The sequence below is a fragment of the Xanthomonas indica genome (assembly GCF_040529045.1).
Lineage (GTDB): Bacteria > Pseudomonadota > Gammaproteobacteria > Xanthomonadales > Xanthomonadaceae > Xanthomonas_A > Xanthomonas_A indica.
Genome location: NZ_CP131914.1, coordinates 2,709,438 through 2,823,513, shown reverse-complemented (window position 1 = coordinate 2,823,513; position 114,076 = coordinate 2,709,438). Strand labels below are relative to the sequence as shown.

The window sequence follows — 114,076 nt, the reverse complement described above, 5'->3', positions numbered from 1 at the left end:
ACCTCGATGCCCATCATCCGCAGCTTGTCGACGATGCGCGGGATCGCCGCGGCCGACTCCGGGTTGTTGACGGTCAGGCGCACCAGTTCCGAGCCAGCGCGCCACAGTTCGGCCACCTGCTTGACCGAGGAGGCGACGTCGGCGGTGTCGGTATTGGTCATCGACTGCACCACCACCGGCTTGCCGCCGCCCATGGTGACGCCGCCGATGCGGACCGGCTGGGTGAGACGGCGCGCCCAGGGCGCGGCGTCGGCGGGAGGCGTGGGGCGGCTGACGGCGTCGTACATGCGCCCATTTTAGCCTGCGCGGCGCATCCTGCCGCACGCGCCGGCACCGGCGATTCAGCGAGGCGGCGCCGCTGCGACGGTTTGTCGCAGGCAGGCCCTGGTCCCAGCGCATACGATGCGCAGCATGGATTCCACCGATGCCTCCTTCCTGCGCACCCTGTGCAGCCTGCGCTGGCTGGCCACCGCCGGCCAGGCCGCGACGATCCTGGTGGCGACCTGGCCGCTGCAGTTGCCGCTGCCGCAGGCGCCGCTGTGGGCCGGCGTGGCGGTGCTGGCGCTGTTCAACCTGTACGCGCAACTGCGCCTGCGCCATGCCGACTCGGCCGCGCCGGCCACCGCCTTCGGCCACATCCTGGTCGACGTGACCGTGCTGACCTGGATGGTCGGCTGGAGCGGCGGCATCGGCAACGCCTTCGGCTCGCTGTTCCTGGTGCTGATCGCGCTGGCGGTGCTGGCCCTGCCGCTGCGCTGGGCGCTGGCGGTAGCGCTGGCCTGCGTGGCCGGCTATGCGGTCAGCGCGCTGTTCGGCCTGCCGCTGCCGCACGGCCCCTACCAGGCGCTGGACCTGCAACGCTGGGGCATGGCGGCCAATTTCCTGCTGTCCACGGTGGTGGTGCTGGTGTTCTCCACCCGCCTGGCGATCGCCATGCGCGAACGCGAGCGCGAGCTGGCGCTGCTGCGCGAGCGCTTCACCCGCAACGAGGGCATCGTCGCCCTGGCCACCCATGCCGCGTCGGTGGCGCACGAGCTGAACACGCCGCTGGCGACGATGACCCTGCTCACCGACGACATCGCCGAACAGAGCGACCAGCCGGAACTGCGCGAGGACCTGGACACCCTGCGCGAACTGCTGGTGCAGTGCCGCGAGCGGGTGCTGGCGCTGGCCGCGCCGGCGCAGCGCGCCGGCGGGCAGACCGTGTCGTTGGCGCAGGTGCTGCACCAGTGGCAGTTGGTGCGGCCCACCGTGCGCCTGCGCCGCAACGACGACGCGCCGCTGCAGCTGCGCATGGAAAGCGCCATCGGCCACCTGCTGCAGGTGCTGCTGAACAACGCCGCCGACGCCGGCGAACGCGCCGGCCACCCGCAGGTGGACCTGAACGTGCGCGTCACCGGCAGCGAACTGGTCGGCGAAGTGCGCGACTACGGCGGCGGCTTCGACGCCAACCAGGTCGGCCTGCCGGCCACCCTGTTCCGCAGCGGCAAGCCCGAGAGCATGGGCGTGGGCCTGGCGCTGTCGCATGCGACCATCGAACGCCTGGGCGGCGAGCTGTGGACCGAGCCGGCGCCGGACCACGGCGCCCGGGTCGGCTTCCGCCTGCCGCTGCTCGCCCTGGAGACCTCCGCATGAACACCGACACCCCGCTGGGCCTGCTGGTCGACGACGATCCGCTGTACCTGCGCACCCTGCAGCGCACCCTCGCCCGCCGTGGCCTGGACACGCGTACCGCCGACAGCGCCGCCGCCGCGCTGGCGCTGGCCGCCGAAACGCCGCCGGACTATGCGCTGATCGACCTCAAGCTCGGCGACGAATCCGGCCTGGCGCTGATCCAGCCGCTGCGCGCGATCCGCGCCGACATGCGCATCCTGCTGGTCACCGGCTACGCCAGCATCGCCACCGCGGTGGAGGCGATCAAGCTCGGTGCCGACGACTACCTGCCCAAGCCGGCCACCGTACCGATGATCCTGCGCGCGATCGGCCTGGAGGCCGAGGAGGACGAAGACGAGGACGGCAGCGACGTGCCGGATGCGATGACCCCGCTCAGCCGCCTGCAGTGGGAACACATCCAGCAGGCCATGCACGAGACCGGCGGCAACGTCTCCGCGGCCGCACGCCTGCTCGGCATGCACCGCCGGTCGCTGCAACGCAAGCTGGCCAAGCGCCCCAGCCCGCAGCGCGACCCGCCGCGCTGAGCCGCGCGGCGCGGCCTGAACCGCGCCCGGGCCTGGCGCTCAAGTCCCCCGGCGCCGGGCCGCTAACTCGGTATGTTGAAATCTCCGCCCGCCTTGCTGGACGAGCCGCAACGGCTCAGCGCCCTGCACCAGCTCTGCCTGCTGGATACCCCGGCCGACCAGGTCTTCGACCTGGTCACGCAGCTGGCGTCCCGCTACCTGCGGGTGCCGATCGCGCTGGTCTCGCTGATCGACGAAAAGCGCCAGTGGTTCAAGTCCCGGGTCGGCCTGGAGGCGGCGCAGACGCCGCGCAGCCAGGCGTTCTGCGCCTACGCGATCCACAGCCCGGAGCTGATGGTGGTGCCCGACGCGCGCCAGGACCCGCGCTTCCGCGACAACCCGCTGGTCACCGGCCCGCCGTTCATCCGCTTCTACGCCGGCGCGCCGCTGCTGATGGCCGACGGCGCCAGCCTCGGCACGCTGTGCGTGATCGACAGCGAGCCGCGCCACGAGCTCGACGAGGTCGCGCGCCGCACCCTGCAGGACCTGCGCGACCTGTTGATGGTGCGCATCGACACGCTGCGCAACAGCGGCTTCGTCGACGCCCTGACCGGGCTGCCCAACCGCAGCCGCTTCAACGACGACCTGACCATGTGGCTGTCGCTGCAGAGCGCGGACCAGCACGACACCGCGGTGGCGATCGACGTGTGCGGCATCGAGTACTTCCGCGACATGGTCAAGGCGCTGGGCTGGGAGTACGCAGAAGGTTACCTGCTGGCCGCACGCGATCGCCTGCGGCAGGCGCTGGACCGCCTGCCGCTGTACCGCATCGACACCACCACCTTCGTGTTCATCATGGAAGGCAGCGACACGGCGCACCTGGAGTACTGGTGCGAACACGTCTGCGACGCCTTCGCCGCGGCGATCGACCACCAGGGCATCCCGCATGCGGCCAGCCCCTCGCTGGGCGCGGTGCGCCTGGACGGGGCGCTCAGCGCCAACCATACGGTGCGCTCGCTGACCACCGCGGTGGACATGGCGCGCCAGCGCGGCCAGCGCTGGAGCCTGTACGAACGCAATCACGACGCCAACCAGCGCAACGCCTTCCGCATCCTGGCCGCCTTGCCCGAGGCGCTGGAGGCGCAGGGCCAGCTGAGCCTGCACTACCAGCCGCGGGTGAGTCTGCGCAGCGGCGAATGCGTTGGCGTGGAAGCGCTGCTGCGTTGGCAGCATCCGCTGCTGGGCACGGTGGCGCCGAACGACTTCATCCCGCTGGCGGAAAAGACCGCACTGATGAGCCGCATCACCGCCTGGGTGCTGCGCACCGGCATCGCCCAGGCGGCGCTGTGGCAGCAGCGCGGCTATGGCTTCAGCGTCTCGCTGAACGTGTCGGCGGTGGACCTGGAGCAGGTCGACTTCATCGTCCGCCTGCAGGCGCTGCTGCAGCAGCATGCGCTGGCGCCCGGCGCGCTGGAGATCGAATTCACCGAGAGCGCGATGATCCGCGATCCGCAGCGGGTGGCCGAACAGCTGCAGCAGATCAGCGTGCTCGGAGTGAAGATCGCCATCGACGACTTCGGCACCGGCTACAGCAATCTCGGCTATCTGAAGAACATCCCGGCCAGCGCGCTGAAGATCGACCAGTCGTTCATCCGTGCCCTGCCCGGCAGCCGCAGCGACGGCATGCTGGTGCCGTCGATGATCCATCTCGGCCACGATTTCGGCCAGCAGGTGGTGGCCGAGGGCATCGAGAGCGAAACCGTGTACCGGATGCTGCGCGACTGGGGCTGCGACGAGGGCCAGGGCTACTGGATCGCGCGACCGATGACGGCCGAGGCGCTGGACGCCTGGCTGGCCGAGCCGTGGCAGGGCGGCGACGCCTGAGCGCGCCGCGCCACGGCCCGCCCGTGGCTCACCAGAACACCGCGTACAGCGCCACCAGGATCGCGATCACCGCGGCCGCGCCAAGCTTGAAACCGAGCGTGGTGCCGTAGCGCACGTCGTCGGTGCGGATCAGGTCGCGCGCTGGCGCCTGCGGGGTCAGCAGCGACACCACCACCGCCGCAACAAGCGACAGCACGAACACCAGGCCGATGCGGTCCATGAACGGCAGTTCCGGCCACAGCTTCTTCAGCGCGAACGACAGCAGCACCGAGCCGATCGCCGCGGTCAGCGCGCCGGCCTCGTTGGCGCGCTTCCAGAACAGGCCGAGCATGAAGATCACCACCACGCCCGGGGTGAAGAAGCCGGTGAACTCCTGGATGAACTGGAAGCCCTGGTCGAAATTACCCAGCAGCGGCCGCGCGGTGAGGATGCCGATCAGCACCGAGGTCACCGCGGCCACCCGGCCGACCCGCACAAGCTGCGGCTGGTCGGCCTGCGGGCGGAACTTGGCGTAGAAGTCCAGGGTGAAGATGGTCGCCACCGAATTGATCTTGGACGCCAGCGAGGCCACGATCGCCGCCACCAGCGCAGCGAACACCAGGCCGAGGATGCCGCTGGGCAGCAGTTGCATCATGGTCGGGTAGGCCTGGTCCGGCTTGGCCAGGTCCGGCGCCAGCACCACCGCGGCGATGCCTGGCACCACCACCACCACCGGCATCAGCAGCTTGAGGAAGGCGGCGAACACCATGCCCTTCTGCGCCTCGCCGATGTTCTTGGCCGCCAGCGCGCGCTGGATGATGTACTGGTTGAAGCCCCAGTAGCTGATGTTCATCACCCACAGGCCGCCGAGCAGCACGCTCAGGCCCGGCAGATCCTTGTAGAACGGGTTGTCCTTGGACAGGATCATGTGGAAGTGCTCGGGGTGCGCGTTCCACAGGTGGCGGAAGCCGGCGAGCACGCCGGCGCCGTCGCCGATCCGCGACAGGGTGAGCCCGGCAACCAGCAGGCCACCCAGCACCAGCAGGGTGACCTGGACGATGTCGGTCAGCGCCACCGCCTTCAGCCCGCCGTACAGCTGGTAGACCAGCGCGAACACGCCGATCAGCGCCAGCGCCAGGGTCTGGTCCATGCCGGTGACCTGGCTCACCGCGATCGAGCCCAGCCACAGGATCGAGGTCAGGTTGACGAACACGTACAGCAGCAGCCAGAACACCGCCATCAGCGTGCGGATCCACTTGCCGTAACGCTGCTCCAGGAACTGCGGCATGGTGTAGATGCCGTTGCGCAGGAAGATCGGCAGGAAGAACTTGCCGACGATCAGCAGGGTCAGCGCCGCCATCCACTCGTAGGAGGCGATCGCCAGGCCGATCGCATAGCCGGAACCGGCCATGCCGATGATCTGCTCGGCGGAGATGTTCGCCGCGATCAGCGAGGCGCCGATCGCCCACCACGGCAGGGTCTTGCTGGCCAGGAAGTAGTCCTCGGCGCTCTTGCGGTGCCCGGCCTTCTCCCGCGACACCCATTGCGCGAGCAGGAAGATGCCCGCCAGGTAGACCACCACGATCGCCACATCCAACGTCGCCAACCCCACTGCCTTCTCCTACGGGCCGCAGCCCTGTCGCACCGTTGTCCATGACGCCCCCCGCATGGGCGGCGCCGCTCGTTCAAGAAATCCGTCCGCGGCCGTCGCGCCGCCACTCAGTGCAGCGGGCAGTCGACCACGCTCTGCGCGTCGTTGCTGCTGCCCAGCGCGATCCGCGACAGCGCCATGTCCAGCGCGCCGTCGCTCTCGATCTCCGGCAGACGCTCCAGCCGGGTCAGGTCGGCGCCGGCCGCCGCGAAGCACTTCAACGGCACGCCCAGCGTGCGCCACTCGCCCTTGGGCAGCGCGGCCAGGGCCTTGCCCAGGTCCACGCGCGCGCCGCAGTCGTGGCCGCAGGCCACGCCGATGCGCGCGGCTGCGCCGGGCGCCGCGTCCACCTTCAACGTCAGGATCAGTTGCACGTCGCCATTGCTCTCGCGCGAGACGTCCAACGGCTTGGGCAACACCAGCGCCATGCCGGCCTTGCCGCCGCCGGACCAGACGAAGCGCCGCGCATCCTCCTGCGCCTTGTCGTCGATCGCGGTGACCTTCAGCGATCCGTCGGCCAACGCCGCCGGAAAGGTCGCCGCCGGCAGGTTGGTCTGGGCGCCGCCGAACAGGATCAGGTTGATGCCGGTCGCCGGCTTGCCGCGGTCCAGGTATACCCCGCCCACCGCCTGCGCGCCGGACACGCCCGACACCTCGGACAGGCGGCTCAGATCGCCCTTGTCTTCATAGGTGAGGCCATAGCCGAAGGCGAACTGCGGGTTGTAGTTCTTCTGCCCGACGTTGTTGGCGAACTGCACCGCGGTGCGCGGCCAGGAGAAGCTCAGCTTGCCGTGGAAGTCGTACTGCACGCTGCCGTCGGGCTTGCGCAGCAGCACGTCGGCGATGCCGCCGCCTTCCGAGCCGGGCAACCAGGCCGCGACGAAGGCGTCGGCGGCATTGATCTCGCGGTTCACCCACAGCGGCCGCCCGCTCAGGAACACCGCCACCACCGGGATGCCTTGCGCCTTGAGCGACTTGATCAGGTCCAGGTCGCTGTCGTCGCCGGGCTTGTACAGCAGCGTGGCGACGTCGCCCTGGAATTCGGCGTAGGGATGTTCGCCGAACACCACCACCGCCACGTCCGGCTTGGTCGCGAACTTGCCGTCCACCGCCAGTTCGGCGCTGCCGCCGGCGGCGCTGACCTGCTGCTGCAGGCCCTCCCAGATGGTGGTGCCGTTGGGGTAGTCGGCGCGCTTGGTGCCGGTGCCCTGCCAGTTGAGGGTCCAGCCGCCGGCCTGCTTGCCCATGTCGTTGGCGCCGTCGCCGGCCACCAGCAGCTTGAGTTGCGGCTTCAGCGGCAACACCTGCTGCTGGTTCTTCAGCAGCACCAGCGATTCGCGCACGGCCTGCCGCGCCACCGCGCGGTGCTCGGGCGCGCCCAGCAATGCGAACTTGCCGCCGAGCGGGCGCTGCGACGGCTTGCCGGCCTCGAACAGGCCCAGGCGCAGCTTCACCCGCAGGATGCGCCGCACCGCATCGTCCAGCCGCGCCATCGGAATCTGGCCCGACTTCACCGCCTTCAGCGCGTTCTCGTAGACGCCCTTCCAGCTGTCCGGCGCCATCAGCATGTCGACGCCGGCGTTGAACGCGGCCGGGCAGTCGTCCTTGCGGCAGCCGGGGACCTGGGCATGGCCGTTCCAGTCGCCGACCACGAAGCCGCCGAAGTGCATCTGCCCCTTCAGCACGTCGGTCAGCATGACCGTGTTGCCGTGCATCTTGACCCCGTTGACGCTGTTGAACGAGGCCATCACCGTCTGTGCCCCCGCGGCGATCGCCGGCGGATAGCCGGCGCCGTGGATGTCGCGCAGTTGCTGCTCGCTGATGCGGGTATCGCCCTGGTCCTTGCCGTCGGTGGTGCCGCCATCGCCGAGGAAGTGCTTGACCGAGGAGATCACGTGCGACCCGTCCAGGAAACCCGGCGTGCCGGGCACGCCCTGCAGCCCCTCGACCACCTTGCCGGCGAAGCTGGCCACCACCTCGGGCGACTCCGAATAGCCTTCGTAGGTGCGGCCCCAGCGGTCGTCCTGCGGCACCGCCACGGTCGGGGCGAAGGTCCACTCCATGCCCGTGGTACGGGTCTCGACGGCGGTGATCTCGCCGATCTTGCGCATCAGGTCCGGGTCGCGGGTCGCGCCCAGGCCGATGTTGTGCGGGAACAGCGTGGCACCGACGATGTTGCTCTGCCCGTGCACCGCATCGATGCCGAAGATGATCGGGATCGCCGGGCCGGCGCCGTCGGTCTGCATCGACGCCGTGTAATAGGCATCGGCCAGCGCCAGCCACTGCGCAGGGCTGGCGTCGTACTTGCCGCCGGGATCGGAATTGCCGCCGGCCAGCACCGAGCCGATGTGGTACTTGCGCACGTCCTCCGGGGTCATGCTGCCGATGTCGCCCTGCACGGTCTGCCCGACCTTCTGCTCCACCGACATCTGCGCCATCAGCTTGGTGATGCGCGCCTCCAGCGCCGGATCCTCCTTCAGCGGCCAGGCCGGCGACGGCCAACGGTCCGGGTGGATCGGCGGGGGCGGCGGCGCGGCCGCCGGTGCGGCCGGAACGGAGCGACCCGGAACGGCGGCGGCCAGCGCCAGCAGCCCCAAAGCGGCGGCCGCGGCCAGCGCCGTGCGAAGTGGCGCGCGCGCGCCAGCGGTCTGTGTGTGCAAGAGACTCCCTCCCAGGAACGGCGAACGCATGCCATGTCGCGGCCGGACCGCCCACGCCGAAGGGCGGCCGGCGCCTACGCTTCCCGAATCGCCCCAAGCCTGTCAACCGCGGCGCGAGGTATGCCCCAATGCCAGCGGTATATCGATTGACGCTATAGCGATGGAATACCGGCCGCGCTTACCTGGGGCCGCGTCCCGGTCGTCACCAGCGCTCCCGGCCGCCATCCGCGGCCCCGGGTTTGTTGCGCCGCAATATCGGCTGGGCGGCGCACTGCGCAAGGCGGTGGCTGGTCCGGCGCCTGTCGCCGGCCGCGGTGCGTTCGCAGGTTTCAAACAAATGTCACCAAGCACGCCTAGGTTGGGCCTGGCCGGCACAGGGGGGGAGTGGCCGGTATCCCGCCCGTTCTGGAGAGTCCCCCGATGTCCCATCTCCCCGATTCCGGTCGCCGCCGTGCCCTGCGCCTGCTGGCCGGTACCTCCCTGCTGCCGCTGGGCAGCCTGTCCGCCGCGGCGTTGGCCAGCGACCCCACGACTGCGCGTCTGCCGGCCCAGCCCCTACCGCGGCCAGGCCACCCGCCCCGGCCGCGCGTGCGCGCGGTCCGCTTCGACGGCATGGCGGCGCCGTCGCTGGCCGAGCCGGCGGCGATGGCCACCACCAGCGTGCGCTCGCATGTCGATGTGGTCCTGCACGACGGCAGCCGCCAGCGGTATGCCCTGGCCTACCGCCCGTTCTTCATGACCGGCGACCAGGTCCCCGACGGCGCCGGCGGCACCGTGCTGGCCGGCGGCTACTACGACATCCACAACCGCCCGATCCTGGACCGATCGGTCCCCGGCAGCGAACGTCCGTTCTTCTCGGATTGTCCCGACGGCTCGTCGCTGCTGACCCTGCCGCACGCGCACGTGCCCGGCGTGCGCGGCAACACGGTGTTCGCGGTGGTGCAGTTCGAGTACACCACGCGCGACCTCGCCGGCAACGGCACCTATCGCCAGTTGCCGGCGCCGATCGCGGTGCTGACCCTGGACCAGGACCCGCGCACCGGCCACCTGCGCCTGGTCAAGTACCACAACGTCGACACCTCGGCGGTCCACGGTCTGTGGACCACCTGCGGCGCCAGCCTCTCGCCCTGGAACACGCATCTGTCCAGCGAGGAGTACGAACCCGATGCCGCCAGCATCGCCGGCAACACCCAGTTCCAGCGCTTCAGCGAACACCTCTATGGCGATCCCAGGCGCGCCAATCCCTACCACTATGGGCACCTGCCGGAAGTGACCGTGCATGCCGACGGCAGCGGCAGCATCCGCAAGCACTACTGCCTGGGCCGCATCTCGCACGAACTGGTGCAGGTGATGCCGGACCGGCGCACCGTGCTGATGGGCGACGACGCCAGCAACGGCGGCCTGTTCCTGTTCGTCGCCGACCGCCCCTGCGACCTGTCCAGCGGCACCCTGTACGTGGCGAAGTGGCGGCAGCGCTCGGCCAGCGGCCCCGGCGCCGCCACCCTGGACTGGATCCGCCTCGGCAGCGCCAGCAGCGACGAGATCGAGGCGATGGCCGACGTGTTGCGCATCGACGACATCATGGACGTGGCCACGCGCGATCCGGGCGACACCAGCTACACCCGCATTCCCTACAGCGGCGGCTTCAACTGGGTGCGGCTGCGCCCGGGCATGGAACAGGCCGCCGCCTTCCTGGAAACCCACCGCTACGCCGCGCTGGTCGGCGGCAGCCTGGGCTTCACCAAGATGGAAGGCACCACGGTCGATCCCCGCGACCGCATCGCCTACTCGGCGATGTCCTACATCCAGGGCAGCATGCTCGACGGCTCCGGCGACATCCGTGTGGAAGGGCCGACCGCCGGCGCGATCTACGCGCTGCCGTTGCGCGGCGGCCAGCGCGACCAGCTCGGCCGGCCGATCTGCAGCGACTGGGTACCGGTGTCCATGAGTGCCCCGCCCGCACTGACCGGCCGCGACCTGCCCGCGGCCGACGCGCTGGGCAATCTGGCCGACCCCGAGCGCATCGCCAATCCGGACAACATCAAGTTCTCCGAACGCCTGCGCACGCTGTTCATCGGCGAGGACAGCGCCATGCACGTGAACAACTTCCTGTGGGCCTACAACGTCGACACCGGCACGCTGTCGCGCCTGCTGTCGGTGCCGGCCGGCGCCGAATCCACCGGCCTGCATGCGGTCGACGAGATCCATGGCTGGACCTACGTGATGAGCAACTTCCAGCATCCGGGCGACTGGGAAAGCCCGCTGCACGACAAGGTCAAGGCGCAACTGGATCCACTGATCCGCGCCAACTACAAGGACCGCTACGGCGCCGCGGTGGGCTACCTCACCGGCGACCCGGTCGGATTGCGCCTGGACGAGGTCTAGGCGCAGCGCCCGGCAGCGTTGAACGATCGCGCGAGCCGCTCAGGCTCGCGCGATCGGGATGTGGACCCGCTCAGCCCTGCAACCGCGCCAGCACCGCGCGCGTGACCGGGTCGGCGACCTCGGTGGACTGGCCCTGCAGCGCCGGCAGCAACTGGCTGGCCAGTTGCTTGCCCAGTTCGACGCCGAACTGGTCGAAGGCGTTGATGCCCCAGACCACCGACTGCACGTACACGCTGTGCTCGTACATCGCGATCAGCGCGCCCAGCGCCTGCGGGGTCAGCGCGTCGAGCAGGATCAGCGTGCTCGGGCGGCCGCCCGGATAGTCGCGGGCCGGATCGTCGCTGCCCTGCCCGTTCGCCAGCGCCTCGGTCTGCGCCAGCAGGTTGGCCAGCAGCGCCTGGTGGTTGACCGTGTACGGGTCGTCGTTGCGGATGCAGCCGATGAAGTCGGCCGGCACGATGCTGGTGCCCTGGTGCAGCGCCTGGAAGAAGCTGTGCTGCACGTCGGTGCCGGCGCCGCCCCACCACACCGGCACGGTGTCGGCCTCGACCGGGCTGCCGTCCAGGCGCACGCGCTTGCCCAGGCTTTCCATCACCAGCTGCTGCAGGTAGGCCGGCAGCAGCGCCAGGCGCTGGTCGTAGGTCATCACCGCCTGCGTCGCGTAGCCGAGCAGGTTGCGGTTCCACAGCGTGGTCAGGCCGTGCAGCACGGCCACGTTGCGCTCCAGCGGCGCAGTCAGGGCGTGTTCGTCGAACTGCGCGGCGCCTTCCAGCAACTGTTCGAAGGCGTCAGCGCCGATCGCCAGCGCGATCGGGAAGCCCACCGCCGACCACAGCGAGTAGCGGCCGCCGACCCAGTCCCACATCGGCAGCACGCGGCCGGCGGCGATGTCGAAGGCCTTGGCGGCCCGCTCGGGGTTGGCGCTGACCGCGTACAGGCGCTCGCTGCCGCCCAGCCAGTCGCGCAGGATCTGGCCGTTGAGCAGGGTTTCCTGGGTGCCGAACGTCTTGGAGATCAGCACGCCGGCGGTGCGCGCCGGATCCAGCGTGGCCAGGGTGCGCTGCATCGCCGCGCCGTCCACGTTGGAGACGAAATGCACGCGGAAGCGCGCGCCAGCGACCGGACGCAGCGCGTCGGCGACCAGGCGCGGGCCGAGATCGGAGCCGCCGATGCCGACGCTGACGATGTCGGTGACCTCGGTCTGCGCCAGTGCGTCGATCAGCGCGCGCATGCGCTGCTGCACCTCGCGGGCGCTGGCGTGGGCCTGGCTGGCCACCGGCGCGCCGGTGAGGTCGCCGCGCAGCGCGGTATGCAGCGCGGCGCGGCCTTCGGTGACGTTGACCGTCTCGCCACGGAACAGGCGCTGGAACGCGCCGGCCAGGTCGTGCTCGGCGGCCAGCGCCAGCAGCGCGTCGAGCGCGGCGCGGTCGTACTTCTGCCGCGCGAAATTGAAGTACAGCGGTCCGACCTGCAGCGCCAACGTCTCGGCACGGCCGGGTTCGGCCGCCAGCAGGTCGGGAAGGCGCGCCCCGCGCAAGCGCTGGGCGTGGGAATGCAGTGCGTCGAAACCGGTGGACTGTGTCATGCGGCCTGCTTTGGGATGCTGTGGTTGGTGTGGGTGATCTTGTTGTTGCCGTCCACGTAGACCAGGGTCGGCTGGAAGCGCGCGGCTTCCTCTTCGCTCATGCCGGCAAAGGCGGCGATGATGATCAGGTCGCCGACCTGCACGTGGCGCGCGGCGCCGCCGTTGAGCGAGATGATGCCGCTGCCCTCGTCGGCGCGGATCGCATAGGTGCTGAACCGCGCGCCGTTGGTGACGTCCCAGATGTGCACCTGCTCGAACTCGCGGATGCCGGTCGCCTCCAGCAGCAGCCCGTCGATGGCGATCGAGCCTTCGTAGTTCAGCTCGGAATGGGTGACGGTGGCGCGGTGGATCTTGGTCTTCAACAGGCTCAGTTGCATGGGGCGGACTGCGGTCAGGAAAGACGCGCAGTTTAGCAGCCGAGGGTTAGGTGGCGGTGGTGGCCGGGCCGCCTCGCATCCAGCACCGCAGGAGCGGCTTCAGCCACGACAGGCGTTCACGGGGAAGCCCGGTCGCGGCTGAAGCCGCTCCTACGACACCGGCCCAGGGCCTGCCGCGCTCAGAATTCCAGGTTGTCGATCAGCCGGGTGCGGCCCAGGCGCGCGGCGATCAGCGCCACGCGCGGGCCGGTACCGTCCTGCGGCTCGCTCAGGTCGGGCGCACGCAGCACGCTGTAGTCGACCTCGAAGCCGGCCGCCTGCAACTGCGCGGTCGCGTCCGCCTCCACCTGCGCGCGCGGGCGCCCGGCCAGGTGACCGTCGCGCATCGCCCGCAGGGTGCGGTGGATCTGCGCCGCGCGCGGCCGCTCCTCGGCCGACAGGTACTGGTTGCGCGAGCTCATCGCCAGGCCGTCGGCCTCGCGCACGATGCTGCCGCCCAGGATCTCGATCGGGAACGCCAGGTCGGCGACCATCTGCCGGATCACCGCCAGTTGCTGGTAGTCCTTCTTGCCGAACGCGGCCAGGTCCGGCTGCACCTGGTTGAACAGGCGTGCAACCACGGTGCAGACGCCGTCGAAATGGCCGGGCCGGCAGGCACCCTCCAGCACTTCGCTGACGCCGGGCGTGTGCATGCGCAGCGCCAGTTCCACGCCCAGCGGGTACATGCTCTCCACCGTCGGCAGCCACAGCACGTCGCAGCCGGCGCCTTCCAGGCCGCTGGTGTCGGCTTCCGGGGTGCGCGGGTAGCGGGTGAAATCCTCGTTCGGGCCGAACTGGGTCGGGTTGACGAACACGCTGGAGACCACGCGGTCGGCGTATTGCCGCGCCAGCATCACCAGCGAGAAATGCCCGGCATGCAGGTTGCCCATGGTCGGCACGAAGGCCACGCGCAGGCCCTGCCGCTTCCAGCCGGTGACGACGGCGCGCAGTCGCGCCAGGTCGGTGATGGTCTCGATCATTTGGCGTAGGCGTGTTCGGCGTCGGGGAAGGTGCCGGCACGCACCGCGTCGGCGTAGGCGCGCGCGGCGCCGGCGATGGAGCCGCCCTCGGCCAGGAAATCCTTGACGAAGCGCGGGCGACGGTGGCCGCTGTCCAGGCCGAGGAAATCGTGCATCACCAGCACCTGGCCGTCGCACTCGGGGCCGGCGCCGATGCCGATGGTGGGGATGTCGATCTCGGCGGTGATCCGCGCGGCCAGCGGCGACGGCACGCATTCCAGCACCAGCAGCGCGGCGCCGGCCGCGGCGACCGCCTTGGCGTCGGCGAGCAGCCTGGCCGCAGCGGCTTCTTCGCGGCCCTGGATCTTATAGCCGCCGAAGGTCAGCACCGACTGCGGGGTCAGGCCCAGGTGCGAGCACACCGGGATGTCGCGCTCGCTGAGGAAGCGGATCACCTCCAGCTTGTGGCCGGCCCCCTCCAGCTTGACCATCTCCGCCCCGGCCTGCAGCAGCCGGGCCGACGCGTCCAGCGCGCGCTCGGGGGTGGCATCGGACTGGAACGGCAGGTCGGCCACCAGCAGCGCCCGCTGCAGCACCCGCGCCACCGCGGCGGTGTGATAAGCGATGTCGTCCACGGTCACCGGCAGGGTCGAGTCGTGGCCCTGCACCACCATGCCCAGCGAGTCGCCGATCAGGATCAGGTCCACGCCGTTGGCGTCGAAGGTCCGCGCGAAGCCGGCGTCGTACGCGGTCAGCATCACCAGCTTCTGCTGGCGGCGCTTGGCCTCGGCCAGGGCGGGAACGGTCCAGGGCTTGCTGTCGGCGTGGCTGCTCATAAGCTCATGTGCTGCGGTAATGAGCCGAGCATTATCTACCGATTGGCACGATCCCGCCGGTTTCGATGCGGTCGCGTGCGTCACGCACCGTTCCATGCCCCGGAATGACCGCCTCCGCGGCGATCTCCGCCAGCGGCAGCAGGACGAAGGCACGCTGGTGCAGGAACGGATGCGGCACCTGCAGCCCGGGCAGGTCAATCACCGCCTGCGCGTACAGCAGCAGGTCCAGGTCCAGGGTACGCGGGCCCCAGCGCTCGCCGGGCAGGCGCTGGCGGCCGTGGCGGCTTTCCAACTCAAGCAGCGCCTGCAGCAGCGCCGGCGGCGGCAGCGTGGTGGTGACCAGCGCCGCGGCGTTGATGAAGTCCGGCTGGTCCTCGCGGCCCCAGGCCGGGCTGCGATACAGCTGCGAGGCGCGCAGCAGGCGGGTCTGCGGCAGGGTGTCGAGCGCGGCCAGGGCCGCGCGCAGGGTCGCCGCGGCGTCGCCAAGGTTGCCGCCCAGGCCGATGCAGGCCTGGACCGGCGTCTCCACCACGGTGCTCACTCGACGGGCGCGGTGGCGTCCGGGCGGCGGCGCCGGCGCCGGCGGCGCTTGGGGGTCTCTTCGCTGTCGGCCGGCGGCGCGAACGCCAGCTCGTCGCCGGCGTAGTCCACCTCCGGGTCGAAGCCGCGCGGCGGCGGCGCGTAGCCGGGCTGCTGCTGCAGCTCGCGCCAGTAGGCGATGTCGGCCGCATGCTCGTCGGAGGCGGACTGGCGCACGATCAGGAAATCGAACGCGGCACGGAAGCGCGGATGCGACAGCGTGCGCATCACCCGCTTGCGCTGGCGTGAGGTGAAGCGCGACTGCAGCAGCCAGATCTCCTGCATCGGCAGCGAGAAGCGCCGCGGCAGCGCCACGGTGCTCAGTTGGTGCAGGGTCACCCGGTCGGCGGCGCGGCGTTGCGCCTCCTCCATCTGCATGCCCTGCTTCTGCAGGGTCATCAACGCACGGCAATAGGCCGGCCACAGCAGCAGCGCGAACAGGAACGCCGGCGACACCGGCTCGTCGTTGGCGACACGGTTGTCGGTGTTGCGCAGGCCCTCGATCAGCATCCGCCGCAATGCGCCGCTGCGGTTGGAGCGCAGCGCCGCCGCGCTCTCCGGGAACAGCGCGGCGAGCAGGCCGTGCCGTTCCAGGCCCTCGAAGCTGGCCACGCCGTGGCCGGACAGGAACAGCTTGAGCACTTCCTCGAACAGCCGCGCCGGCGCGGCCTCGGCCAGCAGTCCGGCCAGGCGCGGGATCGGCTCGGCGGTGCCGGCCTCGATCTCGAAATCGAGCTTGGCCGCCAGGCGCACCGCGCGCAGCATGCGCACCGGGTCCTCGCGGTAGCGCTGCTCGGGGTCGCCGATCAGCTTCATCAGCCGCGCCTGCACGTCCTCGAAGCCGCCGGTGTAGTCGCGCACCGAGAAGTCCTCGATGGCGTAATACAAGGCGTTGCAGGTGAAGTCGCGGCGCACCGCATCGTCCTCGATGCTGCCGTAGACGTTGTCGCGGACCAGGCGACCGTTGTCCACCTCGCGGTCGCCGCTGCCGTCGTCGACGTTGGCGCGGAAGGTGGCGACCTCGATGATCTCGCGGCCGTAGACCACGTGCGCCAGGCGGAAGCGGCGGCCGATCAGGCGGCAGTTGCGGAACAGCTGCTTGACCTGCTCGGGGGTGGCGTCGGTGGCGACGTCGAAGTCCTTGGGCTGGACCTGGACCAGCAGGTCGCGGACCGCGCCGCCGACCAGGTACGCGCCGAAGCCGGCTTCGCGCAGCCGGTACAGCACGCGCAGGGCGTTGGGGCTGATGTCCTTGCGCGAGATGGGGTGCTGATCGCGCGGGATCGCGCGCAGGGTGAATGGCGATGGAACTGGCGGATTGATGATGGCGCTTCCGTATCGGGTTGCGGGATTGCCGAAGGGCGGCGAGACCCATATACTAGCGCGCTGCAATCGACGCGACCAAACGCTCCCTTCGTCTAGTGGTTAGGACGTGGCCCTCTCAAGGCTAAAACAGGGGTTCGAGTCCCCTAGGGAGCGCCATCCTCGCCTCGGCTGCAGCGCGACACAGCAAAAACCCCGCCTTGGCGGGGTTTTTTGCGTTTCGGGGAACTGCGGCATGGGCAGGACGGGGCCCAGGCGCCGGCCATCCTGGACCCGGCGCATCGCGGCTTGGCCCATCCCCGGCAAACGGCCGCGGTCGCCACGCCGCCCGGATGATCGCGGCCAGCCAGGCCGTCGCCACGGACCGCGCGGCCCGGTGGACGGCCAGCAGACGCCTGGCACCGGATCTCAGCGGACGGCCTCGGCCAACGCCCCCGCCGCCGACGCGGTCTCCGCCACCGCATCGTGCGCATGCAGGCTCTCCAGATGCCGCACCTGCACCTGCACCTCGGCGTAGTGCGCGCCCAGCGCCTGCTGCAGGCGCCGCGCAGCGTCCTCCACGTACATCAGATTCTCGCCGTTGCGGCGCGCGAACGCCTGTTCGTCGGCGCGGCGCACCGCCGCCTGCACCGGCGTGGCCAAAGCCTGCTCGGCCAGCGCGATCACGCCCTCGGCGTCGAAACACACCGCGCGCGCCGACAGGCCGACCCGGACCGAGGCCACGCTGCGCTGGCTATGCGGGGTGGCATGGCTGCCGTGCCGGAGCAGCCAGTCCGCCACCGCCTCGCGCGGGACCGACGCCTGATCCACGTGCTGCTGCACGAAAGCCTCGCTGAGCAGTTGCCGCGCAAGCGCCGCCGAGCATGGGCAGGTCGAGGAGTACAGCAACTCCACGCCCAACCCCAGACGGACCACGCCGCCGCGCAGTTCGGCGTCGATCCGCAGCGGATACGCCCGCCATCCGGCCAGCCCCGGCGTGTGCAGCGCCGGGCTGCGCCGCAGCAGGTCCAGGCGCAGCGACACCCGCGCTGCGGTCGAGGCGCAGTCGGCATGGCTGTGCACCATCGCCCGCAGCAACTGCGACAGCCGCGACGGCGACAGCGGCTGCTGCGCGCTCTCGTCGAGGAGGCGGTACAGCCGCGACATATGAATGCCCTTGACCTGCGCCGACGGCAGGTCGACGGCGAGCGCGGCCTGCGCCGGCACGGGTGCCGCAGGCGCGCCCTCGCCCACCTCCAGACAGATCGGCACCGCGATGCCGTCCATGCCCACCCAGTTCAGGGGTGCGGCGATCTGCGAAGGTTCGTCGGCAGCGACATCGGGCAAGGGCGAGGAGATCTGCAGGTTCATCGGATCGACTGGAGCGGCAAGGGAGCGAGGGACGGCAAGCAAGCCGGAGTGACAATTGTTATAAAGTAACACAACAAGCGCACGCCGACGGGACCATCGATCGCACACCTCAGCCGTTGGGAGTGCCCGGCACCATGGCCGGGAGGACATCAATGAACGTCTATGGGCTGCGCGGACCTGCTCGCAAGGATTCGCCCGGACCCTCATCCGCCCCTACGGGGCACCTTCTCCCGGTGGGAGAAGGGAGAGGCCAAAAGCCCCTCTCCCACCGGGAGAGGGGTTGGGGTGAGGGTACGGCACCCGCAGCGCCGCCACCGATCCGGCAATGCCTTCAGCCGCTCGCTGCAGACACCTCGATCCGGACACGGCATGCGCGTGCGTATCGGCCTCAGCCCTGCATCTGTTCGAGTTCCTTGCCCTTGGTCTCGTACACGTAGCGCAGCACGAAGAACACCGACAGGAACGCGGCCACGGTGTAGATGCCGTAGGCGCCGGCCAGGCCGATGCTGCCGAGCAGGACCGGGAAGGTCACGGTGATGGCGAAGTTGGACATCCACTGCGCCGCACCGGCCACGGCCAGGCCGGAACCGCGGATCTGGTTGGGGAACATCTCGCCCAGCATCACCCACATCACCGGGCCCCAGGACATGTTGAAGAAGACCACGTAGACGTTGGCCGCGATCAGCGCCAGCCGGCCCATGCCCGGCGACAGCGCCAGCTTGCCCGCCGCATCCAGCGAGGCGCTGGCGAAGGCGATGGTGACCAGCGCCAGCGACACCGCCATGCCGGCCGAGCCGATCCACAGCAGCGGCTTGCGCCCGATCCGGTCGATCAGCACCACGGTGACCAGGCAGGCGCCGATGCTCAGCGCGCCGGACAGCACGTTGATCAACAGCGCATCGCTCTCGGAGAAACCCACCGCCTGCCACAGCACCGCGCCGTAGTAGAACACCACGTTGATGCCGACCAGTTGCTGGAAGGTGGCCAGGCCGATGCCGATCCACACGATCGGGCGGACCTTGCCGGTGACCTTGCTGACCAGGTCGGACAGGCGCGGCTTGTGCTGGTCGGCCGACAGCGACCCGGAGATCTCGGTCAGCTTGGTCTGCGCGGCGCCGGCGCCGTACAGCCGGGTCAGCACCGCCAGCGCCTGCTCGCGACGGCCCTTCACCACCAGAAAGCGCGGGCTCTCCGGGATCGCCAGCAACAGCAGCAGGAACGCCGTGGACGGCACCGCCTGCATCCAGAACATCCAGCGCCAGGCCGGCTGGCCCAGCCACAGCGCCTCGGTGGACGCGCCGGCGGCCTTGGCCAGCAGGTAGTTGCTGAGGAAGGCGCAGAACAGGCCGCCGATGATGGCGATCTGCTGCACCGTGGCCAGGCGCCCGCGGTAGCGCGCCGAGGCGACCTCGGCGATGTAGGCCGGCGACATCACGCTGGCCGCGCCCACCGCGAAGCCGCCCATCATCCGCGCCAGCACGAACACCGCCGAGTTGTGCGCCGCGCCGGCGCCCAGCGCCGACAGCAGGAACAGCGCCGCCGACACGATCAGCACCGTGCGCCGGCCCCAGCGGTCGGCCAATGAGCCGGCCAGGAACGCGCCGACCGCACAGCCCAGCAGCATCGACGCGACCTCGAAGCCGGTGCCGGCGGAACTGGACTGGAAGGCCTCCTTGAGGCCATCGACGGTGCCGTTGATGACGCCGCTGTCGAAGCCGAACAGGAAGCCGCCGATGGTGGCGACGCAGCTGATCAGGATGATGAGGCGGGTGTTCTCGCCGGCGTCGGCGTGGCGATCGATCGGAACACTGGACATGGATTCACCTGGTGGCGTGCAAGAGGGAGTCGGCCGGCGCGCGGAAGCGGCGTGCGCAGCGACGGCACCGGGCCGCCGCTGCGCACCCGGTTCAGCGCAGCAGGTACTGGTTGATCAGGTTCTCGTAGGCTTCCTGGCGGCCGCTGCGCTGGGTCGGCTCGCCGGCCTGCGCGGCGTGCGCCACCAGGTCGGCCAGCGTGCTCTTGCCGGCGGCGAAGGCCGCACCGGCGCCGCCGTCGAAGCTGGCGTAGCGCTCGCGGCGCCACTGCTCCAGCGGCGAGGCGGTCAGCAGCGCATGGGCGACTTCCAGGCCGCGCGCGAACGCGTCCATGCCGCCGATGTGGGCGATGAACAGGTCCTGCGGATCGGACGACTCGCGGCGCACCTTGGCGTCGAAGTTGAGCCCACCCGGGGCCAGCCCGCCCTGCCGCAGCACCACCAGCATCGCGCCCACCGTGTCGTACAGGTCGACCGGGAACTGGTCGGTGTCCCAGCCGTTCTGCGGATTGCCGCGGTTGGCATCGATGCTGCCGAGCAGGCCGGCGTCGCTGGCCACCTGCAGGTCGTGCTCGAAGCTGTGCCCGGACAGCGTGGCGTGGTTGGCCTCGATGTTGAGCTTGAAGTCCTGGTCCAGGCCATACTGGCGCAGGAAGCCGACCACGGTGGCGCTGTCGAAGTCGTACTGGTGCTTCATCGGCTCCATCGGCTTGGGCTCGATCAGGAAGTTGCCCTTGAAGCCGATGCTGCGGCCGTAGTCGCGGGCCAGGGTCAGGAACCGCGCCAGGTGCTCCTGTTCGCGCCGCATCTGCGTGTTGTGCAGGCAGGCGTAGCCTTCGCGGCCGCCCCAGAACACGTAGTTCTCGCCGCCCAGTTCGACGGTCGCGTCCAGCGCGGCCTTGACCTGCACCGCCGCACGCGCGACCACGTCGAAGTCCGGGTTGGTCGCCGCGCCGTTCATGTAGCGCGGGTGCGAGAACAGGTTGGCGGTGCCCCACAGCAGCTTGACCCCGGTGTCGGCCTGGCGCTGCCTGGCGATGCCGACCATGTGCTTGAGGTTCTTCTCGTACTGGCCGATGTCCTCGGCGTCCGGCGCCAGGTCCACGTCGTGGAAGCAGTAGTACGGCACGCCGAGCTTGGTGAAGAACTCGAACGCCGCATCGGCCTTGGCCTCGGCGCGGCCCAGCGCATCGCTGCCGGCGTCCCAGGGATAGGCGCGGGTGCCCGGGCCGAACGGATCGGCGCCGTTGCCGCAGAAGCTGTGCCAGTAGGCGACGGCGAAGCGCAGATGCTCGGCCATGGTCTTGTCGCCGATGCGCTTGCCGGCGTCGTAGACCTTGAACGCCAGCGGATTGTCCGAGGCCTTGCCCTCGAACGGAATGCGGCCGATGCCCGGGAAGTACGCCTTGGCGCCGGTGTAGACAGAAGTGCTCATCACGAAGTCCTGGTGCGTTGCGGGGGAAAGGAAATCACGCGGCGTACAGCGGCCCGATGGCCTGCAGATGCCGCTGGAACGTCTGGTAGTGCGCCTGGTACTGCGCGCCGCGCTGCGCATCCGGCTGCGCGGACCGCGCCGCATCGTCCTGCTGGTGCCGCAGCACCACCTCGGCCAGGCTGGCGCGCTCGCCCTGCGCCCAGCCATCGGCCCACAGCGCCTGCAGCGCGGCGCCGAACGCCGCGCCTTCGGCCTGTGCCGGCACCTGCACCGGCAGCCCGAACAGGTCGGCGATGAGCTGGCGCCAGCCGGCGCTGTTGCTGCCGCCGCCGGTGAGGGAGATCGCATCGAAGCGCAGGCCGGCGTCGACGAAGGCGTCGAAGCCGTTGCGCAGGCTGTAGCTGGCGCCCTCCATCGCCGCGCGATAGAAATGCGCCGGCGTGCTGTTGTGCAGGTCCATGCCGGTCAGGCAACCGCGCGCGGCCGGCAGGTTCGGGGTGCGTTCGCCGTTGAAGAACGGCAGCAGCACCAGTCCGTCCGCCCCGGGCTCGGTGGCGGCGAGCAATGCCTCGCCCTGCCCGGTCTTGATGCCGAACAGGCGCGCGATGGTCTCGGTGGCCACCGTGCAGTTCATCGTGCAGATCAGCGGCAGCCAGCCGCCGCTGGAGGAGCAGAACGCGGCCCAGCGCGCCTCTGCATCCACCACCGGGCGCTCGGCGTAGGCGAACAGCGTGCCCGAGGTGCCCAGGCTCATGCTCAGCCGCCCCGGCACCACGTTGCCGGTGCCGATCGCCGCCATCATGTTGTCGCCGCCGCCGGTGGCCACGCGCACCTCGCGCGACAGGCCCAGCGTCTGCGCCGCGGCGGCGGACAGGGCGAAGCTGGTCTCGGTCGGCACCAGCGGCGGCAGCGCCGCGGCCAGGTCGCGCTGCGGATCGATCGCCTGCAGCAGCGGCGCCGACCACTGGCGGGTGCGCACGTCCAGCCAACCGCTGCCGGAGGCATCGCCGACCTCGGCGTAGCGCTCGCCGGTGAGCCAGAAATTGACGTAGTCGTGCGGCAGCAGCACCGCGGTCATCGCGGCATAGGCATCGGGGCGATGCTTGCGCGTCCACGGCAGCTTGGAGGCGGTGTAGCCGGCCAGGATCGGGTTGCCGGCCAGTTCCACGCAGCGCTGCGCGCCGCCGACCGCGTCCATGATCTCCTCGCACTCGCGCTGCGTGCTGGTGTCGCACCACAGCTTCACCGGCGCGGTGACGTGGCCCTGCGCGTCCAGCGGCACGAAGCCGTGCTGCTGCCCGGACACCGCGATTGCCCGCACCTGCGCCCGCTGCGCGGCGCTCAGTGCGGCGAAGCAGGCAACGATGCCGTCGATCCACCACTGCGCCTCTTGCTCGCGGGTGCCATCGTCACGGCTGATCAGTTCCAGCGCATGGCCGTGGGTGGCCACCACCTGCCGAGTGTCGGCATCGTAGGCGAGCAGCTTGACGCTCTGCGTGCCCACGTCCAGACCGATGTACAGACTCATTGCCCTACTCGCCACATCGTGCACACACCCAGTTCCATCGTCGCTCCAGGAGAAAGGCCGGCGTGCGGGGACCACCCGCCATGACGCCGAGTGTAGTGCGCACTGCATGCATCACGTAGCGGCGCATGATGACGGCGTGCGTCGCGCCAGGCCAGGGCGTGCCATCGTGCGCCGCATCTGTGAGGTGCGCGCGGTGGGTCATAGGTCATCCCGCACGCGTTGCAGTCGCAATACGGACTTCGGATGGGACTGTCCGCCATGCACACACAGGTTGTGGAGGTTGCAGCAGATGTGTCGATGCGCATCCACATGCCCCCATTTTGATGCGCCGCATCAAGCACACGCGCAAGCCGTGCGCAGTTGCGCCGGACCGCATTCGCTTCATCCCTTCTCCCACGGGACCATGGCCGCTTTTCGGGACAAGGTGGCCCGCCAGGACGGATGAGGGTGCGGCGTAGCACGTGCCATATGGCGACTTGCGATGGTTGTTGGCACGGGGCTGCGCTCCGTATCCTCGCCCCAACCTCATTCAGCCTGCGCCGCGGCGGCATGGCCGCTGCCCTTGCGTGGCACCTCCAGGGGCTGACCGTGGTACTCCACGCTGGCGTCCGCTGCGGGTTCCAGCGCGCCGGCATCCGCGCGCGGGCCGTCGACGAAGTGCACGTGGATGCTGCGCCGTGCCTGCATGCCCGGCCAGCGCCCCTCGCGCGCGCCGATGCGCAGCACGCCCCTGGCCTGGTCCCACTGCAGCGGGATGCGGCTGAACTCGCCCTTCTCGTAGCCGTAGCCGGTGCCGTCGTCCTCGTACAGCGAGAAGCGGCCGTCGGCGCCGGTGTAGACCACCACGGTCAGCGGCGCATCCGGGATCTGGTCGACGTACTGCTGCACGCGGGTCATCGGCACGATGGCGCCAGCGCGCACGAACAGCGGCATGCGCTGCAGCGGCGCGGCGGCGTCGATGGTCTGGCCGCCGGCGTGGCGCGCACCGTTGTTGAAGTCGATCCAGTCCGTGCCCGCCGGCAGGTACACCTTGCGCGAGGTCGCGCCGAAGCGGGTCACTGGTGCGACCAGGAACGCCGGCCCGAACAGATATTCGTCGTCGATGTCGGCGACCTTGGGGTCGTGCGGGAAGTCCATCGGCAGGCCGCGCATCATCACCCCGTCGCGGTGATAGGTGTCGCCGGCGAGCGTGTAGATGTAGGGCAGCAGTGCGTAGCGCAGACGGCTGTAGTAGGCCATGCTGGCGTAGTACGGCGTCCCTTCCGGCGCGATGTTCCAGATCTCGCGGTACGGGAACTGGCCGTGCGAGCGGAACAGCGGCACGAACGCGCCGAACTGGAACCAGCGCGTATTGAGTTCGCGCCACTCGGGCAGGTGCGCCGGGTCCTGGGTTTCGTAGCGCTTCTCCACGGCGAAGCCGCCGATGTCGAAGGTCCAGTTCGGCAGGCCCGACATCGACAGGTTGACGCCGGCGGAGATCTGCTCGCGCATGTCCTCCCAGCGCGAGGCGATGTCGCCGCTCCACACCGCTACCGCGTTGCGCTGGATGCCGGCGTAACCCTTGCGCGAGAGGATGAACACGCGCTTGCCATCGGCGCCACGATCGCCGGCATAGACGCCGTGGGTATGCGGCAACGGATAGGCGTTGAAGAATTCGGTGGACGGCCCCAGCGCGGTCGGCGTCGTGCGCGCCTTGCGCTCGGCGATGTCCAGGTTGGAATGCACGTCGGGCTCGTCGGCATCCAGCCACCAGGCATCGATGCCCTTGCGGTTGAGTTTTTCGTCGATCTGCCGCCAGTAGATCGCCTGCGCATCGGCCGCATACGGATCGTAGAACGCGTTGGTGTAGCCCTTGCCGATCCAGTCCAGTTCGCCCACCTCGACGTTGCGCCGGTAGATGTGTCCGGCCGCGTCCAGTTCCTTGTAGTGGGCGGTGCTCGGATAGAACTTCGGCCAGACCGAGATCATCAGTTGCGCATGGCTGGCGTGCACCGCCTTGACCATGCCGTCCGGATCGGGGAAACGGCTGCGATCGAAATCATGCGAGCCCCAGGCGTTCTCCGGCCAGTACGACCAGTCGAGCACGATGTTGTCGATCGGCAACTGGCGCCGGCGGTATTCGGCCAGCGCGCCGAGCAGTTCGTCCTGGGTCTTGTAGCGCTCGCGGCTCTGCCAGAACCCATAGGCCCACTTCGGCAGCAACACCGCCTTGCCGGTCAGTTGCCGGTAGCCGGCGATGACCTGGTCGGCGTTGTCGCCGGCGACGACGTAGTAGTCGATCATCTGCCCCGCTTCGGACCACAGCGACAGGTTGCCGGCCTCGGCCGCCGGCAGCGGATCGCGATGCAGGAGCGCGATGTAGCTGGGATCGATCAGGTCCCACTCGACCTTCAGGGTATGCCGCTGGCCAGGCTGCAGTTGCAGCGCGAACTCGTGGTGCCAGGGGTTCCAGTTCTGCCGCCAGCGGTCGACGCGCAACTTGCCGTCGACCCACAGCCTGGCGTATTCGCTGGCATACAGCGAGAAGGTATGCGTCCCGCCGCGCTCGGCCTCGATCTGGCCTTCCCAGCGCACCTGGATGCGGCGCTTGTCGCCGGGCTTGGCGGCGGCGGGAAACCTCGCCAGGTCCTTGATGTACTGATAGTCGATGTCGGGCTCGCGGCGCTCCAGCACCGGCTTGCCGTCGATGGCGTAGCGCGCGGTGAGCGCGCCCGGCTTGCCGTGCGCGTCGTACAGGCGCAGCGTCGCCGGCAGCGGCTGCAGCCCGCGCGGATCGCCGAAGCGGGTGATCGCATTGTTGTCCCAGAGGATGCCGTAGTTGCGGCTGGACACCAGGTACGGCACCGCCATGTCCAGATTGCTCTGCAGCAGCTCGATGTCGTGGCCCTTCTGGTTCATCCAGCCCTGCTGGTGCTGGCCGAACCCGTAGAAGGCCTCGTCCGGCGGCGAGACGAAACGCTGGCGCACGCTCAGGTAGTGGCGCCCTTCGACCTGCAGCGGCGCGAAGCTGCGCCCGCCCGCCACTTCCGCCAGCAGCGGCGTGCCCTGCGCATCGGTGAAGCCGACATGGCCGTCGATGGTGGAGACCTGCGCGGTCATCCGCGCGGTCTTGAGCTGCACCGTGTCGCCGCGTTGCTCCAGCGTGAAGCCGGTGTCGCCCTGCACCGGCACCCGCATCAGGCTGGGCGTGCGCTGGAACGTACCGGCCGGATCGGCGCTGACGCGGACGATGCCGCGGTCGATCACCTGCAGGCGCACCGGCGCCGCGCCCTTGGCGCTGGGATGCACGGTGACGCCATCGGCATCGCGGGTCACCTGCTGCGCGGGAGCGGACGCGGCGACAAGCGAGAGCGACAGCAGCAACAGGCCTCGCAACGAGGGCGGCAGGGGGCGATTGGCGTTGTGCATGTTCACTCCATTGGATCGTCACGCAGCGCGGCACCACAGGCGCCGCCGCGTCGTCAGTAGGTCGCCAGGGTGACGCGCAGCAACTGCGGCACGTCGGAGAAGTTGAGGCCGTAGTCGGTCTGGTCGCCGTTCCAGTTGCGCCGGAAATGCCAGTGCTCGCCGTCGTAGACGCCCTCCTCGACCCGGTCGTAGAGCAGGTTGGCGGTCGCTGCGCTGGCCGGGTGCAGGGTCACCCGCGCGTGCTGGGCGGTGATCAGGAAGGTGTCCGGGCCGAGTTCGGCGATCAATGCCGCGCCGATCGGTGCGGCATTGCCCGGCGGCGTGCCCTGGAACCAGAACTGCGGCACGCCATAGGTGATGGTGGCACTCCAGCGCGCGTTGAGCGGCAGCTCCTGTACCGCCTGGCCCGGCGCCTCGGCAGTGCCGTGCAGTTTGCCCGCGGCCGCGGCGCGGGCGAACACGCGCATGCCCATGCCCACCGCACGGTAGCCCAGCGCGAACGGCGCCAGCGCCTGCGCGTCCACGCGCTTGGCGCCGAGCGGATAGTTGGAGTAGCCGCTGTAGTCGATGCCGAAGGTCGACCAGCCGATGCCGTCATGGCCCAGCGCCGGATACAGGTAGCGCGCGTATTCGGGCCGGTTGCCGGTCTCGGCCACGAACAGCGCGTTGTCCGTCCGCGCGTAGCGCTGCAGCACCGTGGTGTACAGCGGGTACTCGGGCATGTAGATGTCCGGTGCCAGCAGGTCGATGTGCGGCGCCGCCGCCTTCCACACGTCCAGCACGTTGTCGGTGGGGCCGCCGCTGGCGTACTGCCCGGGCTGGCCGGGATTGAACGGACCGCGCAAGGCCGCGTTGACGTAGATCGGCAAGGGATAGGCGGCCTTGCCGGCCTCGGCGATGCGGTCGATGAAGCGCGCGATGTGCCAGGCATGGAAGATCTCGTCGGCATCGGCGCCGAACACCTGCGCCCAGCTGCCCGGCGACTTGCCGAGCCGCTGCAGCAGCGCCTGCGGCACCGGGCCGTCGAACTCGCGCTGCGCCATCGGCGAGAAGTCGCGCACGCTGCCGTAGGTGCCCGGCTCGTTCTCGGCCTGCACCATGATCACGGTGCGCTGCGGATCGGCCTGGCGCAAATACCGCATGAAGGCAACGAAGGCGGTGCGGTCGGCCTCCAGCGTGGCCGGCGCCAGCGGCGACAGCGAGCCCAGGCGCCGTCCGTCGCGGGCGACCACCCGCGGGAAGCGCGCATCGTCGGTCTTGACCCAGTGCGGTGCGTAGTTGGGCCCGTTGTTCTTCCAGGTGCCGAACCACAGCAGCACCAGCCGCACCCGCTGCGCGCGCGCCTGCGCCAGCAGCGTGTCGACGAAGGAGAAATCGAAACGGCCCTCTTCCGGTTCCACCTGTTCCCAGGCGATCGGCACCTGCACGGTGTTCGGCCCCAACGCGCGGATCGCCGGCCACACCTGTGCCAGCGCCGCCGGATAATTGCTGGAGTTGTTGACCTGCGCGCCAAGGATCAGGAACGGCGCCCCGTCGACCAACAGCGCGTGGCGGCCGTCGCTGCTGACCAGGCGTGGGATCGGCACCTGTGCCGGCGCCGATGGCGCGGCGGCGGCAACGCGCGCATGGGCCGGCGGCGCATCCGGCGCGGCCTGGCACGCGGCCAACAGCAACGGCAGCAGGCAGTGCAGCATCCACCCGCGGCGTGCGACGCGTGGCTGCGGCCCGGTTCCTCGCATGCGGCGCGTGCCCTGCCTCACCAGCTGTCGGTGCGGAACGGGCCCACCGGCAACTGCTCGCGGTTGACCAGGTTGGCGTCTTCGGGGTTCTCGCTCCAGGCGTAGCGCAGCGCCTGCGGCTGCGGCACCTCGGCGCTGCGGACCACCACCTGGTCGCCCTCGATGCGCGCCTGCGCCGGATGGAAGCGGCGATCGGCGCCGGCCAGGGCGAAACCGCGCACCGCGTTGCCGCCGCCGCGCACCGCCAGCGCGCTGCCCATCAGGTCGAACATCACCCGCGCCTGGCCGTCGGCAAACGTGGCACGCGCGAACACCGGTGCGCTGTAGACCAGGGTTTCACCGTAGGCCACGTGCCGCGCGATCAGCGCCAGGCGATGCCCCACATCCTGCTTGTTGGTGGGATGGATGTTGTCCGGCATGCCGATGTCGATGGTCACCGCCTGCCCGGTCGCCGGCAGCGCCAGCGTCTTGGTCTGCGATTCGCGCAGTTGCGCCCACGGGCTCAGGTCGCCCTGGTCGTTGCCGGCCTTCCAGTTGGCCAGTTGCACCCACAGGAACGGCAGTTGCGGCTGTCCACGCTCCTGCCGCCAGCGGCCGATCAGCGACGCGAACTGCTCGCGGTAGCGCAGCGCGCCATACGGGTAGGCGTTGCTCTCGCCCTGGTACCAGATCACGCCTTTGACCGGGAACGGCTGCAAGGGATGGATCATCGCGTTGTACAGCAGCGTCGGGATTTGGTTCTTGTCGTCGTTGGCAGCCAGCGTGACCTTGCCCGGGCGGAACTGCCAGTCGCCGGCGAGCGAGCGCGGCTGGCCGCCGTCAGGCTGCACGAAGAACGCCGCCGCATCGCCGGGAATGCCGCCGAAGCCGCCGGTATCCACGATCCGGATCGCGACGTGATTGACGCCCGCGCGCAGCGCCGTCGGTGGCACACGGTAACGGCGCGGCTCGGTGTAGCGCCCTTCGGTATGGCCGACCTCGACGCCGTTGACGTAGGTGGTGTCGGCATCGTCGGCCGGGCCGATGCCCACGACCGCGCCGGCCCTGGCTTCGGCCGCGCTCAAGGTGAAGCTGGTGCGGTACCAGGCGACGCCGTCCATGCCGACGTAGCCGTGCTGCTCCCACAGCCCCGGCAGCGGCTGGCGGTCCCAGTCGCGGTCGTCCAGGTCGGCGGCGGCCCAACCTGCATCCGCATCCGCGGTGGCCGGCGGCGGCCAGCGCGCCAGGCGCCGCCTGGTCTCGCCAAGCTCCTTCGCGTCCTTGACCTGCATCTGCGCGATGCGCGTGCGCACCTGCGCCGCGTCCACGCCGGGCGAGTCCACGTCCATCCAGGCCTCGATCGCGCTGCCACCCCAGGTGCTGTCGATGATGCCGATCGGCACCCCGGTGCGCTGGCGCAGGTCGCGCGCGAAGAAGTACGCCACCGCCGAGAACGCACCCGCGGTGCTCGGCGTCGCCGCGACCCAGCTACCCCCGGGCAGGCGCGGCTGCGGTTGCGCCGCCCAGGCCTTGGGCACCTTGAAGTTGCGCAGCTGCGGATCAGTCGCCGCCGCCACCTCGCGCGCGCCGTCGCGCGCCTGCGCCAGCGGCCATTCCATGTTGGACTGGCCACTGGCCAGCCATACGTCGCCGATCAGCACGTCGCCGATGCGGCGCTGGCCGCCGTCGCCCTGCACGTCCAGCACGTACGGACCGCCGGCCGCATGCGCCGGCAACTGCAACTGCCAGTGGCCATCGGCGCCCGCGACCGCACTGGCGCTGGCGCCATCCAGGCGCGCCTGGATGCGCGCGCCGGGCGTGGCCCAGCCCCACACCGGGATCGGCGCATCGCGCTGCAGCACCGCGCCGTCGTCGAACAGCAGCGGTAGTTGCAGCGCGGCCGCGGCCGGCCATGACGCGGTCGCCAGGGCCAGCAGGGCCAGGCGGCGGACGGTGGAAAACAATGGGACGGCCATGAGCGGATCCTGCATCGGGGGAGAGCCCGGCCGCGGCCCCCGCCTCGCCGCAGGCGGACCGCGTGCCGGATGCGGCGCGGCGCTTACCAGTTGGCGCGCAGCACCAGCGAGTAACGGCGATCGTTGACGAACCAGCTGCGCGTGTACAGGCGGCTGTCGACCTCGCCGTCGCTGTACGAGGTCGGCCCCATCAGCACCTTGGTCACCGAATTGGTGAGGTTGTTGGCCTGGATGCCCAACTGCAGGTGCGGGGTGAAGCGGTAGAACACCGAGCCGTCGAGCTGGCCGTAGTCGTCCGACCAGGTCGGCAGCTTGGTTGCCACGTCGCTGGCGGTGAGCAGGTAGCGCGAGCGCCAGTTGTAGGCCAGGCGCACCGACAACGGCCCCTTCTCGTAGATGCCGGCCAGGTTGTAGCTGCGCCGCGACAGGCCTTCCAGCGGCAGCGCCACGCCGGTCACGGTGGTCTTGGTGTACGGATCGGTGGCGGTGTTCACGCCGCCGCTGCTGTCGACAAAGGTGAAGTTGGCATTGACGCCGAAGCCGCTCATCCAGCCCGGCAGCGAATCGAAGAACTGCGTGTAGCCGTACTCGAAGCCGCGGATGCGGCCCTTGTCCATGTTGTACGGGCGCGTCACCAGGAAGTCCTGGCCGCCGTAGTTCTCGGTGACGGTCTGGTTGGAGAAGTAGTCCTTGACGCTCTTGTAGAACAGCGTCAGGTACATCATGTCGCTGCTGTCGAAATACCACTCCAGCGCCGCGTCGTACTGGTCGGCTTTCATCGGCTTGAGGTTGGGGTTGCCGGCGGTGCCGGTCCATTCCTTCGGCGTTCCGTCGTCGTTGAAGGTCGCGGTCAGCAGCAGGTAGGGCTGCAACTGGGTGTAGTCCGGTCGCGCCATCGCCTTTGAGGCGGCCAGGCGCAGCTGCAGCGCATCGGAGAACTTGAAACGCAGGTTCAGGCTCGGCAACACGTCGGTGTAGCGGCCGCGCGCGTTGTTGGGGAAGTACTGACCGTCGTACTGCGCCTTCAGCGCCTCCGAGGCCGCGGTGGCGGAGAGGTCCGGATACTGGCCGTAGCCGGCTGCCTCGGTCCTGGTCTGCACCACGCGCACGCCGATGTTGCCGTCCACCGGCACGCCCAACGCCTCGTCGTTGCCGAAGTACATCACCATGTACGCGGCCTGGGTGCGTTCGAACTGGCGGTTCGTGTCCTGCAACTGGTACTGGTCCGGCGCCCAGCCGGAGCCGCGCAGCGCCACGATCTGCTCGATCAGCGCCGAGGTGCCGGCGTAGTCCTTGACCGCGCTGTTGCGCGGAAAGACCAGTTGGGTCGGCACGTTCACCTTGCCGCGGAACAGGTTCGAGTAGGTGTATAGCGACGACGAGGCGGTCATGAAACTGGCTAGGTCGGCCAGGCCGGTGGCAATGCCGGGGACGGTGGCCCAGTTGTCGCTGATCACGCCCCAGTTGTAGCCGGAATTCTTGTTGGTCTGGGTGCGATCGGTGGCGCGGATGCCGGCACGGAAGGTGCGCAGCCACGGGTTGTCGTCGTAGCTGTATTCCAGGTCGAAGCGCGTGGCCAGTTCGCGGCCGCGGTTCTTCGCCAGATGGTCCATCGCCGCGCTCCAGAAGTAGTTGGAGGGGTTGGCGGTGTAACCCGGATCGGCCAGGGTCACCGCCGGGTAGCGGCCACCGAGGTCCACGTTCAGGCCCGGCAAGTAGATCGAACTGAACAAGGTGAAATCCAGCACGTCGCTCTGCGAGCGCACCAGTTGCATGTCGCCGCGCACGGTCAGCCGGTCGGTCAGGCGATGGGTGAAGCCGCCGGACAGGTCGGACGTGGTGGCGCTCTGCTGGGCGTAGCGGTTGTCGGTGTAGAAGCGCACGCCATCGTTGCCGGTGACGTTGCCGCGCCAGGAGGTGGACACCGGCGAGCCGCTGACGAAGCGGCCTTCGCTGTCGTAGGTGAAGGTAGTACCCGGCGCCGGCACGATGGCGTTGGTGTCGTCGTTGAAGAACGCGGCGCGGTCGCGCCAGTTCATGTCGTAGGACGAGCGCAGGTATTGCACGTACACGTCGGTGGCGTCGCTGGGGCGCCACTGGAACGCCGCCGCCATGCCCTTGCGCTTGCGCTCGAAATCCATCTGCCGCCAGTTCACCCCGCCCGGCACGTAGACCTTGTCGAAGGTGGTGCCGGCCAGCAGCGCCGGATCGGTGCGGCGCACGAACGGCTCGACCTGGATGCCGTCGCTGCGCGTGGCCAGTTCCGAGTGCGCCACGTCGAGCATGAGGCCCATCTCGCCGAGGCCGGTGTTCCAGCGATCGCTGAACAGGAACGAGCCGGACGGCTTGTAGGTCTTGCTCATGTCGCCGTAGTTGACGTCCGCGGTGGCGCCGACCACCCGCCCTGGCTGGTCGAACGGCATGCGCGTACGCAGGTTGACCGTGCCGCCGAGGCCGCCTTCGATGATCTCGGCCGACGGGTTCTTGTACACGTCCACGCCGGCCATCAGTTCGGCCGGCACGTCCTCGAAACTGAGCCCGCGCCCGCTGGCGGCGCTGAAGCTGTCGCGGCCGTTGAGTTCGCCGCGCACCTGGGTCATGCCGCGGATCATCACCCCGCTGCCTTCGGCCGAGAAGTGGTCCGGATCGTTGCGCGCCATGAAGTGATCGATGGTCACGCCGCTGACCCGCTGCAGGGTCTCGGTGACGCTGCGGTCCGGCAACGCGCCGATGTCCTCGGCGCTGACCGAATCGACGATCTGCTCGGCATCGTGCTTGATCGACTGCGACTTGATCAGGCTGCCGCGCACGCCCTTGACCTCGACCGCGTCGAGCTGGGTCACCGCGCCAGGCGTCTGCGCCTTGGCGGCGCGCTCCGCGTCCTGCGCCAGCGCCTGCGCGCTGAGCAGCAGGCCGATGCTGAGCGCCATGACGGAACGCGGCAAAACGCGGGTACGGCGTGACGCTGCGGTCGGCAGAGCCGGACCACGGGGATGCTGCGAGGCCATGCTGTTTCCCTCCCAGGAGACATGCACACAGACACGGGCGACGGTTACCAAGGGGCGCCGTCCTGCGAGTTGTGACGGCGTCGGTCTCGGCCGCTGCCGTATCGGATGGCGCCGCTGCACGGATCGGCAGGTCGCTCGCTATCGCGATCGGCCGAGACTAGGGAATGTCATTCGCGTGAAGCAAATGAAGATTTCACGCCCAGCTATGCGATTCCCGACTAGCGGGATGCGCACCACGGCATGTCTACGAAATCGTCCGCTTGTGTCAGGAAAGTGCCTGCAACGGCGCCGTTCAGAGGCCTGCCGCCCGCTCGGGGTACAGCCGCTTGGCGGCGTTGCGCAATGCCAGCAATACCCGTTCGGCACCGGGCGGCAACAGATAGTCGCGACGGCGCACGATGCCGAACGATTCCATGCGCACGCCCAGCGCGATCGGCAACACCGTCAGCAGCTTGGCCTGCACGTACGGCGCCACCGCCTCGGCCGGGAGCGCGGCCAGCAGGTCGCTGCCGCGCAGCAGGCTGGTCATCACCGGCAGCGACGAGGTCTCGATGACGTTCTGCGGCGCCGGCACCGCGTGCTCCAGGAACATCGCGTCCAGCCGCGCACGCAGCACGCTGTCGGCCGGCGGCAGCACCCAGCCGTAGCGCGCCAGGTCGGCATGGCGCAGGTCGGCGCGGGTGGACAGCGGGTGCCCGGCGCGGGCGATCACCGAATGCGGCTCGTCGGCCAGCGGCTCGAACTCCAGCGCCTCGGCGCCGTAGGGGCCGAGGATGCGTCCGATAACGATGTCGAGCTGGCCGTCGAGCAGTTTGGCCACCAGCGGCCGGCTGTAGTCCATCTCCACCCGCACCAGGATGCCGGGGAACTCGCGCTTGACCTCGGCGATCGCCTGCGGCACCAGGTTGGTGCCCGGATTGACCACGGTCCCGATCGAGACCTGGCCCATGCGCCCTTCGCACAGCGCCGCGATCTCTTCCTGGGCGCGGCCGATCTCCGACATCGCCGCGCGCGCGCGGCGGATCAGCACCTGCCCGTACCAGGTCGGCTCGACCCCGCGCGCATGGCGCTCGAACAGCTTCACCCCCAGCAGGTCCTCCATTTCCGCCAGCAGCTTGGACGCCGCCGGCTGGGTCATGCTGGCCGCCTCGGCCGCGCGCAACACCGAGCGGTGCTCGTGCAACTGCAGCAGCAGCAACAGGTGCCGGGTCTTCAGGCGCGCGGCGTTGAACCAGGGATTGGCGGAGGCATTCATCGTGGGCAGGCATCCTGAGGGCGGCGCCGCGTATTCGGCGGCGGAATAGAATATGCCTAAAATTTCATTTGCAGAGCATAGCTCACGCGCGCAGGCTACTGCCCATCGCGCCCCCTGCTGGCGTCGCCGCCGCCCCCGCTCGCGCAGGCAGGCCGATTCAGCCGGGTTCGCGCCAGCGCCGATGCAGCGGGCGCGGACCGCGGCCTTGCCGACCGGCCCCACCGCGGCACCGCGCTGACCGCGCGCCTTCTTCACCGCCGCTTCCGTCAGGTACCCCGATGTCCGCCGCTTCCCCGTTCCGACTCCCGCTGATCGCGATCCTGCGCGGCCTCACCCCGGAGGACGCGCTGGCGCACGTCGGGGCGCTGGCCGATGCCGGCTACGACGCGATCGAGATCCCGCTCAATTCGCCGCGCTGGGCCGACAGCATCGGCCCGGCCGCGCAGGCGTTCGGGCAGCGCTGCTGGATCGGCGGCGGCACCGTGCTGCAGATCGGCGACGTCGACGCGCTGGCCGATCTGGGCGCGCGCTTCATCGTCACCCCCAACACGCGCCCGCCGGTGATCCGCCACGCGGTGGCGCGCGGCCTGCAGGTGGTGGCCGGCTTCGCCACCGCCACCGAGGCGTTCGACGCGCTGGACGCCGGTGCGCAGATGCTCAAGCTGTTCCCCGCCGCCACCTACGGCCCGGGCCACGTGCGCGCCCTGCGCGCGGTGCTGCCGGCGCAGGTGCCGCTGTTCGTGGTCGGCGGCGTCAACACCGAGACCCTGCACGATTACCTGGGCGCCGGCGCGATCGGCGCCGGCATCGGCGGCGAGCTGTACCGCCCCGGCCAGCCGCTGACACAGACCCAGGCGCATGCCGCCGCCTTCCGTCTCGCCTATCTGGACCGCGCATGAAGATCGTCCGCCTCACCACCTACCACGCCGCGCCGCGCTGGCTGTTCCTGAAGGTCGAGACCGACGAAGGCATCACCGGCTGGGGCGAGCCGGTCATCGAAGGCCGCGCGCGCAGCGTCGAGGCCGCGGTGCGCGAACTCGGCGAGAGCCTGATCGGCAAGGATCCGGCGCGGATCAACGACATCTGGCAGATGCTCTACCGCGGCGGCTTCTACCGCGGCGGCCCGATCCTGATGAGCGCCATCGCCGGCATCGACCAGGCGCTGTGGGACATCAAGGGCAAGGCATTGGGCGTGCCGGTGTACGAACTGCTCGGCGGGCGCGTGCGCGATCGCATGAAGACCTACCGCTGGGTCGGCGGCGACCGCCCCGCGGCGACCATCGCGCAGATCCAGGGCTACCGCGACCTCGGCTTCGACACCTTCAAGTTCAACGGCACCGAGGAAATGAAGCTGATCGACGGCCCGCGCGCGGTGGATGCGGCGGTGGCCAAGGTGGCGCAGATCCGCGAGGCGTTCGGCACCGCCATCGACTTCGGCATCGACTTCCACGGCCGCGTCGCCGCGCCGATGGCGCGCGTGCTGCTGCGCGAGCTGGAGCCGTTCAAGCCGCTGTTCGTCGAGGAGCCGGTGCTGCCCGAGCAGGCCGAGTACTACCCGCGGCTGGCCGCGTCCACGCCGATCCCGCTGGCGGCCGGCGAGCGCATGTTCTCGCGCTTCGACTTCAAGCCGGTGCTGCAGGCCGGCGGCCTGTCGCTGCTGCAGCCGGACCTCTCGCACGCCGGCGGCATCACCGAATGCCTGAAGATCGCCAGCATGGCCGAGGCCTACGAAGTCGGCCTGGCGCCGCATTGCCCGCTCGGCCCGGTGGCGCTTGCCGCCTGCCTGCAGGTGGACTTCGTCTCGCACAACGCGGTGCTGCAGGAACAGAGCATCGGCATCCACTACAACGAAGGCGCCGACCTGCTCGACTACGTGCTCAACAAGGACGACTTCGCCTGCGACAATGGCGGCAGCATTGCCGCCCTTCCCAAACCGGGCCTGGGCGTGGAAATCGACGAGGAGCGCCTGCGCCATGCCAACGCCAACCCACCCGACTGGCACAACCCCATCTGGCGTCACGCCGACGGCAGCATCGCCGAGTGGTGAGCCGATGAACGTTTCCGCCGCGCCCCGCCACACCGCCACCCTGGCGGTGGACAGCCGCTGCGAGCATGGCGAAGGCATGCTGTGGTGCGAGCGCCGCGGCGTGCTGTTCTGGGTCGACATCAGCGGCCGCCGCCTGTGGCGCCACGATCCCGCCAGCAACGTCAGCCGTCATTGGGACCTGCCCGACCGCCCCGGCTGCCTGGGCCTGTTCGACGACGGCCGCCTGCTGCTGGCGCTGGCCAAGGGCGTGTACGCCGCCGATCCGGATGCCGCCGCCGAGGCCGACGGCGCGCTGCCGCTGCAGCACCTGGCGGACGTGGAACCGGAGCGCGACGACACCCGCAGCAACGACGGCCGCGCCGACCGCCACGGCAACTTCGTGTTCGGCACCATGAGCGAGCGCGCGGACCAGGCGCCGGTCGGCAGCTTCTACCAATGGTCGGCGCGCCACGGCCTGCGCCGCCTGCCGTTGCCGGGCGTGGCCATTCCCAACGCGATCTGCTTCAGCGCCGACGGCCGCACCCTGTACTACTGCGATTCGGTGCAGCCGCGCATCCTGTGCTGCGACTACGACCCGGACAGCGCGCACACCGCCAACAGCCGCGTGTTCGCCGAACTGGATCACCCCGGTGCCGAACCGGACGGCGCCATCGTCGATGCCGAAGGTCACCTGTGGAACGCGCAGTGGCGCGCCTGGCGCGTGGTGCGCTATCGCCCCGACGGCAGCGTCGAGCGCAGCGTCGCCCTGCCGGTCAAGCATCCCACCTGCCCCACCCTCGGCGGCGCCGACGGCGGCACCCTGTATTTGAGCACCTCGCGGCAGGACCACAGCGAGGACGAACTGGCGCGCACGCCGCAGGCCGGCGGCGTGTTCGTGGCCGCGGTCGGCATCGCCGGCCTGCCCGAAGGACGCATCGCCAGCGCATGATCGTCGTCGATTGGGGCACCAGCAGCCTGCGCGGCTATCGGCTCGACGCCGACGGCGGCATCCGCGACCAGCGCCGCAGCGACCAGGGCATCGCCGCCTGCCAGGGCCGCTTCGCCGAGACCCTGGCCGCCTTGATCGACGGCTGGGACGGCGACGTCGTCCTGTGCGGGATGATCGGCAGCCGCAACGGCTGGATCGAACTGCCGTACGCGCCCTGCCCGGCCGACGCCGCCGCGCTGGCCGCGGCGATGCAGCCGCTGCAGGATCCGGCCCTGCCCGGCCGCACGCTGTGGTTCGTGCCCGGCGTGGCCAGCGACGCCGACGCCGTGCCGGACGTGATGCGCGGCGAGGAGACCCAGTTGATCGGCCTGCTCGCGTTGCTCGCGCGGGAACCGCCGACGGCCGAGGCCCACCACGTCTGCCTGCCCGGCACCCACAGCAAGTGGGTGACCCTGCAGGATGGGCGCATCGCCTCGGTGGCGACGATGATGACCGGCGAACTGTACGCACTACTGCGCACGCACAGCCTGCTGGCGCGGCTGATGGACGCCGACGACGGCGCCTTCGATGCGGCCGCGTTCGATGCGGGCGTGCAGCGCAGCGGCGACCCCGGCGGCTTGCTGCACCATCTGTTCGGCGTGCGCAGCCTGGGCCTGTTCGAGCGACTGAGCGGTGCCGCGGCACCGTCCTACCTGTCCGGCCTGCTGATCGGCCACGAGTTGCGCGCGCGCGCCTTGCCGCCGGTGGTGCACCTGGTCGGCGGCAGCGGCCTGCTGGCGCGCTATGCGCATGCGCTGGCCGCGCTCGGAAGCGGCGTGCGCACCCACCCGGAGGATCTGGCCGCGCGCGGCCTGTATCGGCTGGCGCAGCAGCACGGCGGCCTGACCGGCTGAGGCGCGCGCGTCGCCCGGCTCCTGCCCGGCTGCCCCGCACACACGGCGGCGAGCGCCGCTTTGCATTAGAATTACCGGGTTAATCGCCGGATCCCGCCATGCCTTTCGTCGTCACCGAAAACTGCATCAAGTGCAAATACACCGACTGCGTGGAAGTGTGCCCCGTGGATTGCTTCCACGCCGGCCCGAACTTCCTGGTGATCGATCCGGACGAGTGCATCGACTGCACCCTGTGCGAGCCGGAGTGCCCGGCCAACGCCATCTATCCCGAAGACGACGTGCCGGCCGGCCAGGAAGGCTTCGTCGCGCTCAACGCGGAACTGGCCAAGGCCTGGCCGGTGCTGACCACGCGCCAGGAACCGCTGCCCGACGCCGCCGAGTGGGACGGCAAGCCGAACAAGCTGCCGCTGCTGCAGAAGTAACTGCGCGCGGCGGCGCAGAAGCCGCTTCAGCCGCGATGGATGTGCCGGATACACGCGGTCGCGGCTGAAGTCGCTCCTACAGAAGACAAAACGGGCGCCCCAGGGCGTCCGTTTTGCGTTTCAAGCGGCGGAAGCGACACCAACGTCGCATCGGTGCGCAGCTCGGCCTTTACTGCGCGATCAACGCGACCGCCCGTTGCCGCTAGCACACCGCGCAGATCAACCGCCAAGACTTGCACGCCAGCCTTTACCGCCATCGCATAGTCGTAGGAGCGGCTTCAGCCGCGACACAAGCGCCGGTACGGCGGTCGCGGCCAAAACCGCACCTGCTCCAAATAAAACGGGCACCAAAGGCGCCCGTTTCGCATGCGAATCGCATGGCAGCCCGGCGCATGCGCCGGACCCGTACCGGATCAATGACCCAGCTTGGCCTTCAGCGCCGCGATCAGCTTGACCGGCGCATCGCCGGTGGCCGGCAGGCCGCGCGGATCCACCGCCGAAACGTAGACGCCGGCATCCACCGCCACCACGCGGATCAGGAAGTTGCTACCTTCGTAGGCCACGTCGTAGGAGCCGAGCAACTGCGCGCGGCTGGCGATGGTCACGCCGGGAATGGCACCCAGCGCGTCGCCGACCTGGCCGAACACCTGGTCGCGCGCGCCCGGCACCACGAAGCCGCTGTTCGACGCCGCCGGCGCCTGCCCGGCCGGCGCGGCAGGACGCTGCGCCGAAGCCAGCGCCGGCACCTTCATCGCCGCCGAGGTATCGGGCGTGGTCAGATCCGGCGGCACTTCCAGCGGGCGCATCTCGGGCGCCAGCGCATAGTCGCCGCGCGGCTTGCCCTTGTGGAACCAGCTGCAACCGCTGGTGGCCGCGACCATGGTGGTCGCCAGCACGGCGGCCGACAGCACGCGGACGTAGGGAACGGAAGCACGCATCAATCAATCTCCTGGGGTCAGGCCGCGAGCGTTTCGCGGCTGGATAGGTCTTCCAACGCGGCAGCGTCGGCGGCAAGTCGGTCGGCCGTGGCATGGTGCGCCGCGGACAGCGGCAGCAGCGGCAGCCGCAGGCCCTGGCCGATCCCGGCGCGCTGCAGCAGCGCCTTCACCGGGATCGGGTTGGATTCGATGCCGCAGAACGCATGGAACGGCTGCAGCCGCGCGTCCCAGGTCTGCGCCGGTTCGGCCTGGCGCGCGCGCGCCAGGTCGCACAGGCGCCGGTAGGCACGCGGCAAGGCATTGGAGGCCACTGAGATCAGCCCGTCGAAGCCGGCCAGCATCGCCTGCGCAGCGCTGCCATCGTCGCCGCTGAACACCGCGAACTGGTCGCTGCGCAAGGCCGCCAGCGCGGCGATGCGCTGCGGGTCGCTCACGGCTTCCTTGATGCCGACGATATTCGGATGCTGCGCCAGTTGCGCCACGGTCTCCGGCAGCAGGTCGCAGCCGGTGCGGCCGGGCACGTTGTACAGCAGCACCGGCAGGCCGCCCTGCTCGGCGACCTGGGTGTAGTGCGCGATCAGCCCGGCCTGAGTCGGGCGCACGTATGGCGGCGTCACCACCAGGGCGTACTGCGCGCCGCCGGCGGCGGCGCGCTGGGTCAGCGCCACGGTCTTGGCGGTACCGGACAGGCCGGTGCCGGCCAGCACCGGCACGCGCCCGCCGATCGCCTGCACTGCCTCGCGCAGGATGCGGTCGTATTCCTCGTCCAGCAGCGTGGCCGCCTCGCCGGTCGATCCCGCCACCACCAGCCCCTGCACGCCGCCGTCGAGCTGGCGTTTGAGCAGCCGCTGCCAGGCGTCGAGGTCGAGGTCGCCATTGCCCTGAAAGGGCGTGGCCAGGGCGGTGATGATGCCGGAGAGGGACAAGATGCCGGGTGCTCGCTGGGAGATGAGGGCCGCGCAGGTTGCGCGGACGGATCGGCCCCGCACGCGGGGCAGGGTCGCCCCGCATGTTACTTGCGGCCCGAAAGCGCGGGCAAGTATGCTGCACACCGTGCCGGGCGACCGCCCGGATGCCGTTCAGCCTTACGCAATGCCGGAAGCCCCTTTGACCGACACCACGCCCCGGCCCGCGCCGACCGAAAACCACCTCCTGATCAACGCCTACACGACGCATCCGGAGTCGCCGCTGTTGCCGGTGACGCGTCGCATCGCCGACAGCGGCTGCAATCTCGTCGATGCGCGCCTGGCCACGGTCGGCCGCGACGTGTCGGTGACCGCGCTGGCGACCGGCTCGTGGGACTCGGTGGCCAAGCTGGAAGCCATGCTCACCCGCCTCGACCGCGAGGAAGGCATGAAGCTGGTCTGGTACCGCACCGGCGCCAAGCAGGCGCAGTCAAACCTGCTGCCGTACATCGTCGAAGTGATCGCCGCCGACAAACCGGGCATCCTGTTCCAGTTGGCCGACTTCTTCGACCGCCAGGGCATCACCATCGAGAACCTGCAGAGCACGCGCTACCGCGCCATGCAGACCGGCGCGGAGATGTTCTCGGCGCAGGTGACGATCGGGGTGCCCGCGAACATGCACATCGCCGCCCTGCGCGACGACTTCCTCGAGTTCTGCGACCACCTCAACCTGGACGCGATCATGGACCCGATGAAGTTCTGAGTGCACCGCGCTGGACACCGACGCAATCGAACGCAGATGATGGCGATGCACGCGGAGGAGACCCCATGAAGGACGGCGACACCCTGGACCGCAGCACGCTGGCCTTGCCGCTGGCGCTGTCCGGCGGCGCCAGCGCCACGCTCGGCGACTACGCCGGCCGCTGGCTGGTGCTGTATTTCTACCCGAAGGACAGCACGCCCGGCTGCACCACTGAGGGCATCGAGTTCAATGCGCTGCTGCCGCAGTTCGAACAGGCCGTCGCCACCGTGCTCGGCGTGTCGCGCGACTCGGTGAAGTCGCACGACAACTTCTGCGCCAAGCAGGGCTTCCGCTTCCCGCTGGTCAGCGACGCCGACGAAGCGCTGTGCCGCGCCTTCGACGTGATCAAGGAAAAGAACATGTACGGCCGCCAGGTGCTGGGCATCGAGCGCAGCACCTTCCTGATCTCGCCGACCGGCCAACTGCTGCGCAGCTGGCGCAAGGTCAAGGTTCCCGGCCACGCCCAGGCCGTGCTCGACGCGCTGCAGGCCGCCGCCAAGCAGTGACCACTGCCGTTTCCCGCACCCCGCATCGCCCTGCCCCGCAGGCAGCGATGGTTCGTCCCTGCTCCTCTTTCAGGAATCCATGATGACCCGAGGCAAGCGCATCTACGTGCTGGATACCAACGTGCTGATGCACGATCCGACCGCGCTGTTCAAGTTCGAGGAACACGACGTGTTCCTGCCGATGCAGGTGATCGAGGAACTGGACAATGCCAAGAAGGGCATGTCCGAAGTCAGCCGCAACGCGCGCCAGGTCAGCCGTTTTCTCAACGAACTGATCGAGGGCGCCGGTGCCGAGCAGATCGAATCCGGCATTCCGCTCAGCCACCCGCAGGGCATCCAGCTCAAGAGCACCGGCAGCATCGGCCGGCTGTACTTCCAGGTGCGCCCGGTCGAGCCGGGGCGCAGCTTCGGCACCGTGGCGCCGGACAACAAGATCCTGGCCGCGGTGCTGGCGCTGCGCGAGGAGCACCCGGACATCCCGGTGATCCTGGTCTCCAAGGACATCAACCTGCGGATCAAGGCCGCGATCAGCGGCCTGGTCGCCGAGGACTACGAGAACGACCGCGCGCTCGACGATTTCAGCCTGCTCTACACCGGCGCGATCGAACTGCCCGAGGATTTCTGGCAGAAGCACAACCAGGACCTGCGCAGCTGGAGCGACAAGGGCCGCACCTGCTACGAGATCGCCCTGGCCGCCGACGAGGACTGGCACCCGAACCAGTACCTGTACCTGCCCGGCGAGGACGAAGTGGAACTGCGCGTGGTCAAGGTCAACGCCGAGCGCAAGGCGACCCTGGCGCTGGTCGACGACTTCCGCAGCGGCCAGCACGCGGTGTGGGGCATCGCCGCGCGCAACCGCGAGCAGAACTTCGCGCTCAACGCGCTGATGGATCCGGAAATCGACTTCGTCACCCTGCTCGGCACCGCCGGCACCGGCAAGACCCTGCTCGCGCTGGCCGCGGGCCTGGCGCAGACCATGGACCAGCAGCGCTATCGCGAGATCATCATGACCCGCGCCACGGTCAGCGTCGGCGAGGACATCGGCTTCCTGCCCGGCACCGAGGAAGAGAAGATGACGCCGTGGATGGGCGCGCTCACCGACAACCTGGAAGTGCTCACCCACACCCAGGAAGGCGGCACCTGGGGCCGCCAGGCCACCAATGACCTGCTCGCCAGCCGCATCAAGATCCGCTCGATGAACTTCATGCGCGGGCGCACCTTCCTGTCGCGCTACCTGATCCTGGACGAAGCGCAGAACCTGACCCCGAAGCAGATGAAGACGCTGATCACCCGTGCCGGCCCCGGCACCAAGATCGTGTGCCTGGGCAACGTCGAACAGATCGACACCCCGTACCTGACCGAGACCACCTCCGGCCTGACCTACGCGGTGGACCGCTTCAAGGCCTGGCCGCACAGCGCGCACATCACCCTGCGTCGCGGCGAGCGTTCGCGCCTGGCCGACTACGCCTCGGAGGTCCTGTGAACGCGGCGGCCGGCATGCGCCTGGCCGGCGCGGCGCTGGCCATGGTCCTGCTCGGCGCCTGCGCCACCGCGCGCGGGCCGGCCACCGTGCCGACCGCAGTCAAGGCCGGGCAGTCGTGGATCGTCACGCGCAACAGCACCGCCGCGCAGGTGCTGGACACCTGCTCGCGCGACAGCCCGGCGCGCCAGGATGGCGCAGTCACCGGCTACTGGATCCCGACCCCGGAACAGATCGCGCAGCTGGAAGCGCACCTGGCGCAACTGCAGCCGCAGATCGCCGACCCCACCGCGTCCGATCGCCAGTACGTCGGCATCCTGTACCGCGGCAAGCAGGCGATCTACATCAATGCCTTCGCGCCGGACGACACCAGCGAGCGCGATCCCACGGTCGATGCGGTTCGCGCCTGCGGCGGCGGTGGCCGCTTCTGGGGCGCGGTCTACGATCCGGCCAGCGCCGGCTTCTCCGAGATCGCGGTCAACGGCGCACGCTGAGATGGCCGCGGGCAGGCGCCAGTGGCGGCGCGCTGGCGCCGCCGCACACCGCGGCCGCCGCGCCGCCACGGCTGCACGGCGCGCGGCATGAACCTGGAATTGCCACGCTGGGCCTGGGCGTTCGCCGGCGCGCTCGCCGCCGTCGCCGGCATGGTCAACGTGGTCGGCTATCTCGGCTTCGAGCACCAGGCGGTCACCCACCTCACCGGCACCACCACCCTGCTCGGCGCGGCGCTGGCCGACGGCGACGCGCGCGCGATCGCACAGCTGGTCGGCGTGGTCCTGGCCTTCCTCGGCGGCTCGATGCTGGGCGGCTTCATCGTGCAGGACAGCCGCCTGCGCCTGGGCCGCCGCTACGGCGTGGCGCTGGCGCTGGAGGCGCTGTTGCTGCTGGCGGCGATGCAGGCGTTCAAGCAGCAGCAGCTCGCCGGCGCCGTGCTCGCCGCGATCGCCTGCGGCCTGCAGAACGCCACCACCACCATCTACAGCGGCGCGGTGGTGCGCACCACCCACCTCACCGGCATGTTCACCGACCTGGGCATCGGTATCGGCCAGGCGCTGCGCGGCCTGCCGCTGCCGCGCCGGCGCATCCGCCTGAGCCTGCTGATCATCGGCGGCTTCCTGTGCGGCGGCGTGCTCGGCGCCTGGGCCTACCGACAGGTCGGCTTCGACGCACTGCTCGGCCCCGCCCTGCTGACCGGCACGGTCGGCATCCTGTACGCGCTGCAGGCGCACTACCGCAGCCGCGAGCGCTGAACGCGCGGCCGAGTGCATAAGCCGCGCCAGCCCTGCACAATCGGCGCATGAGCGAACCCACCGTCGTCTCCGCGCTGAGCATCGCCGGCACCGATTCCGGCGGCGGCGCCGGCATCCAGGCCGATCTCAAGACCTTCGCCGCGCACCGCGTGCACGGGCTGGCGGCGGCCGCCGCGCTGACCGCGCAGCACACCCGCGGCGTCACCGCGGTGCACGTGCCGCCGCTGCCATTCCTGCGCGCGCAGATCGACGCCTGCTTCGCCGACTTCGACATCGCCGCGGTCAAACTCGGCATGCTCGCCAACGCCGAGGTGATCCACCTGGTCGCCGATGCACTGGAGGAGTACCGCCCGCCGTGGGTGGTGCTGGACCCGGTGATGGTGGCCACCAGCGGCGCCAAGCTGTTGCAGGACGACGCCCTGGACGCGCTGCGCAGCCGTCTGTTGCCGCTGGCCACGCTGGTGACGCCGAACGTGCCGGAAGCGCAATTGCTGCTCGGCCGCCCGATCGACAACGCCGACGCCGCCGAGCACGCCACCGCCGCGCTGCTCGCGGCCGGCGCGCAGGCGGTGTTGTTGAAGGGCGGCCACCTGCAGGAAGGCCAGCGGGTGATCGACCGCTACGACGACGGCGTCAGCCGCAGCGAGTTCAGCCATGCACGGCTGCCGCTGGAGGCACACGGCACCGGCTGCACCCTGGCCGCGGCGATCGCCGCGCAACTGTGCCAGGGCCTGGCCTTGCCGGCCGCCTGCGAAGCGGCGATCGACTACGTGGCGCGCGCGCTGCACGGCAGCTACCGCCCCGGCCGCGGCGACGTGGCGGTACTGGATCACTTCGGCGCGGCGCGCGGCCCATGAGCGCCGTACCCATCGGCTCGCCAATCGCCGAGCACGCCCTGCCCGTCGCCGCGGCCGACGGCCATCGCTGGACCTTGCTGGCGCGCGTGCCCGACGCGCCGCGGCAGGCGCTGCTGTGGCTGCCGGCGCTGGGCGTGGCCGCGCGTCACTACCTGCCGTTTGCCGACGTGTTGGCCGCGCACGGTGTCGCCGTGTTCCTGCACGAATGGCGCGGCAACGGCAGCAGCACGCTGCGGCCGTCGCGGCAATGCGACTGGGGGTATCGCGCGCTGCTGCAACTGGACCTGCCCGCCAGCCAGGCGGCGATCGCCGGAGCCGGCATCACGACGCCGCTGCTCGTCGGCGGCCACAGCCTGGGCGGACAGCTCGCCTGTTGCTACGCCGGCCTGCAGCCGCAGGCCTTCGCCGCGTTGTGGCTGGTGGCCAGCGGCACGCCGTACTGGCGCCGTTTCCCCGCGCCGCGCGGCTATCTGCTGCCGCTGGCATACCGCCTGCTGCCGTGGCTGGCGCAGCGGCAAGGCGTGCTGCACGGCCGCCGTCTCGGCTTCGGCGGCACCGAAGCGCGCGGCCTGATCGCCGACTGGGCGCGCGTGGGCCGGAGCGGCCGCTACGCCGCGGCCGGCCTGGCGACCGATCTGGACGCACGCCTGGCGCACCTGACGCTGCCGGTGCGCGGCGTGGTGCTGCAGGACGACTGGCTGGCGCCGGAATCCTCGCTGCGCGGCCTGCTGGACAAACTGGCCACGCCGGCACCGCAGATCCGCTGCCTGGACGCCACGCAGCTGAGCACGGCCGCCGACCATTTCGCCTGGATGAAGCGCCCCGCGGCGGTGGCCGCGGCGCTGCTGACAGAGGGCTGGTGAAATTTTTCGGAAAGAGCATTGACGGGCCAGATCGAGTCCCGCATAATTCCGCTCCTGACGACGCGCCCGTAGCTCAGTTGGATAGAGTACCTGGCTACGAACCAGGCGGTCGGGAGTTCGAATCTCTCCGGGCGCACCAGTCAGATGAAAAACGACAAGCCACCGCTTGTCGTTTTTTTTTGCCCTGTCGCGGCGATGCGATCGCATCGGGACAGGTTGCGGCAGCGCATTCGCTCGCGATTGGTCATGCCGACGACACGCAGGTGTAGACGAATCGCCGCAACTCGTGAATAATCCCGCGCCTGACAACGCGCCCGTAGCTCAGTTGGATAGAGTACCTGGCTACGAACCAGGCGGTCGGGAGTTCGAATCTCTCCGGGCGCACCAGTCAGATCAAAAACGACAAGCCAGCGCTTGTCGTTTTTTTTGCCTGCGCTTGGGCGATTTGCACGCCGCGCGCAGGACACGGGCGTCCGCACCACCGACGCGCTCCAGAACGCGACGCACCTTGCACACCGCCTCGCCCTCGCCTGCGCGAACGCCGAGGCCGCCGACCGGCTCAGGCGATGGTGTCCACCACGCCACCGTCGACGCGCAGCGCCGCACCAGTGGTGGCGGATGCCTGCGGCGAGGCGACGTAGACGCAGAGATTGGCGACCTCCTCCACGGTGGCGGCGCGGCGGATGATCGAGCTGGCGCGATGCGCCTTCACGAAATCGGCGGCAACCTCTTCCAGCGGCTTGCCGGACTGCTCCACCTGCTCGGCCAGCATGGCGGCGACGCCCTCGGTCAGCGTCGGCCCCGGCAGGATGGCATTCACGGTGACGCCGGTACCAGCCATGCGCTTGGCCAATCCGCGCGCCAGGGCGAGATCAGCGGTCTTGGTGACCCCGTAGTGGATCATTTCGACCGGGATATTGAGTCCGGACTCCGACGAGACGAACAGCACGCGTCCCCAGCCCTTGTCCGCCATCGCCGGCAGGTACGCGCGCGACAGGCGCACGCCGGACATCACGTTCACCGCCAGGAAGCGCTCCCACTCCGCGTCGGGCGTGTCGAAGAAATCCTGCATCCCGAAGATGCCGGCGTTGTTGACCAGGATATCGACCGCAGGAAGCGCCGCGACGATCGCATCGCAGCCGGCTGCGGTCGCCACGTCGCCCACCACGGCGCGCACGCTGGCAGCGGGGACATCGCGCTTGAGTGCGGCAACCGCCGCCTGGGTGCGGGCCTCGTCGCGGCCGTTCAGCGCCACCTCGGCGCCCGCCGCGGCCAGCCCCTTGGCGATCCCGAAGCCGATGCCGGCAGTGGAGCCGGTGACGAGGGCGGTTTTCCCGGATAGATCGATCTTCATGGCTGTCTCCGTGCATGAGGGTTGAAGGTGAGGATCCGCTTCGGCGCCCCTGCGGGATCGCCGTCGACACGTGCTTGCCGCGCCGGTGTTGCCATCGACCGGATCATGGACGCATCCGCCGGCGAGGCGCGGAACGGCAAGTGAACGCGCCTTGTTGGCCATGCCTGCTCGGCCACACCAACGAAATGCGGGCAACGCAGACGGAAGGATCGAGCGTATCAGGGCATGACGTGAGCCCCTACCCACCTCGCCCACGCCTGCAGACGACGCACTCGCCGGCATCGACGGGCATGCATGCGCCTGCGCCTCGTGATGTCACTGGAACGCATGACGCTCGCACTGCGGCGACTCACGCCGCGATCGCGTTGCCTTTCGGCGGTGGCGCCGTCGTAGCAGCGGCATCCAGCGCGACCAGCGGATGGCCCGCCGCACGCCACGCCTCCAGGCCACCGCGCAGCGGCAGCACGTCCTCGAACGCATGCTGGCGCAGGCGCTTGGCCAGCACCGCGGCCGAGACCTCGTTCGGGCAGGCGCAGTAGATGACGATCGTGCGATCGCGCGGCAAGCGCGCGACCAGTGCATCGACCTGACGCTCGTCCACTTCCAGTGCGCCGGGGATGGCGTACGGCTCCAGCGTGCGGTAGCCCGGGGCGCGAATGTCCAGCAACAGCGGCGGCGACTCGCTCTGCAGCAGCGCATGCAGCGCGTCGACGTCGATGCGCAGGGTCTCCATCGCCTTGCGCAGCGTATGCCGGCGCCAGGCGCGGTAACCGATGTACAGCGCCAGCAGGCCGACCAGCAGCAGCGCCGCGCGCCTGCCGAGCAGGCTCAGCCAGTCCAGCAAGTCCTGCACCTGGTCGGCGAAGCACAGGCCCAGCAACAAGCCGCCACCGGCCCACAGCGCCGCGCCCAGCGCGTCGTAGCGCAGGAAGGCCACCGGACGCACGCGCATGGCGCCGGCCATCGGCACCGACACCATCGACAGGCCGGGCACGAACTTGGCCACCGCCAGCACGCGCACGCCCCAGCGCGAGTAGAAGCGCTCGGTGCGCTTCATGCAGGTGTCGCGCGACAGCGACAGCCGGCACAACGACTGCAGCGTGCGGTTGCCGTAGCGACGGCCCGCGCCGAACCACAGCAGGTCGCCGAGCAGGCTGGCCGCGATCGACACCGACAAGGCGCCCAGCAATGCGCTCCACATCGCTGCCCCATCGAGCAGCGCATAGGTCGCGCCGACCAGGATCAGCGTGGGCAGCGCCGGCACCGGCAGGCCCAGCGACAAGGCCAGGACATTGACGAAGACCAGCCCGAGTCCGTAGCGCGCAATCAGGTCCTGCATGGCGTGGCGGGCGGAGAGAAGAGGATGCCGCGCATTATCCTCCCGGCATCCGCGGCGCGCATGGGCGCGACGGCATCACCGGCGGAACAGACCCATCCATCGCCGCCCTGAAGCACGCGTTGCCGGTGCCCCGACGTGCATCACACGCCCTCGTCCAGCCGCGCCGCCATCTGCGCCAGCCACGCCGAGAACACGCCCGGCGCGCGCATGCGCGCGCGCCACCAGGCCAGCGCCGCGCCCTCCTCGCCGCTGCGCCAGGCCAACTGGAACACCTCGTCCGGCTTCGGCTCCTCCACGGCCTTGCGCACCAATGCGCCGCGCGCCAGCGCCGCGCGCGCATAGGGCTCGGGCAGGAAGCCGAAGCCGAGCCCGGCCAGCTGCAACCGGTACTTGCTGCGCATGTCCGGTACGGTCAGTGCGTCCTGGCCGAACAGCAGCCCCACCGTGCGCGGCAGCAGCCGCCGCGCCGAATCCGCCACCGCGATCGCGCGATGCGCACTCAACTGGCTGCGGCTGAGCGGTTCCGGCGCCTGCGCCAGCGGGTGCCCGGGCGCGACCGCGAACACGAACGGCAGCGTGCCGAGCGGCTCGGCCACGTAGCCACCGCCGCTCGGGCCTTCGCCGGCCGCCCCGACCAGCAGATCCACCCGCCGGTCCAGCAGCGCCTCCCAGGTACCCGACAGCGACTCCTGCACCACACGCAACCGGGTGCGGTCGGCGACCGCGTAGAACGCCGCCATGTCCTGCGCCAGGCATTCCGGCGCGAACACCGCATCCAGGCCCAGCGCGAACTCGGTCTCCCAACCCGAGGCGACGCGGCGCACGCGCAGTTCCAGGTCGCCGGCCGCGCGCAGCAGATGGCGGCCTTCGCGCAGCAGTTCGGCGCCTGCGGCAGTCGGCACCGCCTTCGGCCCCAGGCGCTCGAACAGTTGCACGCCCAGGTCCTCCTCCAGCTTGGCGACCGTGTAGGAGATGGTCGACGGCACCTTGTGCAAGGCCTTGCCGGCGGCCGAGAACGAGCCACGACGGTCGATGGCGTCGAGGATCTGCAGGGCATCGAGGCTGAGCTTGAGCATTCGAATTTTTCGATGATGGATGCCGAATCTATCCGTTTTTCAAACCCGGCGACAGCGCGGATACTTGTTTCCAAGCCGAAGCGCACGCTAAATCAACGCAAACGGCGCTTTCGATCCACTTGCACATCAACGTCACCAAGGAGCCTCCCATGCTGCAGATCCGCCCCGCCAACACCCGTGGCCGCGCCGAACACGGCTGGCTGTCCTCGCGCCACACCTTCTCCTTCGGCCACTACCACGACCCGCGCCACATGGGCTTCGGGCCACTGCGGGTGATCAACGAAGACCGCGTGCAGCCCGGCGAGGGCTTCGGCACCCACGCCCATCGCGACATGGAGATCCTGTCCTACGTGGTCGACGGCGCGCTGGAGCACAAGGACAGCATGGGCAACGGCTCGGTGCTGCGCTATGGCGACGTGCAGCGCATGAGCGCCGGCTCCGGGGTCACCCACAGCGAGTTCAACCATTCGGCCAGTGAGCCGGTGCACTTCCTGCAGATCTGGGTGATGCCCGAGCGCGCCGGGATCGATCCGGGCTACGAGGAGAAGCACTTCGCCCCGGACAGCAAGCGCGGCCAGTTGCGGCTGATCGCGGCCCCGCAGGGCGAGGATGGTGCGGTGCGCATCCATCAGGACGCGCGCATCTACGCCTCGATCCTCGACGGCGACGCGCGCCTGGACTATCCGCTGGCGGCCGGGCGCGGCGCCTATGTGCAGGTGGTGCGCGGCACCCTGACCGTCAATGGCCAGACCCTGCAGGCCGGCGACGCCCTCCAGGCGGTCGACGAGGCCAGCCTGCAGTTCACCGACGCCCAGGACAGCGAGTTCCTGTTGTTCGACCTGCCGCGCTGAGCGCTGCAGCCCAGGTCGTGCCCGGGGCCATGGACCGGGCCACGACCGCGACCGCGCGTGATCGGACCGCGCAGCGGCGCCACGGCGTCGCTGCACCGGTTGCGCCTCGCGCCGCCGGTGTCCTCACGCCACCCTCGGCACCCCGTAACGCGTCCTGCACGGCCTCCGCGGCGATGCTTCCGCTCTCCCTCCCCTACTGCCGGTATGCCGGCCGAGAGCCGCCGATGCGCCACCCCACCAGCGCCGCCTACGCCACCCCCTCGCGCATCCGCGAAGGGCGTCCCTTTCCGCGCGGCGCCGTGTTCGACGGACAGGGCACCAACTTCGCCCTGTTCTCGGCGCACGCCACCCGCGTGGAGCTGTGCCTGTTCGACGAGGCCGGCACCGAGACGCGCCTGGACCTGCCCGAATACACGAACGAAATCTGGCATGGCTACCTGCCCGACGTGAAGCCCGGTCAGCGCTACGGCTATCGCGTGCATGGCCCGTACGCCCCCAGCGAAGGCCACCGCTTCAATCCCAACAAGCTGCTGCTCGATCCCTATGCGCGCGAACTTGAGGGCGACCTGATCTGGGCCGACGAGCTGTACGGCTACACCGTCGGCCACCCGGACGGCGACCTCAGCTTCGACGAGCGCGACAGCGCGCCGTTCATGCCCAAGTGCGTGGTGGTCGAGGACACCTACGACTGGGAAGACGACCAGCGCCTGCTGACGCCGTGGAACCAGACCCTGGTCTACGAGACCCACGTGCGCGGCTACACCATGCGCCACCCGCAGGTGCCGGACGAACTGCGCGGCACCTGCGCCGGGCTGGCGCAGGAACCGGTGCTGCGCTACATCAAGGAACTGGGCGTCAGCGCTGTGGAGCTGCTGCCGGTCCACGCCTACCTCGACGACCAGCACCTGCTCGACAAGGACCTGCGCAACTACTGGGGCTACAACACGCTCGGCTTCTTCGCGATCAAGTCGCGCTACCTCGCCAGCGGCCACCGCGACGAGTTCCGCGACATGGTCAAGGCCATGCACCGCCAAGGCCTGGAGGTGATCCTGGACGTGGTCTACAACCACACCGCCGAGGGCAGCGAACTGGGTCCCACCCTGTCCTTCCGTGGCATCGACAACGCCAGCTACTATCGCCTGGCCGAGGACAAGCGCTACTACATCAACGACACCGGCACCGGCAACACGCTCAACCTGAGCAACTCGCGGGTGATCCAGTTCGTCAACGACTCGCTGCGCTACTGGGCCGGCGAAATGCACGTGGACGGCTTCCGCTTCGACCTGGCCACCATCCTCGGCCGCGAGCCCACCGGATTCGACCAGCGCGGCGGCTTCCTCGACGCCTGCAACCAGGATCCGCTGCTGTCGCAGGTCAAGCTCATCGCCGAACCCTGGGACTGCGGCCCCGGCGGCTACCAGGTCGGCCACTTCCCGCCGGGCTGGTCGGAGTGGAACGACAAGTTCCGCGACAACGCCCGCGCGTTCTGGAAGGGCGACGACGGCAAGCTCGCCGAATTCGCCACCCGCTTCACCGGCTCGGCCGACCTGTTCGACCGGCGCGGGCGGCGGCCGTGGGCCTCGGTGAACTTCATCACCGCGCACGACGGCTTCACCCTGCACGACCTGGTCAGCTACAACGGCAAGCACAACGACGCCAACGGCGAGGACAATCGCGACGGCTCCGATCACGACAGCTCGTGCAATTACGGCGCCGAGGGCGAGACTGACGACGCCGGCATCCTGCAGCTGCGCGAGCGGCAGATGAAGAACCTGCTGGCGACGCTGTTGCTGTCGCAAGGCACGCCGATGCTGCTGGCCGGCGACGAACGCGCGCAGACCCAGGGTGGCAACAACAACACCTATTGCCAGGACAACGAGATCACCTGGATCGACTGGGAGCGCGACCCGAGCGAGGGCCGCCTCACCGCCTTCGTCAAAGCCCTGACCGCGCTGCGCCGGCGCTACCCGATCCTCACCCGCGGGCGTTTTCTCAACGGCCAGTACAACGAGGAAGCCGGCGTACGCGACCTCACCTGGCTCAATCCCGGCGGCACCGAGATGGACGAGGCGCACTGGACCGACGCCGGCGCGCGTTCGGTCGGCCTGCTGCTGGAAGGCAAGGCGCAGACCTCCGGCGTCAAGGAACTGGCCAACGACCACACCTTGCTGATCGTCATCAATGCCTACCACGAGGGCGTGAGCTTCGTACTGCCCTCCTCGGAAGATGAGCTGCACTGGAAGCTGGTGCTGTCCACCGACGACGCGCTGCAGGTCGACAGCATGCCGGCCGGTGCCAGCGAGTTCCTGGCCCCGCCGCGCAGCGTCAGCGTGTTCGAGTGCCAGGCGCCCGCGTCGGCGTGACCCCACGCCGCGTCGCGCACTGACAGCGTTTCGCCCTCCGCCGCCAGCATGCGTCGCTGGCGGCGACGGCGTGTCTGTGCGCATGACCGACAGCACGGCAGCATCGCTGACGCCTCACCGCGTAGACCTCAGAGTCAGCTGCGCTGTCGACGCACGCAGCATGGACTGCATGCGCAGATGCGCTCCGTGCGTGCGCGCGACTGCCAGTTTGACTCGTTGCCTGGTCGTGGCCGTGACTCGTCTCGCGGAGCGCAATGCAGGAAGTCCGCCTCGCGAGAATTGCGGCGGCGCCTGGTAGCGTCGCGATCGAACCCGGTCACATGCGTGCCGAACCCGCCACATCCGGCAAGCGCCAGCCGCGTCTGATTCGAAAGACGCCTCGCACGAAACCACGATGCAGCACCCGCTGATGACGGCGAACAACTACTGAAAGAGCGCGCTCGGTTTTCAGCTTCTATCTGCACGGCACGGCTGCCGGCGCCGGCCACGCCGCCGCGCCCGTGACACGACATCGCCTCGCGCCACTACAACGCCGCCGCAGTGCAGGTGCAATTGGCCTGCATGGCCTTTGGCACAGTGTTGGAGAACGCAAGCTCGTTACGCTGAGCACCCACCCGCTTCCCCATCCGGCATGCGCGACTCGACTCAGCACAGCACTTTCCACCCGACCCACGGCATCGCCGTCATGCGCCACCCGTTGCTGCGCATCGCGCTGAGCGCCGCAATTCTCGCGCTGGCGTCCTACCCATGGCTGCCGTTCCCCTGGCGGATGCCGGTGGTCGGCCTGCTCGGTCTCGCCCTGGTGTGGCTCGAGACGCGCTCGCCCGCGGCCTGCGGCGTGGCGCGCCCTCGCCTGCTATCCGTGATCGGCTGGACGGCCCTGCTGGTGCTGCTGACCGTCGGCCTCATCACGCCGCTGCTGCAACCGCTGATCGACACCATCACCGGACACAAGACCGACTACAGCGCCTACGGCGCGCTCAAAGGCAACGTCCAGGCCACGACCCACTTGATCGGCGCGGCCTGGCTGAGCGCGGCACTCGGCGAAGAACTGGTGTTCCGCGCCTTCCTCATGCACCAGCTCGATGCCCTGTTCGGGCGGCTGCGCGGCGGCCGCTGGACCGCCGCACTGGCCGGCGGCGTGGTGTTCGGCCTGATGCACGCCGCGCAAGGCGCCTCCGGCATCCTGCTGACCGGCGTGGTCGGCATGATGTTCGGGTATGCCTATCTGCGTTCCCGGCGCAACCTGTGGGCGATGATCCTCGCGCACGGCCTGATCGACACCTGGGGCGTGACCACCCTGTATCTCGGCTGGTACTGACGCAGCGCAGGCGCAGACGCAGGCCGTCGATCGGCCTGCCGATGCTGACGAACGGCTCCGCTCGTAGCTGGAGGACGGAAGATCGCGCCGCTATCTCTGTGCCCTCCGGCGCAAGACCCAAAGCACTCCCGCACAAGGAATGCGCCATGACGCGTTTGATGAATAGCGCAGGCGTCAGCGCGCAACCCGTCCGCCGCCTAAATGGCGCGTGCGCATCGGCTCGATTTTCACCCGGGCGCTACCGGCCGGCGCGCAGTTTGGCGATGCCCACTTGAGGGCATCCCTACTGCGGAGTCAACGATGGACAAGAATCGCACCGAAGGCGCCAAGAACCAGATCAAGGGCACCGTCAAGGAAGTCGCCGGCAAGGTGACCGGCAACAAGATGAAGGAAGTCGAAGGCAAGATGCAGAAGAACGCCGGCAAGGTACAGAGCGAAGTCGGCAAGGCGCGCGACCACGCGCGCGGCTGAGTAGCAGGCCTTGGTGCTCCCCTGCCGTACATCGCTGGGGAGCTTCTGCTAGCGGCGTCAGCTTGCCGACTCCCTGGTTTGCCGATTTGCTCTGCGCATTGGACTCTCCGATTTGCTCAGGCCTCTAGGGCAATTGGCGAATCGACCGACGTATCGAACATTGCCGCCATGCAGTCAGCTATGCTGTCACACCAGTCGGTCGGCGACACGCATGGCGAGCAAACACCAGCACGCTCACCTCCAAGCTGGTGGACCGCATCCACAACGATCTGGTGGACTGCGCGCTCGACTAGGTCCGTAAGCAGCCCAACTGCACCACTAATCGCATTCGCACGAAGATCGTCACGGCGGCAGTTCGCGCCGGAACGGCATGCTGCACGCCCGTCCACGCGCAGTGGCGTCACTCCAGGTGCAGACGTACGCCGCAGTGCCACACGCAGTGGCGCCTCATGACATCGCCCAGGAGTCGCTGCTGACGTGGAAGCGACTGCGAGCCGTAGCAGTGCTCGCGATCGCCTCCACGATGACGACACCATGTCATCCGCCGCGCGTTGCCTAGCCTGAGCCAGCAACCCGATAATGTTCGGCAGCTTTTCCGAACACAAATCTACCGATGATGCTCCTCGCCTCAATTAAACCATCGATCGCCATTACCGCCTCACCCAGAGGCGCAACACGTTTGCTCTTTTTACTACTTGCTGCCACCCAGGCCGGCATGACTGCGGCGGCAGCAACGGGCGCAGCACCCGCCGAAATAACGGCCAATGATTTCACCGTGGAAATCAACAGCCATGCTTTCGCCCTCGGTGAAAGCTGGACCGACCAGGCCAGGAAGCAGGCAGGCGCTCAGATCAGCGAAAGCTTCGTGGGAGATGTGCCTGCCGGGGACACCAGCTACAGGTACTACCAGCACCGGTATGCCGGCTTTGAAATCCACACTGCCAACTTATTCTGGCAAACAGCGCAGCGCGACATTGACAGCTACATGATTGCGCAGATCACCATCACCGCACCCGCGATCAAAACAGCCAGGGGCGTCACGGTAGGCGATACGCAGAATGTGCTGATCGGCAAGTATGGCCCAGGCACGGCAGATGACAGAGACGATCAGCACTGGCGGTATTATGAAGCCGGCAATAAGCGAATCTCTTTTCAGCTTGAACATGGAAAAATCAGCCACATCATGATGACCCTCGACCCGGGCAACTGAAAGCAAGCCCGTGTGGCGCGGCAGGCAGGATCAAATCATCGCCGCTGCCGATGCCACCGAACTGGCCGTTTTCGCCATGCCTGCAACACCTGCCCAGACGTAGCGACCATCCGCCGCCCAAGCGAAGCCACCCAGATGCGTCACTGCCGTCCATCCGTCGAAGGTGACGTGAGCGACCCAACCTTGATGCGACTCCACTGCGCACGATCACGGCAAGCCCGCTGAAGTACGCAATGCGCGGTCGGCGGCGCAACAGGGATGTTGAGACTTAAACCAGCCAGGCGGGGCGGGCGCGGTCGCATGTTGCGCCGGTGCTGCGCGCTATGGCCTTGCAGCCGAAATGCACTCGCCGCTCGGCCGGAACGCGCAACGAGTGGAGCAGACGCCACCCTCGCCACGTTTTGAGGGAATGCGCTACACCAATGAAAGCTCCAGGCGAGCCTCCAAGGGGATCAAAGAGCACACGCGCAGAAGGCGCTCGCCTGCCGCGAGCGCCATCCGGCTTCGACTTGGCTACAAGCCCCTCGACCCGAGAACGCACCGCTGCACCATGAGGCGTCTTCCCAAGAGAAGAGAAGCCCCCATACGGCCATTCTCCAACTACCCTTGGCGTTGGTTATGCCTTGCGAGCGAGATGCAGGAAGTACCCCGCCCCCGCCAATGCGAGCAGCCCGAAGATGATCCCGTTTTTGCCGTTTTCGCGCCGCGCTTGCAGCGCTTGGTCCGGCGTCACAACCACGCGATCGCCCAGCCGCAATCCCCACACTTCGCGCTCGCCGTCTTCTTCGGAAAAGGTGACGCGCACCGGTGCTCCTGCCCTGATCTCATTCCACAGCGGATCGATACCTGGAAGGATGCTGGAATACTTGAATTCGTCACCCGCGGGCGCCACGGTAAAGTTGACACTTTGCAACCTTGACTTGCTACGCGATGCGCGGACCGAGCCCACCGTGCCACTCGACTCGAGCAGCCTGTCCGGCACAGCCGATGGTCGGCTCAAGAAGGTGACCACGCTGGCAACCGTCATGCAAAAGCAGAGCACCGCAATGATGATGAAACGAATCTTGTGTGATTGCATCTAGATACCAAAGTAGAAACGAAACGCCGCCAGTCTGCGGCGTGCACATTCTTTAGAGAGCGGCCGCATTGGTCAATGCGAAGTTGCCTGCTCAATCGCACACAGCCGTCTTCATCGCGCCCTGTCAAAGGTGCGCTGTCATCAGGCTTAGCTGGAGCGATCGAATGAACTTCATGCAAGCAGCACCATGGAACATCAGTGCAACACGCGCTCTCTTTCTCTTTGCGCAAGGAGATGGCCATGGGCCACAACGGTGAGTCCATGCATGCTCTTGCCGACCCGAGATGAGCGCTCGTCGCAACTCACCATGTCAATCACGAGACTGCCCATGAGGATTGCCGCGCGCAGCGATAGGCCACCACGTGCTTGCGGTCGAACGCGCCCTGTTCTGGTCAAATCCTGCAGCATGTCCAGGTATCGATGGCGCTGAACTGCTGTCGCTGGAACATCTGCAGAAAAAGTCGAGCGCTTGTGCGCCACGCATAGAGCAGCACATGTGTGTGATGGAGCGCGATCCACCGCGTCGCGCCGTTCTTCAACTGCGCGAGATATCCGGGCCGAAGATGCGTTAGATCGGACCACAGGTGAGCACATGCTGCAGGGGCTCCTTACCCACTGCTTTTGCGCTGCCAGCCCAGGACGCGTGCAGAGAAGCCGCCTCGCAGGCAGTGGTGCGCTTTGCGTGCCTTCAATGCGCTTCGTGCACGCGAGAGCCCGGCACCGATGCAGGCAGGGACATGCCTCCGCGCCGTCTGGCGCAAGAACCAATGCGAGAAGTCGTTCCATGCAAGCTCGTTCGGCAACACGATCTGCTTGCCCTCATGCTGGTTGACCACGCACAGCGCTGTACAGCCCTGAGCCCGCGGGTCTTATGGACGATTGTCCTGGTGGGCGCTTGCCTTAGATGTTGACCGGCAGTTATCGCGATGGCGGAGGCCACGCCGACCAGAGGGCCCTCGCCGATGGGCATGATGACCTTGCACGAGGGAAGCGAGGTGGACGCTAGACGAAGGCACGGGCAGTGGCACGATGGCCGCGTCGCCAGTCGCCGAAACAGCGACCGAGCCTTGGTCTCGCCTCTCCACCGGCCCGCACAGGCTCTGCTGGCGGCTGCACGCACTTGAGGTCCGCGCGCGATGACACGCCCTTCCGCCGCCGCAACGATTCCTTAGCGCCGCCCCATGCGGCTTGTCCTGATACGGAAGCGCTGTAACGGCTTGAGCGTGGGCACAGCAGACGACAAGCGTCACCGCATGGTCGAGTGCAGCACGATCGCAGGTCGCACGGTACTGACTGCGCTGCCGCTCTCGCGTTCAAAGCGCGCCTACAGCTCAGCAGGAGCGCGCAAACAAGCGCAGTAGCGACGGTCTCGCCGCACGTCAGGGAGTGCGCGACTCGCATGGAAGTGTCCAAGCGAGTGTCCAAGGTGGCGAAAAAGAAAAACGCCCACAAATCGTTGATTTGCGGGCGTTTCCTTGACACTGGCGGAGTGAGAGGGATTCGAACCCTCGATAGAGCTTTTGACCCTATACTCCCTTAGCAGGGGAGCCCCTTCAGCCACTCGGGCATCACTCCGGATTTATGCGCTGCGGATATTCCGCGACCGGGCGCGAAGAATACCGGGTTGTGGGGGCTCAGGTAAACCCTTTTGACGCATCAATCGGCAGATTGATCGCCGTGACCGCCGCCGTGCGAGTTCGGCTCGTCGCCGCGCTGGATGCGCTGGTAGATCTCTTCGCGATGCACCGCCACGTCCTTCGGCGCGGTGATGCCGATGCGCACTTGATTGCCCTTGACCCCAAGCACCGTCACGGTGACCGAATCGCCGATCATCAAGGTTTCGCCTACCCGGCGAGTCAGGATCAACATTGTTTGAATTCTCCAGGGAACCGGTGGGTCTCACCGGCACGGCGCCCGCGCTGCGGCACGCCCCATAATGAAAGGGAAAAGAGGGGTGATGTTACGGGAAGCCGCGCCTTGCCAGCAAGGCGCGCGGCTCGGGTGTTCAGGGGAGATGTTGCTTGACCCAGGCCGGGACGCCGGCGAGCGCAGGGGCAAGGGCGGGCCCGTCCTCGCCACCACCCTGGGCGAGGTCCGGGCGGCCGCCGCCCTTGCCCGAGATCTGACCGGCAATGTGGCTCAACAGTTCCCCGGCCTTGACCCGCCCCATTGGGCTGCCGTTCACGCCTGCGACCAGGGCGACCTTGCCCTCGCTGGCGCCGGCCAACACGATCACGCTGTCGCCCAACTGCTGCTTCAGGCGGTCCATGGCCTCGCGCAGCGCCTTGGCATCGAAGCCTTCCAGCCGCACCGCCAGGACCTTCACGCCGGCGACGTCGACCGCCGAACCGGCCAGGTCGGCGGTGGCACCGGACGCCAGCTTGGCCTTCAGCGCCTCCAGTTCGCGCTCCATGCGCTTGTAGCGGTCGCCGAGCTGGCGGATCTTGTCAACCAAGTCGTGGCTGTTGCCGCCAACCAGGTCGGCCGCCTCGCGCAGCCGGGCCTCCTCGGCCGCCACGTAGTCCAGCGCGCCCTGCCCGGTCACCGCCTCGATGCGGCGCACGCCAGCGGAGACGCCGCCTTCGCTGGTGATCTTGAACAGGCCGATGTCGCCGGTCCGCCCAACATGCGTACCGCCGCACAGTTCGGTGGAGTAGTCGCCCATCTTGAGCACACGCACACGCTCGCCGTACTTCTCGCCGAACAGCGCCATGGCGCCGAAATCCAGCGCCTCCTGCATGCCCATCTGATGCACTTCGGCGGCGTTGTTGGCCCGGACCTGCTGATTGACCTTGCGCTCGATCAGCGCCAGTTCCTCGGCCCCGATCGGCTGGAAATGCGAGAAGTCGAAACGCAGGCGATCCGGCGCCACCAGCGACCCCTTCTGCTGGACGTGGGTGCCCAGCACTTCGCGCAGGGCGGCATGCAGCAGGTGCGTCGCGGAGTGATTGAGGATGGTGGCGCCGCGGCGCTCGGCATCGACCTGGCCGGCCAGCACGTCGCCGAGCTTCAGGCTGCCTTCTTCCAGCGTGCCGACATGGCCATGGAACTGGCCGGCGAATTTCTGCGTGTCGGTGACCGCCAGGCGGGTGCCGGCGGCGGTCAGTGTGCCGAGATCGCCGACCTGGCCACCGGATTCGGCATAGAAAGGTGTTTTATCGGTCAGCACGATGACTGCGTCGCCGGCCTGGACCGACTGCACCGGGCGACCGTCCTTGAGCAGGGCGACCACGCGCAGGCCGTCGGCCTGCAGGCTGTCGTAACCCAGGAACACGGTCGGGGCCAGGGTCGCCACCAGGTCCGCCGGCAGTTGCACGCCACCGCCGAACTTGCCGGCTTCGCGCGCACGCCGGCGCTGCTCGTCCATCGCCGTCTCGAAGCCCTGCTCGTCCACGCGCAGGTCGCGCTCGCGGGCGATGTCCTGGGTCAGGTCCAGCGGGAAGCCGTAGGTGTCGTACAGGCGGAAGGCATCTTCGCCGGCGATCACCCCGCCCTGCGCCTTGGCGGCGACGTCCTCGAAGATCTTCATGCCGGCGTCGAGGGTTTCGGCGAAGCGCTCCTCCTCGGCCTGCAGCGCGCGCAGCACGGTGTCCTGGGCTGCAGTCAGTTCCGGATAGGCTTCGCCCATCAGTTCTACCAGGGTCGGCACCAGCTTGCTGAAGAACGGCTGGCGCACGCCGAGCATCCAGCCATGGCGCAGGGCGCGGCGAATGATCCGGCGCAGCACGTAGCCGCGGCCTTCGTTGGACGGCAACACGCCGTCGACGATCAGGAACGCGCAGGCACGAATATGGTCGGCGATCACACGCAGCGACTTGTTCTCCAGGTCGGCGGTGCCGGTCAGCTCGGAGGCCTTACGGATCAGCGTCTGGAACAGATCGATCTCGTAGTTGGTGTGCACGTGCTGCAGGATCGCCGCTAGGCGCTCCAGGCCCATGCCGGTATCGACGCAGGGCGCCGGCAGCGGCACCAGGGTGCCGTCGGGCTGGCGGTCGAACTGCATGAACACCAGGTTCCAGATCTCGATGAAGCGATCGCCGTCCTCGTCCGGCGAGCCCGGAGGACCGCCGGCGATGTGCGCGCCGTGGTCGTAGAAGATCTCGGTGCACGGGCCACAGGGACCGGTGTCGGCCATCTGCCAGAAGTTGTCCGAGGCGTACGGCGCGCCCTTGTTGTCGCCGATGCGCACGATGCGCTCGGTGGGTACGCCGATCATGTCGCGCCACAAGGCATAGGCCTCGTCGTCGGTGTGATAGACGGTGACCAGCAGGCGCTCGGCCGGCAGCTTCCAGACCTGGGTCAGCAGTTCCCAGGCCCAGGCGATGGCGTCCTTCTTGAAGTAGTCGCCGAACGACCAGTTGCCGAGCATTTCGAAGAAGGTGTGATGGCGCGCGGTGTAGCCGACCGAATCGAGGTCGTTGTGCTTGCCGCCGGCACGCAGGCAGCGCTGCACGTCCGCCGCGCGCACGTAGCTGCGCTTCTCGGCGCCCAGGAATACGTCCTTGAACTGCACCATGCCGGAATTGGTGAACAGCAGCGTCGGGTCGTTGCCGGGCACCAGCGGCGCGGACGGCACGATGGTATGGCCCTTCCCCTTGAAGAAGTCGAGGAAGTCGCTGCGGATCTGGGAGGTGGAGAATTTGGCGGGTGCGTTCATGGGCTGGCTATAGACGAGCGGACGGGCTTCCGGCAACTCCCTCCTAGATGAGGGCGCCACGGAAACCGGACAAGACAACTCGCCAAGGGTAGCAGGCCCGGCCCGCTCAGTCCTCCGTAGCGTCGCGGACCGCGGCGCGGATGCTGTCGCCATCGAAGCCACGCCGCGCCAGCAGATCGGCGGCCTTGCGCCGCTGCGGCAGGTCCATCGCCCCGGCAACGCCGAAGCGGCGCCGCACCAGATCGCGGGCGTTTTCGGTCCAGTCGCCTTCGAAAGCGCCCATCGCGGTGGCGATGGCCTCGCTGTCCAGGCCGTGGGTACCGAGCTCGGCACGGATATGCAGAGGGCCGTAGCCGGACCCGGCGCGACTGCGCACCAGCAGTTCGGCGAAGCGGCCATCGTCTTGCCAGCCCTCGCCGCTCAGGCGCTCCACCGCCTCGGCAGCGGCCTCGGCCTCCACGCCGCGCGCGCGCAGCTTGCGGGTCAGTTCCTTGCGCGAATGCTCGCGCCGCACCAGCAGGCCCAGCGCTTTCTGCAGCGGCGTCTGCTCCGCTTGCCGGCGACGCCGGCGTGGTTCCTGCGCGTGTTCGTCGCTCATGCGCCAGCCACCCTACCCTGAAAAATGCGCCGTCCCTGGCGCGCGCCCTCCTGGCTTGCTCAAGACTGCCGAGGGAGACGAGCGGCACTGACTCCACCGCTCCCCCGGCAGAAAACCGTTACGCGTCGTCGTCTTCCGCCTCGGCCTCGCTCGGGGCGATCTCCGTGGGCTGGAACTTCTCGCGCAGCTCGCTTTCCAGCTTGGCCGCGACCTGCGGGTTGTCGCGCAGGTAACCACGGGCGTTGTCCTTGCCCTGGCCGATGCGCTCGCTGCCGTAGCTGTACCAGGCACCGGCCTTCTCGACCAGCTTGGCTTCCACGCCCATGTCGATCAACTCGCCCTCGCGGCTGATGCCTTCGCCGTAGAGGATTTCGGTGATGACCTGCTTGAACGGAGGCGCCAGCTTGTTCTTGACGACCTTGATCTTGGTCTGGTTACCGATGATCTCGTCGCCCTTCTTGATCGCACCGATGCGGCGGATGTCCAGGCGCACCGAGGCATAGAACTTCAGCGCGTTGCCGCCGGTGGTGGTTTCCGGGCTCTGGCCCGGCATCATCACGCCGATCTTCATGCGCAACTGGTTGATGAAGACCACCAGGGTGTTGGAGCGCTTGATGTTGCCGGTGAGCTTGCGCAGCGCCTGGCTCATCAGGCGCGCCTGCAGACCCGGCAACTGGTCGCCCATCTCGCCTTCGATTTCGGCCTTCGGGGTCAGCGCGGCGACCGAGTCGACCACCACGATGTCCACCGAGCCCGAGCGCACCAGCATGTCGGCGATTTCCAGCGCCTGCTCGCCGGTGTCCGGCTGCGACAGCAGCAGCTCGTCGACGTTGACGCCCAGCTTGGCGGCGTAGATCGGGTCCAGCGCGTGCTCGGCGTCGATGAACGCGGCGGTGCCGCCGTTCTTCTGGCACTGGGCGATGGCCTGCAGGGTCAGGGTGGTCTTGCCCGAGGATTCCGGACCGTAGATCTCGACCACGCGGCCCTTCGGCAGGCCGCCGATGCCCAGCGCGATGTCCAGCATCAGCGAGCCGGTCGGAATCACTTCCACCGCTTCGATGACGCGATCGCCCATCCGCATCACCGAGCCCTTGCCGAACTGCTTCTCGATCTGGCTCAGGGCGGCGGCGAGCGCGCGCTTCTTGTTCTCGTCCATTGTGGTGTCCTTGGAAGGTGAGGAGGATTTGCGGAGTGAGGTCAATGTAAGGGCCTGGTATCGCACGGACTGAGACAGTGCGTGGCGAGATGAAAATAATTCGTCCGGACCGGGCTACGGCAGCGGCGAATGGCGATATCTGGGGTCGGAAAAGTCCGGCCGGCGCTGTAGTGCATGCCCTGCTCCACGCGCGGCATCAGCGATTGGGGCGCAGCAGGCCGCAGTACAGGCCTTCGATGGCGAACTCCTGATCCGGCAACACCTCGATCGGCGCGTAGTCCGGGTTGCGCGGCAACAGGCGGATGCGGTCCTTGCCGATCTTCAGCAGCTTGACCGTGATCTCCTCATCGAGGCGTGCCACCACGATCTGCCCGGAGCGGGCATCGCGGGTGCGGTGCACGCCGATCAGGTCGCCGTCGAAGATGCCTTCGTCGCGCATGGAGTCGCCCTGCACCTTCAGCAGATAGTCCGGTGCCGGCGAGAAGAACACCCGGTCCAGCACCACGAAATCGTCCGATCCGATGTCCGCGCCGATCGGCAGGCCGGCGGCGACGCGCCCGAGCACCGGCAGGCGCAGCACGTCGGCACTGTCCACCTGTGCCGCCGGCGCCGGGGTCGCCGCCCCGCCGAGCAGGCGGATGCCGCGCGCCTGCCCGGGCACGCGGCGGATCGCCCCGGCCTGTTCCAGCGCTTCCAGGTGGTATTGGGCCGCGCGCACGCCTTTGAAGCCGAAGGCACGGGCGATCTCGGTCTGCGACGGCGGCACGCCATCGTGTTCGATGCGCTCGGCGATCAGGTCGAGGATCGCCTGCTGGGTTTCGGTCAGGTCCATAGTTAGTAGTAATACTACTAAATCGACTGACGAGCAACTGGCGCGTGGAGCCGCAGTGCCGGTGCGCAGCGTTGCCGGCGGCTTGGGCAGGTCCGCACGACAGCCTGCCGTCGCTGGCAGGCGCCTCGCAGCCTCTGCTTCGCGCGTCCTTCTTAGGTAGCTATGCATTTCGTCATAGCGCTGTGGGCAGAGCGACTTGGCTACATCGCGTCGGGGCTGAAGCCCCTCCCACAGTGGGAGTACGTGTGCGCAGGCTGCTGTGGACGCGGCGCGGTGCCCGACCCACCAGCCTCGACGCCTTGCGGCGGAGCGTGCTCGACGGTGCGTGCCGCGCTCAGCGCCCGCTGCGCCAGATCGAGAACAGGATCCACACGCCGGACAACGCCGCGCCGACGAAGCCGCAGACGCCGATCGCCAGCAACCAGCGGCTGGAAATGCCGCCGACGCTGTTCATCACGATCGACGAGCCGATGATCAGTGCAGCGGTGACGATGCCCATGGTCAGGCGGTTGGCGGCGCGGTTGACCTGGTCGCCGAAGCCTTTCAGCGAACCGGTCTCCACGTTCAACTGCAGGCGCCCGCGCCGCGCCGCCTGCAGCAGCCGGCGCGTATCGCGCGGCAGGTCGCCGAGCAATTCCAGCGCACCCAGCACGGTGCGGCGGCCGCGCCGGGCCATCGCCCGCGGCGCGAACCGCTGCAGCATCACCCGCTCCAGGTACGGGGCGGCGGCGCCGGCCATGTCGAAGTCCGGATCGAGCTGGCGCCCCACCCCTTCCAGGGTCAGGAAGGTCTTGATCATCAGCGCCAGGTCGGCCGGCAGCGCCAGCGCGTGCTGGCGCAGCAGCGCGGTGACGTCGCCGAGCATGGCGCCCACCCGCAGGTCCTTCAGCGGCACGCCGCGGTACTGGTCGACGAAGGCGGCGATCTCCAGTTGCAGGCGCGCCTCGTCGACCTCGACCTCGCCGTCGGTCCACTCCAGCAGGATGTCGGCCACCGCTTCGGCGTCCTGGGTGACCAGCCCGTGCAGCAGTTGCACCACCTGGTAGCGGCGCTGCTCGGAAATGCGCCCGACCATGCCGAAGTCGATCACCGCGATGCGCTCGCCGGGCAGGTAGAAGATGTTGCCCGGATGCGGATCGGCGTGGAAACAGCCATCCTCCAGCACCATCTTCAGCACGATGTCGGCACCGGTGCGCGCCAGCCGGCGCCGGTCCAGGCCGGCGGCTTCGACCCCGGCCAGGTCGCGACCGCCGATGCCGGCGACGAAGTCCTGCACGTTCAGCGTCTCGCAGGTCCACTGCCAATGCACCCGCGGGATCACGATCTCGTCGTGTCCCTGGAAGTTGGCGGCGATGCGCTCGGCGTTGCGGCATTCGCCGGCGAAATCCAGCTCGCGGCGCAGCGACAGGGTGAACTGGTGCACCACCGCGGCCGGGTGGTAGCGCTTCAGGTCCGGCGCGCGCGCCTCGACGATCTCGGCCAGCCGCGCCAGCAGTCGCAGGTCGGCCTCGATCACCTCGCGGATGCCGGGACGGCGCACCTTGATCACCACCGCGGTGCCGTCGTGCAGCCAGGCGCGATGGGTCTGCGCCAGCGAGGCGGCGGCCAGCGGGGTTTCCTCGACCTGGGCGAAGATCGCCGTCGGCGCCTCGCCGAGCGCCTCGATCAGTTGCGGCAGGATCTGCGGATAGTCCAGCGCCGGCGCCGCGTTCTGCAATTCGCCGAGTTCGTCGATCCACTCCGGCGGCAGCAGGTCCACGCGCGTGGCCAGCACCTGGCCCAGCTTGACGAAGGTCGGGCCGAGATCCTGCAGGGCGCGCCGCACCCGCTGCGGCGCCGACATGCGCAGCATCTCCTCGGCGTTGTGCCAGTGCAGCAGGCGCCCGGCGCGTTCCAGCACGTCGGCCATGCCGATGCGCCGGACCACGTCGCCGAACCCGTAGCGGATCAGCACCGAGGCGATTTCCTGCAGACGCCCCAGGTCGCGGACGGTGCTCAAGGCCTCCCACATCGCGCTCATCCTCGGGGAAGGCGCGCGGCCATGATCACAGCAGCGCGTCCAGGCCGTGCAGGGCCGCGGCCACGGTCTGCCGGCGCACCGCGTCGCGGTCGCCCGGGAAGTGGAACAACTGCGCGCTGGCGTAGCCGCCGCGGCGCTTCCAGCCCAGCCACACGCTGCCGACCGGCTTGTCGGCCGAACCGCCACCGGGGCCGGCGATGCCGGTGACCGCCACCGCGACGCTGGCGCCGGAATTGACCAGCGCCCCGGACACCATCTCGATCACCGTCTCGCGGCTGACCGCGCCGTGATGCTCCAGCGTCTGCGGGCGCACGCCCAGCAGCGCCTGCTTGGCCTCGTAGCTGTAGGCGACGATGCCGCAGTCGAACCACGCCGAGGACCCGGCGACGTCGGTCATCACCTTGGCGATCCAGCCGCCGCTGCAGCTTTCGGCGGTGACCAGGCGCTCGCGCGCGGTGCGCAAGCGGTCGCTGAGCGCAGTGGCCTGTTGCAACAACTCCGAATCGGTGGGAAGCGTCATGGCACAGCTCGGTAAACCAGTGCGCTTTGTAGCCCAATTCGCCGTGGCTGTCGCGCCTGTGCGCGCCGGCGGACGGCTGGGCGTCAGCCATCGCGGCGCAGGTGCCGCCACCGCGCCGGCCGACACTCGCTCGATCGCGGCGGCCCGACGCACCGCTAGCGCTGCTGCCACTCCTCCTGCTCGCGCGGCGGCAGCAGCGCGCGGATCGGCGCGCCGTCGGCCGCGGCGGCCAGGCGCTCGGCCTCGGTGATCGGGATGTCCACCTGCAGCAGCCAGCCGTCCTCGTCGGCCTGCTCGCTGCGGATCACCTGCAACTGGTGCAGTTGCGAGCGCAGGCGTCCGGCGCTCGGCGGCAGGCGCAGGCTGCCCTGCACGTGGCGCAGGCCCAGGCGCTGGCCGAGCACATGCTGCAGCAGGTCCAGGCCGCGGCCGTCGCGCGCGGAGATCCACACCCGCTCGCGCCGCGCCGTGTCCGGCACGCCGTCCTGCGCATCGTGGCGCACCTCGGCGCCGTCGATACGGTCGATCTTGTTGAACACCAGCAACTGCGGCAGTTCGCCGGCGCCGACCGCATGCAGCACCTCGTCGACCTGAGCGATGCGCTCCTCGCGTAGCGGATCGGCGGCATCGACCACGTGCAGCAGCAGATCGGCTTCGCGCGCCTCGGACAGGGTCGAGCGGAACGCCGCGACCAGTTCGTGCGGCAGGTTGCGCACGAAGCCGACGGTGTCGGCCAGCATCGCGTTGCCGCCGGGCAGCGCGATGCGCCGCACGGTCGGGTCCAGGGTCGCGAACAACTGGTCGGCGGCGTAGGCCTCGGCGCCGGTCAGGGCGTTGAACAGCGTGGACTTGCCGGCGTTGGTATAGCCCACCACCGCGATCCGCGGCAGTTCGCTGCGTACCCGCGCACGGCGCATCTGGGTGTGCTGCACCTCGACCTTCTCCAGCCGCTTCTGCAACTGCTCGACCCGCTTCTGCAGCAGGCGGCGGTCGGTTTCCAACTGGGTTTCGCCGGGGCCGCGCAGGCCGATCGAGCCGCCGCGCTGGCGCTCCAGGTGGGTCCAGCCGCGCACCAGCCGCGTGGCCATGTGCCGCAACTGGGCCAGTTCGACCTGCAGCTTGCCTTCGTGGCTGCGCGCGCGCTGGGCGAAGATGTCCAGGATCAGCCCGGTGCGGTCGATCACCCGCCGCTCCAGGATCTTCTCCAGGTTGCGCTCCTGGCCGGGACTGAGCGCGTGGTTGACCAGGACCAGGTCGGCGCCGCTGGCGTCGGCGGCGGCCTTGACCTCCTCCAGCTTGCCGCTGCCGATCAGCGTCGCCGGACTCGGCTTGTCGATACGCGCGGTCACGGTGGCGGCGATGCTGGCGCCGGCCGAGCGCGCCAGGTCGGCGAACTCCTCCAGCACATCGTCTTCCAACGGACCGCCCGCGTAGGGCTGGATCAGCAGTGCGTGTTCGCCGCGGCGGGACCGATCAAACACCCGCGGCTCCGCTCTTTACCACCGAACTACTCGACTTCGTCATCACCCGCACTGCCACCTTCGTTCTGCTGCACATAGCCGCCGCCCGGTCCCACGCGCACGTTGCGCGCCGGCACCACGGTGGAAATGGCGTGTTTGTAGACCATCTGGCTGACGGTATTGCGCAGCAGGACCACGAACTGATCGAACGACTCGATCGTGCCCTGCAGCTTGATGCCGTTGACCAGATACACCGAGACAGGCACCCGTTCGCGACGCAACGCGTTGAGGAAAGGATCCTGCAAGGATTGCCCCTTGGACATGCTTCACTCCCAAATTATTGTTTTTATTGTCCGGGACGGCACTGCAGCTCCCCTGCCGTGGTCCGGAACGTCGATGTTACACAACCGCGGGCGCCAGCACAGCGCGACCGGCCGCCGGATCAGCCGAGGAAGGCGTCCACGGCCGCCCGCAGGCGCCCGGCGTCACATGCCGGGTCGAACCAGCGTGCGTCCTGCTCGCCGCGCAGCCAGGTGAACTGGCGCTTGGCCAGCTGCCGGGTGGCGGCGATGGCGCGGGCACGGAAGTCCGCCGCGTCGCCGACGCCGTCCAGGTATTCCCAGGCTTGGCGATAACCGACCGCGCGCACCGCCGGCAGTGCCAGCGGCTGCGCGACCGCCTGCATCTCGGGCAGCGCGCGCAGGGCGCGCACTTCCTCCAGGAAGCCCTGCCCCAGCATCGCGTCGAAGCGGGCTTCGATGCGCCCGTGCAGCACCGCGCGCTCGGCCGGCGCCAGCACCAGCTTCAGCACCCGCAGCGGCAACCGCGGCGGCCCTGGATCCGCCTGCCAGGCGCTGATCGGCCGGCCGCTGAGCCGGTACACCTCCAGCGCACGCTGGATGCGCTGGGCGTCGCCGGGGCGGATGCGCTGGGCGGCCAGCGGATCGATCCGCTGCAGCTCCGCGTGCAGCGCCGCCCAACCCTCGGCCTGCGCACGCGCGGCCAGCGCCGCACGCAGCTGCGGGTCGGCCGCCGGCATCGGCGCCAGTCCCTCCAGCAGCGCCTGGAAATACAGGCCGGTGCCGCCGGCCAGGATCGGCAGGCGGCCGCGGGCGACGATCGCCTCCAGCGCGGCGCGCGCGTCGGCGGCGAACTCGGCCGCCGAATAGGGTTGCCAGGGATCGCGCAGGTCCAGCAGATGGTGCGGCACCCGCACGCGCTCGGCCGCATCGGGTTTGGCCGCGCCGATGTCCAGGCCGCGGTAGACCAGCGCCGAATCGACGCTGACGATCTCGCCGCCGCAGCGTTCGGCCAGGGCGATCGCCGCGGCGGTCTTGCCCGAGGCGGTCGGGCCCATCAGCGCGATCGCGCGCGGGCGCCGGTCGGCCGCCATCAGTCCTCGTCCGGCCAGCGAATCGTCGCCGCCGTGGACGAGCCGGCGGCGCGCGGCAACGGCACCGCCTGCAGCGCCTGCCAGACCTTCAGCGCGTCGACGGTGGCGGCGACGTCGTGCACACGCAGCAGCGTGGCACCGCGTTGCGCGGCCAGCAGGTGCGCGGCGACCGAACCGGCCACCCGCTGCTCCGGCGCCTCGCGCCCGGTCAGCTCGCCGATGCTGCGCTTGCGCGACAGCCCTGCCAACACCGGCACGCCCAGCTCGACCAGCCGCGCCAACTGCGCCAGCAACTGCAGGTTGTCGGCGGTGCTCTTGCCGAAACCGAAGCCCGGATCGACCAGGATGCGCCGCTTCTCGATCCCGGCCATCTCCGCCGCGAAGATGCGCTCGGCCAGGAACCGGTGCACTTCGCCGACCACGTCGTCGTAGCCGGGCGCGCTGCCGGCGGCGTAGGCATCGGCGGGCATGTGCATCAGCACCACCGGCACCCCCAGTTCCGCGGCGGCATCCAGCGCACCCGGCTGGCGCAGGGCCTGCACGTCGTTGATCATGCCGGCGCCGGCCGCGACCGCGGCGCGCATCACCTCCGGCTTGAAGGTGTCCACGCTCAGCGGCAGCGCGGTCTGCGCGGCCAGTCGCTCGATCACCGGGATCACCCGCCGCAGTTCCTCCTCCACCGGCACCGGGGTCGCGCCCGGGCGGGTCGATTCGCCACCGATGTCCAGCAGGTCGGCGCCCTCCGCGGCCAGGCGCAGGCCATGCGCCACCGCCGCGTCCACGCTGGCATGCGCGCCGCCGTCGGAGAACGAGTCCGGAGTGACGTTGACGATGCCCATCACCCGCGGGCGATCGAGCAGCAGCCGGTGGGCGCCGCACTGCAGGCTGGGCGAGGTGTCGAACATCGGCAGATCTCCTGGAGGATGGCCGCCGCCTGCGGCGAGCACGGCGCCAGCGATGGCCGCCACGTGGGTTCGCGGCTGCGGCGCGCGCCGCGCATGGCAGCGGGTCGTGAATCAAGCCGCCATTGTCGCGCACCCTCGAGCGGACGACGAGCCGGCGGCATCGGCAGCGGCCAGCGACAAAAAAGCCAGGGATCGCTCCCTGGCTTTTTCGGCGCCTGAAGGGCCGACGCGCTTACACCTGCTCGGCAGGCCCGGCGATCGGCGGCAGTGGCCGCGAATTGCCCTTGTCGTTGCCGCCGTCCTTGCCGGACCGGTTCCAGCCCATCGGCGGCGGCGGATCGCGGCCTTCCATGATCGCGTCGATCTGCGGCGCGTCGATGGTCTCGTACTGCAGCAGCAACTGCGACATGGTATGCAGCTTGTCCAGATTCTCGGTGAGGATCTGGGTGGTCTTGGCATATGCCTTGTCAAGGATCGACCGCACCACTTCGTCGATGCGCCGCGCGGTGTCGTCGGAGACGCTCTTGTGCTGGGTCACCGAACGGCCCAGGAACACCTCGTCGTCCTCCTCGCCGTAGGCGATCGGACCCAACTCGTCGGACAGGCCCCACTTGGTGACCATGTTGCGCGCCATCTTGGTCGCCCGCTCGATGTCGTTGGACGCACCGGTGGTGACCTTGTCGGTGCCGAAGATCAGTTCTTCGGCGACGCGGCCGCCGTACAGCGAGCACAGCTGCGATTCGATCGCCACGCGGTTCATCGAGTACTTGTCGCCCTCGGGCAGGTACATGGTCACGCCCAGCGCACGGCCGCGCGGGATGATCGTGACCTTGTAGACCGGGTCGTGTTCGGGCACCAGCCGGCCGACGATGGCGTGGCCGGCCTCGTGATAGGCGGTCAGCGTCTTCTCGTCCTCGCTCATCGCCATCGAGCGGCGCTCGGCGCCCATCAGGATCTTGTCGCGGGCACGGTCGAAGTGATCCATGCGCACTTCCTTGACCGACTCGCGTGCGGCGAACAGGGCCGCCTCGTTGCACAGGTTGGCCAGGTCGGCGCCGGAGAAACCCGGGGTACCGCGGGCGATCACCATCGGCTCGATGTCGTCGGCCAGCGGCAGCTTGCGCATGTGCACCTTGAGGATCTGCTCGCGACCGCGCACGTCCGGCAGGCCGACCACGACCTGGCGGTCGAAACGGCCCGGACGCAGCAGCGCCGGATCCAGCACGTCCGGACGGTTGGTCGCGGCGATCACGATCACGCCCTCGCCGCCCTCGAAGCCGTCCATCTCCACCAGCAACTGGTTGAGGGTCTGTTCGCGCTCGTCATGACCGCCGCCCAGGCCGGCGCCACGGTGACGGCCCACCGCATCGATTTCGTCGATGAAGATGATGCACGGCGCGTGCTTCTTGGCCTGCTCGAACATGTCGCGCACGCGGCTGGCACCGACGCCGACGAACATTTCCACGAAATCCGAACCGGAGATGCTGAAGAACGGCACCTTGGCCTCGCCAGCGATGGCCTTGGCCAACAAGGTCTTGCCGGTACCCGGCGGGCCGACCATCAGCACGCCGCGCGGAATCTTGCCGCCGAGCTTGGTGAACTTGGTCGGGTCGCGCAGGAAATCGACCAGTTCGCCGACCTCTTCCTTGGCCTCGTCGCAGCCGGCGACATCGGCGAAGGTGATCTTGATCTGGTCCTCGCCCTGCAGCTTGGCGCGCGACTTGCCGAAGGACATCGCGCCCTTGGCGCCGCCGCCACCGCCCTGCATCTGGCGCATGATGAACAGCCAGAAGCCGATGATCAGGATGACCGGCAGGAAGTTCAGCACCAGCGACCAGAAGCTCGGGCCGTTGTCCGGCTTCTGCCGGGTGATGTCCACGTTCTTGCTGTACAGCACGTCGATCAGCTTGTCGTCGCTCGGGCCATAGACCGAGCCCTCGCTGCCGTCGGCGCGCTTAAAGCGGATCGCGTTGACCGAAAGGTTGGTGGCGTCGGTGAAATCGACCGACTTCACCCGCCCGGCATCCACGTCCTTCAGGAACTGGGAGTAGGTCACGTTGTCGACGCCCGCGCCGCCGGCGAGACGCGGCGAGAAGCTCTGGAACACCACCATCAGCACGACGGCGACGACTACCCACAACAGCAGATTCTTGGTCAAGTCGTTCATCCTCATTGGCTCCGGTGTCCCTTCAACTCTGTCTCGATGCGTAGCATTGCGGGTTCAGCCTTGCGTTCAGCTTACTTGATCTGGGCGCGCTTGCCCTGTCCGAGGGCGTAGACCTCCGGCGAGCGCTTGCGCGACGCGGCCGGCTTGCGGATGGTCACCTTTTCATAGCGGCGGCGCATGTCGCGGATGTAGTCGTCGAACCCCACGCCCTGGAACAGCTTGATCAGGAACGCGCCATTCGGCTTCAGGTGGCTGTCGGCGAATGCCATCGCCAATTCCGCCAGATGCATCATCCGCGGCTGGTCGACCGCATCCATTCCGCTCTTATTGGGGGCCATATCCGACAGCACAAGGTCCACCAGGGTATCGCCCAGCATGGCCTCGAATTGTGATAGCACCGCGTCCTCCCTGAAGTCACCGTGAAGGAACTCCACGCCGGCCAACGGCGGCATCTCCAGGATGTCCAGGGCCAGGACCCGGCCGCGGTCGCCCATCGACTTGCGCACCTGCTGCGACCAGCCGCCCGGGGCGGCGCCGAGATCGACCACCACCATGTCCGGCTTCAGCAGCCTGTCGCGCTGCAGCAACTCTTCCAGCTTGTAGGCCGCGCGCGAGCGCATGCCTTCGGCCTGGGCCTTCTTCACGAAGGGATCGGCGAAATGTTCGCGGAGCCAGCGTTGGCTGCTTTTGCTGCGGGTGGCCATGGACGCACGGTCGGGAGGGGCGGCCATGATACCCTGATCGCCCTTGCCAACCCTGCTCCCACCTGCATGTCGATCAGCCTGACCTCGGCCCAGAACCGCTTCCTGCGCGGCCTGGCCCACGACCTCAAACCCCTGTTGCAGATCGGCAGCAAGGGCGTCACCCCGGCCTTCCTGGCCGAACTGGACGAGGTGCTGGAGCGCCACGAACTGGTCAAGGTGAAGGTCGGCGGCGACGACCGCGAGGCCCGCGACGCCGCCATCGGCAGCCTGGTGGAGCAGTCGCACAGCGCGCTGGTGCAGCGCATCGGCCATACCGCGATCCTGTATCGCCCGGCCAAGGAAGACCGGCAGATCGTGCTGCCGCGCGCCTGAGCGCGCCCTCGGTGACCCCATGCAACTGACCCAGGACCTGCCCGACTACGCCTACGCCCTGCGCATGGCCGACGGCCGCCAGGCCAAGGTGAACGACCGGCTGCTGACCCGCAGCTTCATCCTCGCCCCGGACACCCTGGTCGAGGACTGGCAGGCGCCGCTGGCCGGCGACCTGCAGCCGCAGCATCTGCAGCCGCTGCTCGCGCTCAACCCTGCCCTGGTGATCCTCGGCACCGGCGAACGCCAGGTGTTTCCCGCTGCGGCGGTGATGGCGCTGTTCCTGACCCGCGGCATCGGCATCGAGGTGATGAGCAACGCTGCCGCGGCGCGCACCTACAACGTGCTGGCCGCCGAAGGCCGGCGCGTGGCGGTCGGGTTCCTGCTCGAAGGCTGAGCCCGGCGTCTCTGCGGACCCGTTCCACGCCCTCCACAGACATTCACTCCCGTGGGAGCGGCTTCAGCCGCGACCTGTGACATTCGCTACAACCCCGGTCGCGACTGAAGCCGCTCCTGCGAAAGCCGGAGATGAAGACCGGCTACACGCTGCGCCAGGGCGGCAACCCATTGGTCGCGCCGGCATTACTTCGGCGGCAGATACAGCAGCGGGTCGACCGGCTTGCCGTTGTAGCGGGTGAGCCGGCGGCGCTTGCGGCCCACTGGGCCGCGCCGTTGGCGAACGCCCGGCGCGCTGCGCCGGGCCGGGGATCCGCCCGCTTAAGGATGCGACCGGTTACTTCGGCGGCAGATACAGCAGCGGGTCGACCGGCTTGCCGTTGTAGCGGGTGAGCCGGCGGCGCTTGCGGCCCACTGGGCCGCGCCGTTGGCGAACGCCCGGCGCGCTGCGCCGGGCCGGGGATCCGCCCGCTTGAGGATGCGACCGGTTACTTCGGCGGAAGATACAGCAGCGGGTCGACCGGCTTGCCGTTGTAGCGGGTAAGCCGGCGGCGCTTGCGGCCCACTGGGCCGCGCCGTTGGCGAACGCCCGGCGCGCTGCGCCGGGCCGGGGATCCGCCCGCTTGAGGATGCGACCGGTTACTTCGGCGGAAGATACAGCAGTGGGTCGACCGGCTTGCCGTTGTAGCGGATCTCGAAGTGCAGCATGTCGCGCGCCGCGCCGCTGTGGCCCATCTCGGCGATCTGCTGGCCGGCCTTGACGTTCTGGCCTTCGTTGACCAGGCGCTTGCGGTTGTGGCCGTAGGCCGACAGCCACTGTTCGTTGTGCTTGACGATGATCAGTTCGCCATAGCCCACGAGGCCGGCGCCGGAATACACCACCACGCCATCGGCGGCAGCCCGCACCGCTTCACCGTTGCTGCCGGCGATGTCCACGCCCTGCTTGGTGGTTTCGCCGCTGACGAAGCGGCTGACCACCACGCCATCGGCCGGCCAGCGCCAGGAGAACCCGCTGCTGACCGGTGTGGGCGGCGCGGCGACGGGCGGCCGCGCCGCCGCTGCCGTGCCGGCGGCCGGCGGCACCACCGCGGTGCCGCTGCCGGGTCGCGCGGCACCCGCGCCGCCGGGCGGATACAGCCGCAGCGATTGCCCCGGATAGATCGTGTACGGCGGCTGCAGGCCGTTCCAGCCCGCCAGGTCCTGCGGGGTGATGTTGTTGGCACGGGCGATCGCATACAGCGTGTCGCCGCGGCGCACGGTGGCGCTGACGCCGGGCTTGGGCACGGATACCCGCGGCGCCGAGGCGGCGGTGCTGCCGCGTACGGGCGCACCGCCGGGGGTGCGGACCACCGTGGCGCTGCTGCAGGCGCCGAGCGCCACCGCCACCAGCACACCCAGGCCGCAACGCAGGCCGTTCCGCATCACCCGATCGACGCTCATCCGAACTTGGCTCTCCATATGACCCACACCACCAGCAGCGCCAGGATCGCCGAGGCGACCCAGCCGAGCGGCTCGATCCAGCGGCGCAACGCGGCTTCCGCGCGCGGTCCGCCGAGGCGGATCGCGCCGGCCACCAGGTACACGCGCTTGCCGCGCCCCACCAGCATGCTCGCCAGGAACGGTAGCAGCGGCACTCCAACGATGCCTGAGGCCCAGGTGAATATCTTCAGCGGGATCGGCGTGAAGCCGGCCAGCACCAGCAGCCAGAACGCGCGCCACGGCGACTCGGCGATGACCTCGCGCAGGTGGCTCACCTGCGCGTCGATCTTCTGCGTCCAGCCCAGCCATTCGATCAGCGGCTGCACCGCGGCGAAGGCGAAGTGTCCGAGCAGATAGCCGATCACCGCACCGGCCAACGAGCCGAGCAGGCTCAGCGTGGCGAACCACAGCGCGCGCCGCGGCTGCGCCAGCGACATCGGCGCCAGCATCACCTCCGGCGGCACCGGGAACACGATGGCCTCGGCGAAACTGAGACCGGTCAGCAGCGCCGGCGCGCGGCGATGCCGCGACCAGCTGATGGCACGTTCGTACAACGGCCCAAAAATCTTCATCCAGTGCGGCTCCGGGAGGTCAATCCAGCATGCCCGACAGCAACGGGACGAAGGTCACCGGCGCCAGGACGTCTTGTTCAATCTGGCCGTCGGCAGCGCGGCGCAGGCGGATCAGCGATTGCGCGGACGGCCCGCCGACCGGCGCCACCAAACAGCCGCCCGGCGCCAGTTGCTCGATCAGGGCATCGACCAGCGCCGGCGCCGCGGCGGTGACCACGATCGCATCGAAGGGGCCGTGCTCGGGCCAGCCGATACGGCCGTCGTCGTGCTTGCTGCGCACGTTCATGCCGAGCTGGCGGAAACGCTTGCGCGCCTGCCGCAGCAGGTCGCCGATGCGCTCGACGGTGTGCACCTCCAGGCCCAGCGCGGCCAGGATCGCCGCCTGGTAACCGGAGCCGGTGCCGACTTCCAGCACCTTCTTCGGCGCCGCCTCCAGCACCGTCTCGGTCATGCGCGCCACCACCCACGGCTGCGAGATGGTCTGGCCGTGGCCGATCGGCAGCGCGGTGTCCTCGTAGGCGCGCGAGGCCAGCGCCTCGTCGATGAACAGATGCCGCGGCACGGTGCGCACCGCGTTGAGCACGCTCTCGTCACGGATGCCGGCTTCGCGCAGGCGCTCGACCAGGCGGTCGCGCACGCGTTGCGAGGTCATGCCGATGCCGATCGCTTCCGGCTGCAGGCGCAACCGCGGGGTCATGCCGGGCGGTCCAGCGCGGCGGTCAGGCCGCCGACCCAGCTGGCGACCTTTTCCAGCGCCTGATAGCGGGTCAGGTCGACCTGGATCGGGGTGATCGAGATGAAGCCGGTACGCACCGCGTGGAAGTCGGTGCCGGGGCCGGCGTCCTGCTCGCGTCCGGCCGGGCCGATCCAGTACACGGTGCCGCCGCGCGGGTCGGTCTGCGGCAGGCAGGGTTCGGAGCGGTGGCGGTTGCCGAGCCGGGTGACCTCGAAGCCCTTGATCTCCTGCCACGGCAGGTCGGGCACATTGACGTTGAGGATGGTGTCGGCCGGCAGTGGATCGGCCTTGAGCCGCGCCACGATCTCCACCGCCGCGCGCGCGGCGGTCTGGAAATGCTTGGGTTCGTGGTTGTGGGTGACCAACGACACCGCCACTGCAGGCAGGCCCAGGAAGCGGCCTTCCATCGCCGCCGAGACGGTGCCGGAATAGATCACGTCATCGCCGAGGTTGGCGGAATTGTTGATGCCGGAGACCACGATGTCCGGGTCGAACTCCAGCATGCCGGTGAGCGCCAGATGCACGCAGTCGGTCGGCGTGCCGGCGACGCTGCAGGTGTAATGGTCGATGCGCTTGAGCCGGATCGGCAGATCCAGGGTCAGCGAATTGCTGGCGCCGGACCGGTCGCGGTCGGGTGCGACCACCGTCACTTCGTGGCCGGCGCCGCGCAACTGCTCGGCCAGCATGCGAATGCCGGGGGCGTCGACGCCGTCGTCGTTGCTCACTAATACGCGCATGGTGCTCCTCGAAAACCGGTGCATGATACCGGATGCGTCCGGCCAGGTCGCTGACAGCGCGCCGACCATCGCGACGGCCGCCTTCGCGCGGGACGCCGCACAGGCAATACGGCACGACCTCCTGCGCGTTGAGCGCCGAGAACGCCGCCCCCGTGGCGCAGGCACTGTCGGCGCTACCGTACTCACCTCAAACCGTGCAGCACGCTCTAAGCTGTGCGCATGGCGCATTCCGACGACGAAGATCCCGCCGCGCTGTTCCGCGCGGCCATCGGCAAGGTGGCCCCGCTCAATGCGACGCCGCCGGCCAATGCCAAGCCACGCCCCAAGCCGCGCGCACGCATGGCCGAACGCGACGAGGCCGAGGCGCAGGGCGAGTTCCAGCAATTGCTGCGACAGAGCGCGCCACTGGAAGCCGGCGATGTGGCCAGCTACCGCCGCGAGCATCTGCCGGCGCGGGTGTTCCAGCGCCTGCGCAAGGGCCAGTTCTCGGCCCAGGACGAACTGGATCTGCACGGCGCCACCGCCGCGCAGGCCGAGGCACTGCTACGGCAGTTCCTGGCCGAGGCGCACGCGCACGAGTTCGGCTGCGTGCGGATCGTGCACGGCAAGGGCCTGCAATCCGGCGGCGTGCCCCTGCTGAAGAACCTGGTGGACCGCCTGCTGCGCCAGCGCAACGACGTGCTGGCCTTCCATTCGGCGCCCACCGCGCAAGGCGGCACCGGCGCGATGCTGGTGCTGCTGGCACGCCGCTGAGCGGCGCTGTGCGCGACGCCAGTCACGCTCGGGCCAGGCGTGGCGCCTGCGTTCCAGTTCGGGTCGCACGCTCTGCCTGACTGCACGAGCGCACGACGGCGCGCATCGGCTCGCGCAGGACGGATGTAGGAGCAGCTTCAGCCGCAACGTGCGTTCTCGATAGCGCCCATCGCGGCTGCAGGGCATCTCGCGCATCCCCTGCTTTCGCCACACGTGAGCCGGATGCCGCTGGTCCTGTGGGAGCGTCTTTCAGCCGCGACCGGGGCGTTACCGGCAAGGCCGGTCGCGGCTGAAGCCGCTCCTACAAGAGATTTTTCGTCTCCTAGTTAGTTGGAGGCGCCCTGAAGCCCTCCCTGTCGGTCGCGGCAAAAGCAGCAGCCGAGGCGCCTTCGCCCCCGGCGCGGCAGCCTCCAGTTCGACAACACGCCACCCGACAGGGGCATCGTCGCGCGCCCCGCGCTGGAACTGCACGCGCGCATTTCAATTTTCGCCCGCTGAAACGTCTTGCCAGAGAGTACCGCCCCTCTGCGAGCCGAAAGTGACCGACGCAACCACCGAATTCCTCCTGCAACCCACTGATATCGTGGACGTTTCCGCAAGCGCCGCGAGCTTCGAGGCAGCGCCGACGCACATCGCCCGGCCACGGCGGCCGCTGCCGGCGCCGTCCCGGGCCGCCGGCTCCACCGCGCCCACGCAGTGGCCGGCACTGTTCCTGGCCTCGCTCAAGGGGCGCACGGACTGGCACGGCGATCGCTGGCAGCGCGTGATGAAAGCGGGCAAGTACCTGGTGCGCGCGCTGTCCGTGCCGATCGCCCACGGCCGCTTTCTGGAGGAACTGCAGCGCGAGCCGCGCATGCACGGCTATGCGGCGCGCGATCCGCGCCTGCTCGAGCGCCACCTGCACCGCTTCGTCAATGCCCGCTGGAACCGTTCGACGCGCCTGCGCCATCTGCAGCAGCACTACCGGCTCCTGCTCGATCGCCTGCCGCACGCCCTGTTCGACGCGATCTACCGGCAAGGCCAGGCGGACCTGGGGACGCTGCCGCTGCACGACGGCAGCGCGCTGACGCTGTCGCTGCTGCCACCGGCGCCGATGAGCTGCGAGGGGGAGCTCTGGTTGCAGCTCAGCGACGCGGCGGGACGCGAGCTGTATCGCCTGGTGCTGACCGTGACCGGCGACGATGCCCATCCGACGGTACTGATCGGTTGCCTGCAGGGCCCCAAGGGTGCCGACGCCCGCGACGTGGTGCGCGCGCTGACCAAGCAGATGCACGGGCTGCGGCCCAAGCAACTGATGCTGTCCCTGGCCTGCACCTTCGCCGAGCGCCTCGGCGCGCACGCGATCCGTGCCGTCTGCAATGGCGCGCATCCGCTGCAGCGCAAGCGCGACGTGTTCCTGGCCGACTACGACGCGTTCTGGATCGAGCAGGGTGGTACGCCCATCGCCGATGGCTGGTTCGCGTTGCCACTGACCCCGGCGCGCAAGACCGTGGCCGATGTCCCCAGCCAGCATCGCGCGGCGTTTCGCCGCCGCGAAGCATTGCGGGCGCACGCCGAGAGTTTGCTGGCTGCCGCGCTGCCGACGGCGTGCGCCGGTGCGTCGCGTGGCGGCCGGTGAGCCTGGCTATACTGCCGCGGCCGCTTCCCTCCAGGAGCACCAGCAGTCGTGAGTCGGCTCGAGCACACCGAGGGCGCGCCATCGCCGGCGCGGACGCATGCGCATCACGTCGACGCATTGTTCAAGGAGCATCACCGCGCCCTGCTCGCCTTCCTGCACTGCAAGCTCGGCTCGATGGCGGACGCGCAGGACGTGGCGCAGGAGGCGTACATGCGCATCGTGACCCTTGAGCGCCCGGACGCGCTGGCATCGCCGCGCGCCTATCTGTTCCATGTCGCCTCGAACCTGGCCGTGGACCGACTGCGCATGCGCAAGGTGCGCGAGAACGTAGCCGTGGAACTCCCTGAGCAGGACCTGCCGTTGCCGCCGATTCCGGAGCGGCATGCCATGGCCAGCGCGCAACTGCGCGCGCTGACCCGGGCGCTGGAGGAACTTCCGGCCAAGACCAGCCGCGCCTTCGTGCTGCACGTGATCGAAGGCAAGGACTTCGGCATGATCGCCAAGGCGATGAACGTGAGCGAACGCATGGTCCGCTACCATGTGGCCAACGCCCTCGCGCATTGCCGCAAACGCTTCGACGAAGCGGAGATCCCGTAATGGACAGCGGCATCGACCAACACATCCTCGACGACGCGGCGCGCTGGTGGACCCTGCTCCGCGCACCCGACAGCAACGAGGACACCATCGCGCGCTGGCTGGACTGGACCGCGGCCGACCCGCGGCATCTGCAGGCGTTCGAACGCATCAATGCGCTCGGTGGCGACCTGGGCGCGCTCGACACCGCCGCACGGGGCGACCTGCTGCGCAGGTTCGCGGCGCCGCGTGCGCGCTGGCGGCCGCTGCAGGTGGCGGCCTGCATCGGCGTGCTGGCGCTCGGCGGCGTCCTGGCCTGGCGGCAGCTGAACCCGCCGCCGGTCACCCAGGTCTACAGCAGCGCGATCAGCCGCCACCGGGACATCGTGCTGGCGGACGGCTCGAAGATCGCGCTCGGCGGCGCATCGCGGCTGAGCACCCGGTTCAGCGCCGCGCAGCGCCGGGTGGAGCTGATCGCCGGCGAGGCGTTCTTCGACGTGGCGCATCACGCCGGGCGACCGTTCGTGGTCGACGCCGGCGGCGTCTCGATCCTGGACGTGGGCACGGCGTTCGATGTCAGCCGCGACGGCGAACGCGTCGAGATCGCGGTCACCGAAGGCCGGGTGCGCATCTACGGCGCCGGCCAGGTACCGGCCGACGGCCGCGGCGGGCTGGAAGCGGTGGCCGGACAGCGCGTGTCCTACGATCCGGCCAGGCCCACATTGCAGGTCGGCCAGATCAGCGTGGCGCAGGCCATCGCCTGGCGCGATCACCGGCTGGAATTCGTCGATACGCCGCTGGACACGGTGATCGCCCGGGTCAACCGCTACAGCGACCGCCCGCTGCGCCTGGCCGACCCGGCGCTGGCGCGGCTGAGCTTCACCGGCACCGTCGACACCCGGGCCACGGCGCAGTGGATCGAGGCCTTGCCGCAGGTGTTCCCGCTGCAGGTAAGCCAAGGCAAGGACGAGATCGTGCTGAGCCGCCGTTAGGCGATACCGGTCCCCATCCTGGCCCCGCCGAGGCGGCGGCCACGCCGGCCCGGCACCGCGTCGGCAATGCCGCGCATGGCATAATTCGCGCTTCCGCTGGGGGGCGACGGGCAGTGCGTGGGCTGAGGCGACTGATCATCTGTGGCAGCCTGGCACTGCAGCTCGTTCCCTGGAACCGCGCCCTCGCCGTCCCCCTCGCGTCCGACGCACGGCAGATCGCCTTCTCGATCCCGCCGCAGGCGTTGTCCACCGCGCTGATCGCCTACGGCAAGCAGGCCAACGTGCAGGTGCTCACCGCCAGCCCGACCCTGGCCGGGCTGCGCAGCGACGGGGTGCAAGGCGTATTCACCCGGGACGCGGCGCTGCGGCGCCTGTTGCAGTCGAGCGGCCTCGCCTATAGCGCGCTCGATGCGAATACGGTGGCCATCACGCCCGCCACCGTGGCGCCGCCCGATCCTGCCGAGGCCGCCGACGAGCATCGCGCCGGCACGCCCCCCAAGCTGCTGGAACAGGTCGATGCCGCGGCGCTGACCGCGCGCGCCATGGGCGACGCGCCCGCCTATGCCAGCGACGCGCTGCGCTATGCCACCGACGCCATCGCCGTGCCGCAATCGGTGAATGTCGTCGCCCCCCACCTGATGGCGACACAACAAGTCCGCACCGTCGCCGACGCACTGCGCAACGTGGCCAGCGTGCAGCACATCGAAAACCCGTTGCGCGCGCCGCTGTTCAAGATCCGCGGCATCTACACCGGCAACGGCATGACCGACGGGATGCCGAACAGCTTCGTCGGGCTCGGCGGCTATCCGCCGATGATCGGCGTGGAGCGGGTCGAGGTGCTCAAGGGCCCGGAATCGATCCTCGGCGACAGCAATGGCGGCGACATGAGCGGACTGGTCAACGTCGTCACCAAGCAGCCGCTGCGCAAGCCGCAGCGTGAACTGCGCTATGCCTTCGGCGAGCGCGGCGACGTGCAGGCCGGGCTCGATGCGACCGGACCGATCGGCGCCACGCCGATCAGCTACCGGCTCGTCGTCTCCGGCCAGCATGCCGATTCCACTGCGCAGGGCTACGGTCCGCGCAACGCCGCCTACCTGGCGCCGTCCATCGCCTGGCAGAGCGACGGCACCCGCCTGGTGCTCGGCGTGCAGCGCGTGACCGATCGCCAGCCGGCCGCCGATCACGCGCTGCTGCTGCGCAACCGCGTGTCGGCGATGACGCCCAGGTCCTTGCGCCTCGGCAATCCGCAGGACCACACCGCCTACCGGACCCAACGCGCCTACTACCTGCTCGATCAGCGGCTCAGCGACCGCTGGCAACTGCGCAGCCGTGGGCAGTACGTGAACCAGGCGGTCGACGCACGCAACTGGGGCATGTTGTCGCCGTCGCCGACCGGCCTGGTCCGTGCCTATGCCGAGGCCTATCGCAACGAAACGGCGTACTACACCGTCCAGAACGACCTGGTCGGCAGCTTCGGCGACGGGCCGCTGCAGCAGACCGTGACCCTGGGCCTGGACTACACGCGTGCGCGCCTGGGCAGCAGCGATTACTTCATCCGCATGCGCCGCAACCGCTACGACGTCTTCGACGACGCGCCGCTGGGACCGGTGCACTGGCCGAATTCGCGGCGCGGGATCCGGCATTACCCCGGCAGCCCCTGGTCGAGCCGCAGCGGCATCCTGCTGCAGGACCAGATCAGCGTGGGCGAGCGCTGGGACGTGTTGCTGGCGCTGCGCCGCTCGGCATACGAGATCTCCAGCTACGACGCCAGGGGCAAGCTGCGCCAGTTGCGCCGACGCCGCTGGGTGCCCAACGTCGGCGTGGTCTACAAATTGAGCCCGGAGGCGTCGCTGTACGCCAGCAGCATGAACGGCTTCGCGCCGAGCGCGGTGCTCGGCAAGAACGGCCGGCCATTGCCGCCCGCGCTGTCGCGGCAGGTGGAGGCCGGGGCGAAGCTCGACCTGTTCGACAACCGGGTGCGACTCAACATCGCGTACTACCAGATCACCGTCGACCGCAGTTTCGACCTGGTGCTGGCGCATCCGTCGTACTTCGCCAAGCCGATCGACAGCCAGAGCAACCGCGGGCTGGATCTCGACGTCGTCGGCGCACTCGCTCCCGGCCTGGAACTGAGCAGCAGCCTGGCGCTGGCGCGCATCGGCCGGCACGACGGCACGCCCACCACCGGCGTGCCGCGCGCGCGCTTCACCCTGTGGAGCAGCTACCGGTTCCAGGACAGCCGCTGGAGCGGCTGGGGCGTGGCGGGCGGCATCCTGGCGCGCGACCACACCCTCGGCCGCCGCCTGGCCGGCGGCTACTTCAAGATCCCCGGGCAGGCCAGCGTGGACGCGAACGTGTCCTACCACACCGAGACCTGGGGGGTGACCGTAGGCATGCGCAACGTCTTCGACCGGCGCCTGTATGCCGACGATTTCGACGAGACCTTCGTCCCGTTGCCGGACGGCCGCAGCCTGCTCCTGACCGGCTCCTACCGCTTCTAGCGCGCGCCGCGGACCAGCCTTGCCGCGCTCAGGCCTCGGTAGAGGCCTGCGGCGCTTCCTCTACCTGGCCGAGTTCGTGCAGCAGCGCCGTGGCGTAGCTGCCCGGCGGCAGTGCGAAGCGCAGCTCCAGCGCGTCGCCCTGCCCGTCCAGCCAGCGCCACTGCAGGTCGGCCACGCGCAGGCGACTCGCCCGCCGCTCCTGCTTCAGCCCCTCGCGCTCCAGGCCTGCGCGCAGGCGCAGCGCCACCGCCTCGTCCAGCGCCGCCAGCTCCAGCGCACGCGCCGCCTCGGCGCTGCGCAGTTCACCGGCGCCCCACAGCGGCGCGGACGGGTGGATGTCGAAGCGCTGCAGGCGCTCGGCCAGCGCCTCCGACCACGGCTCCGGACCGAACACGCTGCGGCTGCCGTCGAGCATCCAGACTTCGCCGTCCAGCGCACTGTCCCAGTTGCCGGCGGCCACGCGGGCGGCCAGCACCCGGTTGAACAGCTCCGAACGGGCGGCCGACAGCAGCAGCGAGCGCTGCTCGCGCCGCACCCGGCGGCCGCCGAACATCGCCAGCGCGGCACCGACGTTGCCGCCATCGCGGCCGAAGCGCTGCTCGCCGAACCAGTTGGGAATCCCGCGCGCGGCAATCTGCGCCAGCCGCGCCTCGATCGCCGTGCGCTCGCCGCGCACCTCGCGCAGCACCAGCACGAAGCCGTTGCCGGCCAGCGCGCCGCGCGGCAGCTTGCGGTTGTGCCAATGCGACTCCAGCACCTGCAGGTCCGCATCCTGCAGGCTCTCCAGCGCTGGGGCCACGCGCTTGGGCAGATGCACCGAAAAGCGTTGGGTGGTCACCGCATGCCGGTCCTTCATGCCGGCATAGCCGATCGCCAGCTCCGCCACGCCGGCCCACTGCGCCAGGCGGCGCGCGGCAAAGGCGGTGTTCATGTCGCGCTTGCGCACCGTCAGCAACAGATGCTCGCCCTCGCCACTGGGCGCGAACGCGGGTAGCTCGTCGACCTGGAAATCCTCGGCGCTGCTGCGCATGCGCGCCTGCAGCGGCGCGGCACCGAACGCGCGCGGCAACTCGCTCACAGTGCCACCAGCAAGGCCACCGCCTGCGCCGCGATACCCTCGCCGCGGCCGGTGAAGCCCAGCTTTTCGCTGGTGGTGGCCTTGACGCTGATGCAATCCAGTTCGACCTGCAGCAGCGCCGCCAGGCGTTCGCGCATCGCCTGCGCGTGCGGGCCGACCTTGGGCCGTTCGCAGATCACGGTGACGTCGGCATTGCCCAGGCGCCAGCCGCGCGCATGCAGCAGGCCCACGCAGTGATCGACGAACTGCGCGCTGTCGGCGCCCTTCCAGCGCGGATCCGATGGCGGGAAATGCTGGCCGATGTCGCCCAGCGCCAGCGCGCCGAGCAAGGCGTCGCACAGCGCGTGGATCACCACGTCGCCATCGCTGTGGGCAAGCACGCCGCGCTCGTGCGCCACGCGCACGCCGCCGAGCATGATGTGGTCGCCCTCGCCGAAGGCGTGGACGTCGTAGCCCTGGCCGATGCGGAAAGAAGGAGGAGCAGAGGTACCGTGTGACATGGGAATCCTGTTCGTGAGAGGCGTCGACGCCGCCTGGCGGTCAGACGCCGGGGTGCAACGTGCGCATGTAGACCGGCAGGGCCGCGGACGCCGGCATCGCGTCGTCGTCCACGTCCGCTGCCCCCCACTGCGGGTTGCGCCAGTCGGTCTGGACGATGCGCGCGACAAGCGCCGGCAACGACGTCTGCTGGATCGGCACGCCAAACGGCAGGCGGCCGTGCGCCGCCGACACCAGGCTGAAGCGCAACTGCCGCGCCTGCCCGTCGTGCCAGCAATAGAAGATCATCGAAGGCGCCCCCTGGGCGCGCAGCCTGGCCTGCCGATCGTCGGCGACCGCCTCCACGAACCGCGCCACGCTCGCGACGTCGATCCCCGCCGATTGCGCCTCGCGCGGCGAGAACGCCCACAGGTTGGCCTGGGCCTCGTGCTGGATGGCGTCGCCATCGACCACGATCGCAGCGTCCGCGGCCTGCTGCAGCCAGGCATGCGCCACAGACGTTTCGAACCGCATCAGCCGCCCTGCCGCTGGAACAGTTCGAACTCGAAGCGCGCCAAGTCGGCGGGCGTGGTGACCTTGAAATTGTCTTCGGCGCCTTCGACCAGCAGCGGCCGCAGCCCCAGCAACTCCATCGCCATGGCGTCGTCGGTGACCTCCACGCCGGCCGCGGCGGCCTGCTCCAGCGCGCGGCTGAGCTGCATGCGCCGGAACAACTGTGGGGTCAGCGCGCGCCACAGGCGCTCGCGCGGCTCGGTGCCGTCGATGCCGCCGTCGTCGCCGGCGCGCTTGAGCGTGTCGCGCACCGGCGCGGCCAGGATCGCGCCGACCGGATCGCCGCGCCCCGCTTCCAGCAGCCGGTCCAGATCGGCCAGCGCCAGGTTGGGCCGCGCCGCATCGTGCACCAGCACGAAATCGTCCGCCTTCACCGACTCGGGCAAGGCGTGCAGCGCGGCCAGCACCGAGCCGGCGCGGCTGCCGGCACCCAGGCAGGTCAGCACCGGCTTGCCCGCCAGTTCGGTCCAGCCCGGCCACTGCGCATCGTCCACGCCCAGCGCGACCATCGCCCCGGCCACCGCCGGATGCGCCAGCAACGCGTCCAATGCATGCGCCAGCAACGGACGCCCACCCGCCTGCAGATACTGTTTGGGGGTGGCGCCGCCGAAACGGGTGCCGCGGCCGGCCGCCGGGACCACGGCCCAGACCGTGGCCATCAGGGTTGCTCGCCCGGCGCCGGCGTGACGGGCGCAGGCCGCGCGCCCGCGGCCGTGCCGGCCGGCGTCGACACCGGCGCATTCTCGACCACCCGATAGAACTTTTCGCCCGGCTTGATCATGCCCAGTTCGCTCCGCGCGCGCTCCTCGATCGCCGCCTCGCCGTCCTTGAGGTCCTTGACCTCGGCGGCGAGCGCGGCGTTGCGTTGCTGCAGTCCTTCGTTGTCGCGCTTCTGGTGCTCGACCTGGCTTTCGAGCACCAGCACTTCGCCGGAATTCCCCGGACCGAGCCAGAAGCGGTACTGCAGCCACGCCAGCAGTCCCGCCAGCACCAGCAGCAGCCAGCGCCAGTTGCGCACGGCTTATCGCTTGAGCGAAACGAACGCGCCGCGCCCGGCATAGCGCGCCGCGCTGCCCAGCGCTTCTTCGATGCGCAGCAGCTGGTTGTACTTGGCCACGCGATCGCTGCGGCACAGCGAGCCGGTCTTGATCTGGGTGGCGGTGGTGGCCACGGCGATGTCGGCGATGGTGGTGTCCTCGGTCTCGCCGGAACGGTGCGAGACGATGGCCGCGTAGCCGGCCTTGTCGGCCATGGCGATGGCTTCCAGGGTCTCGGTCAGGGTGCCGATCTGGTTGACCTTGATCAGGATCGCGTTGGCGGTGCCAGACTCGATGCCCTGCTTGAAGATCTTCGGGTTGGTCACGAACAGGTCGTCGCCGACCAGCTGCACCTTGCTGCCGATGCGGTCGGTGAGCAGCTTCCAGCCGGCCCAGTCGTCCTCGGCCAGGCCGTCCTCGATGCTGACGATCGGGTACTGCGCGGCCCAGTCGGCGAGGAAGTCGACGAACTGCTCGCTGGTCAGGCGCTTGCCCTCGCCCACCAGGTGGTACTTGCCGTTGTCGTAGAACTCGCTGGAGGCCACGTCCAGGCCCAGCAGCACGTCTTCGCCGGCGGTGTAGCCGGCCTTGCCGATCGCTTCCAGGATCGTGTCCAGCGCTTCCACGTTGCTGCGGAAATCCGGGGCGAAGCCGCCCTCGTCGCCGACCGCGGTGGACAGGCCGTGGCCCTTCAGCACCGACTTCAGCGCATGGAAGATCTCGGTGCCGGCGCGCAGCGCCTCGGAGAACGAGGCGGCGCCGACCGGCAGCACCATGAACTCCTGGAAGTCGACGTTGTTGTCGGCATGCGCGCCGCCGTTGATGATGTTCATCATCGGCACCGGCAGCGCCAGGTTGGCGGTGTTGCCACCGGCCAGCGACTGCCACAGCGGCTGCTTGCGCGAGGCGGCAATGGCATGCGCGTTGGCCAGCGAGACGCCGAGCAGCGCGTTGGCGCCCAGGCGGCCCTTGTTCTCGGTGCCGTCCAGGTCGATCAGGCGCCGATCCAGGCCCTGCTGGTCGGCGGCGTCGAAGCCCTTCAGCGCGCTGGCGATGGTGGTGTTGACGTTCTCCACCGCCTTGCGCACGCCCTTGCCGAGGTAGCGGGTCTTGTCGCCGTCGCGCAACTCGACCGCTTCCTTGGTGCCGGTGGACGCGCCCGAGGGCACCGCGGCACGACCGAACGAACCGTCCTCCAGGATGACATCGGCTTCCAGCGTGGGATTGCCGCGGCTGTCGAGGATTTCACGGGCGTGGATGCTGCGGATCGTACTCATGGGCGGGCCGGTTACCTGTAGGAAGAGGGGGCGGAAACGAATGCCGGCTGATTATCCCCGGCTGCCCGTTCCTTGCCAAATGCCGCCTCAGCCAAGGCGCACCGCGCCGAGCGGGATCCCGCCGAGGAACAGCAGGATCAGGACCAGCATCGCCAGCAGCAGGCCAGCGCCGATGCCGGCCAGGACGCGGCCACGCCGCAGGACCCAGCCCAGCACGACGGCGATCAGCGTGCCCAGCGCGGCGACCGCCAGCACCAGAAGGCCGCCCACGATCCAGGGCTGCATGGCCAGGATGCCGTGGTCGCCGTCGCCGGGCGGACCGATCGCGCGGATAAAGGCGAACAGCACCACGCCCAACGCCGCCCAGGCCAGCAGCGACAGCAGCAGCGCACACAGGCCCCACGAGAAATGGGCCCGGGTGCGTGCGCTCATCGCCCGCGTCCCACGGCCCAGGCAGGGACCCGGCAGGACGCGTCCCGCCAGGCGTGGGACGGACGCCGCGGCGGCAGCCGGGGCCTCACGCGAAGCGCGAAAAGCCGTGCTTCTTGGTGACCGCGTCCAGTTCCATCAGCGTTTCCAGCAGCGCTTCCATCTGGTCCAGCGGCCACGCATTGGGGCCGTCGGACAGCGCCTTGGACGGATCCGGATGGGTCTCGGCGAACAGGCCGGCCACGCCCACGGCCACCGCCGCGCGCGCCAGCACCGGCACGAACTCGCGCTGGCCGCCGGAACTGCCGCCCTGCCCGCCCGGCAACTGCACCGAGTGCGTCGCGTCGAACACCACCGGGCAGCCGGTCTCGCGCATCACGCTCAGCGAGCGCATGTCGCTGACCAGGTTGTTGTAGCCGAAGCTGGCGCCGCGCTCACAGACCATGATCTGCTCGTTGCCGGTGGACTTGGCCTTGTCCACCACCGGCTTCATGTCCCACGGCGACAGGAACTGACCCTTCTTGATGTTGACCGGCTTGCCGGCCGAGCACACGTTCTTGATGAAGTCGGTCTGCCGCACCAGGAACGCCGGGGTCTGCAGCACGTCGACCACCGCCGCCACCTCGTGCATGGGCGTGTACTCGTGCACGTCGGTCAGCACCGGCACGCCGATCTGCGTCTTCACCGCCTCCAGCACCTTCAAGCCTTCTTCCAGGCCGGGGCCGCGGAAGCTGGTGCCGGAAGTGCGGTTGGCCTTGTCGAAGCTGGACTTGAAGATGAAGTTGATGCCCAGCCGGCCGGTGATCTCCTTGAGCCGGCCGGCGACGTCGAGCTGCAGCTGCATCGACTCGATCACGCACGGGCCGGCGATGAGGAACAGCGGCTGGTCCAGGCCGACGTCGAAGCCACACAGTTTCATTGGATCACCTATCGGTTGAGCCCCGTACCGCTCGGGCACGAGATGTTTGGCGAGGTTACTCCCCTCTCCCACCGGGAGAGGGGTCGGGGGTGAGGGTCCGGGCGAAGCCTCATGGAATCAAGCCCCTCTCCCGCCGGGAGAGGGGTTGGGGTGAGGGTCGGGGCGGAGCCTAGGGAACTCAAACGACGCGAGGCTTCGCCCCGTACCCTCATCCGGCGCTTCGCGCCACCTTCTCCCACAGGGAGAAGGAACTACGCGCGCGCTTCCTTCAATAGCTTCCCACCCGCCTTGCGCTCGCGCGCAGCGCGGACGAAGCCGATGAACAACGGATGGCCGTCGCGCGGCGTGGACAGGAATTCCGGGTGCGCCTGGCAGGCCAGGAACCACGGGTGCGTCTCGCGCGGCAGTTCCACCATCTCCACCAGGGTGTCGTCCATCGACTTGGCGGCAATCACCAGGCCGGCGTCCTCCAACTGGGTGCGGTAGCGATTGTTGAACTCGTAGCGATGGCGGTGGCGCTCGGCCACCACATCCCTGCCGTACAGTTCGCGCGCCAGCGTGCCCGGCTTGAGCCGCTGCTCCTGCAGGCCCAGGCGCATGGTGCCGCCAAGGTCGGATTTCTCGTCGCGCTTCTCGACATCGCCGCTGGCGGTGCGCCACTCGGTGATCAGGCCGATCACCGGGTACGGCGACTGCCGGTCGTTCTCGGTGCTGTTGGCCGCATCCAGGCCGGCGACATGCCGCGCATAGTCGACCACCGCGGCCTGCATGCCGTAGCAGATGCCGAAATACGGCACGCCATGCTGGCGCGCATAACGCGAGGTCAGCACCTTGCCTTCGAAGCCGCGATCGCCGAAGCCGCCGGGCACCAGGATGCCGTCCACGTCGGCCAGCGCCGCCATGTCGCTGCCTTCCAGGTCCTGCGCTTCCAGCCATTTCAGGTTGACCTTGGTGCGCTGGCGCAGGCCGCCGTGCTTGAGCGCCTCGCCGACCGACTTGTACGCGTCCTGATGGTCGACGTACTTGCCGACCACGGCGATGGTGACCTCGTCGAGCGGGTGCTTGATCGCGTCGACCACCGCCTCCCATTCCGACAGGTTGGCCGCGCCGACCTTGTCGCGCAGCTTGAACTGCTCGATGACGATCTCGTCCAGGCCCTGCCGATGCAGCTCCAGCGGCATGCCGTAGAGCACGTCGATGTCGGCGGCACTGATCACCGCGCGCTCGGAGACATTGGTAAACAGCGCGATCTTGCGCCGCTCCGAATCCGGGATCGCCTGCTCCGAGCGGCACAGCAGCACGTCCGGCTGGATGCCGATCGAGCGCAGTTCCTTGACCGAATGCTGGGTCGGCTTGGTCTTCAGCTCGCCGGCGGCGGCGATGTACGGCACCAGGGTCAGGTGCATGAACATGGCCTTCTCGGCGCCGCGCTCGGTACGCACCTGGCGGATCGCCTCCAGGAACGGCAGCGACTCGATGTCGCCGACGGTGCCGCCGATCTCGACCAGCGCCACGTCATAGCCGGCGGTGGCTTCATCCACGCAGCGGCGGATCTCGTCGGTGATGTGCGGAATCACCTGCACGGTGGCGCCGAGGTAGTCGCCGCGGCGCTCCTTGCGGATCACGTTCTCGTAGATGCGCCCGGTGGTGACCGAATTCTTGCGCGACAGGCGCGTGCGCACGAAGCGCTCGTAATGCCCCAGGTCCAGGTCGGTCTCGGCGCCGTCGTCGGTGACGTACACCTCGCCGTGCTGGAACGGGCTCATCGTGCCCGGGTCGACGTTGATGTAGGGGTCCAGCTTCATCATCGTGACCGACAGGCCACGTGCTTCGAGAATGGACGCAAGCGAAGCGGCCGCGATGCCCTTGCCAAGCGAGGACACTACGCCGCCGGTAACGAAGATCAGGGGGGTCATGGCTCAAAGGCCTCCCGGAAAGCCATAGTTTAACGGGTGAAGCGGATTTGCCCAAGCGCTTTTGCGCAACAGCCGCCCCACAAAAAAGCGACGCCCCGGGCGACCGGGGCGTCGTGTGCAGGAAACCGTGCGCAGGCTCAGGGCTTGCGCGCTTCCTCTTCCTCTTCCTTCTTGGGCGCCGCCGCATCCTTGCCGGCCTTGTGCTCGGCGGCGGCAGCGGCGCGGCGCTTGGCCTTGGCGTCGGCCTCGGCCTTTTCCTTGGCGACCTGCGCCTCGTAGGCGGCGGCACCGGAGGCGGCCGGATCGGCGCTCTGCGCCTGGGCCATCGCGACCGGCACGGCCACCGCGGCGGCGACCAGGGCGGCCAGGGTCAACAGCTTGCGAACGTTCATGGCGGACTCCTTTGGGACGTGCGACGAAGATGTGGGCGACGTCGCGGTTTTTCCAGGGCCAGCCTAGCGTGGCGCCCCCGCACCCGCCCTGAACACCGGCGACGTGCAAAAAGCCGCCGCAGACCGCACACTTCCGGATCTGCTTCGCGCCACCTGCTGAGACGCATGAATACCCGCTACAACGCCGCCGACATCGAAGTTCTCTCTGGCCTGGACCCGGTCAAGCGCCGGCCCGGCATGTACACCGACACCGCACGCCCCAACCACCTGGCGCAGGAAGTCATCGACAACGCCGTGGACGAGGCGCTGGCCGGCCACGCCCGGCACATCGAGGTGACGCTGTACAAGGACGGCAGTTGCGAGGTGTCCGACGACGGCCGCGGCATGCCGGTGGACATCCACCCGGAAGAGAAGATCTCCGGCGTCGAACTGATCCTGACCCGGCTGCACGCCGGCGGCAAGTTCAGCGACCGCAACTACACCTTCAGCGGCGGCCTGCACGGCGTCGGCGTCAGCGTGGTCAACGCGCTGTCCAAGCACGTGGAACTGTTCATCAAGCGCGAAGGCAACGAATACCGCATGGCCTTCGCCGATGGCCACGCCGCCTCCAAGCTGGAGATCGTCGGCAGCGTCGGCAAGAAGAACACCGGCACGCGCCTGCGCTTCTGGCCGGACCCGAAGTATTTCGACACGCCGAAGTTCGCGGTGCGCGCGCTGCGCCACCTGCTGCGCGCCAAGGCGGTGCTGTGCCCCGGCCTGACCGTCAAGCTGCACGACGAGGCCACCGGCGAACAGGACACCTGGTACTTCGAGGACGGCCTGCGCGACTACCTGCGCGGCGAACTGGCCGAGCGCGAGTTGCTGCCGGCCGAGCTGTTCGTCGGCAGCCTGAAGAAGGACCGCGAGATCGTCGACTGGGCGGTGGCCTGGGTGGTGGAAGGCGAACTGGTGCAGGAGAGCTACGTCAACCTGATTCCGACCGCGCAGCACGGCACCCACGTCAACGGCCTGCGCAGCGGCCTCACCGATGCGCTGCGCGAGTTCTGCGATTTCCGCAACCTGCTGCCGCGCGGCGTGAAGCTGGCGCCGGAAGATGTGTGGGACCGCGTCGCGTTCGTGCTGTCGCTGAAGATGACCGACCCGCAGTTCAGCGGCCAGACCAAGGAACGCCTGTCCTCGCGCCAGGCCGCCGGCTTCATCGAGGGCGCCGCGCACGATGCCTTCAGCCTGTGGCTGAACCAGAACGTGGAGACCGGCACGCGCATCGCGCAGATCGCCATCGACCGCGCCAGCGCGCGGCTGAAGACCGAGAAGCAGATCGTGCGCAAGAAGGTCACCCAGGGTCCGGCGCTGCCGGGCAAGCTGGCCGACTGCATCAGCCAGGACCTGTCGCGCACCGAACTGTTCCTGGTCGAGGGCGACTCGGCCGGCGGCAGCGCCAAGCAGGCCCGCGACAAGGATTTCCAGGCGATCCTGCCGCTGCGCGGCAAGATCCTCAACACCTGGGAAGTGGCCTCCGGCAGCGTGCTGGCCTCCGAGGAAGTGCACAACCTGGCGATCGCGATCGGCTGCGACCCGGGCAAGGAAGAGATCGACGGCCTGCGCTACGGCAAGGTGGTGATCCTGGCCGACGCCGACTCCGACGGCCTGCACATCGCCACCCTGCTGACCGCGCTGTTCCTGCGCCACTTCCCGGCCTTGGTGCGCGCCGGCCACGTGTTCGTGGCGATGCCGCCGCTGTTCCGCGTGGACGTCGGCAAGCAGGTGTTCTACGCGCTGGACGAGGAAGAGAAGCGCTCGCTGCTGGACAAGATCCAGCGCGAGAAGATCAAGGGCCAGGTCAGCGTCACCCGCTTCAAGGGCCTGGGCGAGATGAATCCGCAGCAGTTGCGCGAGTCCACCATCCACCCGGACACCCGGCGCCTGGTGCAACTCACCGTGGACGACGGCGACCAGACCCGCTCGCTGATGGACATGTTGCTGGCCAAGAAGCGCGCAGGCGACCGCAAGCAGTGGCTGGAGACCAAGGGCGACCTGGCTTCGCTGGAGGTCTGAGGCGGGCGCAGCTCGATTGCTTGCTGCCGTCGTAGGAGCGGCTTCAGCCGCGACAGGGCTTTCCCGAACAAGCCGGGTCGCGGCTGAAGCCGCTCCTACGATGGAAGACGGCGGCATTGGCGGGCTTACGCACCGACTTCCTCGTTCGTCACGCCGGCTATCCGGCGATGGATTGCCATCACGCAATCAGCCGTGCGCAGGCGCCGCCGGGACCACCCCGGTGCAGTCGTGATCCTGCAACTCTTCCGCGCCGACCCCGTCGCCAGGAAGCGCGGTGGCGGCCAGCAGCACGAAGCCAGGGTGGCCATCGAACGTCGCGCCGACCACCGCCAGGGTCTGTTGCGCCATGCCCTGCTGCGGCGGCAACGCGCGCGCCAGCAACGTCAACGGATTCTCATCAAGCGCCTCGCCCTCCACGCGCATGGCCCGATAGACATGGCCGTGCAGCGGTTGCGGCAACGGTGCCCAAGCCGGGCCGATCGACGCCTGCATCGCCTGCAGTTGATCGCGCACCTGCGGCGCCAGGCAATCGATGTGGATGTGCAACTGGTCCTGCGAGCGCGCCGAGGGCGGGTTGATCGTCAGGCTGGCCAGGTCGCGCGGCAGCGGCCTTCCCAGTGCAGTCGCGACCCGGCTGCGCGCCTGCCAGGCCAGGTCCAGCCAGTTCGGCGCACCGGCGGCACGCGCGCGCGGATCCTCGATGCCGCTGACCGGCACGGTCGGGATCAGCAGGTACTGGTAGGCGCCGCGCAGGTCCTTCATCAACGCGTAGCGCTGGCCGGGCTCGGCATGGACTTCGCTGCACGGCGCCGGATCGGCGCCGGCCCGTGCCTGCGGCAGGCAGCGGGTGCTCAGCAGCCGCCACAGGCGCTGCCGATCGTGGGCATGCGGATCGTGTGCCGCTGGCGAATCGGTTACGGACTGCGGCGATGGCAGGCTGGTGCAGCCGGCCAGCAGCGTCGCCAGCAACAGGCATAGCGGCAGGCGGAAACGAAAGACGGGCATGCGCAGCGGACCGGACGCGGGACGAACCGGCGATTGTAGCCAGCGCCGATGAACCGGCATGCCGCGGTGGCGCCGCCAGCGACCATGGCTTTGTGCACATCCGCCATGCCGACGCCGCGGCCTAGCATGCCGGCTCCCTCCCTGCGAGCGACTGCCCGTGCCGACCTTCCCCTCCGTCCTGCTGGCCGCGCTGCTGGCCGCGACGCCGATGACCGCGGCGCTGGCCGCCGATGCCGATGCGGCGAATGCCGACAAGCCCGACAAGGCCGCCGTCGAACCGGCGCCGCTGCCGGCCGACGCGCAGACCAGCCAGTCCACCCAGCTCGACGGCCGCACCCTGCGCTACACGGTCAAGGTCGGCACGCTGCCGGTGAAGGACAAGCAGGGCAAGGTCGTGGCCGACGTGGTCTATACCGCCTACACCATGGACGGCAAGGATCGCCCGGTGACCTTCGCGCTCAACGGCGGCCCCGGCGCGGCCTCGGTGTATCTCAACCTGGGCGCGATCGGGCCGAAGGTGGTGGCGTTCGGCAGCGAGGGCGACAGCGCCTCGGCACCGGCGCAACTGCGCGACAACCCCGGCACCTGGCTGGACTTCACCGACCTGGTGTTCATCGACCCGGTCGGGACCGGCTTCAGCCGCTCGCGGGTGCCCGACGAGCAGGCCAAGAAACAGTTCTACAACCCGCAGGCCGACGTCGAGTACCTCTCGCGCACCATCTACGACTGGCTGCTGAAGAACCAGCGCCTGCAATCGCGCAAGTACCTGGTCGGCGAAAGCTATGGCGGCTTCCGCGGCCCGCGCATCACCCACTACCTGCAGACCAAGCTCGGCGTGGCGATGAACGGCGTGGTCCTGGTCTCGCCGTATCTGAACCCGACGCTGGACGACAACGGCGACGTCTCGCCGCTGCCGTGGATGCTGACCCTGCCGTCGATCGCCGCCGCGCACCTGGAGCGCGAGGGCAAGCTGACTCCGGAAGCGATGAGCCAGGTGATCGACTACACCCGCGGCGATTACGTCACCGCGCTGCTGCGCGGGCGTTCCGACCCGGCCGGCACCACCCGCATGATCCAGCAGGTGACCGCAATGACCGGCCTGGACCCGGCCTTCGTGCGCCGCGCCGGCGGTCGCCTGGAGACCCAGGCCTACCTGCGCGAGGTGTTCCGCGACAAGGGCGAACTGGGCAGCCGCTACGACTCCAACGTCACCGCCTTCGACCCGTTTCCCAACGCCCCCGAGCAGCGCGCCAACGACCCGCTGCTGGACAGCATCATCGCCCCCACCACCACCGCGATGGTCGATTTCGTGACCCGCGTGGTCGGCTGGAAGATCGACGCCCGCTACGAGGCGCTGAACTACGACGTGAACCGGCTGTGGGACTGGGACGACGAGCTGCGCAAGGGCTCGGTGACGCAACTGCGCCAGTCGGTGGCGATCGACCCGAAGCTGCGCGTGCTGATCGTGCACGGCTGGAACGACCTGTCGTGCCCGTTCATGGGCTCGGTGCTGACCGTGGACCAGATGCCGGTGATGGGCAACGACCCGACCCGCGTGCAGGTCAAGAACTACCCCGGCGGCCACATGTTCTACAACCGCGCCGACAGCCAGCGTGCGCTGCGCCAGGACGTTCTGGCGATGTATCGGGCCAATTAGCGGGGATTGGGCATTCGGGATTGGGGATTCGCTAAGGCGGATCCCCAGTGCCTGAAGCAGGGATTGAGATTGGCGGGATTGGGGAGTCGCAAAAGCCGCGCTTCGGCAGCGCGAGCCATTTTACGAATGGCCTTGCATGTAGCCCCGGCTGTCATGCGGCGAGTGCGGGATAGCAGCTAGCGGGAACCCGCCTTGGCGAATCCCCAATCCCAACTCCCCAATCCCCGCCCCACTCACACCCACCCAGCCAGCGCGAATCCCCGAAAAATCAGATACGCCACGCCGGCGGCGGCGGGGATAGTCAGGATCCAGGCCCAGACGATGCGTTCGATGACGCCGAAGCGCAGCGAGCGCGGGTTCTTGGCGAAGCCCACGCCCATGATCGCGGTGGAGATGCTGTGGGTGGTGGACACCGGCATGCCGAAGTGCGCGGCCAGGGTCAGGATCGTGGCCGAGCTGGTCTCCGCGGCGAAGCCGTGGATCGGATGCAGCTTGACCATCTTATGGCCCAGGGTCTTGATGATCTTCCAGCCGCCGGAGGCGGTACCGGCGGCCATCACCACCGCGCAGGTCAGCACGATCCAGGTGGCGATGCCCTGCCCCTGATGGGCGTCGGGGTGCAGGAACGCCAGCCACGACGGCAGGTCGTCCAGGGCGCCGGTGCTCTGCGCGCCGATCAGGGTCATGGCGATGATGCCCATGGTCTTCTGCGCGTCGTTGTGACCGTGCGCGTAGCCCATGTATGCTGCCGAGGCGATCTGCGCCTTGCCGAAGAAGGCGTTGACCCAGCGCGGCCGCGCCAGCCGCCCCAGCGGACCGCCCAGCTTGGCCAGGCCGGCGATCGCCGCCCACAGCAGCAGCATCACCGCGATGCCGAGCAGGAAACCGGCGATCGGCGAGGTGACCATCGGCACGAACACCTTCCACAGCAGGCCCTTGTTCTTGGCCCAGTCGCCGACGTTCTGCGACCAGATCAGCGCGCCCCAGTTGTTGTGCGCGGCGGCCAGGCCGGCGCCGCACAGGCCGCCGATCAGCGCGTGCGAGGACGAGGATGGCAGGCCCTTCCACCAGGTGATCAGGTTCCAGACGATGCCGCCGAGCAGCGCGCACAGCACCACCTGCGGGGTCACCGCGACCACGTCGGTGTTGAGCAGGCCCGAGGCGATGGTCATCGCCACGGCGGTGCCGGTCAGCGCGCCGACCAGGTTCATCGCCGCGGCCAGCATCACCGCCCAGCCGGGGCTGAGCACCTTGGTGGCGACCACCGTGGCAATCGAGTTGGCGGTGTCGTGGAAGCCGTTGATGAACTCGAACACCAGCGCCGCCAGGATCACGATCAGGACCAGGGTCAGCATCGGCGCGCCTCCGCGCACGGAACAGCGGCGGCCGGCGCGCACAGGGCGCCGCGGCCGCGCAGGCAGCAACTCCGCAGCGCGTCCATCAGGAGTTCTTCAGCACGATCTGGTAGACCACCACGCCGGCCTCGCGGCAGCGGTCGATGGCCTTCTCCAGGATTTCGAAGAACTCCTTGAGCAGGAACATCTGCAGGTTGTCCAGGCGCCCGGAGTAGATGTCGCGGTACAGCTCCAGCATCAGCCGGTCGGCCTCGTTCTCCAGCGAGCGTAGCTTGTCGTTGAGCGCGCTCATCCGGTCCAGGTTCATGTTGCGCAGGTCGTGGACCATGTCCACCACTACCGCCGCGGCCTGCTCGAGCATCGCCGCGCGCGGGGCGAAGTCGATGTGCTCAAGGTGCTGGATCGCCAGCGAGTAGCGGTCGGCGAACTTCTCCACCTGCTTTGGGATCTTGTACAGCGCCGAGCCCAGCGCCTCGATGTCCTCGCGCTCGATCGGGGTCATGAAGCTGTCCACCAGCGCCTGGCCGATCTTGTCGGAGGCGGCGCGCTCGCGCAGGCGCGCCAGCTTAAAGCCGTCGAGCGCCGGCTGCCGGTCGGACTCGCGCATCATCGCGTGCAGGGCCTTGGTGCTGTCGTAGGCGGCCTGTGCCGCCTCGTCGAGCAGGGTGTAGAACTGCTTGCCGGAACCGAAGATGGTCTGCAACGAAAACATGCAACGCGCTTCCCGCCGTCGCGGGAAGGACGGCACTGGGGCGGAATTATGACTGTTTGCTGACACCTGCGGGTAGTCGCGGCCGCCAGGCATGCCCCTGACGGCGTCGCGGCGGCGTGGACGCGGCCCCCGCCCGGGTTTGCTACCATCGCAGCCGCGCCCTCCGCGGGCGCACCCTATGGACGATCACCCTAGCCCCCCTCCCCCGCGCCGCAACGGCGCCCATGTCCACGCTTTCCTTGGCGCCAAGGAGCGCGCGCATGCTTGAACTGTTGATCGTGGCAGCCCTGGTGCTGCTTAACGGTTTCTTCGCGATGTCCGAGATGTCGCTGATGACCTCGCGCAAGAGCCGCCTGAAGCAGATGGCGCAGACCAGCACGCGCGCGGCCAAGGCGTTGGCGCTGGCCGAGAACCCCGAGCACTTCCTGTCCACCGTGCAGATCGGCATCACCGCGATCGGCATCCTGACCGGCGTGTTCGGCGGCGAGGCCATCGGCGTGGCGATCGCGACCAAGCTGCAGGCGCTGTTCCCGGCGCTGTCCGCCAACTTCACCCTGTTCGGCGATCCGCAGCCGTGGTCGGCGCTGATCGGCAAGACCCTGGCGATCGTGCTGATCACCTTCCTGACGCTGATCTTCGGCGAACTGGTGCCCAAGCGCCTGGCGCTGACTCGTTCTGAGGTCATCGCCGGCTTCGTCGCCATCCCCATGGGCTGGCTGGCCTGGATCGCCGCGCCGTTCGTCTGGGTGCTGTCGCGCACGACCCGGCTGGTGCTGCGCCTGCTCGGCCTGGGCAAGGAGGAGTCGGCCTCGGTGTCCGAAGAAGAGATCCGCATGCTGGTGGCCGAGAGCCACGAGGCCGGCGTGATCGACGCGCACGAGCGCGACATGATGAACCGGGTCATGCGCCTGGGCGACCGCACCGCCGACAGCCTGATGACCCCGCGCAACCGCATCGCCTGGCTCGACGCCAACGCCGAGCCGCAGCGCAACCTGCAGGTGATGCGCGAGCACGAGTTCTCGCGCTACCCGGTGTACCGCGGCAGCGACCAGGACATCGCCGGCGTGCTGGAGGTGAAATCGCTGGTGACACGCATGGACGGCGACGCTACGCAGCTGTTCCAGAGCCTGCGCGACACCCTGTTCGTATCCGAATCCACCCACGCGATGAAGCTGCTGGAGATCTTCCGCGAGGAGCAGCAGTCGATGGCGCTGGTGGTGGACGAGTACGGCGAGATCCAGGGCCTGGTGACGATCAGCGACCTGATGGGCGCGGTGGTCGGGCGCCTGCAGTCGGCCGACAACGCCGACGAGGACGCACTGGTGGTGACCCGCGCCGACGGCTCGCTGCTGATCGACGGCTCGCTGGCGATCGAGGACCTGCGCGAACTGCTGGGCGGTGCCGAGCTGCCCAGCGCCGAGGAAGGCGACTACAACACCCTGGCCGGCCTGTGCATCTACTACTTCGGACGCATCCCGCACGCGGGCGAGTTCTTCGACTGGGCCGGCTGGCGCATCGAGATCGTCGACCTGGACGGCGCGCGCGTGGACAAGCTGCTGCTGCGCAAGCTGCAGGACGAGAACAGCGATGACATCACCGGGTGACGCACCCGGCGGTGAGCAGCACGACGGCGACCACGGCTACAGCGCCGAGGGCATCCGCACCCTGCTCGACACCTTCGTCCTCGGCGACCCGGACGAACACCTGCGGCTGCGGTTGATCCTCGCCGACCTGCAGCAGAGCGCGTTCGGCGTGTTCCTGTTCGTGGCGATCCTGCCGGCGTTCCTGCCGGTGCCAGGCCTGGCCGGCGGCATCAGCGGGCCGCTGGTGACGCTGATCGGCGTGCAGATGCTGATCGGCCTGCGCAAGCCGTGGCTGCCGCGCTTCATCGGCGAGCGCGGGCCGCGCCGCCGCACCATGCAGCGCTTCGTCGGCCGCATCGCGCCGTGGCTGCGGCGCCTGGACCGGCTGCTCAAGCCGCGCCTGCCGGCGCTGGTCGACACGCTGCCGGCGCGCGCCTTCAGCGGCCTGTTGCTGATCGTGCTGGGGATCCTGCTGTCGCTGCCGATCCCGTTCACCAACTACGCCTTCGGCGCGATGCTGCTGCTGTTCGCGCTGGCGCTGCTGGAACGCGACGGCGGGCTGATGCTGCTGTCGTGGCTGGGCAGCATCGCCGTGGCGCTGAGCCTGGGATTGGCCTCGGATCAGGTGGTCGACCTGGGCCGGGAATGGATGCAGAAGCTGCGTTGATCCCGCGGCCGCAGCGGCGCTGCGCCGCTGGCGGCTGCGCCGCTGGCCTGGCTCACTTCACCAGAGACAGTTCCACATCGCCGGCGAAAACGTTACGCCTGTACGACGGGCGCGGCGGTGCGCTCTGCGCTGCGCGTTCGCTCGCCTGGCTGCGCGCGCGCTCGAAATACTTGCTCATCTGTTGCAAGGCCGCTTCCAGTCCACATTCGTGCGCCGGCGCCATCGGATGTTGTGCCTTCATTGCCGATCCCCTGTTTGCGTCGTTGTACGGCCATCTCCTGGGGCCGAACGCCACGCTGATGCGCGGCGCGACACGATCACATACCGGGGAAAATCAAGGCATCGTGAAAGCAGCACATGCTGTGATGCGCATCAACGCAGATGCGGCGTTACTCGCTCGAGTGCGTCTGCGCTCGTAGACACGCGCGCAGAGCTGTGCATCAGGCCGCGGCAGCCACCTGCGTCCACGCTTCCGCCGCCAGTTGGAACGAGCGCAAGCGCGCGGCGTGATCGTGGATGTTCGCGGTCAGCAGCAACTCGTCCGGCCGGTGCCGCGCGACGAAGTCGGCCAGGCCTTGCGCGACCGTGCCGGGATCGCCCAGCACGGTACAGGCCAGCGCCCGCTCCACGCCCAGCTTCTCGTGCGGCGCCCAGAACGCCTCGATGTCGTCGATCGGCGGCGGAATCAACCCGGGGCGGCCGCGGCGCAGGTTGACGAAGCTCTGCTGCTGGGTGGTGAACAGGCGCCGCGCCTCGGCCGTGGATGCAGCGGCCACCACGTTCAGGGCCAGCACTGCATACGGCGCCTGCAGCCGCGCCGACGCGCGGAATTCGCGGCGATACACCGCCAGCGCCTCGTCCATCGCATCCGGCGCGAAATGCGAGGCGAAGGCGAACGGCAGCCCCATCGCCGCGGCCAGGCGCGCACTGAACAGGCTGGAGCCGAGCAGCCACACCGGCACCTCGATGCCCGCACCCGGCACGGCGCGTACCAGTTGCCCGTCCACCGCCGGCTCGAAGTAGCGCAGCAGTTCGGCCACGTCGTGCGGGAACTGGTCGGCGCTATCGAAGTAGCGGCGCAAGGCACGCGCCGTGGCCTGGTCGGTGCCGGGCGCGCGGCCCAGGCCCAGGTCGATGCGTCCGGGATACAGCGAGGCCAGGGTGCCGAACTGTTCGGCCACCTGCAGCGGCGCATGGTTGGGCAGCATGATGCCGCCGGCACCGACGCGGATGCGCTTGGTGCCGCCGGCCACATGCCCGATCAACACCGCGGTGGCGGCGCTGGCGATGCCGGGCATGTTGTGGTGCTCGGCCAGCCAGTAGCGGTGGTAGCCCCAGCGTTCGGCGTGTTGGGCCAGATCCAGCATGTTGGCGAAGGCGGCGGTGGCGTCGCTGCCTTCGCAGACCGGGGCGAGGTCGAGGATGGAGATCGGCATCATGGTGAGGCGGGTTCCTGCAGGCGATGCGGTCGACTTGGGGGCGCCGGTCGCCGATTGCAGCGGCTGCGACCGGAACGCTGATTTGCGCTGGGTGTGGGGTGTGGATGGCTGGGCAGGAAGCTTGGCTGGCGGTCGTACCCTCACCCCAACCCCTCTCCCTGGGGGGAGAGGGGCTTTAGCTGTTCCTTCCCCCCTCGGGACCATGGCCCCCTTTTTGGGGGAAGGTGCCCCGCAGGGGCGGATGAGGGTACGTGCGCAGCTCGCAGCACCGGATCACCGCGAGCGCTTCGCGCGCCGTACCCTCACCCCAACCCCTCTCCCGAGGGGAGAGGGGCTTTGCACTGCCTGCACCACCGCGCTACCACGTGGGTTGCACGGCACGCCGGCTACGCTGGCGCCCCGCTCTCGCCTGGTCATCCCCATGTCGCTGATTCCGCCGCCCGCCCCCGTTCCCGTCCTGCCCCTGCGCGACCGTGTGGTGCTGGTCACCGGCGGCGCGCAAGGCATCGGCCGCGGTGTGGTGCAGGCGGTGCTGGGCGCCGGCGGTCGGGTCGCCTTCTGCGACCTCGACGCCGATGCCGGGCGTGCCTGCGTGGCCGAACTGGACGCCGGCGAGCGCCTGCTATTCCGCCGCGTCGACGTGGCCGCAGAGGCCAGCGTGCGCCGCTTCGTCGATGTGGCCTTGGCCCGCTTCGGCCACATCGACGGCCTGGTCAACAACGCCGGCATCGCCGATCCGCATACCGGACCGCTGGAGCGGCTGTCGCTGCGCGAATGGAACCGACGCCTCGGGGCAAGCCTGGGCGGCGCATTCCTGTGCAGCAAGCACGCCCTGCCGGCGCTGCGCGACAGCCGCGACGGCGGCGCCATCGTCAACATCGCCTCCACCCGCGCGCAGCAGTCCGAACCGGACACCGAGGCCTATGCCGCGTCCAAGGGCGGGCTGGTGGCCTTCACCCATGCGCTGGCGATCAGCGCCGGCCCGGCGGTGCGGGTCAATTGCATCAGCCCCGGCTGGATCGCCACCGACGCCTGGCGCATGCCGAACGCGCGGCGGACGCCAAAGCTGTCGCGGCAGGACCATGCGCAGCACCCGGCCGGGCGGGTCGGCACGCCGCAAGACATCGGCGCATTGGCGGTCTACCTGCTCTCGGCGCAGGCCGGCTTCATCACCGGCCAGGAGTTCGTGGTCGACGGCGGCATGACGCGCAAGATGCAGTACGCCTGACGGCGCTGGGATTGGGGAATCGGGAATGGAGATTCGTTGGAGCGGCTGGTGCCTCACCTGACGGGCCGAGTGCACCATCTGGCAGCAAACCGCCTTTGCCAATCCCCAATCCCGACTCCCGAATCCCCGCCGCGGCAATCAATCGCTGACCGACGCCACCACATCCACCAGCGGCCGCAATTGCGGATCCAGCGCCACGCGCTCGTCGAAGACGAAGCAGCGGCCTTCGTAGCCGTCGCCGCCCACCTCCTCGAAGTAGCCGAGGATGCCGCCGTCCAGTTGCAGCACGTTGTCCATGCCATCGGCGCGCATCCACAGCGCTGCCTTTTCGCAGCGGATGCCGCCGGTGCAGAAGCTGACCACGGTGGCGTCGGCCAGCGCCGCGCGATGCGGGGCCAGCGCCTCCGGCAGGTCGGTGAACTTGACGATCGGCAGGGTCAGTGCGCCGGCGAAGGTGCCGTGGACCACTTCCTGCGCATTGCGCGTGTCCAGCAACACCACGCGCCGGCCGGCGTCGTCGTGACCCTGGCGCAGCCAGCGCTGCAGCGTGGCCGGCGCCACCGCCGGCGCGCGCGCCGCCTCCAGCGGTGAGGCGGCGTCGCGGCGGAAGCTGATGATCTCCGGCTTGACCTTGACCTTCAGCCGCGCGAACGGCTGCCGTGCGCTGGCGCTGGTCTTGATGCGCAGATCGGCGAAGCGCGGATCGCCGCGCAACTGCGCGTAGAAGCCGTCGATCGCCGCCGGCGCGCCGGCCAGGAACAGGTTGATGCCCTCGTCCGCCACCAGGATGGTGCCGCGCAGATCGCCGTCCTGCGCCCAGGCGTGCAGCTGCGCGGCGAGCGCGTCGGGGTCGGCGATGGCGACGAAGTGGTAGGCGGCGGTATTGGCGATCATCGGCGCATTTTAGAGCCTGCGACGCGCGACCGCTGCAGGACACGCTGCGGCCCACGCGCCGGCGAAGCGCGCCCAGGCAGGGCCCGCAGCGCCAGCGCCGCCGCTAGCCGCGCAGCAGCAGGAACGGCAGCAACACCAGCGAGGCCACCAGCAGCATGCCCAGCAAGGTCGCCAGCACGAACAGCGGGCGCTGCCGCAGCAGGCTGGCGAAGGTCTCGGCGCTGCCGTCGCGCAGCGCCGCGGCGCGCTCGGCACGGGCGCGTTGGCCACGTTCGGCCTGGTACTCGGCCAGCAGCGCCTTGGCTCGCGCCTGCTCGGCGTCCTCGCGCAGCCAGATGCCGCCGGCGGAGATGCCGAAGGTGCCGGCGCGGGTTTCGTAGTAGCCGATGCCGGCGGCGTCGAGCAGCGCGCAGACCTCGGCGCGTTCGTCGTCGGGCACGTGGCGCAGATTGAGCAGCAGTTTGGCCATGCGCCGATGATAGCCGCTGCGGCGATGCGCTACCCTTGCACGCCCTGCCCGCCGTGGACGTCCCGCATGCGCCGAATCCTGCTGCTGTTGAGCCTGTCGTTGCCGGCGTGGCTGCTGAGCGGCTGCACGCCGCCGGGTCCGCCGCCCGGCGGCAGCATCGCCGCGTTCCAGGCCACCGACGAGCGCGTCGGCGACGGCGCCGAGGCCCGGCCCGGCAGCCGCGTCACCGTGCACTACACCGGTTGGCTGTACGACGAGCACGCCAAGGACAAGCGCGGCGAGAAATTCGATGCCTCCGCCGACCACGGCCAGCCCTTCAGCTTCGTGCTCGGCGCCGGCCAGGTGATCCGCGGCTGGGACGACGGCGTGGCCGGCATGCGCGTGGGCGGCAAGCGCCTGCTGATGCTGCCGTCGGATTACGGCTACGGCGCCAGCGGCGCCGGCGGGGTGATCCCGCCGGGCGCCTCGCTGGTGTTCGAGGTCGAGCTGCTCGATGTCCAGCCGCGTTGAGCCGCGCCCGCACATGTCCGCTGCCAAACACGCCGCGCCGGTGCGCGGCGGACTCGCCATCGTCGGCGGCGGCCCGGCCGGGCTGATCGCCGCCGAGACCGCGCGCGCCGCCGGCGCCGAGGTCGATGTCTACGAGGCCAAGGGCTCGGTCGGACGCAAGTTCCTGATCGCCGGCAAGGGCGGCCTCAACCTGACCCACTCCGATCCGTTCGCCCGTTTCGTGGCGCGCTATCGCGAGCGCGCCACGGCGGTCGGCGACTGGCTGGCCGACTTCGATGCCGATGCGCTGCGCGCCTGGGCGCAGGCGCAGGGCGTGGAGACCTACGTCGGCAGCTCCGGACGGGTGTTCCCGCTGGACCGCAAGGCGGCGCCGCTGCTGCGTGGCTGGGTGCGGCGGTTGAAGGACGCCGGCGTGCGTTTCCACGTGCAGCAGCGCTGGCTGGGTTGGGACGCGGACGGCACGCTGCGCTTTGCCGGTGCCGACGGCGAGCAGCGGGTGCAAGCCGATGCCTGCGTGCTCGCGCTGGGCGGCGGCAGCTGGCCGCAGCTCGGCTCCGACGGCGCCTGGCAGGACACCCTGCGCGCGCGCGGCGTGGCGGTGGCGCCGCTGCAGCCGGCCAACTGCGGCTTCGACGTGGACTGGAGCGCGCATTTCCGCGAACGCCATGCCGGCGCGCCGCTGAAGCCGGTGGTCGCACACTGGCACGATGCGCAGGGCCAGGCGCAGTCGCTGCAGGGCGAATGCGTGGTCGGCGAGCACGGCATCGAAGGCAGCCTGATCTATGCGCTGGCCGCGGACCTGCGCGAGGCCATCGCCGCGCACGGCCCGGCCACGCTGTGGCTGGACCTGGTACCCGGCCGCGACCTGCCGCGGCTGCAGGCCGAGCTGGGCAAGCCGCGCGGCGGCCGCAGCTTCGGCGAGCACCTGCGCCGCCAGGCAGGCATCGACGGGGTCAAGGCGGCGCTGCTGTTCGAGATCCTCGGCAAGCAGGCCGGCCAGGATCCGGCGCTGGCCGCGGCCGCGCTCAAGCGCCTGCCGCTGACCCTGCAGCGTCCACGCCCGCTGGCCGAGGCGATCAGCAGCGCCGGCGGCGTGCGCCTGGAGGCGCTGGATGCGCAACTGATGCTGCGGGCGCTGCCGGGCACTTTCTGCGCCGGCGAAATGCTCGATTGGGAAGCCCCGACCGGCGGCTACCTGCTCACGGCGTGCTTCGCCAGCGGCGTGCGTGCCGGGCGCGGCGCGGTGGCCTGGCTGCAGCGCCAAGCCGCGCACTGACCGCCGCTGCGCCGCGGCGCGTGGTGCTCAGAGCACCGCGATCTGCACCCGCGCCTGCGGGTCGCGCTTGGCCACGTACATGGCCTCGTCGGCGCGCTGGGTGAGCAGCACCGGGTCGAAGCCCGGTCCCGTCTGCACGGCGATGCCGATGCTCGGTTGCAGCGGCAGATGCCGGCCGCTGACCACGCAGCCTTCCGCACACGCGTCCATGATCCGCGCGGCGGCGGCCAGCACTTCGTGCCGGGCGTCGGCCAGCCCTTCCAGCAGGACCACGAACTCGTCGCCGCCCAGCCGGGCGATGCTGTCCTGCCCGCGCAGGCAGCGCTGCAGCAGCCGCGCGAAGTGCACCAGCAGCGCATCGCCGACGTGATGGCCGAAACGGTCGTTGACGCTCTTGAAGTCGTTCAGATCCAGGAACATCACCGCCACCTGGCCCTGGCTGCGGCGCTCGTTCATGCGCCGCCGCAGCGTCTGGTTCCAGGCCATCCGGTTCGGCAGCCCGGTCAGCTCGTCGCGCAGTGCACGCTCTTCCAGCAACCGTGCCAGCCGGGTCTGCCCGGTGATGTCGCTGATCATCAGGTGCAGGCCGACCCGCTGCGGTGCCAACGCCACGTCCGGGATCAGGCTGAAATGCATGATCCGCAGGGCGTCGGTGGCATCGCACAGTTCGGCGTCGAACTGCGCCGGGACGCCCTGCAGCGCTGCCGGCAGATGCGCTTGCAGCAAGGCCTGCTGCTGCGGATCCAGCACCTCGTGCAGGCGGCGGCCGATGATGCGCTCCGGCGCCAGCCCGAACCACGCCGCATACGGCCGGTTGACGAACTGGTAGCGCAGGTCGTGGTCGAGGTAGGCGATCAGCGCCGGCGCGTTGTCGGCGATGGTGCGCAGTTGCGCCTCGCTGGCGCGCAGGCGGTGCTCGGCCTGGTGCTGCTCGGTGATGTCCTGGATATGGGTGACGAAGTGCAGCGGACGCTGCTGTTCGTCGCGCACCAGCGACACCGCCAGGCGCGCACGCACGGTATGGCCGTCGCGGTGGTGATAGCGCTTTTCGCTGTGGTAGTCGTTGCGGCGGCCGTCGATCAACGCGGCCACCTGTTCCATGTCTTCGGCGAGGTCCTCAGGATGGGTCAGATCCTGGAAGCGCAGCTCCAGCAGCTCCGCGCGGCTGTAGCCGAGCATGGCGCACAAGGCGTCGTTGACGTCCAGCCAGCGCCCTTCCAGCGACACCAGCGCCATGCCGTGCGCGGCCACCGAGAACGCGCCGGAGAAGCGCTGCCCGGCCAGCAGCGCCGCGTGCGACGCCGCGCGTTCGGCGCTGACGTCGCGCATCACGCAGACCGCGCCCAGGCTGCGCCCATCGCCGCCTTCCAGCCGTTCCGCATTGCACAGCACGCTGCGCGGCGCTTGCCCCTTGGCGGCGATCATGATCTCCACATCGCGCACCGATTCGCCGCGCCAGGCACGGACCAGCGGCACCTCCTCGCTGGTCAGCAGACGCTTGCCGCTGGCGTCGAACAGGTCGAAGTACTGCGGCCACTGCTCGGGCGGTAAGGCGCGCGGATCGGCGCCATGCCACTGCCGTGCCACCTGGTTGAACTCGCCCAGGGTGCCGTCGGCCATGCACGACACGACGCCGTCGGGCATGGTTTCCAACAGCAGGCCCAGGGTCTTGGCCTGGTCGTGGGCGATGCGCGCGTCGCGGCGCGCTTCCAGTTGCGCGGTGACCTGCCTGGCCAGCCGCCGCAGGCCCTCGCGCTGGCGCGCGTCCAGCTGCCGCGGACGGATGTCGATCACGCACAGGGTGCCGTAGATGTGGCCCTGGTCGCCGACCAATGGCATGCCGGCGTAGAAGCGCAGGTGCGGCGCACCGAGCACCAGCGGGTTGCCGGCGAAGCGCGGGTCCAGCGTGGTGTCCGGCACCTCCAGCAACTGCGGCGACAGCAAGGCATAGGTGCAGAACGCGATCTCGCGTGGATAGCCGGCGGTGCCGCCGGGCAGGCCACAGCTGGCCTTGAGCCATTGCCGGCGTTCGTCGATCAGCGAGATCAGCGCGATCGGCACTTCGCACAGCTGGCTGGTCAGCCAGATCAGGTCGTCGAAGGCCGGTTCCTGCGCGGTGTCGAGCATGCCCAGTTCGGCCAGCGCGTGCAGGCGGCCCGCTTCGTCGGCGGGCAGCGGCACGGAAGCGACGTCGGGGACCGAGGGTGGGTTCATGCGCTGCACGCTGAGGAGATAGCGGCACGATAACGGGCGGCGGTGATGATGGCGAGCACGCCGCGAAATGCTGCAGTGCAAAAAGCACGCGATGGCCGGCTGGAACGCCGCCATGGCTGCCGGCGGCGAACCGTCAGGCGTACCAGGCCCTCCCGGTCCGACGCCGCACTGGCTGCAATCGATCACCCGGTCGCGACGGTCTTCTCCATGAACACGCAAGCGAGGACGATTCCGCTCGGGTGCGGATAGCCGCCCTCGCGCACCACCGCATAGCCCTGCGCACGGTAGAACGCCACCGCATTGAGCGCCGCCGCCACCTGGATGCGCGGGCACGCGGCCAGGCGCTGCTCCAGCGCGTGCAGCAGTTGCCGGCCGAGGCCGCTGCCGCGCAGCGCCGGGTCGACGAACAGGCCGTCGATCTCGGCACCGGCCAGGTCGACCACGCCGAACCCGAGCACGCGACCGTCGGCGTCCTCGGCGACGATCGCGCCGCCGGCGGCGACCAGCCCACGGTACGAGGCCGGTGCCGGTGCCGCCGACCAGCGCGCGATCACCTCCGGCGGATAATGGCTGCTGCAGACCTCGCGGACACAGCGGGTGCGCAACGCCCAGAGCGTGGGGATGTCCTCGGACAGACCCGGCCGCAACCGCGTCGGCAGCGCCACGCCGCTCATTCCGATTTGCTGTCGCGCAGGCGCCGGATCCGCTCCGGCGGCTGGAACGAATCGCTGCGCGCGTCGCCCCAGTAGTCGTGGAAGACCGCATGGTCGGGCACCGTGCGCAGCAGTTCGCCCGGCTCCAGGTAGCGGTACAGCGAGGCCAGCGAGCGGATCTCCACCTGCGAGATGCGGCGCAAGATGTGCTCCGGCCCCAGTTGCGAGGGATGCGTCAGCCCGGCGGCGCTGAGCAGTTCGCGCAGCGCCTTGAGCGTGTTGGCGTGGTAATGCGCGACCCGGGTGGCCTTGTCGGTGGGGTCCAGATGCTGCCAGCGGCGCCGGTCCTGGGTGGCGATGCCGGTAGGGCAGCGGTCGCTGTGGCAGCTCAGCGACTGGATGCAGCCCAGCGCGAACATGAAGCCGCGCCCGGCATTGCACCAGTCCGCGCCCAGCGCCAGGGTGCGCGCGATGTCGAAGGCGCTGGTGATCTTGCCGGCGGCACCGAGCTTGATGCGCTCGCGGATGTCCAGCCCGACCAGGGTGTTGTGCACCAGCAGCAGGGCCTCGTGCATCGGCACGCCGACGTGGTCGATGAATTCCGCCGGCGCCGCGCCGGTGCCGCCCTCGGCACCATCGACGACGATGAAATCCGGGTACAGGCCGCTTTCCTGCATCGCCTTGGCGATGGCGAACCACTCCCAGGGGTGGCCGATCGCCAGCTTGAAGCCGGTGGGCTTGCCGCCGGACAGCTCGCGCAGCCGGGCCACGAACTGCAGCAGTTCCAGCGGCGTGGAGAACGCCGAATGCCGCGACGGCGACACGCAGTCGCGGCCCATGGCGACGCCGCGGGTGGCGGCGATTTCGGCGCTGACTTTGGCCGCCGGCAGCACCCCGCCATGGCCCGGCTTTGCGCCCTGCGAGAGCTTGATCTCGATCATCTTGACCTGCTCCAGCGTCGCGTTGGCGACGAAGCGCTGCGGGTCGAAGCGCCCGTCCTCGTCGCGGCAGCCGAAGTAGCCCGAGCCGATCTCCCACACCAGGTCGCCGCCGCACTCGCGATGGTAGGGCGAGATCGAGCCCTCGCCGGTGTCGTGGTAGAAGCCGCCCTGGCGCGCGCCGGCGTTGAGCGCGCGGATGGCGTTGGCCGACAGCGCGCCGAAGCTCATCGCCGAGATGTTGAACACGCTGGCCGCGTACGGCTGCGCGCACTCCGCGCCGATGGTGATGCGGAAGTCGTGGTCGGCGATCTCGCTGGTGGCCAGCGAGTGGTTGATCCATTCGTAGTCCGGCGCATAGGTGCTGCGCTGGGTGCCGAACGGCACCACGTCCATCACGTTCTTGGCGCGCTGGTAGACCAGGGCACGCTGCTGGCGCGAGAACGGCGCCTCCTCGATGTCGCTCTGCAGGAAGTACTGGCGCATCTCCGGGCCGACCGATTCCAGGCCGTAGCGGAAATGCGCCAGGATCGGATAGTTGCGGCGCAGGGTGCTGCGGGTCTGCAGCAGGTCCACCGTGCCCAGCACCGCCAGCACGGCGAAGGCGGCCACGCCCCAGCCCCACAGCGGCCAGATCGCGCACAGGGCGATGGACAGCGCCAGCAGCAGGCAACTGGCGATATAGGCTAGGTAACGGTGCATCGCGTTCCTCGCAGGAGTCGGAAGCCGGCGAGTGTAGAGGGTGTCGCGGGTCAGGCGCGGCGGTGGCGGCGCGGTCCGCTCCGCCCGGGTACAGCTTGCCGTTGCCGCCGCCCGCGTCGCGCCGGCGGCGCGGGAACGCGGGCCGCGCGCGGCGGCATGCTAGAGGCGGTCGTCCACCGCCGCGCGCGGCCACACCGACTTGACGTCGTAGACCACCAGGTCGGGCTTGCCGAGCGCCCGGATCTGGGCGGCGTCCAGGTCGCGGTAGGCCGCGTGCGCCACCGCCAGCACCACCGCGTCGTAGCGGCCGGGCACCGGATCGGGCAACAGGGCGACGCCGTGCGCCTGCGCCGCCTGCGGATCGGCCCAGGGATCGCAGGCGTCGACGCGGGCGCCGGCCGCGGCCAGCGCCTGCACCAGTTCCAGCGCGCGGCTGTTGCGCAGGTCCGGGCAGTTCTCCTTGAAGGTGACGCCGAGCACCAGCACGGACGCATCGGCCATCGCCACGCCCTTGCCGGCCAGCAGCGCCTGCACCCGCGCGGCGACGTGCGCACCGACCCGGTTGTTGACCTGGCGCGCGGTGTGGATCAGGTCCGGGTGGTAGCCGACGCTCTCGGACTTGTGCAGCAGATAGTAAGGATCGACGCCGATGCAGTGGCCGCCGACCAGGCCCGGCCGGAACGGCAGGAAGTTCCACTTGGTGCCAGCCGCGTCCAGCACGTCCTGAGTGTCGATGCCGAGCCGGTCGAAGATCAGCGCCAGTTCGTTGACCAGGGCGATGTTGACGTCGCGCTGGATGTTCTCCACCACCTTGGCCGCCTCGGCCACGCGGATCGACGGCGCGCGCCAGGTGCCGGCGGCGATGATGCCGGCATACAGGGCGTCCACCGCCTCGGCGGCGGCCGGGTTCGAACCGGAGGTGATCTTGCGGATGTCGGCCAGGCGCCGCTGGCGGTCGCCGGGGTTGACCCGCTCCGGGCTGTAGCCGCAATGGAAGTCGATGTCGCAGCGCAATCCCGAGCCCTGCTCCAGCAACGGCACGCACACCTCTTCGGTGGTGCCCGGATAGACGGTGGACTCGTAGATTACCAGGTCGCCGCGCTTGAGCACGCCGGCCAGCAGCTCGCTGGCCTGGCGCAGCGGCTGCAGGTCGGGCTGTTCGTGCGCATCGATCGGGGTCGGCACGGTGACGATGTACACGTTGCGGTCGCGCAGTTCCGCCGCGTCGTTGCTGTAGCGCAGGTGCACGCCGGCGCGCAATTCCTCGGCCTCCAGTTCCAGGGTCTGGTCGTGCCCGGCGCGCAATTGCGCCACGCGCTGCGCATCGATGTCGTAGCCGAGCGTGTCGTGGCGGGCACCGAAGGCCACCGCCAGCGGCAGGCCGACGTAGCCGAGGCCGATCACGGCGATGCGCGGCGGCGCGGAATCGAACACGGGGGCAACGGGCATGCCAGTCCTTCGCGGGCACCGGCAGCGGCGGCCGTCGGCGCATGGGGGTGGAAATCGGAGTGCCCGCGCGTGCGGACCTCGCCATGGTAAGCCGCGCCACCCGCACGGACCAAGTCGATCTGCGACATGCCCGACGCGCCGCGCGCGGCGCGTCTTCACACGCGCTGGCGCCTGCCTTCACAACGCCGTGTGTGAAAGTCGGCGCGCCACATCACGCTTTGTGGCCTCGCACGCGCGACTTTTGTCACGCACACCACACCAGCACCACCTGGCCTTTACGCATCAGGGCCTAGGGTGGCGGAGCGGTTGCTGCCAGGGGGGCACCATCCGCCTCCCTCTACCCTCTTACTCAAGGAGAACTCGCGTGAGTCACGCTCCGAGCCTGCTCGTGGATGTCGAAGCCGAATTGGCGCATTGGAAAGCGCTGCACGCGGCGGGCAAACTGGGGTCGCAATCGTTCAGCGAGCATGCGCGTCTGATCAAGATGGCCTGCGACGTGTTCCTGCAGTTGCCGCGCGAAACCAACGATGTGCGGCTGCAACGCCTGCGTCAGCGCTACGACGCCGAGCACCCCTGGCCGCGCATCGCCTGGAGCGATGCCGAAACCCTGGTCGTCGCCTGCTGGGCACGCCTCGACGGATCGGAGCAGCGCGACCACAGCCCCGATCCGGCGCACACCCCCGCCTGATCCACGAGGTCCGTCATGTCCCCGCCCGCCAACCGCGACAACGCCCACGATTCCCAGCAACTCAGCCACACGCCGGACAAGATCCACAACGACGACGCGCAGTGGAAAGATCGCGACCAACCCGATAGCGACCCCAAACGCGACCACGCCGATCCGGAACACGACTACCCACGCCCGGACGGCAGCGAGTAACCAGCAAGCAAGCCACTCCCGCTGCGGCAGACCCTCGTCCCCGCAGCGGCAACCTCCCGCCACCCGACCGACCAGACGTGCGGCGTCAGCGCAGGCTCGACCCGCGCACGATGCAGCGGCCGCTGAGCACCACCTTGCGGGTCGGCTGCGTCGGCGCGTTCATCCGCTCCAGCAGCAACGACATGGCGGTGCGGCCCATCTCTTCCACCGGCTGTTCGATCACGGTAATGCCGGGTTCGACCAGGTCGGTCCAGCTCTCGTTATCGAACCCGGCC

General features: G+C 69.4%; 100 protein-coding genes and 4 tRNA genes (2 of these 104 only partly in view). 40 read left to right on the top strand and 64 right to left on the bottom strand.

Annotated features, from left to right (window positions below):
- Positions 1-287, bottom strand: the start of a protein-coding gene (ispG, locus tag Q7W82_RS12245; RefSeq protein ID WP_017913396.1) for a flavodoxin-dependent (E)-4-hydroxy-3-methylbut-2-enyl-diphosphate synthase. The gene continues 979 nt to the left of window position 1, outside the view; only the first 287 of its 1,266 coding nucleotides appear in the window; its start codon is at positions 285-287; the stop codon falls past the left edge of the window.
- A gap of 124 nt (positions 288-411) precedes the next feature.
- Here ispG and Q7W82_RS12240 point away from each other — a divergent pair, with 124 nt between their 5' ends.
- The 3 genes from Q7W82_RS12240 to Q7W82_RS12230 all read left to right on the top strand — a co-directional run bounded on the left by Q7W82_RS12240 (position 412) and on the right by Q7W82_RS12230 (position 4,061).
- A complete protein-coding gene (locus Q7W82_RS12240; RefSeq protein ID WP_242080933.1) occupies positions 412-1,635 on the top strand; it encodes an ATP-binding protein in 1,224 nt (407 codons plus the stop codon).
- Positions 1,632-2,198, top strand: a complete 567-nt coding sequence (locus Q7W82_RS12235) for a response regulator transcription factor (protein ID WP_242161349.1) — start codon at positions 1,632-1,634, stop codon at positions 2,196-2,198. Before Q7W82_RS12240 ends, Q7W82_RS12235 begins: the two co-directional genes overlap by 4 nt.
- Positions 2,199-2,270: 72 nt before the next feature.
- Positions 2,271-4,061 (top strand): sensor domain-containing phosphodiesterase, encoded by a 1,791-nt coding sequence (locus Q7W82_RS12230; RefSeq protein WP_242161348.1) that lies wholly within the window; start codon positions 2,271-2,273, stop codon positions 4,059-4,061.
- 28 nt (positions 4,062-4,089) lie between these two features.
- Here the strand turns inward: Q7W82_RS12230 and Q7W82_RS12225 are convergent, their stop codons facing one another.
- Both Q7W82_RS12225 and Q7W82_RS12220 read right to left on the bottom strand, forming a co-directional pair.
- Positions 4,090-5,652 (bottom strand): sodium/sugar symporter, encoded by a 1,563-nt coding sequence (locus Q7W82_RS12225; RefSeq protein WP_242161347.1) that lies wholly within the window; start codon positions 5,650-5,652, stop codon positions 4,090-4,092.
- Positions 5,653-5,759: 107 nt separating this feature from the next.
- A complete protein-coding gene (locus tag Q7W82_RS12220; RefSeq protein WP_242161346.1) occupies positions 5,760-8,381 on the bottom strand; it encodes an exo 1,3/1,4-beta-D-glucan glucohydrolase in 2,622 nt (873 codons plus the stop codon).
- A gap of 390 nt (positions 8,382-8,771) precedes the next feature.
- On the opposite strand from Q7W82_RS12220, the gene Q7W82_RS12215 reads away from it, so the two are divergent.
- Positions 8,772-10,736, top strand: coding sequence for an alkaline phosphatase PhoX (locus Q7W82_RS12215; RefSeq protein ID WP_242161345.1), 1,965 nt, complete (start codon positions 8,772-8,774; stop codon positions 10,734-10,736).
- Between the two features lie 70 nt (positions 10,737-10,806).
- Here Q7W82_RS12215 and pgi read toward each other — a convergent pair whose 3' ends face one another.
- The 6 genes from pgi to pcnB all read right to left on the bottom strand — a co-directional run bounded on the left by pgi (position 10,807) and on the right by pcnB (position 16,488).
- Positions 10,807-12,321: a glucose-6-phosphate isomerase gene (pgi, locus tag Q7W82_RS12210; protein WP_242161344.1), complete on the bottom strand. Its 1,515-nt coding sequence runs from the start codon at positions 12,319-12,321 to the stop codon at positions 10,807-10,809.
- A complete protein-coding gene (gene panD / locus Q7W82_RS12205; protein ID WP_160946600.1) occupies positions 12,318-12,698 on the bottom strand; it encodes an aspartate 1-decarboxylase in 381 nt (126 codons plus the stop codon). Before panD ends, pgi begins: the two co-directional genes overlap by 4 nt.
- A 179-nt stretch (positions 12,699-12,877) precedes the next feature.
- Positions 12,878-13,717 carry a pantoate--beta-alanine ligase gene (panC, locus tag Q7W82_RS12200; protein WP_242161343.1) on the bottom strand — a complete coding sequence of 280 codons (840 nt, stop codon included), beginning with the start codon at positions 13,715-13,717 and terminating at the stop codon, positions 12,878-12,880.
- Complete coding sequence (gene panB, locus Q7W82_RS12195; protein ID WP_242161342.1) at positions 13,714-14,532, bottom strand: 3-methyl-2-oxobutanoate hydroxymethyltransferase; 819 nt, start codon at positions 14,530-14,532, stop codon at positions 13,714-13,716. The genes panC and panB overlap by 4 nt, the downstream gene beginning before the upstream one ends.
- Positions 14,533-14,563: 31 nt before the next feature.
- Positions 14,564-15,064 carry a 2-amino-4-hydroxy-6-hydroxymethyldihydropteridine diphosphokinase gene (gene folK / locus Q7W82_RS12190; RefSeq protein ID WP_242161367.1) on the bottom strand — a complete coding sequence of 167 codons (501 nt, stop codon included), beginning with the start codon at positions 15,062-15,064 and terminating at the stop codon, positions 14,564-14,566.
- A 5-nt stretch (positions 15,065-15,069) separates the two neighbouring features.
- A complete protein-coding gene (gene pcnB, locus Q7W82_RS12185) occupies positions 15,070-16,488 on the bottom strand; it encodes a polynucleotide adenylyltransferase PcnB (RefSeq protein ID WP_242161366.1) in 1,419 nt (472 codons plus the stop codon).
- Positions 16,489-16,518: 30 nt separating this feature from the next.
- On the opposite strand from pcnB, the gene Q7W82_RS12180 reads away from it, so the two are divergent.
- Positions 16,519-16,593 (top strand) — tRNA-Glu (locus Q7W82_RS12180).
- Positions 16,594-16,842: 249 nt separating this feature from the next.
- On the opposite strand, the gene folE2 is transcribed toward Q7W82_RS12180, so the two are convergent.
- The 9 genes from folE2 to Q7W82_RS12135 form a co-directional block, all read right to left on the bottom strand.
- Positions 16,843-17,772 (bottom strand): GTP cyclohydrolase FolE2, encoded by a 930-nt coding sequence (gene folE2, locus Q7W82_RS12175; RefSeq protein ID WP_242161365.1) that lies wholly within the window; start codon positions 17,770-17,772, stop codon positions 16,843-16,845.
- A 400-nt stretch (positions 17,773-18,172) separates the two neighbouring features.
- Complete coding sequence (locus Q7W82_RS12170) at positions 18,173-19,600, bottom strand: sugar porter family MFS transporter (RefSeq protein WP_242080939.1); 1,428 nt, start codon at positions 19,598-19,600, stop codon at positions 18,173-18,175.
- A gap of 91 nt (positions 19,601-19,691) precedes the next feature.
- Positions 19,692-21,032: a xylose isomerase gene (gene xylA / locus Q7W82_RS12165; protein WP_242161341.1), complete on the bottom strand. Its 1,341-nt coding sequence runs from the start codon at positions 21,030-21,032 to the stop codon at positions 19,692-19,694.
- Positions 21,033-21,066: 34 nt separating this feature from the next.
- Positions 21,067-22,560, bottom strand: a complete 1,494-nt coding sequence (xylB, locus tag Q7W82_RS12160) for a xylulokinase (RefSeq protein ID WP_242161340.1) — start codon at positions 22,558-22,560, stop codon at positions 21,067-21,069.
- 525 nt (positions 22,561-23,085) lie between these two features.
- On the bottom strand, positions 23,086-25,968 hold the full coding sequence (locus Q7W82_RS12155; protein WP_242161339.1) for a TIM-barrel domain-containing protein: 2,883 nt from the start codon (positions 25,966-25,968) through the stop codon (positions 23,086-23,088).
- A 53-nt stretch (positions 25,969-26,021) separates the two neighbouring features.
- Positions 26,022-27,662: a DUF5597 domain-containing protein gene (locus Q7W82_RS12150; RefSeq protein ID WP_242161338.1), complete on the bottom strand. Its 1,641-nt coding sequence runs from the start codon at positions 27,660-27,662 to the stop codon at positions 26,022-26,024.
- Between the two features lie 62 nt (positions 27,663-27,724).
- Positions 27,725-29,662, bottom strand: a complete 1,938-nt coding sequence (locus Q7W82_RS12145) for a sialate O-acetylesterase (protein WP_242161337.1) — start codon at positions 29,660-29,662, stop codon at positions 27,725-27,727.
- A gap of 83 nt (positions 29,663-29,745) precedes the next feature.
- A complete protein-coding gene (locus tag Q7W82_RS12140) occupies positions 29,746-32,592 on the bottom strand; it encodes a TonB-dependent receptor (protein ID WP_242161336.1) in 2,847 nt (948 codons plus the stop codon).
- Positions 32,593-32,962: 370 nt separating this feature from the next.
- Entirely contained in the window at positions 32,963-33,925 is a 963-nt protein-coding gene (locus tag Q7W82_RS12135) for a LysR substrate-binding domain-containing protein (RefSeq protein WP_160946588.1), read from the bottom strand.
- 278 nt (positions 33,926-34,203) lie between these two features.
- Here Q7W82_RS12135 and Q7W82_RS12130 point away from each other — a divergent pair, with 278 nt between their 5' ends.
- The 5 genes from Q7W82_RS12130 (at position 34,204) to fdxA (ending at position 38,215) form a co-directional block, all read left to right on the top strand.
- Complete coding sequence (locus tag Q7W82_RS12130; RefSeq protein WP_242161335.1) at positions 34,204-34,824, top strand: 2-dehydro-3-deoxy-6-phosphogalactonate aldolase; 621 nt, start codon at positions 34,204-34,206, stop codon at positions 34,822-34,824.
- The gene (dgoD, locus tag Q7W82_RS12125) at positions 34,821-35,972 is read left to right on the top strand and encodes a galactonate dehydratase (RefSeq protein WP_160946586.1); all 1,152 of its coding nucleotides are present in this window, start codon (positions 34,821-34,823) and stop codon (positions 35,970-35,972) included. The genes Q7W82_RS12130 and dgoD overlap by 4 nt, the downstream gene beginning before the upstream one ends.
- A gap of 4 nt (positions 35,973-35,976) precedes the next feature.
- Positions 35,977-36,900 (top strand): SMP-30/gluconolactonase/LRE family protein, encoded by a 924-nt coding sequence (locus Q7W82_RS12120; protein WP_242161334.1) that lies wholly within the window; start codon positions 35,977-35,979, stop codon positions 36,898-36,900.
- A complete protein-coding gene (locus tag Q7W82_RS12115; protein WP_242161333.1) occupies positions 36,897-37,793 on the top strand; it encodes a 2-dehydro-3-deoxygalactonokinase in 897 nt (298 codons plus the stop codon). Before Q7W82_RS12120 ends, Q7W82_RS12115 begins: the two co-directional genes overlap by 4 nt.
- A gap of 98 nt (positions 37,794-37,891) precedes the next feature.
- Complete coding sequence (fdxA, locus tag Q7W82_RS12110; protein ID WP_017909525.1) at positions 37,892-38,215, top strand: ferredoxin FdxA; 324 nt, start codon at positions 37,892-37,894, stop codon at positions 38,213-38,215.
- 413 nt (positions 38,216-38,628) lie between these two features.
- Here fdxA and Q7W82_RS12105 read toward each other — a convergent pair whose 3' ends face one another.
- Positions 38,629-39,153: a hypothetical protein gene (locus tag Q7W82_RS12105; protein ID WP_242161332.1), complete on the bottom strand. Its 525-nt coding sequence runs from the start codon at positions 39,151-39,153 to the stop codon at positions 38,629-38,631.
- 17 nt (positions 39,154-39,170) lie between these two features.
- A complete protein-coding gene (gene dapA / locus Q7W82_RS12100) occupies positions 39,171-40,079 on the bottom strand; it encodes a 4-hydroxy-tetrahydrodipicolinate synthase (protein WP_242161331.1) in 909 nt (302 codons plus the stop codon).
- 166 nt (positions 40,080-40,245) lie between these two features.
- On the opposite strand from dapA, the gene Q7W82_RS12095 reads away from it, so the two are divergent.
- The 9 genes from Q7W82_RS12095 to Q7W82_RS12055 all read left to right on the top strand — a co-directional run bounded on the left by Q7W82_RS12095 (position 40,246) and on the right by Q7W82_RS12055 (position 46,203).
- A complete protein-coding gene (locus Q7W82_RS12095) occupies positions 40,246-40,821 on the top strand; it encodes a glycine cleavage system protein R (protein WP_087943489.1) in 576 nt (191 codons plus the stop codon).
- A gap of 65 nt (positions 40,822-40,886) precedes the next feature.
- Positions 40,887-41,366, top strand: coding sequence for a peroxiredoxin (locus tag Q7W82_RS12090; RefSeq protein ID WP_242161330.1), 480 nt, complete (start codon positions 40,887-40,889; stop codon positions 41,364-41,366).
- 82 nt (positions 41,367-41,448) lie between these two features.
- Entirely contained in the window at positions 41,449-42,849 is a 1,401-nt protein-coding gene (locus Q7W82_RS12085; protein ID WP_160946580.1) for a PhoH family protein, read from the top strand.
- 14 nt (positions 42,850-42,863) lie between these two features.
- Positions 42,864-43,340, top strand: coding sequence for a hypothetical protein (locus Q7W82_RS12080; protein WP_242161364.1), 477 nt, complete (start codon positions 42,864-42,866; stop codon positions 43,338-43,340).
- An 87-nt stretch (positions 43,341-43,427) separates the two neighbouring features.
- Positions 43,428-44,096 carry a YoaK family protein gene (locus tag Q7W82_RS12075; RefSeq protein ID WP_160946578.1) on the top strand — a complete coding sequence of 223 codons (669 nt, stop codon included), beginning with the start codon at positions 43,428-43,430 and terminating at the stop codon, positions 44,094-44,096.
- Between the two features lie 47 nt (positions 44,097-44,143).
- Entirely contained in the window at positions 44,144-44,953 is an 810-nt protein-coding gene (gene thiD / locus Q7W82_RS12070) for a bifunctional hydroxymethylpyrimidine kinase/phosphomethylpyrimidine kinase (protein ID WP_242161329.1), read from the top strand.
- Positions 44,950-45,816, top strand: a complete 867-nt coding sequence (locus Q7W82_RS12065; RefSeq protein ID WP_242161328.1) for an alpha/beta fold hydrolase — start codon at positions 44,950-44,952, stop codon at positions 45,814-45,816. Before thiD ends, Q7W82_RS12065 begins: the two co-directional genes overlap by 4 nt.
- Positions 45,817-45,878: 62 nt before the next feature.
- Positions 45,879-45,955 (top strand) — tRNA-Arg (locus Q7W82_RS12060).
- Positions 45,956-46,126: 171 nt separating this feature from the next.
- Positions 46,127-46,203 (top strand) — tRNA-Arg (locus Q7W82_RS12055).
- Between the two features lie 172 nt (positions 46,204-46,375).
- On the opposite strand, the gene Q7W82_RS12050 is transcribed toward Q7W82_RS12055, so the two are convergent.
- From Q7W82_RS12050 to Q7W82_RS12040, 3 genes are all read right to left on the bottom strand, one after another.
- Positions 46,376-47,170, bottom strand: a complete 795-nt coding sequence (locus Q7W82_RS12050; protein ID WP_242161327.1) for an SDR family oxidoreductase — start codon at positions 47,168-47,170, stop codon at positions 46,376-46,378.
- Positions 47,171-47,519: 349 nt separating this feature from the next.
- Complete coding sequence (locus Q7W82_RS12045; RefSeq protein WP_242161326.1) at positions 47,520-48,509, bottom strand: VTT domain-containing protein; 990 nt, start codon at positions 48,507-48,509, stop codon at positions 47,520-47,522.
- A gap of 140 nt (positions 48,510-48,649) precedes the next feature.
- Positions 48,650-49,585, bottom strand: coding sequence for a LysR substrate-binding domain-containing protein (locus Q7W82_RS12040; RefSeq protein ID WP_242161325.1), 936 nt, complete (start codon positions 49,583-49,585; stop codon positions 48,650-48,652).
- 149 nt (positions 49,586-49,734) lie between these two features.
- On the opposite strand from Q7W82_RS12040, the gene Q7W82_RS12035 reads away from it, so the two are divergent.
- From Q7W82_RS12035 to Q7W82_RS12015, 5 genes are all read left to right on the top strand, one after another.
- Positions 49,735-50,436 carry a pirin family protein gene (locus Q7W82_RS12035; protein ID WP_242161324.1) on the top strand — a complete coding sequence of 234 codons (702 nt, stop codon included), beginning with the start codon at positions 49,735-49,737 and terminating at the stop codon, positions 50,434-50,436.
- A gap of 224 nt (positions 50,437-50,660) precedes the next feature.
- The gene (gene glgX, locus Q7W82_RS12030; RefSeq protein ID WP_242161323.1) at positions 50,661-52,799 is read left to right on the top strand and encodes a glycogen debranching protein GlgX; all 2,139 of its coding nucleotides are present in this window, start codon (positions 50,661-50,663) and stop codon (positions 52,797-52,799) included.
- Positions 52,800-53,568: 769 nt separating this feature from the next.
- Positions 53,569-54,120, top strand: a complete 552-nt coding sequence (locus Q7W82_RS12025) for a CPBP family intramembrane glutamic endopeptidase (RefSeq protein WP_242161363.1) — start codon at positions 53,569-53,571, stop codon at positions 54,118-54,120.
- Between the two features lie 300 nt (positions 54,121-54,420).
- Complete coding sequence (locus Q7W82_RS12020) at positions 54,421-54,591, top strand: CsbD family protein (protein ID WP_019797255.1); 171 nt, start codon at positions 54,421-54,423, stop codon at positions 54,589-54,591.
- 613 nt (positions 54,592-55,204) lie between these two features.
- Positions 55,205-55,801, top strand: coding sequence for a hypothetical protein (locus Q7W82_RS12015; RefSeq protein ID WP_242161322.1), 597 nt, complete (start codon positions 55,205-55,207; stop codon positions 55,799-55,801).
- 616 nt (positions 55,802-56,417) lie between these two features.
- On the opposite strand, the gene Q7W82_RS12010 is transcribed toward Q7W82_RS12015, so the two are convergent.
- From Q7W82_RS12010 to rlmE, 15 genes are all read right to left on the bottom strand, one after another.
- Positions 56,418-56,879: a hypothetical protein gene (locus tag Q7W82_RS12010; protein ID WP_242161321.1), complete on the bottom strand. Its 462-nt coding sequence runs from the start codon at positions 56,877-56,879 to the stop codon at positions 56,418-56,420.
- 1,482 nt (positions 56,880-58,361) lie between these two features.
- Positions 58,362-58,454, bottom strand: a tRNA-Ser gene (locus Q7W82_RS12005).
- 81 nt (positions 58,455-58,535) lie between these two features.
- A complete protein-coding gene (gene csrA / locus Q7W82_RS12000; protein WP_010341308.1) occupies positions 58,536-58,748 on the bottom strand; it encodes a carbon storage regulator CsrA in 213 nt (70 codons plus the stop codon).
- A 136-nt stretch (positions 58,749-58,884) separates the two neighbouring features.
- Positions 58,885-61,536: an alanine--tRNA ligase gene (gene alaS, locus Q7W82_RS11995; RefSeq protein WP_242161320.1), complete on the bottom strand. Its 2,652-nt coding sequence runs from the start codon at positions 61,534-61,536 to the stop codon at positions 58,885-58,887.
- Between the two features lie 106 nt (positions 61,537-61,642).
- Positions 61,643-62,134: a recombination regulator RecX gene (recX, locus tag Q7W82_RS11990; protein WP_242161319.1), complete on the bottom strand. Its 492-nt coding sequence runs from the start codon at positions 62,132-62,134 to the stop codon at positions 61,643-61,645.
- A 118-nt stretch (positions 62,135-62,252) separates the two neighbouring features.
- Positions 62,253-63,290: a recombinase RecA gene (gene recA / locus Q7W82_RS11985; protein WP_048489003.1), complete on the bottom strand. Its 1,038-nt coding sequence runs from the start codon at positions 63,288-63,290 to the stop codon at positions 62,253-62,255.
- A 196-nt stretch (positions 63,291-63,486) separates the two neighbouring features.
- On the bottom strand, positions 63,487-64,122 hold the full coding sequence (gene lexA, locus Q7W82_RS11980) for a transcriptional repressor LexA (RefSeq protein ID WP_242161318.1): 636 nt from the start codon (positions 64,120-64,122) through the stop codon (positions 63,487-63,489).
- 334 nt (positions 64,123-64,456) lie between these two features.
- On the bottom strand, positions 64,457-66,133 hold the full coding sequence (locus tag Q7W82_RS11975; protein ID WP_242161317.1) for an AarF/UbiB family protein: 1,677 nt from the start codon (positions 66,131-66,133) through the stop codon (positions 64,457-64,459).
- Between the two features lie 34 nt (positions 66,134-66,167).
- Positions 66,168-66,662, bottom strand: a complete 495-nt coding sequence (locus tag Q7W82_RS11970) for a CinA family protein (RefSeq protein ID WP_160946565.1) — start codon at positions 66,660-66,662, stop codon at positions 66,168-66,170.
- Positions 66,663-66,817: 155 nt separating this feature from the next.
- On the bottom strand, positions 66,818-68,143 hold the full coding sequence (gene hflX, locus Q7W82_RS11965; RefSeq protein ID WP_242161316.1) for a ribosome rescue GTPase HflX: 1,326 nt from the start codon (positions 68,141-68,143) through the stop codon (positions 66,818-66,820).
- 26 nt (positions 68,144-68,169) lie between these two features.
- Positions 68,170-68,445, bottom strand: a complete 276-nt coding sequence (gene hfq / locus Q7W82_RS11960; protein ID WP_010341316.1) for an RNA chaperone Hfq — start codon at positions 68,443-68,445, stop codon at positions 68,170-68,172.
- A gap of 119 nt (positions 68,446-68,564) precedes the next feature.
- Entirely contained in the window at positions 68,565-69,515 is a 951-nt protein-coding gene (miaA, locus tag Q7W82_RS11955) for a tRNA (adenosine(37)-N6)-dimethylallyltransferase MiaA (protein ID WP_242161315.1), read from the bottom strand.
- A complete protein-coding gene (gene folP / locus Q7W82_RS11950) occupies positions 69,515-70,420 on the bottom strand; it encodes a dihydropteroate synthase (RefSeq protein WP_242161314.1) in 906 nt (301 codons plus the stop codon). The genes miaA and folP overlap by 1 nt, the downstream gene beginning before the upstream one ends.
- Before the next feature lie 232 nt (positions 70,421-70,652).
- Positions 70,653-72,587 (bottom strand): ATP-dependent zinc metalloprotease FtsH, encoded by a 1,935-nt coding sequence (gene ftsH, locus Q7W82_RS11945; RefSeq protein WP_242161313.1) that lies wholly within the window; start codon positions 72,585-72,587, stop codon positions 70,653-70,655.
- A gap of 71 nt (positions 72,588-72,658) precedes the next feature.
- Positions 72,659-73,291 carry a 23S rRNA (uridine(2552)-2'-O)-methyltransferase RlmE gene (rlmE, locus tag Q7W82_RS11940; RefSeq protein ID WP_242161312.1) on the bottom strand — a complete coding sequence of 211 codons (633 nt, stop codon included), beginning with the start codon at positions 73,289-73,291 and terminating at the stop codon, positions 72,659-72,661.
- Between the two features lie 66 nt (positions 73,292-73,357).
- On the opposite strand from rlmE, the gene yhbY reads away from it, so the two are divergent.
- A complete protein-coding gene (yhbY, locus tag Q7W82_RS11935; protein ID WP_160964913.1) occupies positions 73,358-73,663 on the top strand; it encodes a ribosome assembly RNA-binding protein YhbY in 306 nt (101 codons plus the stop codon).
- 19 nt (positions 73,664-73,682) lie between these two features.
- Positions 73,683-74,057 (top strand): Mth938-like domain-containing protein, encoded by a 375-nt coding sequence (locus Q7W82_RS11930; RefSeq protein WP_019796326.1) that lies wholly within the window; start codon positions 73,683-73,685, stop codon positions 74,055-74,057.
- Between the two features lie 638 nt (positions 74,058-74,695).
- On the opposite strand, the gene Q7W82_RS11925 is transcribed toward Q7W82_RS11930, so the two are convergent.
- From Q7W82_RS11925 to surE, 4 genes are read right to left on the bottom strand one after another with little or no spacing between them, the layout of a single operon-like run.
- Positions 74,696-75,478, bottom strand: coding sequence for a peptidoglycan DD-metalloendopeptidase family protein (locus Q7W82_RS11925; protein ID WP_242159948.1), 783 nt, complete (start codon positions 75,476-75,478; stop codon positions 74,696-74,698).
- A 14-nt stretch (positions 75,479-75,492) separates the two neighbouring features.
- Complete coding sequence (locus tag Q7W82_RS11920) at positions 75,493-76,107, bottom strand: YqaA family protein (protein WP_242159937.1); 615 nt, start codon at positions 76,105-76,107, stop codon at positions 75,493-75,495.
- 19 nt (positions 76,108-76,126) lie between these two features.
- Positions 76,127-76,804 (bottom strand): protein-L-isoaspartate(D-aspartate) O-methyltransferase, encoded by a 678-nt coding sequence (locus tag Q7W82_RS11915; RefSeq protein ID WP_026143980.1) that lies wholly within the window; start codon positions 76,802-76,804, stop codon positions 76,127-76,129.
- Complete coding sequence (surE, locus tag Q7W82_RS11910; protein WP_160946557.1) at positions 76,801-77,580, bottom strand: 5'/3'-nucleotidase SurE; 780 nt, start codon at positions 77,578-77,580, stop codon at positions 76,801-76,803. Before surE ends, Q7W82_RS11915 begins: the two co-directional genes overlap by 4 nt.
- 219 nt (positions 77,581-77,799) lie before the next feature.
- On the opposite strand from surE, the gene Q7W82_RS11905 reads away from it, so the two are divergent.
- The 5 genes from Q7W82_RS11905 to Q7W82_RS11885 all read left to right on the top strand — a co-directional run bounded on the left by Q7W82_RS11905 (position 77,800) and on the right by Q7W82_RS11885 (position 84,017).
- Entirely contained in the window at positions 77,800-78,333 is a 534-nt protein-coding gene (locus Q7W82_RS11905; RefSeq protein WP_242159936.1) for a Smr/MutS family protein, read from the top strand.
- A gap of 583 nt (positions 78,334-78,916) precedes the next feature.
- Positions 78,917-79,951, top strand: coding sequence for a DUF535 family protein (locus Q7W82_RS11900; protein ID WP_242159935.1), 1,035 nt, complete (start codon positions 78,917-78,919; stop codon positions 79,949-79,951).
- A 48-nt stretch (positions 79,952-79,999) separates the two neighbouring features.
- Positions 80,000-80,548, top strand: a complete 549-nt coding sequence (locus tag Q7W82_RS11895) for an RNA polymerase sigma factor (RefSeq protein ID WP_242159934.1) — start codon at positions 80,000-80,002, stop codon at positions 80,546-80,548.
- A complete protein-coding gene (locus Q7W82_RS11890; RefSeq protein WP_242159933.1) occupies positions 80,548-81,516 on the top strand; it encodes a FecR domain-containing protein in 969 nt (322 codons plus the stop codon). The genes Q7W82_RS11895 and Q7W82_RS11890 overlap by 1 nt, the downstream gene beginning before the upstream one ends.
- Before the next feature lie 242 nt (positions 81,517-81,758).
- Entirely contained in the window at positions 81,759-84,017 is a 2,259-nt protein-coding gene (locus Q7W82_RS11885) for a TonB-dependent receptor (protein WP_242159932.1), read from the top strand.
- A 28-nt stretch (positions 84,018-84,045) separates the two neighbouring features.
- On the opposite strand, the gene truD is transcribed toward Q7W82_RS11885, so the two are convergent.
- The 10 genes from truD to Q7W82_RS11835 form a co-directional block, all read right to left on the bottom strand.
- Complete coding sequence (truD, locus tag Q7W82_RS11880) at positions 84,046-85,095, bottom strand: tRNA pseudouridine(13) synthase TruD (RefSeq protein ID WP_242159931.1); 1,050 nt, start codon at positions 85,093-85,095, stop codon at positions 84,046-84,048.
- The gene (gene ispF / locus Q7W82_RS11875; protein WP_242159930.1) at positions 85,092-85,595 is read right to left on the bottom strand and encodes a 2-C-methyl-D-erythritol 2,4-cyclodiphosphate synthase; all 504 of its coding nucleotides are present in this window, start codon (positions 85,593-85,595) and stop codon (positions 85,092-85,094) included. Before ispF ends, truD begins: the two co-directional genes overlap by 4 nt.
- A 40-nt stretch (positions 85,596-85,635) precedes the next feature.
- Positions 85,636-86,106, bottom strand: a complete 471-nt coding sequence (locus tag Q7W82_RS11870) for a hypothetical protein (RefSeq protein ID WP_242159929.1) — start codon at positions 86,104-86,106, stop codon at positions 85,636-85,638.
- Positions 86,106-86,807, bottom strand: a complete 702-nt coding sequence (gene ispD, locus Q7W82_RS11865) for a 2-C-methyl-D-erythritol 4-phosphate cytidylyltransferase (protein ID WP_242159947.1) — start codon at positions 86,805-86,807, stop codon at positions 86,106-86,108. Before ispD ends, Q7W82_RS11870 begins: the two co-directional genes overlap by 1 nt.
- Complete coding sequence (gene ftsB / locus Q7W82_RS11860; protein ID WP_242159928.1) at positions 86,804-87,163, bottom strand: cell division protein FtsB; 360 nt, start codon at positions 87,161-87,163, stop codon at positions 86,804-86,806. The genes ispD and ftsB overlap by 4 nt, the downstream gene beginning before the upstream one ends.
- A gap of 3 nt (positions 87,164-87,166) precedes the next feature.
- Complete coding sequence (gene eno, locus Q7W82_RS11855; protein ID WP_242159927.1) at positions 87,167-88,459, bottom strand: phosphopyruvate hydratase; 1,293 nt, start codon at positions 88,457-88,459, stop codon at positions 87,167-87,169.
- 87 nt (positions 88,460-88,546) lie between these two features.
- Positions 88,547-88,891, bottom strand: a complete 345-nt coding sequence (locus tag Q7W82_RS11850) for a secretory carrier-associated membrane protein (protein WP_242159926.1) — start codon at positions 88,889-88,891, stop codon at positions 88,547-88,549.
- An 85-nt stretch (positions 88,892-88,976) separates the two neighbouring features.
- A complete protein-coding gene (gene kdsA, locus Q7W82_RS11845; protein ID WP_242159925.1) occupies positions 88,977-89,807 on the bottom strand; it encodes a 3-deoxy-8-phosphooctulonate synthase in 831 nt (276 codons plus the stop codon).
- A gap of 251 nt (positions 89,808-90,058) precedes the next feature.
- A complete protein-coding gene (locus Q7W82_RS11840; protein WP_242159924.1) occupies positions 90,059-91,723 on the bottom strand; it encodes a CTP synthase in 1,665 nt (554 codons plus the stop codon).
- 137 nt (positions 91,724-91,860) lie between these two features.
- Positions 91,861-92,115 (bottom strand): hypothetical protein, encoded by a 255-nt coding sequence (locus tag Q7W82_RS11835; protein ID WP_010343426.1) that lies wholly within the window; start codon positions 92,113-92,115, stop codon positions 91,861-91,863.
- Between the two features lie 165 nt (positions 92,116-92,280).
- Between Q7W82_RS11835 and parE the strand changes: the two genes are divergently transcribed.
- Entirely contained in the window at positions 92,281-94,170 is a 1,890-nt protein-coding gene (gene parE / locus Q7W82_RS11830; protein ID WP_242080972.1) for a DNA topoisomerase IV subunit B, read from the top strand.
- Positions 94,171-94,356: 186 nt separating this feature from the next.
- On the opposite strand, the gene Q7W82_RS11825 is transcribed toward parE, so the two are convergent.
- Entirely contained in the window at positions 94,357-95,175 is an 819-nt protein-coding gene (locus Q7W82_RS11825) for a CDP-diacylglycerol diphosphatase (protein WP_242159923.1), read from the bottom strand.
- A gap of 157 nt (positions 95,176-95,332) precedes the next feature.
- Between Q7W82_RS11825 and Q7W82_RS11820 the strand changes: the two genes are divergently transcribed.
- Complete coding sequence (locus Q7W82_RS11820; protein ID WP_242159922.1) at positions 95,333-96,832, top strand: S10 family peptidase; 1,500 nt, start codon at positions 95,333-95,335, stop codon at positions 96,830-96,832.
- Between the two features lie 233 nt (positions 96,833-97,065).
- Here Q7W82_RS11820 and Q7W82_RS11815 read toward each other — a convergent pair whose 3' ends face one another.
- Positions 97,066-98,187, bottom strand: coding sequence for an inorganic phosphate transporter (locus Q7W82_RS11815; protein WP_242159921.1), 1,122 nt, complete (start codon positions 98,185-98,187; stop codon positions 97,066-97,068).
- Between the two features lie 85 nt (positions 98,188-98,272).
- Complete coding sequence (locus Q7W82_RS11810; RefSeq protein ID WP_160964949.1) at positions 98,273-98,899, bottom strand: DUF47 family protein; 627 nt, start codon at positions 98,897-98,899, stop codon at positions 98,273-98,275.
- A gap of 260 nt (positions 98,900-99,159) precedes the next feature.
- Between Q7W82_RS11810 and Q7W82_RS11805 the strand changes: the two genes are divergently transcribed.
- Positions 99,160-100,503, top strand: coding sequence for a hemolysin family protein (locus Q7W82_RS11805; RefSeq protein WP_242159920.1), 1,344 nt, complete (start codon positions 99,160-99,162; stop codon positions 100,501-100,503).
- The gene (locus tag Q7W82_RS11800; protein WP_242159919.1) at positions 100,487-101,149 is read left to right on the top strand and encodes an exopolysaccharide biosynthesis protein; all 663 of its coding nucleotides are present in this window, start codon (positions 100,487-100,489) and stop codon (positions 101,147-101,149) included. The genes Q7W82_RS11805 and Q7W82_RS11800 overlap by 17 nt, the downstream gene beginning before the upstream one ends.
- A 52-nt stretch (positions 101,150-101,201) precedes the next feature.
- On the opposite strand, the gene Q7W82_RS11795 is transcribed toward Q7W82_RS11800, so the two are convergent.
- Both Q7W82_RS11795 and Q7W82_RS11790 read right to left on the bottom strand, forming a co-directional pair.
- Positions 101,202-101,390, bottom strand: a complete 189-nt coding sequence (locus Q7W82_RS11795; RefSeq protein ID WP_242159918.1) for a hypothetical protein — start codon at positions 101,388-101,390, stop codon at positions 101,202-101,204.
- A gap of 199 nt (positions 101,391-101,589) precedes the next feature.
- A complete protein-coding gene (locus tag Q7W82_RS11790) occupies positions 101,590-102,588 on the bottom strand; it encodes an LLM class flavin-dependent oxidoreductase (RefSeq protein WP_242159917.1) in 999 nt (332 codons plus the stop codon).
- 421 nt (positions 102,589-103,009) lie between these two features.
- Between Q7W82_RS11790 and Q7W82_RS11785 the strand changes: the two genes are divergently transcribed.
- Positions 103,010-103,816, top strand: a complete 807-nt coding sequence (locus tag Q7W82_RS11785; protein ID WP_242159916.1) for an SDR family oxidoreductase — start codon at positions 103,010-103,012, stop codon at positions 103,814-103,816.
- A gap of 138 nt (positions 103,817-103,954) precedes the next feature.
- Here the strand turns inward: Q7W82_RS11785 and Q7W82_RS11780 are convergent, their stop codons facing one another.
- Together Q7W82_RS11780 and Q7W82_RS11775 are read right to left on the bottom strand one after the other, a co-directional pair.
- Complete coding sequence (locus tag Q7W82_RS11780) at positions 103,955-104,710, bottom strand: sulfurtransferase (protein WP_242159915.1); 756 nt, start codon at positions 104,708-104,710, stop codon at positions 103,955-103,957.
- A 103-nt stretch (positions 104,711-104,813) separates the two neighbouring features.
- Positions 104,814-105,179, bottom strand: coding sequence for a DUF6164 family protein (locus Q7W82_RS11775; RefSeq protein ID WP_242080978.1), 366 nt, complete (start codon positions 105,177-105,179; stop codon positions 104,814-104,816).
- 66 nt (positions 105,180-105,245) lie between these two features.
- Here Q7W82_RS11775 and Q7W82_RS11770 point away from each other — a divergent pair, with 66 nt between their 5' ends.
- On the top strand, positions 105,246-105,689 hold the full coding sequence (locus tag Q7W82_RS11770; protein WP_184502444.1) for an FKBP-type peptidyl-prolyl cis-trans isomerase: 444 nt from the start codon (positions 105,246-105,248) through the stop codon (positions 105,687-105,689).
- 13 nt (positions 105,690-105,702) lie between these two features.
- Complete coding sequence (locus Q7W82_RS11765) at positions 105,703-106,965, top strand: TIGR03862 family flavoprotein (protein WP_242159914.1); 1,263 nt, start codon at positions 105,703-105,705, stop codon at positions 106,963-106,965.
- Between the two features lie 27 nt (positions 106,966-106,992).
- Here the strand turns inward: Q7W82_RS11765 and Q7W82_RS11760 are convergent, their stop codons facing one another.
- From Q7W82_RS11760 to Q7W82_RS11745, 4 genes are all read right to left on the bottom strand, one after another.
- On the bottom strand, positions 106,993-109,179 hold the full coding sequence (locus Q7W82_RS11760; protein ID WP_242159913.1) for a diguanylate cyclase: 2,187 nt from the start codon (positions 109,177-109,179) through the stop codon (positions 106,993-106,995).
- A gap of 182 nt (positions 109,180-109,361) precedes the next feature.
- Positions 109,362-109,853, bottom strand: a complete 492-nt coding sequence (locus Q7W82_RS11755) for a GNAT family N-acetyltransferase (RefSeq protein ID WP_242159912.1) — start codon at positions 109,851-109,853, stop codon at positions 109,362-109,364.
- Positions 109,850-111,472, bottom strand: coding sequence for an FMN-binding glutamate synthase family protein (locus tag Q7W82_RS11750; RefSeq protein WP_242159911.1), 1,623 nt, complete (start codon positions 111,470-111,472; stop codon positions 109,850-109,852). Before Q7W82_RS11750 ends, Q7W82_RS11755 begins: the two co-directional genes overlap by 4 nt.
- A 159-nt stretch (positions 111,473-111,631) precedes the next feature.
- The gene (locus Q7W82_RS11745) at positions 111,632-112,921 is read right to left on the bottom strand and encodes a nucleotide sugar dehydrogenase (protein WP_242159910.1); all 1,290 of its coding nucleotides are present in this window, start codon (positions 112,919-112,921) and stop codon (positions 111,632-111,634) included.
- 364 nt (positions 112,922-113,285) lie between these two features.
- Between Q7W82_RS11745 and Q7W82_RS11740 the strand changes: the two genes are divergently transcribed.
- Positions 113,286-113,609 carry a transposase gene (locus Q7W82_RS11740; RefSeq protein WP_242159909.1) on the top strand — a complete coding sequence of 108 codons (324 nt, stop codon included), beginning with the start codon at positions 113,286-113,288 and terminating at the stop codon, positions 113,607-113,609.
- A gap of 15 nt (positions 113,610-113,624) precedes the next feature.
- On the top strand, positions 113,625-113,801 hold the full coding sequence (locus Q7W82_RS11735) for a hypothetical protein (RefSeq protein WP_242159908.1): 177 nt from the start codon (positions 113,625-113,627) through the stop codon (positions 113,799-113,801).
- An 85-nt stretch (positions 113,802-113,886) separates the two neighbouring features.
- On the opposite strand, the gene Q7W82_RS11730 is transcribed toward Q7W82_RS11735, so the two are convergent.
- Positions 113,887-114,076 carry the 3' end of a LacI family DNA-binding transcriptional regulator gene (locus Q7W82_RS11730; protein ID WP_242159907.1) on the bottom strand. The gene runs 791 nt beyond the window's last position, so the window shows 190 of its 981 coding nt (coding positions 792-981); the start codon falls outside the window, past its right edge; its stop codon occupies positions 113,887-113,889.

Bases quoted from the DNA above. Each gene is read 5' to 3' on its own strand.
- Q7W82_RS12240 (WP_242080933.1), top strand. From the start codon at position 412: ATGGATTCCACCGATGCCTCCTTCCTGCGCACCCTGTGCAGCCTGCGC.
- Q7W82_RS12235 (WP_242161349.1), top strand. From the start codon at position 1,632: ATGAACACCGACACCCCGCTGGGCCTGCTGGTCGACGACGATCCGCTG.
- Q7W82_RS12230 (WP_242161348.1), top strand. From the start codon at position 2,271: ATGTTGAAATCTCCGCCCGCCTTGCTGGACGAGCCGCAACGGCTCAGC.
- Q7W82_RS12220 (WP_242161346.1), bottom strand. From the start codon at position 8,381: ATGCGTTCGCCGTTCCTGGGAGGGAGTCTCTTGCACACACAGACCGCT.
- Q7W82_RS12215 (WP_242161345.1), top strand. From the start codon at position 8,772: ATGTCCCATCTCCCCGATTCCGGTCGCCGCCGTGCCCTGCGCCTGCTG.
- pgi (WP_242161344.1), bottom strand. From the start codon at position 12,321: ATGACACAGTCCACCGGTTTCGACGCACTGCATTCCCACGCCCAGCGC.
- panD (WP_160946600.1), bottom strand. From the start codon at position 12,698: ATGCAACTGAGCCTGTTGAAGACCAAGATCCACCGCGCCACCGTCACC.
- panC (WP_242161343.1), bottom strand. From the start codon at position 13,717: ATGATCGAGACCATCACCGACCTGGCGCGACTGCGCGCCGTCGTCACC.
- panB (WP_242161342.1), bottom strand. From the start codon at position 14,532: ATGAGCAGCCACGCCGACAGCAAGCCCTGGACCGTTCCCGCCCTGGCC.
- Q7W82_RS12170 (WP_242080939.1), bottom strand. From the start codon at position 19,600: ATGTCCAGTGTTCCGATCGATCGCCACGCCGACGCCGGCGAGAACACC.
- xylA (WP_242161341.1), bottom strand. From the start codon at position 21,032: ATGAGCACTTCTGTCTACACCGGCGCCAAGGCGTACTTCCCGGGCATC.
- xylB (WP_242161340.1), bottom strand. From the start codon at position 22,560: ATGAGTCTGTACATCGGTCTGGACGTGGGCACGCAGAGCGTCAAGCTG.
- Q7W82_RS12155 (WP_242161339.1), bottom strand. From the start codon at position 25,968: ATGCACAACGCCAATCGCCCCCTGCCGCCCTCGTTGCGAGGCCTGTTG.
- Q7W82_RS12150 (WP_242161338.1), bottom strand. From the start codon at position 27,662: ATGCTGCACTGCCTGCTGCCGTTGCTGTTGGCCGCGTGCCAGGCCGCG.
- Q7W82_RS12145 (WP_242161337.1), bottom strand. From the start codon at position 29,662: ATGGCCGTCCCATTGTTTTCCACCGTCCGCCGCCTGGCCCTGCTGGCC.
- Q7W82_RS12140 (WP_242161336.1), bottom strand. From the start codon at position 32,592: ATGGCGCTCAGCATCGGCCTGCTGCTCAGCGCGCAGGCGCTGGCGCAG.
- Q7W82_RS12135 (WP_160946588.1), bottom strand. From the start codon at position 33,925: ATGAATGCCTCCGCCAATCCCTGGTTCAACGCCGCGCGCCTGAAGACC.
- Q7W82_RS12130 (WP_242161335.1), top strand. From the start codon at position 34,204: ATGTCCGCCGCTTCCCCGTTCCGACTCCCGCTGATCGCGATCCTGCGC.
- dgoD (WP_160946586.1), top strand. From the start codon at position 34,821: ATGAAGATCGTCCGCCTCACCACCTACCACGCCGCGCCGCGCTGGCTG.
- Q7W82_RS12120 (WP_242161334.1), top strand. From the start codon at position 35,977: ATGAACGTTTCCGCCGCGCCCCGCCACACCGCCACCCTGGCGGTGGAC.
- Q7W82_RS12115 (WP_242161333.1), top strand. From the start codon at position 36,897: ATGATCGTCGTCGATTGGGGCACCAGCAGCCTGCGCGGCTATCGGCTC.
- fdxA (WP_017909525.1), top strand. From the start codon at position 37,892: ATGCCTTTCGTCGTCACCGAAAACTGCATCAAGTGCAAATACACCGAC.
- Q7W82_RS12105 (WP_242161332.1), bottom strand. From the start codon at position 39,153: ATGCGTGCTTCCGTTCCCTACGTCCGCGTGCTGTCGGCCGCCGTGCTG.
- Q7W82_RS12095 (WP_087943489.1), top strand. From the start codon at position 40,246: ATGCCGGAAGCCCCTTTGACCGACACCACGCCCCGGCCCGCGCCGACC.
- Q7W82_RS12090 (WP_242161330.1), top strand. From the start codon at position 40,887: ATGAAGGACGGCGACACCCTGGACCGCAGCACGCTGGCCTTGCCGCTG.
- Q7W82_RS12085 (WP_160946580.1), top strand. From the start codon at position 41,449: ATGACCCGAGGCAAGCGCATCTACGTGCTGGATACCAACGTGCTGATG.
- Q7W82_RS12080 (WP_242161364.1), top strand. From the start codon at position 42,864: ATGCGCCTGGCCGGCGCGGCGCTGGCCATGGTCCTGCTCGGCGCCTGC.
- Q7W82_RS12075 (WP_160946578.1), top strand. From the start codon at position 43,428: ATGAACCTGGAATTGCCACGCTGGGCCTGGGCGTTCGCCGGCGCGCTC.
- thiD (WP_242161329.1), top strand. From the start codon at position 44,144: ATGAGCGAACCCACCGTCGTCTCCGCGCTGAGCATCGCCGGCACCGAT.
- Q7W82_RS12065 (WP_242161328.1), top strand. From the start codon at position 44,950: ATGAGCGCCGTACCCATCGGCTCGCCAATCGCCGAGCACGCCCTGCCC.
- Q7W82_RS12050 (WP_242161327.1), bottom strand. From the start codon at position 47,170: ATGAAGATCGATCTATCCGGGAAAACCGCCCTCGTCACCGGCTCCACT.
- Q7W82_RS12045 (WP_242161326.1), bottom strand. From the start codon at position 48,509: ATGCAGGACCTGATTGCGCGCTACGGACTCGGGCTGGTCTTCGTCAAT.
- Q7W82_RS12040 (WP_242161325.1), bottom strand. From the start codon at position 49,585: ATGCTCAAGCTCAGCCTCGATGCCCTGCAGATCCTCGACGCCATCGAC.
- Q7W82_RS12035 (WP_242161324.1), top strand. From the start codon at position 49,735: ATGCTGCAGATCCGCCCCGCCAACACCCGTGGCCGCGCCGAACACGGC.
- glgX (WP_242161323.1), top strand. From the start codon at position 50,661: ATGCGCCACCCCACCAGCGCCGCCTACGCCACCCCCTCGCGCATCCGC.
- Q7W82_RS12025 (WP_242161363.1), top strand. From the start codon at position 53,569: ATGCCGGTGGTCGGCCTGCTCGGTCTCGCCCTGGTGTGGCTCGAGACG.
- Q7W82_RS12020 (WP_019797255.1), top strand. From the start codon at position 54,421: ATGGACAAGAATCGCACCGAAGGCGCCAAGAACCAGATCAAGGGCACC.
- Q7W82_RS12015 (WP_242161322.1), top strand. From the start codon at position 55,205: ATGATGCTCCTCGCCTCAATTAAACCATCGATCGCCATTACCGCCTCA.
- Q7W82_RS12010 (WP_242161321.1), bottom strand. From the start codon at position 56,879: ATGCAATCACACAAGATTCGTTTCATCATCATTGCGGTGCTCTGCTTT.
- csrA (WP_010341308.1), bottom strand. From the start codon at position 58,748: ATGTTGATCCTGACTCGCCGGGTAGGCGAAACCTTGATGATCGGCGAT.
- alaS (WP_242161320.1), bottom strand. From the start codon at position 61,536: ATGAACGCACCCGCCAAATTCTCCACCTCCCAGATCCGCAGCGACTTC.
- recX (WP_242161319.1), bottom strand. From the start codon at position 62,134: ATGAGCGACGAACACGCGCAGGAACCACGCCGGCGTCGCCGGCAAGCG.
- recA (WP_048489003.1), bottom strand. From the start codon at position 63,290: ATGGACGAGAACAAGAAGCGCGCGCTCGCCGCCGCCCTGAGCCAGATC.
- lexA (WP_242161318.1), bottom strand. From the start codon at position 64,122: ATGGACCTGACCGAAACCCAGCAGGCGATCCTCGACCTGATCGCCGAG.
- Q7W82_RS11975 (WP_242161317.1), bottom strand. From the start codon at position 66,133: ATGTGGGAGGCCTTGAGCACCGTCCGCGACCTGGGGCGTCTGCAGGAA.
- Q7W82_RS11970 (WP_160946565.1), bottom strand. From the start codon at position 66,662: ATGACGCTTCCCACCGATTCGGAGTTGTTGCAACAGGCCACTGCGCTC.
- hfq (WP_010341316.1), bottom strand. From the start codon at position 68,445: ATGTCCAAGGGGCAATCCTTGCAGGATCCTTTCCTCAACGCGTTGCGT.
- miaA (WP_242161315.1), bottom strand. From the start codon at position 69,515: ATGGCGGCCGACCGGCGCCCGCGCGCGATCGCGCTGATGGGCCCGACC.
- folP (WP_242161314.1), bottom strand. From the start codon at position 70,420: ATGTTCGACACCTCGCCCAGCCTGCAGTGCGGCGCCCACCGGCTGCTG.
- ftsH (WP_242161313.1), bottom strand. From the start codon at position 72,587: ATGAACGACTTGACCAAGAATCTGCTGTTGTGGGTAGTCGTCGCCGTC.
- rlmE (WP_242161312.1), bottom strand. From the start codon at position 73,291: ATGGCCACCCGCAGCAAAAGCAGCCAACGCTGGCTCCGCGAACATTTC.
- yhbY (WP_160964913.1), top strand. From the start codon at position 73,358: ATGTCGATCAGCCTGACCTCGGCCCAGAACCGCTTCCTGCGCGGCCTG.
- Q7W82_RS11930 (WP_019796326.1), top strand. From the start codon at position 73,683: ATGCAACTGACCCAGGACCTGCCCGACTACGCCTACGCCCTGCGCATG.
- Q7W82_RS11925 (WP_242159948.1), bottom strand. From the start codon at position 75,478: ATGCGGAACGGCCTGCGTTGCGGCCTGGGTGTGCTGGTGGCGGTGGCG.
- Q7W82_RS11920 (WP_242159937.1), bottom strand. From the start codon at position 76,107: ATGAAGATTTTTGGGCCGTTGTACGAACGTGCCATCAGCTGGTCGCGG.
- Q7W82_RS11915 (WP_026143980.1), bottom strand. From the start codon at position 76,804: ATGACCCCGCGGTTGCGCCTGCAGCCGGAAGCGATCGGCATCGGCATG.
- surE (WP_160946557.1), bottom strand. From the start codon at position 77,580: ATGCGCGTATTAGTGAGCAACGACGACGGCGTCGACGCCCCCGGCATT.
- Q7W82_RS11905 (WP_242159936.1), top strand. From the start codon at position 77,800: ATGGCGCATTCCGACGACGAAGATCCCGCCGCGCTGTTCCGCGCGGCC.
- Q7W82_RS11890 (WP_242159933.1), top strand. From the start codon at position 80,548: ATGGACAGCGGCATCGACCAACACATCCTCGACGACGCGGCGCGCTGG.
- ispF (WP_242159930.1), bottom strand. From the start codon at position 85,595: ATGTCACACGGTACCTCTGCTCCTCCTTCTTTCCGCATCGGCCAGGGC.
- Q7W82_RS11870 (WP_242159929.1), bottom strand. From the start codon at position 86,106: ATGCGGTTCGAAACGTCTGTGGCGCATGCCTGGCTGCAGCAGGCCGCG.
- eno (WP_242159927.1), bottom strand. From the start codon at position 88,459: ATGAGTACGATCCGCAGCATCCACGCCCGTGAAATCCTCGACAGCCGC.
- Q7W82_RS11850 (WP_242159926.1), bottom strand. From the start codon at position 88,891: ATGAGCGCACGCACCCGGGCCCATTTCTCGTGGGGCCTGTGTGCGCTG.
- kdsA (WP_242159925.1), bottom strand. From the start codon at position 89,807: ATGAAACTGTGTGGCTTCGACGTCGGCCTGGACCAGCCGCTGTTCCTC.
- Q7W82_RS11840 (WP_242159924.1), bottom strand. From the start codon at position 91,723: ATGACCCCCCTGATCTTCGTTACCGGCGGCGTAGTGTCCTCGCTTGGC.
- Q7W82_RS11835 (WP_010343426.1), bottom strand. From the start codon at position 92,115: ATGAACGTTCGCAAGCTGTTGACCCTGGCCGCCCTGGTCGCCGCCGCG.
- parE (WP_242080972.1), top strand. From the start codon at position 92,281: ATGAATACCCGCTACAACGCCGCCGACATCGAAGTTCTCTCTGGCCTG.
- Q7W82_RS11825 (WP_242159923.1), bottom strand. From the start codon at position 95,175: ATGCCCGTCTTTCGTTTCCGCCTGCCGCTATGCCTGTTGCTGGCGACG.
- Q7W82_RS11815 (WP_242159921.1), bottom strand. From the start codon at position 98,187: ATGCTGACCCTGGTCCTGATCGTGATCCTGGCGGCGCTGGTGTTCGAG.
- Q7W82_RS11810 (WP_160964949.1), bottom strand. From the start codon at position 98,899: ATGTTTTCGTTGCAGACCATCTTCGGTTCCGGCAAGCAGTTCTACACC.
- Q7W82_RS11805 (WP_242159920.1), top strand. From the start codon at position 99,160: ATGCTTGAACTGTTGATCGTGGCAGCCCTGGTGCTGCTTAACGGTTTC.
- Q7W82_RS11800 (WP_242159919.1), top strand. From the start codon at position 100,487: ATGACATCACCGGGTGACGCACCCGGCGGTGAGCAGCACGACGGCGAC.
- Q7W82_RS11795 (WP_242159918.1), bottom strand. From the start codon at position 101,390: ATGAAGGCACAACATCCGATGGCGCCGGCGCACGAATGTGGACTGGAA.
- Q7W82_RS11790 (WP_242159917.1), bottom strand. From the start codon at position 102,588: ATGATGCCGATCTCCATCCTCGACCTCGCCCCGGTCTGCGAAGGCAGC.
- Q7W82_RS11785 (WP_242159916.1), top strand. From the start codon at position 103,010: ATGTCGCTGATTCCGCCGCCCGCCCCCGTTCCCGTCCTGCCCCTGCGC.
- Q7W82_RS11780 (WP_242159915.1), bottom strand. From the start codon at position 104,710: ATGATCGCCAATACCGCCGCCTACCACTTCGTCGCCATCGCCGACCCC.
- Q7W82_RS11775 (WP_242080978.1), bottom strand. From the start codon at position 105,179: ATGGCCAAACTGCTGCTCAATCTGCGCCACGTGCCCGACGACGAACGC.
- Q7W82_RS11770 (WP_184502444.1), top strand. From the start codon at position 105,246: ATGCGCCGAATCCTGCTGCTGTTGAGCCTGTCGTTGCCGGCGTGGCTG.
- Q7W82_RS11765 (WP_242159914.1), top strand. From the start codon at position 105,703: ATGTCCGCTGCCAAACACGCCGCGCCGGTGCGCGGCGGACTCGCCATC.
- Q7W82_RS11760 (WP_242159913.1), bottom strand. From the start codon at position 109,179: ATGAACCCACCCTCGGTCCCCGACGTCGCTTCCGTGCCGCTGCCCGCC.
- Q7W82_RS11755 (WP_242159912.1), bottom strand. From the start codon at position 109,853: ATGAGCGGCGTGGCGCTGCCGACGCGGTTGCGGCCGGGTCTGTCCGAG.
- Q7W82_RS11750 (WP_242159911.1), bottom strand. From the start codon at position 111,472: ATGCACCGTTACCTAGCCTATATCGCCAGTTGCCTGCTGCTGGCGCTG.
- Q7W82_RS11745 (WP_242159910.1), bottom strand. From the start codon at position 112,921: ATGCCCGTTGCCCCCGTGTTCGATTCCGCGCCGCCGCGCATCGCCGTG.
- Q7W82_RS11735 (WP_242159908.1), top strand. From the start codon at position 113,625: ATGTCCCCGCCCGCCAACCGCGACAACGCCCACGATTCCCAGCAACTC.